Origin of the sequence: Halomonas sp. H10-59 (assembly GCF_040070555.1) — a bacterium.
GTDB classification, from domain to species: Bacteria; Pseudomonadota; Gammaproteobacteria; order Pseudomonadales; family Halomonadaceae; genus Halomonas; species Halomonas litopenaei.
Genome location: NZ_CP098828.1, coordinates 2624295 through 2739404 on the forward strand (window position 1 = coordinate 2624295; position 115110 = coordinate 2739404).

At 63.4% G+C, this 115110-nt stretch carries 106 protein-coding genes and 3 tRNA genes (1 of these 109 cut by a window edge); 39 read left to right on the forward strand and 70 right to left on the reverse strand.

The features are described from left to right. The first annotated feature begins 171 nt into the window (after positions 1-171). Positions 172-753, forward strand: a complete 582-nt coding sequence (locus tag NFG57_RS11465; RefSeq protein WP_108133103.1) for a cupin domain-containing protein — start codon at positions 172-174, stop codon at positions 751-753. Between the two features lie 231 nt (positions 754-984). Here the strand turns inward: NFG57_RS11465 and NFG57_RS11470 are convergent, their stop codons facing one another. The 15 genes from NFG57_RS11470 to NFG57_RS11540 form a co-directional block, all read right to left on the reverse strand. Beyond that, positions 985-2238 (reverse strand): uracil-xanthine permease family protein, encoded by a 1254-nt coding sequence (locus NFG57_RS11470; RefSeq protein ID WP_045994204.1) that lies wholly within the window; start codon positions 2236-2238, stop codon positions 985-987. A 265-nt stretch (positions 2239-2503) separates the two neighbouring features. Next, positions 2504-4243 carry an ABC transporter substrate-binding protein gene (locus NFG57_RS11475; protein WP_045994205.1) on the reverse strand — a complete coding sequence of 580 codons (1740 nt, stop codon included), beginning with the start codon at positions 4241-4243 and terminating at the stop codon, positions 2504-2506. Positions 4244-4309: 66 nt separating this feature from the next. Next, positions 4310-4582 carry a DUF2160 domain-containing protein gene (locus NFG57_RS11480; RefSeq protein WP_108133102.1) on the reverse strand — a complete coding sequence of 91 codons (273 nt, stop codon included), beginning with the start codon at positions 4580-4582 and terminating at the stop codon, positions 4310-4312. An 11-nt stretch (positions 4583-4593) separates the two neighbouring features. Then, positions 4594-5487, reverse strand: a complete 894-nt coding sequence (locus NFG57_RS11485; protein ID WP_045994207.1) for a carbohydrate ABC transporter permease — start codon at positions 5485-5487, stop codon at positions 4594-4596. Further along, a complete protein-coding gene (locus NFG57_RS11490; RefSeq protein WP_045994208.1) occupies positions 5480-6367 on the reverse strand; it encodes a sugar ABC transporter permease in 888 nt (295 codons plus the stop codon). Before NFG57_RS11490 ends, NFG57_RS11485 begins: the two co-directional genes overlap by 8 nt. Continuing rightward, positions 6364-7467: an ABC transporter ATP-binding protein gene (locus NFG57_RS11495; RefSeq protein WP_348814362.1), complete on the reverse strand. Its 1104-nt coding sequence runs from the start codon at positions 7465-7467 to the stop codon at positions 6364-6366. The genes NFG57_RS11490 and NFG57_RS11495 overlap by 4 nt, the downstream gene beginning before the upstream one ends. Before the next feature lies 1 nt (position 7468). Beyond that, positions 7469-8623, reverse strand: coding sequence for an ABC transporter ATP-binding protein (locus NFG57_RS11500; RefSeq protein WP_348814363.1), 1155 nt, complete (start codon positions 8621-8623; stop codon positions 7469-7471). Positions 8624-8932: 309 nt separating this feature from the next. Beyond that, complete coding sequence (locus tag NFG57_RS11505; protein ID WP_108133098.1) at positions 8933-9283, reverse strand: hypothetical protein; 351 nt, start codon at positions 9281-9283, stop codon at positions 8933-8935. Between the two features lie 224 nt (positions 9284-9507). Beyond that, positions 9508-10137, reverse strand: coding sequence for a uracil phosphoribosyltransferase (gene upp, locus NFG57_RS11510; RefSeq protein ID WP_045994211.1), 630 nt, complete (start codon positions 10135-10137; stop codon positions 9508-9510). A gap of 160 nt (positions 10138-10297) precedes the next feature. Further along, positions 10298-10981, reverse strand: coding sequence for a uracil-DNA glycosylase (gene ung / locus NFG57_RS11515; RefSeq protein WP_045994218.1), 684 nt, complete (start codon positions 10979-10981; stop codon positions 10298-10300). Positions 10982-10986: 5 nt separating this feature from the next. Further along, on the reverse strand, positions 10987-11463 hold the full coding sequence (gpt, locus tag NFG57_RS11520) for a xanthine phosphoribosyltransferase (protein WP_045994212.1): 477 nt from the start codon (positions 11461-11463) through the stop codon (positions 10987-10989). Positions 11464-11466: 3 nt separating this feature from the next. Beyond that, positions 11467-12012, reverse strand: coding sequence for an adenine phosphoribosyltransferase (locus NFG57_RS11525; protein ID WP_108133097.1), 546 nt, complete (start codon positions 12010-12012; stop codon positions 11467-11469). A gap of 133 nt (positions 12013-12145) precedes the next feature. Then, positions 12146-13477 (reverse strand): NCS2 family permease, encoded by a 1332-nt coding sequence (locus NFG57_RS11530; RefSeq protein ID WP_045992468.1) that lies wholly within the window; start codon positions 13475-13477, stop codon positions 12146-12148. 318 nt (positions 13478-13795) lie between these two features. Continuing rightward, positions 13796-14353: a cytochrome P460 family protein gene (locus tag NFG57_RS11535; protein WP_231498667.1), complete on the reverse strand. Its 558-nt coding sequence runs from the start codon at positions 14351-14353 to the stop codon at positions 13796-13798. 154 nt (positions 14354-14507) lie between these two features. Next, complete coding sequence (locus tag NFG57_RS11540) at positions 14508-15128, reverse strand: riboflavin synthase subunit alpha (protein WP_124804860.1); 621 nt, start codon at positions 15126-15128, stop codon at positions 14508-14510. Positions 15129-15542: 414 nt separating this feature from the next. Here NFG57_RS11540 and NFG57_RS11545 point away from each other — a divergent pair, with 414 nt between their 5' ends. The 4 genes from NFG57_RS11545 to NFG57_RS11560 all read left to right on the forward strand — a co-directional run bounded on the left by NFG57_RS11545 (position 15543) and on the right by NFG57_RS11560 (position 18663). Continuing rightward, on the forward strand, positions 15543-16586 hold the full coding sequence (locus NFG57_RS11545) for a methionine ABC transporter ATP-binding protein (protein WP_045992472.1): 1044 nt from the start codon (positions 15543-15545) through the stop codon (positions 16584-16586). Next, positions 16567-17220, forward strand: a complete 654-nt coding sequence (locus NFG57_RS11550) for a methionine ABC transporter permease (protein ID WP_045992473.1) — start codon at positions 16567-16569, stop codon at positions 17218-17220. Before NFG57_RS11545 ends, NFG57_RS11550 begins: the two co-directional genes overlap by 20 nt. 104 nt (positions 17221-17324) lie before the next feature. Continuing rightward, positions 17325-18119, forward strand: a complete 795-nt coding sequence (locus tag NFG57_RS11555) for a MetQ/NlpA family ABC transporter substrate-binding protein (protein ID WP_045992474.1) — start codon at positions 17325-17327, stop codon at positions 18117-18119. 79 nt (positions 18120-18198) lie between these two features. Beyond that, positions 18199-18663 (forward strand): GAF domain-containing protein, encoded by a 465-nt coding sequence (locus tag NFG57_RS11560; protein WP_045992475.1) that lies wholly within the window; start codon positions 18199-18201, stop codon positions 18661-18663. A 179-nt stretch (positions 18664-18842) separates the two neighbouring features. On the opposite strand, the gene NFG57_RS11565 is transcribed toward NFG57_RS11560, so the two are convergent. The 3 genes from NFG57_RS11565 to NFG57_RS11575 form a co-directional block, all read right to left on the reverse strand. After that, positions 18843-18919 (reverse strand) — tRNA-Val (locus NFG57_RS11565). A 61-nt stretch (positions 18920-18980) separates the two neighbouring features. Continuing rightward, positions 18981-19057: transfer RNA gene (locus tag NFG57_RS11570), tRNA-Val, on the reverse strand. Positions 19058-19081: 24 nt separating this feature from the next. Continuing rightward, positions 19082-19158, reverse strand: a tRNA-Val gene (locus NFG57_RS11575). A gap of 529 nt (positions 19159-19687) precedes the next feature. Here NFG57_RS11575 and NFG57_RS11580 point away from each other — a divergent pair. The 4 genes from NFG57_RS11580 (at position 19688) to NFG57_RS11595 (ending at position 25221) form a co-directional block, all read left to right on the forward strand. Next, positions 19688-20446, forward strand: a complete 759-nt coding sequence (locus tag NFG57_RS11580; RefSeq protein ID WP_348814364.1) for a DeoR/GlpR family transcriptional regulator — start codon at positions 19688-19690, stop codon at positions 20444-20446. A 406-nt stretch (positions 20447-20852) separates the two neighbouring features. After that, complete coding sequence (glpK, locus tag NFG57_RS11585) at positions 20853-22355, forward strand: glycerol kinase GlpK (RefSeq protein WP_222568892.1); 1503 nt, start codon at positions 20853-20855, stop codon at positions 22353-22355. A gap of 51 nt (positions 22356-22406) precedes the next feature. Beyond that, a complete protein-coding gene (locus NFG57_RS11590) occupies positions 22407-24035 on the forward strand; it encodes a glycerol-3-phosphate dehydrogenase/oxidase (protein ID WP_348814365.1) in 1629 nt (542 codons plus the stop codon). A 109-nt stretch (positions 24036-24144) separates the two neighbouring features. Then, positions 24145-25221: an endonuclease/exonuclease/phosphatase family protein gene (locus NFG57_RS11595; RefSeq protein ID WP_045992479.1), complete on the forward strand. Its 1077-nt coding sequence runs from the start codon at positions 24145-24147 to the stop codon at positions 25219-25221. Between the two features lie 203 nt (positions 25222-25424). Here the strand turns inward: NFG57_RS11595 and NFG57_RS11600 are convergent, their stop codons facing one another. Then, positions 25425-26804: a class II fumarate hydratase gene (locus tag NFG57_RS11600; RefSeq protein WP_045992480.1), complete on the reverse strand. Its 1380-nt coding sequence runs from the start codon at positions 26802-26804 to the stop codon at positions 25425-25427. Positions 26805-27211: 407 nt separating this feature from the next. Here NFG57_RS11600 and NFG57_RS11605 point away from each other — a divergent pair, with 407 nt between their 5' ends. After that, complete coding sequence (locus NFG57_RS11605; RefSeq protein WP_045992506.1) at positions 27212-27595, forward strand: phasin family protein; 384 nt, start codon at positions 27212-27214, stop codon at positions 27593-27595. Between the two features lie 267 nt (positions 27596-27862). Then, positions 27863-28462 (forward strand): carboxypeptidase-like regulatory domain-containing protein, encoded by a 600-nt coding sequence (locus NFG57_RS11610; protein WP_045992481.1) that lies wholly within the window; start codon positions 27863-27865, stop codon positions 28460-28462. 101 nt (positions 28463-28563) lie between these two features. On the opposite strand, the gene hda is transcribed toward NFG57_RS11610, so the two are convergent. Both hda and NFG57_RS11620 read right to left on the reverse strand, forming a co-directional pair. After that, a complete protein-coding gene (hda, locus tag NFG57_RS11615; RefSeq protein WP_348814366.1) occupies positions 28564-29265 on the reverse strand; it encodes a DnaA regulatory inactivator Hda in 702 nt (233 codons plus the stop codon). Then, positions 29262-30356: an AI-2E family transporter gene (locus NFG57_RS11620; RefSeq protein WP_124804863.1), complete on the reverse strand. Its 1095-nt coding sequence runs from the start codon at positions 30354-30356 to the stop codon at positions 29262-29264. The genes hda and NFG57_RS11620 overlap by 4 nt, the downstream gene beginning before the upstream one ends. Before the next feature lie 174 nt (positions 30357-30530). Between NFG57_RS11620 and purM the strand changes: the two genes are divergently transcribed. Continuing rightward, on the forward strand, positions 30531-31604 hold the full coding sequence (purM, locus tag NFG57_RS11625) for a phosphoribosylformylglycinamidine cyclo-ligase (protein WP_108133088.1): 1074 nt from the start codon (positions 30531-30533) through the stop codon (positions 31602-31604). Then, positions 31601-32341 carry a phosphoribosylglycinamide formyltransferase gene (purN, locus tag NFG57_RS11630; RefSeq protein WP_045992485.1) on the forward strand — a complete coding sequence of 247 codons (741 nt, stop codon included), beginning with the start codon at positions 31601-31603 and terminating at the stop codon, positions 32339-32341. The genes purM and purN overlap by 4 nt, the downstream gene beginning before the upstream one ends. 117 nt (positions 32342-32458) lie before the next feature. Here the strand turns inward: purN and dcd are convergent, their stop codons facing one another. The 5 genes from dcd to NFG57_RS11655 form a co-directional block, all read right to left on the reverse strand. Further along, positions 32459-33025, reverse strand: a complete 567-nt coding sequence (gene dcd / locus NFG57_RS11635; RefSeq protein ID WP_045992486.1) for a dCTP deaminase — start codon at positions 33023-33025, stop codon at positions 32459-32461. Positions 33026-33184: 159 nt separating this feature from the next. Continuing rightward, entirely contained in the window at positions 33185-33988 is an 804-nt protein-coding gene (apbC, locus tag NFG57_RS11640; protein WP_204248941.1) for an iron-sulfur cluster carrier protein ApbC, read from the reverse strand. Between the two features lie 177 nt (positions 33989-34165). Beyond that, complete coding sequence (locus NFG57_RS11645; RefSeq protein ID WP_045992487.1) at positions 34166-35797, reverse strand: hypothetical protein; 1632 nt, start codon at positions 35795-35797, stop codon at positions 34166-34168. Between the two features lie 248 nt (positions 35798-36045). Continuing rightward, positions 36046-36456 (reverse strand): alternative ribosome rescue aminoacyl-tRNA hydrolase ArfB, encoded by a 411-nt coding sequence (gene arfB / locus NFG57_RS11650; protein ID WP_045992488.1) that lies wholly within the window; start codon positions 36454-36456, stop codon positions 36046-36048. A gap of 178 nt (positions 36457-36634) precedes the next feature. Then, a complete protein-coding gene (locus NFG57_RS11655) occupies positions 36635-37033 on the reverse strand; it encodes a DCC1-like thiol-disulfide oxidoreductase family protein (protein ID WP_348814367.1) in 399 nt (132 codons plus the stop codon). Positions 37034-37144: 111 nt separating this feature from the next. On the opposite strand from NFG57_RS11655, the gene NFG57_RS11660 reads away from it, so the two are divergent. Further along, the gene (locus NFG57_RS11660; RefSeq protein WP_083970369.1) at positions 37145-38128 is read left to right on the forward strand and encodes a YihY/virulence factor BrkB family protein; all 984 of its coding nucleotides are present in this window, start codon (positions 37145-37147) and stop codon (positions 38126-38128) included. Here the strand turns inward: NFG57_RS11660 and NFG57_RS11665 are convergent. From NFG57_RS11665 to NFG57_RS11760, 20 genes are all read right to left on the reverse strand, one after another. Further along, the gene (locus NFG57_RS11665; RefSeq protein WP_045992490.1) at positions 38064-38285 is read right to left on the reverse strand and encodes a DUF1049 domain-containing protein; all 222 of its coding nucleotides are present in this window, start codon (positions 38283-38285) and stop codon (positions 38064-38066) included. The two genes, NFG57_RS11660 and NFG57_RS11665, sit on opposite strands and share 65 nt — an antisense overlap. A 189-nt stretch (positions 38286-38474) precedes the next feature. After that, entirely contained in the window at positions 38475-39917 is a 1443-nt protein-coding gene (locus tag NFG57_RS11670; protein WP_348814368.1) for a phospholipase D-like domain-containing protein, read from the reverse strand. Positions 39918-40086: 169 nt separating this feature from the next. Next, positions 40087-40701 (reverse strand): HupE/UreJ family protein, encoded by a 615-nt coding sequence (locus NFG57_RS11675; protein ID WP_348814369.1) that lies wholly within the window; start codon positions 40699-40701, stop codon positions 40087-40089. A gap of 56 nt (positions 40702-40757) precedes the next feature. Then, positions 40758-41408: an urease accessory protein UreG gene (gene ureG, locus NFG57_RS11680; RefSeq protein WP_045992492.1), complete on the reverse strand. Its 651-nt coding sequence runs from the start codon at positions 41406-41408 to the stop codon at positions 40758-40760. 101 nt (positions 41409-41509) lie between these two features. Continuing rightward, positions 41510-42205, reverse strand: a complete 696-nt coding sequence (locus tag NFG57_RS11685; RefSeq protein WP_108448796.1) for an urease accessory protein UreF — start codon at positions 42203-42205, stop codon at positions 41510-41512. Continuing rightward, entirely contained in the window at positions 42205-42852 is a 648-nt protein-coding gene (gene ureE, locus NFG57_RS11690) for an urease accessory protein UreE (RefSeq protein ID WP_348814370.1), read from the reverse strand. Before ureE ends, NFG57_RS11685 begins: the two co-directional genes overlap by 1 nt. A 55-nt stretch (positions 42853-42907) precedes the next feature. After that, complete coding sequence (ureC, locus tag NFG57_RS11695; protein ID WP_108133079.1) at positions 42908-44611, reverse strand: urease subunit alpha; 1704 nt, start codon at positions 44609-44611, stop codon at positions 42908-42910. Then, the gene (locus tag NFG57_RS11700) at positions 44608-44961 is read right to left on the reverse strand and encodes an urease subunit beta (protein ID WP_045992495.1); all 354 of its coding nucleotides are present in this window, start codon (positions 44959-44961) and stop codon (positions 44608-44610) included. The genes ureC and NFG57_RS11700 overlap by 4 nt, the downstream gene beginning before the upstream one ends. Before the next feature lie 74 nt (positions 44962-45035). After that, positions 45036-45338, reverse strand: coding sequence for an urease subunit gamma (gene ureA, locus NFG57_RS11705; protein WP_045992496.1), 303 nt, complete (start codon positions 45336-45338; stop codon positions 45036-45038). Positions 45339-45399: 61 nt separating this feature from the next. Next, positions 45400-46323 (reverse strand): urease accessory protein UreD, encoded by a 924-nt coding sequence (locus NFG57_RS11710; RefSeq protein WP_222568883.1) that lies wholly within the window; start codon positions 46321-46323, stop codon positions 45400-45402. Positions 46324-46579: 256 nt separating this feature from the next. Then, the gene (gene urtE, locus NFG57_RS11715; RefSeq protein WP_045992498.1) at positions 46580-47278 is read right to left on the reverse strand and encodes an urea ABC transporter ATP-binding subunit UrtE; all 699 of its coding nucleotides are present in this window, start codon (positions 47276-47278) and stop codon (positions 46580-46582) included. Between the two features lie 139 nt (positions 47279-47417). Beyond that, a complete protein-coding gene (gene urtD / locus NFG57_RS11720; protein ID WP_045992499.1) occupies positions 47418-48251 on the reverse strand; it encodes an urea ABC transporter ATP-binding protein UrtD in 834 nt (277 codons plus the stop codon). Then, positions 48248-49423: an urea ABC transporter permease subunit UrtC gene (urtC, locus tag NFG57_RS11725; RefSeq protein ID WP_222516528.1), complete on the reverse strand. Its 1176-nt coding sequence runs from the start codon at positions 49421-49423 to the stop codon at positions 48248-48250. Before urtC ends, urtD begins: the two co-directional genes overlap by 4 nt. 3 nt (positions 49424-49426) lie before the next feature. Next, a complete protein-coding gene (urtB, locus tag NFG57_RS11730) occupies positions 49427-51061 on the reverse strand; it encodes an urea ABC transporter permease subunit UrtB (RefSeq protein WP_348814371.1) in 1635 nt (544 codons plus the stop codon). Between the two features lie 101 nt (positions 51062-51162). Further along, positions 51163-52518 (reverse strand): urea ABC transporter substrate-binding protein, encoded by a 1356-nt coding sequence (gene urtA, locus NFG57_RS11735; RefSeq protein ID WP_213227086.1) that lies wholly within the window; start codon positions 52516-52518, stop codon positions 51163-51165. A gap of 812 nt (positions 52519-53330) precedes the next feature. Then, positions 53331-53600, reverse strand: a complete 270-nt coding sequence (locus NFG57_RS11740; protein WP_108133072.1) for a type II toxin-antitoxin system ParD family antitoxin — start codon at positions 53598-53600, stop codon at positions 53331-53333. A gap of 226 nt (positions 53601-53826) precedes the next feature. Further along, entirely contained in the window at positions 53827-54912 is a 1086-nt protein-coding gene (locus NFG57_RS11745) for an isocitrate/isopropylmalate dehydrogenase family protein (protein ID WP_348814372.1), read from the reverse strand. A gap of 122 nt (positions 54913-55034) precedes the next feature. Continuing rightward, positions 55035-55604, reverse strand: coding sequence for an N-acetyltransferase (locus tag NFG57_RS11750; protein ID WP_348814373.1), 570 nt, complete (start codon positions 55602-55604; stop codon positions 55035-55037). Between the two features lie 44 nt (positions 55605-55648). After that, complete coding sequence (locus tag NFG57_RS11755; RefSeq protein WP_348814374.1) at positions 55649-56296, reverse strand: FMN-binding negative transcriptional regulator; 648 nt, start codon at positions 56294-56296, stop codon at positions 55649-55651. A gap of 61 nt (positions 56297-56357) precedes the next feature. After that, positions 56358-56819, reverse strand: coding sequence for a GNAT family N-acetyltransferase (locus tag NFG57_RS11760; RefSeq protein WP_348814375.1), 462 nt, complete (start codon positions 56817-56819; stop codon positions 56358-56360). A gap of 183 nt (positions 56820-57002) precedes the next feature. On the opposite strand from NFG57_RS11760, the gene NFG57_RS11765 reads away from it, so the two are divergent. Next, the gene (locus NFG57_RS11765; RefSeq protein WP_348816178.1) at positions 57003-58469 is read left to right on the forward strand and encodes a PLP-dependent aminotransferase family protein; all 1467 of its coding nucleotides are present in this window, start codon (positions 57003-57005) and stop codon (positions 58467-58469) included. A gap of 108 nt (positions 58470-58577) precedes the next feature. Here NFG57_RS11765 and NFG57_RS11770 read toward each other — a convergent pair whose 3' ends face one another. Beyond that, positions 58578-59546, reverse strand: a complete 969-nt coding sequence (locus NFG57_RS11770) for a formylglycine-generating enzyme family protein (RefSeq protein ID WP_348814376.1) — start codon at positions 59544-59546, stop codon at positions 58578-58580. A 227-nt stretch (positions 59547-59773) separates the two neighbouring features. On the opposite strand from NFG57_RS11770, the gene NFG57_RS11775 reads away from it, so the two are divergent. From NFG57_RS11775 to betC, 4 genes are all read left to right on the forward strand, one after another. After that, the gene (locus NFG57_RS11775) at positions 59774-60982 is read left to right on the forward strand and encodes an ROK family transcriptional regulator (RefSeq protein ID WP_213227099.1); all 1209 of its coding nucleotides are present in this window, start codon (positions 59774-59776) and stop codon (positions 60980-60982) included. A gap of 29 nt (positions 60983-61011) precedes the next feature. Further along, the gene (locus tag NFG57_RS11780) at positions 61012-62967 is read left to right on the forward strand and encodes a TRAP transporter fused permease subunit (protein WP_348814377.1); all 1956 of its coding nucleotides are present in this window, start codon (positions 61012-61014) and stop codon (positions 62965-62967) included. Next, entirely contained in the window at positions 62951-63928 is a 978-nt protein-coding gene (locus NFG57_RS11785) for a TAXI family TRAP transporter solute-binding subunit (protein WP_348814378.1), read from the forward strand. Before NFG57_RS11780 ends, NFG57_RS11785 begins: the two co-directional genes overlap by 17 nt. A 73-nt stretch (positions 63929-64001) precedes the next feature. Next, positions 64002-65576, forward strand: coding sequence for a choline-sulfatase (gene betC, locus NFG57_RS11790; RefSeq protein WP_348814379.1), 1575 nt, complete (start codon positions 64002-64004; stop codon positions 65574-65576). Positions 65577-65721: 145 nt separating this feature from the next. Here the strand turns inward: betC and NFG57_RS11795 are convergent, their stop codons facing one another. From NFG57_RS11795 to NFG57_RS11805, 3 genes are read right to left on the reverse strand one after another with little or no spacing between them, the layout of a single operon-like run. Further along, the gene (locus NFG57_RS11795) at positions 65722-67245 is read right to left on the reverse strand and encodes a tripartite tricarboxylate transporter permease (protein ID WP_045994005.1); all 1524 of its coding nucleotides are present in this window, start codon (positions 67243-67245) and stop codon (positions 65722-65724) included. After that, positions 67245-67700 carry a tripartite tricarboxylate transporter TctB family protein gene (locus NFG57_RS11800; RefSeq protein ID WP_045994006.1) on the reverse strand — a complete coding sequence of 152 codons (456 nt, stop codon included), beginning with the start codon at positions 67698-67700 and terminating at the stop codon, positions 67245-67247. Before NFG57_RS11800 ends, NFG57_RS11795 begins: the two co-directional genes overlap by 1 nt. Next, positions 67697-68686 (reverse strand): tripartite tricarboxylate transporter substrate-binding protein, encoded by a 990-nt coding sequence (locus NFG57_RS11805; RefSeq protein WP_045994007.1) that lies wholly within the window; start codon positions 68684-68686, stop codon positions 67697-67699. Before NFG57_RS11805 ends, NFG57_RS11800 begins: the two co-directional genes overlap by 4 nt. A 252-nt stretch (positions 68687-68938) precedes the next feature. Here NFG57_RS11805 and NFG57_RS11810 point away from each other — a divergent pair, with 252 nt between their 5' ends. Genes NFG57_RS11810 through NFG57_RS11825 form a run of 4 tightly spaced genes read left to right on the forward strand, consistent with a single transcriptional unit; the run spans position 68939 to position 72802 of the window. Further along, the gene (locus tag NFG57_RS11810) at positions 68939-69544 is read left to right on the forward strand and encodes a helix-turn-helix domain-containing protein (protein WP_213227107.1); all 606 of its coding nucleotides are present in this window, start codon (positions 68939-68941) and stop codon (positions 69542-69544) included. After that, positions 69541-70200: a response regulator transcription factor gene (locus NFG57_RS11815; protein WP_045994009.1), complete on the forward strand. Its 660-nt coding sequence runs from the start codon at positions 69541-69543 to the stop codon at positions 70198-70200. The genes NFG57_RS11810 and NFG57_RS11815 overlap by 4 nt, the downstream gene beginning before the upstream one ends. Then, the gene (locus NFG57_RS11820) at positions 70197-71606 is read left to right on the forward strand and encodes a sensor histidine kinase N-terminal domain-containing protein (RefSeq protein WP_348814380.1); all 1410 of its coding nucleotides are present in this window, start codon (positions 70197-70199) and stop codon (positions 71604-71606) included. The genes NFG57_RS11815 and NFG57_RS11820 overlap by 4 nt, the downstream gene beginning before the upstream one ends. Beyond that, positions 71603-72802, forward strand: coding sequence for an ABC transporter substrate-binding protein (locus NFG57_RS11825; RefSeq protein ID WP_348814381.1), 1200 nt, complete (start codon positions 71603-71605; stop codon positions 72800-72802). Before NFG57_RS11820 ends, NFG57_RS11825 begins: the two co-directional genes overlap by 4 nt. Before the next feature lie 143 nt (positions 72803-72945). Here the strand turns inward: NFG57_RS11825 and NFG57_RS11830 are convergent, their stop codons facing one another. The 5 genes from NFG57_RS11830 to NFG57_RS11850 form a co-directional block, all read right to left on the reverse strand. Further along, positions 72946-73293, reverse strand: a complete 348-nt coding sequence (locus NFG57_RS11830; RefSeq protein WP_108448868.1) for a septal ring lytic transglycosylase RlpA family protein — start codon at positions 73291-73293, stop codon at positions 72946-72948. Positions 73294-73445: 152 nt separating this feature from the next. After that, the gene (cobA, locus tag NFG57_RS11835) at positions 73446-74288 is read right to left on the reverse strand and encodes a uroporphyrinogen-III C-methyltransferase (protein ID WP_253551820.1); all 843 of its coding nucleotides are present in this window, start codon (positions 74286-74288) and stop codon (positions 73446-73448) included. A gap of 201 nt (positions 74289-74489) precedes the next feature. Further along, a complete protein-coding gene (locus tag NFG57_RS11840; RefSeq protein ID WP_045994012.1) occupies positions 74490-75956 on the reverse strand; it encodes a sodium-dependent transporter in 1467 nt (488 codons plus the stop codon). 236 nt (positions 75957-76192) lie between these two features. Next, positions 76193-77281, reverse strand: coding sequence for a 4-hydroxyphenylpyruvate dioxygenase (gene hppD, locus NFG57_RS11845; RefSeq protein WP_213227115.1), 1089 nt, complete (start codon positions 77279-77281; stop codon positions 76193-76195). 216 nt (positions 77282-77497) lie between these two features. Beyond that, on the reverse strand, positions 77498-78103 hold the full coding sequence (locus NFG57_RS11850; RefSeq protein WP_348814382.1) for a LysE family transporter: 606 nt from the start codon (positions 78101-78103) through the stop codon (positions 77498-77500). Positions 78104-78256: 153 nt separating this feature from the next. On the opposite strand from NFG57_RS11850, the gene NFG57_RS11855 reads away from it, so the two are divergent. Continuing rightward, on the forward strand, positions 78257-79147 hold the full coding sequence (locus NFG57_RS11855) for a LysR family transcriptional regulator ArgP (protein ID WP_045994014.1): 891 nt from the start codon (positions 78257-78259) through the stop codon (positions 79145-79147). A 91-nt stretch (positions 79148-79238) separates the two neighbouring features. Here the strand turns inward: NFG57_RS11855 and NFG57_RS11860 are convergent, their stop codons facing one another. Beyond that, positions 79239-79541 carry an MTH1187 family thiamine-binding protein gene (locus tag NFG57_RS11860; RefSeq protein WP_045994015.1) on the reverse strand — a complete coding sequence of 101 codons (303 nt, stop codon included), beginning with the start codon at positions 79539-79541 and terminating at the stop codon, positions 79239-79241. Between the two features lie 215 nt (positions 79542-79756). Between NFG57_RS11860 and cfa the strand changes: the two genes are divergently transcribed. The 3 genes from cfa (at position 79757) to NFG57_RS11875 (ending at position 84253) form a co-directional block, all read left to right on the forward strand. Next, positions 79757-80923 carry a cyclopropane fatty acyl phospholipid synthase gene (gene cfa / locus NFG57_RS11865; RefSeq protein WP_348814383.1) on the forward strand — a complete coding sequence of 389 codons (1167 nt, stop codon included), beginning with the start codon at positions 79757-79759 and terminating at the stop codon, positions 80921-80923. A gap of 332 nt (positions 80924-81255) precedes the next feature. After that, positions 81256-82188, forward strand: coding sequence for a GGDEF domain-containing protein (locus NFG57_RS11870; RefSeq protein ID WP_213227121.1), 933 nt, complete (start codon positions 81256-81258; stop codon positions 82186-82188). A 106-nt stretch (positions 82189-82294) separates the two neighbouring features. After that, a complete protein-coding gene (locus NFG57_RS11875) occupies positions 82295-84253 on the forward strand; it encodes a RecQ family ATP-dependent DNA helicase (protein ID WP_348814384.1) in 1959 nt (652 codons plus the stop codon). A gap of 113 nt (positions 84254-84366) precedes the next feature. Here the strand turns inward: NFG57_RS11875 and NFG57_RS11880 are convergent, their stop codons facing one another. Then, a complete protein-coding gene (locus NFG57_RS11880) occupies positions 84367-85929 on the reverse strand; it encodes a sigma-54-dependent transcriptional regulator (RefSeq protein ID WP_045994019.1) in 1563 nt (520 codons plus the stop codon). A gap of 284 nt (positions 85930-86213) precedes the next feature. On the opposite strand from NFG57_RS11880, the gene phhA reads away from it, so the two are divergent. The 3 genes from phhA to NFG57_RS11895 are packed head-to-tail and all read left to right on the forward strand — an operon-like array spanning position 86214 to position 88706. Continuing rightward, the gene (phhA, locus tag NFG57_RS11885; protein ID WP_348814385.1) at positions 86214-87125 is read left to right on the forward strand and encodes a phenylalanine 4-monooxygenase; all 912 of its coding nucleotides are present in this window, start codon (positions 86214-86216) and stop codon (positions 87123-87125) included. Between the two features lie 38 nt (positions 87126-87163). After that, positions 87164-87514, forward strand: a complete 351-nt coding sequence (locus NFG57_RS11890; RefSeq protein WP_045994020.1) for a 4a-hydroxytetrahydrobiopterin dehydratase — start codon at positions 87164-87166, stop codon at positions 87512-87514. 1 nt (position 87515) lies between these two features. Further along, complete coding sequence (locus NFG57_RS11895) at positions 87516-88706, forward strand: amino acid aminotransferase (RefSeq protein ID WP_108133056.1); 1191 nt, start codon at positions 87516-87518, stop codon at positions 88704-88706. Positions 88707-88978: 272 nt separating this feature from the next. On the opposite strand, the gene narL is transcribed toward NFG57_RS11895, so the two are convergent. Together narL and NFG57_RS11905 are read right to left on the reverse strand one after the other, a co-directional pair. Beyond that, a complete protein-coding gene (narL, locus tag NFG57_RS11900; RefSeq protein WP_348814386.1) occupies positions 88979-89623 on the reverse strand; it encodes a two-component system response regulator NarL in 645 nt (214 codons plus the stop codon). Between the two features lie 92 nt (positions 89624-89715). Beyond that, positions 89716-91512, reverse strand: coding sequence for a histidine kinase (locus NFG57_RS11905; RefSeq protein ID WP_348814387.1), 1797 nt, complete (start codon positions 91510-91512; stop codon positions 89716-89718). Between the two features lie 249 nt (positions 91513-91761). Between NFG57_RS11905 and NFG57_RS11910 the strand changes: the two genes are divergently transcribed. From NFG57_RS11910 to NFG57_RS11950, 9 genes are all read left to right on the forward strand, one after another. After that, entirely contained in the window at positions 91762-94473 is a 2712-nt protein-coding gene (locus tag NFG57_RS11910) for an MFS transporter (protein WP_348814388.1), read from the forward strand. Positions 94474-94555: 82 nt separating this feature from the next. Then, entirely contained in the window at positions 94556-98323 is a 3768-nt protein-coding gene (locus NFG57_RS11915; RefSeq protein WP_348814389.1) for a nitrate reductase subunit alpha, read from the forward strand. Continuing rightward, complete coding sequence (gene narH / locus NFG57_RS11920; RefSeq protein WP_108133051.1) at positions 98320-99876, forward strand: nitrate reductase subunit beta; 1557 nt, start codon at positions 98320-98322, stop codon at positions 99874-99876. The genes NFG57_RS11915 and narH overlap by 4 nt, the downstream gene beginning before the upstream one ends. Next, complete coding sequence (gene narJ / locus NFG57_RS11925) at positions 99869-100624, forward strand: nitrate reductase molybdenum cofactor assembly chaperone (protein WP_045994027.1); 756 nt, start codon at positions 99869-99871, stop codon at positions 100622-100624. The genes narH and narJ overlap by 8 nt, the downstream gene beginning before the upstream one ends. Continuing rightward, a complete protein-coding gene (gene narI, locus NFG57_RS11930) occupies positions 100621-101298 on the forward strand; it encodes a respiratory nitrate reductase subunit gamma (RefSeq protein WP_108133049.1) in 678 nt (225 codons plus the stop codon). Before narJ ends, narI begins: the two co-directional genes overlap by 4 nt. Before the next feature lie 11 nt (positions 101299-101309). Continuing rightward, positions 101310-102125, forward strand: coding sequence for a peptidylprolyl isomerase (locus NFG57_RS11935; protein ID WP_108448824.1), 816 nt, complete (start codon positions 101310-101312; stop codon positions 102123-102125). 303 nt (positions 102126-102428) lie between these two features. Then, the gene (moaB, locus tag NFG57_RS11940; RefSeq protein ID WP_348814390.1) at positions 102429-103040 is read left to right on the forward strand and encodes a molybdenum cofactor biosynthesis protein B; all 612 of its coding nucleotides are present in this window, start codon (positions 102429-102431) and stop codon (positions 103038-103040) included. After that, complete coding sequence (gene glp, locus NFG57_RS11945) at positions 103037-104299, forward strand: gephyrin-like molybdotransferase Glp (protein WP_348814391.1); 1263 nt, start codon at positions 103037-103039, stop codon at positions 104297-104299. Before moaB ends, glp begins: the two co-directional genes overlap by 4 nt. A 59-nt stretch (positions 104300-104358) precedes the next feature. Further along, positions 104359-104784: a putative zinc-binding protein gene (locus tag NFG57_RS11950; protein WP_348814392.1), complete on the forward strand. Its 426-nt coding sequence runs from the start codon at positions 104359-104361 to the stop codon at positions 104782-104784. A gap of 171 nt (positions 104785-104955) precedes the next feature. On the opposite strand, the gene NFG57_RS11955 is transcribed toward NFG57_RS11950, so the two are convergent. The 11 genes from NFG57_RS11955 to NFG57_RS12005 form a co-directional block, all read right to left on the reverse strand. Next, complete coding sequence (locus tag NFG57_RS11955) at positions 104956-105306, reverse strand: antibiotic biosynthesis monooxygenase (protein WP_348814393.1); 351 nt, start codon at positions 105304-105306, stop codon at positions 104956-104958. 189 nt (positions 105307-105495) lie between these two features. Further along, a complete protein-coding gene (locus NFG57_RS11960; RefSeq protein ID WP_348814394.1) occupies positions 105496-105849 on the reverse strand; it encodes a hypothetical protein in 354 nt (117 codons plus the stop codon). Between the two features lie 186 nt (positions 105850-106035). Further along, positions 106036-108216, reverse strand: a complete 2181-nt coding sequence (locus tag NFG57_RS11965; protein ID WP_348814395.1) for a hypothetical protein — start codon at positions 108214-108216, stop codon at positions 106036-106038. A gap of 2 nt (positions 108217-108218) precedes the next feature. Then, complete coding sequence (locus tag NFG57_RS11970; RefSeq protein WP_348814396.1) at positions 108219-108758, reverse strand: hypothetical protein; 540 nt, start codon at positions 108756-108758, stop codon at positions 108219-108221. Positions 108759-109363: 605 nt separating this feature from the next. Continuing rightward, complete coding sequence (locus NFG57_RS11975) at positions 109364-109768, reverse strand: hypothetical protein (protein WP_348814397.1); 405 nt, start codon at positions 109766-109768, stop codon at positions 109364-109366. Between the two features lie 72 nt (positions 109769-109840). Continuing rightward, positions 109841-110599, reverse strand: coding sequence for a hypothetical protein (locus NFG57_RS11980; protein WP_348814398.1), 759 nt, complete (start codon positions 110597-110599; stop codon positions 109841-109843). Positions 110600-110988: 389 nt separating this feature from the next. Next, on the reverse strand, positions 110989-111960 hold the full coding sequence (locus NFG57_RS11985) for an NAD(P)-dependent alcohol dehydrogenase (RefSeq protein ID WP_348814399.1): 972 nt from the start codon (positions 111958-111960) through the stop codon (positions 110989-110991). Between the two features lie 723 nt (positions 111961-112683). Continuing rightward, on the reverse strand, positions 112684-113076 hold the full coding sequence (locus NFG57_RS11990) for a hypothetical protein (protein WP_348814400.1): 393 nt from the start codon (positions 113074-113076) through the stop codon (positions 112684-112686). Positions 113077-113172: 96 nt separating this feature from the next. Then, a complete protein-coding gene (locus tag NFG57_RS11995; RefSeq protein ID WP_348814401.1) occupies positions 113173-113826 on the reverse strand; it encodes a hypothetical protein in 654 nt (217 codons plus the stop codon). 125 nt (positions 113827-113951) lie between these two features. Further along, on the reverse strand, positions 113952-114767 hold the full coding sequence (locus NFG57_RS12000) for a nucleotide-binding protein (RefSeq protein ID WP_348814402.1): 816 nt from the start codon (positions 114765-114767) through the stop codon (positions 113952-113954). A gap of 125 nt (positions 114768-114892) precedes the next feature. Further along, positions 114893-115110: the end of a hypothetical protein gene (locus tag NFG57_RS12005; protein WP_348814403.1), read on the reverse strand. The gene runs 241 nt beyond the window's last position; only the last 218 of its 459 coding nucleotides appear in the window; its start codon lies beyond the right edge, outside the window; its stop codon occupies positions 114893-114895.

Below are 115110 nucleotides of genomic sequence, written 5' to 3' on the forward strand. Positions count from 1 at the left end.
CCTCTTTTATTGGTCGTCGACAGCATCCTCCATGATGCCTTAGCCACCCGCAGGCTGCCATGAGCGTATCGGGGTAGACAGTAGGCGCCAGGGATGTCGGACAGCGACGTTAGCGGGTATCATGTGTCCATCATTATGCACAACATCGGCTTTGCCGAGACGGGAAACAGGATGGAAGACAGTTTCGACGTCGGCGCCAGATTGCGCCAACTACGACAGGAAAAGCAGCTTTCTCAACGCGAACTGGCGAAAAGAGCCGGTGTGACCAACAGCACCATTTCGCTGATTGAGCTTAACAATGTGAGCCCATCGGTCAGCTCGCTTAAGAAGATTCTTGACGCCTTGCCGGTATCGATCAGCGCCTTCTTCGCGGGTGACGAACCGAACCACCCCAGCCCCTTCTATCGCGCCGCGGAGCTCACCGAGATCGGCGATGGCCATCTGTCCTGGCGGCTTGTCGCGGCCAGACGCCCGGACCGACGCATGTCGGTGCTCCACGAGCGCTATCCGCCCGGAGCCGATACCGGCGAAGAGATGCTTGAACACGACGGCGAGGAAGGCGGCGTCATCATCACCGGCGAGATCGAGATCACCGTCAACGGCGAGACAGGTCTGCTCGGCCCCGGCGACGCCTACTACTTCGACTCACGCCTGCCCCATCGGTTTCGCAACCTGGGGGATCAGGAATGCGTGATTGTCAGTGCGAACACTCCCCCCACCTTTTCCGATGGCGGAGAGCAGCTGCACCATTGAGAAAAGCCTTCGACAGGGCATGATTGTCAGTGCCCTGTCGCCAACACCTGCCCCCCCCCCCACCTTTTCCGACGGTGGAGAGCAGCTGCACCATTGATTTCCCCCACCGTCTCCGATGGCGGAAAGCAGCTACACCATTGATGAAAGACTACGGCAGGGAATGATCTTCAGTGCCCTGTCGCCAACAGCCGATGGCCCGGCTGTCACGCCGGGCCATGGTAATAGCAGGGTTCATTCGTCCTCGCTGGCCCGGGGCAACACCAGGTTGAGGGCGATGCCGATCAAGGCGGCAAGGCTGACCCCCTGCAGGGCGAACTGGCCATCGCCGAACTGCATCCCACCAATGCCGAATACCAGGATCAGCGAGACCACCACCAGGTTACGCGGCGCGGTCAGGGGTTTGCCGGCGCGCACCAGGGTATTCATGCCGACCACCGCGATGGAGCCGAACAGCAGGGTCATGATCCCGCCCATCACCGGGGTAGGAATGGTCTGCAATACTGCCCCCAGCTTGGCGACGAAGGCCAAGGTGATGGCTACCAGTGCGGCGGACACCATGAACATCGGATTGAAGGCGCGGGTCAGGGTGACCGCCCCGGTGACCTCCGAGTAGGTGGTATTGGGCGGCCCACCGAACAGCGCCGCCGAAATGGTCGCCAGGCCGTCGCCCAACAGGGTGCGGTGAAGGCCTGGTTTCTCCAGGTAGTTGCGTCGGGTCACCGAGCCGATCGCCACCATGTCACCGATATGCTCCACCGCCGGCGCGATGGCGACAGGGATCATGAACAGGACCGCCGCCCAGTGAAAGCTCGGCGCGGTGAAGGATGGCAACGCCAGCCAGGCCGCCTCACGTACCGGGCTGAAGTCGACCACCCCCATCAGCAATGCCATCAGATAGCCGGTGACGATCCCCCCCATGATCGGCACCAGGCGCAACAGACCGCGCCCGAAGACCGCCAGGATCAGCGTCACCAGCAGGCTCGACATGGACAGCACCATGGCCTGGGTGTAACCAATGGTCTCGCTGTTCTCGCCGGTGGCCATGCTCACCGCGACCGGCGCCAGGGCAAGACCGATGACCATGATCACCGGTCCTACCACCACCGGCGGCAGCAGCCGATGCAGCCACCCCGTCCCCTTCAGCCGAACCGCCTGGGAGATCGCCACGTAGACGAAACCGGCAGCGATCAGCCCGCCCAGGGTGGCGGAGACACCAAAGTGGGCGATGGAACCCTGAATAGGGGCAATAAAGGCAAAGGACGACGCCAGAAACACCGGAACCGTCAGACGCGTGGTCAGATGGAACACCAGGGTGCCGATACCGGCGGTGAACATGGCGACGTTGGGATCGAGGCCGGTCAGCAATGGCACCAGCACCAGGGCGCCGAACGCCACGAATAGCATCTGGGCACCGACCAGCGCCAGCCGAGGCAAGGAATCCGCCGATGGGGCGACGGGCGAGGAAGAGGACGAGGGGTCTGACATGGAGGGCTCCGCGGTAGACAAACGCCGGCTATGGTACCAACGCACGCGCAACGTTTCGGCAAAATTTTGCGCGTCTTTCGACGCCACCGCCAACGCTTGGCAGACGCTCCTCTCATCCAGCCTGCGCTATCCAGCCGGCGCCATGTATTGCCCACAATGCGCCGGGCCCCCGCTGTCTCCAGCGAGGGCCCGGCGTCCTGCACATCAGGGGCCATGCACGAAAGGCGACCTGCGAAGCGCCCTCACCTGCGCACAAGCCTCCGTCCTACTCGCGGGTACCGGCCGACATCCATTCCTCCATCATCTGCTCGTAGGGCACCGTGGTGCCCTGGGGCATCTCGTTGTCCAGCTTGGCCTTGGGCGCGCCGGGCTGGCTCAACCATTCTTCGGGGTCCTTGGGTTCATTGAGCACCGGCGCGTAGGTGGCAAACACCTTGGCCCGCGCCAGACGCGCCATGATGTTGTCGAGGTCACCGGCCAGATTATCCAGCGCCTCCTGGGCGGAGATGTCGCCATTGACCGCAGGGGCCAGATTCTGCCACCACAGCGGCGCCATGCGCGGATAGTCAGGCACGTTGGTGCCGGTAGGCGTCCAGTTGGACTCGTTGGGACTGCGGTAGAATTCCACCAGGCCACCCAGCTTCGGCGCCATCTCGGTCATCTGGTCGGAGAAGATATCGGACCGGCGGATCGGCGTCAGCCCCGCCATCAGCTTCTCCAGCGAGACGGTCTTGGACACGGTGAACTGGGCAAACAGCCAGGCCGCGCTGCGCCGATCCTCCGGCGTCGAATCGAAGAAGGTCCAGGCCCCCACGTCCTGATAGCCGACTTTCATCCCCTCTTCCCAGTACGGGCCGGTGGGAGACGGCGCCATGCGCCACTTGGGATTGCCCTCATCGTCGGTCACTGCCACATCGGGACTGACCATGTCGGCGGTAAAGGCGGTGTACCAGAACATCTGCTGGGCCACGTTGCCCTGGGCCGGCACCGGCCCGGCCTCGCCGAAGGTCATGCCCTGGGCTTCGGGCGGCGCATAGTCTCGAAGCCACTCCACCATCTTGGTGACGGCGAACACCGAGGCCGGTGAATTGGTGGCGCCGCCACGGCTGACGCTGGCCCCCACCGGGTGGCTTTCTTCATCGACCCGAATGCCCCAGTCGTCTACCGGGTTGCCGAACGGCACCCCGGGACTGCCCATGCCGGCCATGGACAGCCAGGAGTCATGGAAGCGCCACCCCAGCGACGGATCCCGACGGCCGTAGTCCATGTGGCCGTAGACCTTCTGACCGTCGATCTCGCCGACGTGCTCGCTGAAGAACTCGGCGATGTCCTGATAGGCGGTCCAGTTGGTGGGCACACCCAGATCATAGCCGTAGATGTCCTTGAACTGTGCCTTCAGATCATCGCGCTGGAACCAGTCATAGCGGAACCAGTAGAGGTTGGCAAACTGCTGATCGGGTAGCTGGTAGATGCTGCCGTCGGGCCCGGTGGTGTACTGAATGCCGATAAAGTCGTCCAGATCGAGGGTCGGCAGCGTCAGGTCCTTCCACTCGTTGGCCATGGCCTCGCTCAGGTTGATGGTCGAGCCGTAGCGAATATGGGTACCGATGGCGTCCGAGTCGTTGACGTAGGCGTCATAGATATTGCGCCCCGACTGCATCTGGGTCTGCATGTTCTGCACCACATCACCTTCGCCGATGATGTTGTGGGTTACCTCGATACCGGTCAGCTCGGTAAAGGCCGGCGCCAGCACGTCGCGCTCCCAGGTATGGGTGGTCAGGCCCTCGGCGACGGTGTTGATCTCCATGCCTTCAAACGGCTCGGCAGCCTTGGCAAACCATTCCAGTTCAGCGATGCGTTCCTCGCGACTCAGGGTCGAGTCCTTGAACACCTCGTCGGCCAGGCGCTCGATCACCGCCGTTCGATCGTCCTGGGCCAGGGCGCCGCCGCTGAGCAGCAATAGCCCCACAGCACCTAGTCTGGTCAGCTTGAGTCTAGCGTTCATGGTCACCTCTATTGTTGTCGTCGACCGTCAGGTCGATCGTTGTCGTCGAAGGGAGCCTGGCCCCCGCTAGCCCCATCGCAGCAGGACCAGCATCCACACCACCGATACGCCCAGCGCCAGCCACAGACTCAGGCTGGTGAAGCCCACGACCGCCAGATGGATGTAGGCCGCCGACAGCATGCCGATGAAGAAACGGTCCCCCCGGGTGGTGCTGATCGGCAGAAAACCGCGCCGTTCCCGCGTCGGCGATACCAGCTCCCAGGTCGTCATGACCACCAGCAACAGCGCAATGACACCAAAGAAGATCGCCGTGGGCAGGGTCCATACCATCCAGTCCATGTCGGTGCTCCTCAGGTCCGGCCCAGGGCAAAGCCCTTGGCGATATGATGGCGCACGAAGAACACCACCACGATGCCGGGCACGATGGTCAGTACCCCGGCCGCCGCCAGGGTGCCCCAGTCGATGCCCGAGGCGGTCGAGGTTCGCGTCATCACCGAGGCGATGGGCTGGGCCTCGGTGGAGGTCAGAGTGCGCGCCAGCAACAGCTCGACCCAGGAGAACATGAACAGGAAGAACAGCGTCACGCCGATGCCGGAGCGAATCATCGGAATGAACACCTGGACGAAGAAGCGCGGGAAGCTGTAACCATCAATAAAGGCGGTCTCGTCGATCTCCTTGGGCACGCTGGACATGAAGCCTTCGAGGATCCAAACCGCCAACGGAATATTGAACAGACAGTGGGCCAGCGCCACGGCGATGTGGGTATCGAACAGGCCCACCGTGTAGTAGAGCTGAAAGTACGGCAGCAGGAACACCGCCGGTGGCGCCATCATGTTGGTCAACAGCCAGAAGAACAGGTGCTTGTCACCGATGAAACGGTAGCGACTGAAGGCATAGGCCGCCGGCAGCGCCACGCTCATGCTGATCGCCATGTTCATCAACACATAGGTGATCGAGTTGACGTAACCCATGTACCAGCTCGGGTCGGTGAATATCTTGGCGTAGTTGGCCAAGGTCAGCGATTGCGGCCACAGGGTCAGCTCGCCGAGGATCTCGCTATTGGTCTGCAGCGACATGTTGACCAGCCAGTAGATCGGCAGCAGTACAAACACGATGTAGGCCAGCATCAAGAAGCCACGGCGAAAGCGTCGCCCTGTCGAACGGCCCTGCCGACGGCGGCGAGCCGCCTCCTTCTCCGCGCGCTTTCGCACCTGGTCGGGACTGGATGGCGTGGCATCAGTCATGGCGAGCCCCTCCCTGACGGTCCTTCTGCAGATTCATGATGGCGGTATAGAACACCCAGCAGACCAGCAGGATGATCAGGAAGTAGATCAGCGAAAAGGCCGCCGAAGGCCCTACATCGAACTGGGCGGTGGCCATGATCGCCAGCGATTGACTGAGGAAGGTGGTCGCGCTTCCCGGCCCGCCGCCGGTCAACACGAAGGGTTCGGCGTAGATCATGAAGGAATGCATGAAACGCAGCAGTACCCCGATCACCAGTACGTTGGTGAGCTTGGGTAGCTGGATATAGCGAAACACCGCCCAGCGTGAAGCGCGATCGATGCGCGCCGCCTGATAGTAGGCCTCGGGAATCGCCTGCAGACCGCTGTAGCAGAGCAGTGCGATCAGCGAGGTCCAGTGCCAGACATCCATCAGCACGATGGTCACCCAGGCGTCCAGCGGACTCGAGGTGATGTTGTAGGGATAGCCGATCTGGCGCAGGCTCCAGCCCATCAGACCGATGTCGCCACGGGTGAAGATCTGCCAGATGCTGCCCACCACGTTCCACGGGATCAGCAAGGGCAAGGTCACCAGGATCAACACCAGCGACGCCCGCCACCCACGCTTGGGCATCAACAGCGCGATCCCCACCCCCAGCGGCACCTGAATCGCCAGAATGGTCAGCGAAAACGCAAACTGCCGGGCCAGCGCCGCCTGCAGCGCCGGATCGTTGAGCATCTTGACGAACCATTCGGTGCCGGTGAAGAACCGGGTATTGGCGTCGAAGACGTCCTGCACCGAGTAGTTGACCACCGTCATCAACGGCACGATGGCCGAGAAGGCGACCAGCGCCAGCATCGGCAGCACCAGCCACCAGGCGCGATTATTGGGGACCTTGTTCATGACGCCACCTCTATACGGGATTCATCTACGTACAAAGTCAGCCATCTTTCAGGGAAGCGCACCGACACGCGCCCGGAAAGCGCGAGCCCGCCCTCCTCCACGCGCACCTTGAAGCGCGCCTGGTCTAGCGCCAGCGTCAAGATCGAGTAGGTCCCGAGATCCTGGCAGTGGTCCACCACGGCGCTGAGGGTGCCGCTCGTGCCGTCCTCGGCAAGCTCGATGAATTCCGGACGAATGCCCAGCTTGAGGTTGTCGCTGCGTTCACGAGCATCAAGCAGCGACCGTCGCATCTCGGCGGACAGCTCGAGGCGCTGGCCGTCGATCAGGATGTTGTCGCCATCGATGCATGGCGTGAAGAAGTTCATGCCGGGACTACCGATGAAGTAGCCGACGAAGGTGTGAGCGGGGCTCTCGAACAGCTCGCGAGGGGTACCGAACTGGACGATTCGACCGTCGTACATCACCGCAATCTTGTCGGCAAAGGTCGAGGCTTCGAGTTGATCGTGGGTCACGTAGATCATGGTGATGGCGAAGCGCTGATGGATCTCCTTCAGCTTGCGCCGCAGCTTCCACTTGAGCTGCGGGTCGATCACCGTCAGTGGCTCGTCGAACAGGATGGCCGCCACATCATCACGGACCAGGCCACGCCCCATGGACACCTTCTGTTTCTCGTCGGCGCTGAGGTTGCGCGCCTTGCTGGCCAGGCGGTCGGTCAGGTCGAGGATGTCCGCGACCTCCTCGACCCTCTCGCGAACCCGCTCCTCCGGGGTCTTCACGTTGCGCAGCGGGAAGGCCAGGTTGTCGTAGACCGTCATGGTGTCGTAGACCACCGGGAACTGAAACACCTGGGCGATGTTGCGCTCTTCAGGCGGCAGCTCGTTGACCATGACCCCATCGAAGCGCACCTCGCCCTGGGAAGGCACCAGCAGCCCGGAGATGATATTGAGCAGGGTCGACTTGCCGCAGCCGGATGGCCCCAGCAGGGCATAGGCACCACCCTGCTCCCACACGTGATCCATCTGTTCGATGGCGTAGTCGCTGCGCTTCGAAGGCGACGCCGAATAGCTGTGCGCCAACTGTGAAAGGCGAATCTCGGCCATGCTAGCGCTCCTCCCCTGACGCCGACGCCGGCGGTGCCTGCCGTGAAGACGGAAGCGGTGGACGCACCCCTCCGTCACCGGCTTCCGGCGGCACGTGCAGGGTCTTGCCATCCATGTCGAACACGAACAGGCGATGCACCGGTACATAGAGTGTGATCGGCTCATCCACACGCAAGCTGTGAACACCGGGAAGATGCGCCACCAGGGACATCCTCTCGTTGCCCACGTGCAGGAAGGTCTCGGAACCACTGATCTCGGCCAGCTCGACCTTGACGTCAAGCGCCAGGTCATCGTCCGCCCGGGGCTGCATGGCCAGATGAGCCGGCCGCACACCGAAGCGGTAGCTGCCCTCGTCAAGCGCCGCCAGAGCTTCATCGAGCGGGAAGTGCACCTCGTCGTCAAAGCTCACCTCACCGTCGCGGATACGCCCTTCCAGCACATTGATGGGGGGTTCGGAGAACATCTCCGCCGCGGTCAGGGAGGCCGGCTGGCGGAACACCGTAGCGGTCGGGCCATGCTGAACCAGGCGCCCCTCGTGCAGAATTGCCGTATTGCCACCCAGCGCCAGCGCTTCCGCCGGTTCGGTGGTGGCGTAGACCGCGATGCAGTCACGCCGGGCGAACAAGGCACTCAACTCCTCGCGAAACTCCTCGCGCAGCTTGTAGTCGAGGTTGACCAGAGGCTCATCGAACAGCACCAGGTCCGCGTCCTTGACCAGCGCCCGTGCCATGGCGGTGCGCTGCTGCTGGCCACCGGACAGCTCCAGCGGCTGGCGGTCGAGCAGGCCTTCGATGTGCAGCAGCTCAGCGATCTCGTGGACACGCCGCTGGATCTCGCTCTTGGCGACACGGGCCAGCTTCAGCGGAGAGGCAATATTGTCGAAGACACTCTGGTGGGGGTAGTTGATGAACTGCTGGTAGACCATCGCCACGTTGCGTTGGCGAACCCCCTTGCCGGTCACGTCTTCACCCTGCATCAGGATGCGCCCGCGGGTCGGCTGGTCCAGCCCGGCCATCAGGCGCATCAGGCTGGTCTTGCCGGCCAGGGTACGGCCCAGCAGGACATTGAAGGAACCCGGCTCCAGGGTCAGGCTGACGTCATCGATGTGGGTCTCGCTCGCCACCTTGCGGGTGACGCCGTCGAGGATCAGGGACATGGGCGTACTCTTTCGCGCAGAGGTTCCCCTCGTCTCCGAGGGGCGTCATCTGTACGGTAGTAGAGAATCTCTACTCGCCCGTGATGTTTTTAAACGAAAGGCCCCACCACGCGCCAGGAGACGCCCTTTTTATGTCTCATCCTCTTGTTTTTGCTTTTCTTTTCCACCGCCACCAACTTTTGTCTAATGCGAAAAGCCACCTCTCTGGTAGCTGAACATTGGTGAAGATGTTGTTTCCAGAAAAAAAAAGCGCCCAATGTTCGCAAAGGAACATTGGGCGCACGACGGAGGCGGGAGAACCCGCTGACGTCAGTTCAACAGCGTACGCACTGGCTTATCCAGCGCATCATCGACCTTTCCGCCCGCTCGCTCGACGCTGTCGTGTGCAGTATCCACCCGATCGGAAACCCCACCCCGAGCATCGTCGACGTGATCCGCGACCCCGTCCCGGGCGTCATCGACACGATCATTGACGTTGTCCTTGGCGTTTTCCACGGCGCGATCTGCGGTGCAACGACCAGACACCCCCACCGTGGCCTCGAGTGCCGCATTCTTGGCGACCTTTTCAGCATCGCAGTCGGGGCGTATCACCCCAGCTTGAACGCTTGCCGCCAGACTCAGAATTACTGCAGCACTAGCTGCCACACGCAACAACTTCATCCATGCCTCCTTGATTCTTGAATCAACCACCGACAGCCACAACGAGAGCGCGGCGTCTGTCCAGACGGACAATGGCTTTACTGCGTTCCCGCCCAACTGACTTGCGGACACAGCAAAGCAGACATTTCACCTGAAATGTCTGCTTTCGATCATAGGCATGAAACCACTGGGTAAAATGCCACCGCAGGATAGTCTGGCCGTGGCATTGGCGGGATATCGCGTGCTTAGCGGGTACCGAAGATCTTGTCCCCGGCGTCGCCCAGTCCCGGCACGATATAACCGTTTTCGTCGAGGCGCTCGTCCACCGAGGCGGTGTAGATCTCGATATCCGGGTAGGCTTCCTGAACGCGGCGGATGCCTTCGGGCGCCGCCACCAGCACGATCACTCGCATCAACTGGCAGCCACGGTCGCGCAGCATGTCCAGGGTGGCCACCATGGAACCTCCGGTGGCCAGCATCGGATCGATGACCACCGCCATGCGCTCGTCCAGGTCGTTGGCGAACTTGGAGAAATAGGGCACTGGCTCGAGGGTCTCTTCATCGCGGTAGAGACCGACCACGCTGACCCGTGCACTGGGAATCAGGTCGGTGACACCTTCCAGCATGCCAAGTCCCGCTCGCAGGATCGGTACGATGGTGACCTTCTTGCCCTTGAGCTGCTTGACGGTGATGGTCTCGCCACTCCAGCCATCGATGTCATAGTCCTGCAACTCCAGGTCCTGGGTCGCCTCGTAGGTGAGCAGTTTTGCCACCTCGCCGGCCAGTTCACGGAAGCTCTTGGTGCTGATGCCGGCTTCACGCATCAGACCGAGTTTGTGCTGGACCAGGGGGTGATCGATGGCATGGACGCTCATTGGCGAGTCCTCTTTGATAACGGGAGGTGGTGCTTGGACGACCTTCGTCGCATGGACGCGGGCGACAAATTGCGCGCCATTCTACCTGCAACGCCGCGTCAGGTTAACCCGCTGCGTGCACCGAAAGCCGGCGGACGACCACGCCGTCCGCCCAACACGTTCAGGGAGTCGGCGGGAGCTGCCAATCTACCGGGGACCGCCCGTGCTCGGCGAGAAAGGCATTGGCCCGAGAGAAATGATGATTGCCGAAAAAGCCGCGGTGGGCCGACAACGGCGACGGGTGCGGCGACTCCAGCACCAGATGACGCTCCTGATCCACCAGCGCCTTCTTCTGGCGGGCGTGGCTGCCCCACAGCAGAAAGACACAGGGCGGCGCCTCGGCGTTGACGGTCTCGATGGCGCGGTCGGTGAAGGTCTCCCATCCCTTGCCCCGGTGGGAGCCGGCGTTGCCCTCCTCCACCGTCAAGGAGGTGTTGAGCAGCAACACCCCCTGGCGCGCCCAGGCCTCGAGGTGGCCGTGGTTGACCGGCGTCACCCCCAGGTCCTGGGCCAGCTCCTTGTAGATATTGACCAGTGACGGCGGCGGCTTGATGCCCTCGCGCACCGAAAAGCACAACCCATGAGCCTGGCCAGGACCGTGGTAGGGATCTTGCCCCAGGATCACCACTCGTACCTCGTCCAGCGGCGTCAGCTCGAAGGCCCGAAACCAGTCCGACGAGTGCGGATAGATGGTCTTCCTGGCGGCCTTCTCTGCCGCCAGAAACGCCTTGAGCTGCTGCATGTAGGGCGCCTGGAACTCAGCTCCGAGCCAGCGCTCCCAGCTGTCGGGCAATACCTGAACCATGTCGCTCACCGCCGCTGGTCCGCCAGGGGCTCGACGTAGGCCACGCCCATGTCCCAGGGGAACTGGATCCAGCAGTCCTGGGCGACCTCGGTGAGGTACTGATCCACCAGCGGACGACCCTCGGGCTTGGCGTAGATGGTCACAAAGTGCGCCTTGGGCAGCATCTCGCGCACCTTGCGCGCGGTCTTGCCGGTGTCCACCAGATCATCGACCAGCAGCCATCCTTCGCCGTCGTGATCCACGCCCTTGAGCACCTCGAGGCTGTCCTGCTCCATATGGTCGTAGCTCTTGATGCAGACGGTGTCGATCAGGCGAACATTGAGCTCCCGAGCGATCAGCGCGGCGGGAATCAGCCCGCCCCGGGTGATCGCAATGATGCCCTTGGTATCGCGCTCGATCAGGCGATGACACAGCTCGCGCACGTCGCGATGAAGCTGGTCCCAGGACACCACGAAATGGCGATGGTAGCGTTGACTGCTCATGGGTCACTCGTCCTCGGTGAAGGAACACACGGCGAACACGCTGTGGCCAGCGTCACGGATTCTCTGGGAGCCGCCAAGATCCGGCAGATCGACGATGGCAGACGTCTCCACCACATGTCCCCCGCTGCGGCTGATCAGTTCGGCCGCGGCCAGCATGGTGCCACCGGTGGCAATCAGGTCGTCCACCACCAGGATACGGTCGCCATCACGGAAGGCATCGGAGTGCAGCTCTACCTCGGCCTGGCCGTATTCCAGGGTGTAGGTCTGACTGATGGTCTTGAACGGCAGTTTGCCCTTCTTGCGTACCGGCACAAAACTGCAGCCCAGCTCGTAGGCCACCGGCGCGCCGACGATGAAACCGCGGGCGTCGATGGCGGCGATGGCGTCCAGATCCATCTCCTGATAGCGGTGCACGAAGCTGTCGATCAGCTTGCGAAAGGCCGCACTGTTCTGCAGCAGCGGGGTGATGTCACGAAAGTTGACACCCGGCTGGGGCCAGTCGGGAACGGTGCGAATGACGGACTTGATGTAGTCGCCGTAGATACTCATGGCGGTTCTCGCTAGGGGTCGAAAGAAGAATGCATGACACATGCGGCGCCTTGTCTCGGCGCCGCACGGCGGGGCTGGCCAACCTGCCGGCTCAGCCGGTCCTGGCCAGCCAGCCCCGGTCAGCCCGATGGGCTCAATCGAGGTAGATCATCTTGATCGCGAACAGCACACCGAGGATCACCACGGCGGCGTTCAGGTCCTTGAAGCGACCGGACAGGGCCTTGATCGCCACGTAGCTGACGAAGCCGAAGGCGATACCTTCGGCGATGGAGAAGGTCAGCGGCATGGCCAGGGCGGCGATCAATACCGGCGCCGCCTCGGTGGCGTCGTCCCAGTCGGCATGGGCAAGGCTTCCCGCCATCAGCGACGCCACGTACAGGAGCGCCCCCGCGGTGGCATAGGCCGGAATGGAGCCCGCCAGCGGAGCGAAGAAAAGGCTGGCCAGAAACAGTACCGCGACCACCACGGCGGTCAGACCGGTACGCCCACCGGCGGCGATGCCGGCGGTGCTTTCCACATAGCTGGTGGTGGTCGAGGTGCCGAGGGCAGCACCGGCCATGGAGGCGGTGGAGTCCGCCATCAACGCACGGCCCAGGCGCGGCAGCTTGCCGTCCTTGTCGAGCAGGCCACCGCGATGGGCAACGCCCACCAGGGTACCGGAGGTGTCGAACAGATCGACGAACAGGAAGGCAAAGACCACGCTGATCATGGCCACATCGAAGGCACCGGCCAGGTCCATGGACATCAAGGTCGGCGCGATCGACGGCGGCATCGACACCACACCGCTGAATTCATTGTGGCCCAGCAGCATGGCCACCAGGGTCACCCCCAGAATGCCAATCATCACCGCCCCGGTGACGCGCAGATGGGCCAGCGCGGTAATCACGAAGAACCCGGCCAGGGCGTACAGCGGGGCCGGCTCGGACAGATCGCCCACCGACACCAGGGTGGCCGGGTTGTCGACGATGATGCCGGCATTCTTCATCGCCACCATGGCCAGAAACAGACCGATACCCGCCGCGATGCCGAGTCTCAAGGTGATCGGAATCGAGTTGATGATCCACTCGCGGATGCGAAAGATGCTGAGCAGAAAGAAGGTAACACCGGACAGGAAGACCGCTCCCAGCGCTGCCTCCCAGGTGTAGCCCATGCCCAGCACCACACCGTAGGTAAAGAAGGCGTTCAGACCCATGCCTGGCGCCAGAGCGATGGGATAGTTGGCCCACAGCCCCATTACCAGACAGCCCACCGCGGCGGCGACACAGGTCGCCACGAAGACCGCCCCGTAGTCCATGCCCGCCTCGGACAGGATGCTCGGGTTGACAAAGATGATGTACGCCATGGTCAGGAAGGTGGTGATCCCGGCGATCACCTCCGTCTTGACGGTGGTGCGGTGCTCACTGAGCTTGAAGAAGCGATCGAGCGGGCTCTTGCCGGAGCTCGGTTCAGGCTGCTGGTTGGACATGCGCTGGGTCCTGCACGTGGAGTCAATAGGGGAGTGTCCAGGACGAGAGTTCGCCGAACGCGCCCTGCCACCCTGCGACTAGTGACACCATATAGCAGGCCGTCCAGGGAATCACGACGATCCTGCACAACCTGGCCAACGCACAGGGAGCACGCAGGGTCGTCCGCGCGACCTCCAGCGCCACCACGTCAAGCAAGGCTGCCCGCCCCATAAAGCGGCATCCCAGCCCTCGACGATCGGCCGGGGCCAAACGCACATCGGGCGCGGTACGGCGAGTCCGCCGTACCGCGCCCGATGTCGGCGACTCTCGAAGGCGCGCTACTCTACCAGAATCGGATAGGCTTCGGTATAGATCCAGTCCTTGTCCTGGGCCGGGACATGACAGCCAAGACAGTCGGCCTTGTAGTCGGCTGAAACGTTGGTGGAAGGATCATCGGTCTTGAACAGCGCCCAACCCCAGCCATCGCCCCAACTGCCATTGCTGTCGGCAAAGCGGTCGGTGGAGTCCTTGACCATCACGAACCACTGCTTGATGGTCTCGTTCTCGTAGCTCACCCCGGCGCCGGTGGTGTAGTCGCCGGTGCTGTGTGCCCGCAACTCCTTGACCAGCACGGCGCCGTCGGGGAAGACCCCGTTCTCGCGGAAGGACGCGACGCTCTCGGGCTCGGTATAGACGTTATGGAAGCCACTGGCGTCCCCTTCGGGCACGAACCAGGAGCCCAGATGCGCCATCTCGGTGCGGAAGTTGTCCGGCAAGGAGATGGTGCCCTCGCTGTCCACCCAGGGAGACAGATCCTGGGCCACGGCAGCCGTGGCAATTCCCAACGCCGCTGCGGCGCACACGCCTGTCGCCAATGCCTTGGCTGTCATTTTCATGGTAGTCCCTCGCTGATCACGGTCGGTGCACTTAAAGGAATGTTACATCCGGTTAAGTTAGCAGCTTCTCAAGCGAGGGAGACCACCGCCGACGCCCGTCCGGGCGCTGCGGCACAAAGCTACAGCACTTGGCTGCAAAGGTACTTGTCGACGCTCAGCCCCTGGCCGCCATGACCCGCTCTACCGTCTCGACGATGGCCTGGGTCTGGGGATCGATCTCGAGATTGACCCTGTCTCCCGGGCGACGGTCGGCCAGTGTGGTACGGGCCAGCGTTTCGGGGATCAGGTCGACGCAAAAGGCCGGCCCCCGGGTATCGTTGCGCAACTCACCAATGGTCAGGCTGATGCCGTCCACGCCGATGTAGCCCTTGGCAAAGACAAAGCGCTCGAGCCCTTGCGGCAACAGGAACCACAGGCGACGGTTGTTGGGTGCCTCGTCGAGCTCCACCAGCTCCGCCTGCCCCATGACGTGACCGGACATGGCGTGCCCGCCGATCTCGTCACCGAAGCGCGCCGCCCGCTCGACGTTGACGCGATCACCGACGCTCAGACCGCCGAGATTGGTGACCCGCAGGGTTTCGCGCATCAGGTCGAAGCTGACCAGATCCCCATCGATATCGGTGACGGTCAGACAGACCCCGTTGTGGGCCACCGATGCGCCCAGCTCCAAGCCTTCACACAGGTGACGCGGCAACCGCACCAGATGGCTGCGAAAGGCCTCCGCTTCCTTGATCTCGACCACCTCGGCGGTGCCCTGAACGATACCGGTGAACATCTTTGTCTCCTTGCCATCACGGGGCCTTCCCCGAACCGGCCCAGTCTAGAAGCCGCGCCTCCAAAGGTCCACGCTTGCGCTGTTGTTCAGAAAACCTATCGCCAGTCACGGCGTCCGGCGGGCGGATCCACTACGACGTGGCGCCTACCCCGAAAGACCTTGCCAGCGGCTATGCGTAAACGATTGACAGGGTCCTTCGCTCGCCCTATCCTTGCCCGCTACATTTTTAGGCGCCGATTTGTACCCGGATTGCGGGCGCCCGTGCCGCGACGCTCACAAGGCGTCGGTGCATGAAGTGCAGCTAAAAGGGTGTGTCCAGCGTTGATGGCCACCCGTCAGGGTGGCCTTTTTTTTGCCTGCCCATTGCCGTTCTCTTGCCCGCCCAGGTCCCTCGGTGCCCACCCGGTAGCTGAGATGATACGACTGACCAACCTTTCCAAGACCTTTGGTGCCGGCTCACGCGCCGTCAAGGCGCTAGCCGACGTCGACCTGCACGTACCCCAGGGGCAGATTCACGGCGTCATCGGCCTGTCCGGCGCCGGCAAGTCGACGCTGATTCGCTGCGTCAACCTGCTCGAGCGGCCTACCTCCGGCACCGTGGAGGTGGATGGCCAGACGTTGACCAGCCTCTCCGGCCCCGCCCTCAATCAGGCGCGCCACCGTATCGGCATGATCTTCCAGCACTTCAACCTGCTGACCTCGCGCACGGTATTCGCCAACGTCGCCCTGCCGCTGGAACTGATGGGCGTCAAGCGCGACGAGATCACCAAGCGCGTCACGCCTCTGCTGGAGCTGGTCGGCCTGGCCGACAAGGCCCAGCAGTATCCGGCACAGCTGTCGGGCGGTCAGAAGCAGCGCGTGGCCATCGCCCGCGCCCTGGCCAGCCGTCCTCAGGTACTGCTGTGCGACGAGGCCACCTCGGCGCTGGACCCCCACACCACCGCCTCGATCCTCGAACTGCTCAAGGACATCAACCAGAAGCTCGGGTTGACCATTCTGCTGATCACCCACGAGATGGAGGTGGTCAAGTCGATCTGCCATCGCGTCAGCCTGATCTCCGGTGGCAGGCTGGTCGAGGAAGCCGATGTCGGTGACTTCTTCACCGCCCCGCGCACTCAGCTCGGCCGCGACTTCCTCAACGAATTCCTCGAACTCGAACCGCCCAGGGAGCTGATCGACCGCCTCGAGCAGACACCCGGGCCGAATTCGCATCCGGTGGTACGCCTGGCGTTTTCCGGCGACGCCGTGTCCACTCCCCTGATCTCGCGGCTGGCGCGGGAGTGCGGCGTGGACGTCAGCATTCTGCAGGCCAAGGTCGAGTCCATCCAGGAGCGAACCCTGGGCCTGATGATCGCCGAACTGATGGGGGACGCCGAGGACACCCGGCGCGCCCTCGCCTACCTGCAATCTCACGACCTGACAGTGGAGGTGCTTGGCCATGTCCAGCGCGATGTTTAACCTCATCCTCGAAGCCACCCTCGACACTCTCTATATGGTGGCGGTGTCCGGTGTGATCGCGGCCCTGGTCGGCATCCCTCTGGGCGTGCTTCTTTATGTCACTCGCCCGGGCCAGATCCTGGCCCAGCCGGTGTTGCAGTCGGTCCTCGGCATCATCACCAACATCGGCCGCTCGATCCCCTTCATCATCCTGATGGTGGCGATCATTCCGTTCACGCGCATGCTGGTGGGGTCGTCCATCGGCACCAACGCTGCCGCCGTGCCGCTGACCATCGCCGCGATTCCGTTTATCGCACGCCTGGTCGAGGGCGCACTGAACGAGATTTCTCCCGGGCTGGTGGAAGCCGCCCAGTCCATGGGTGCCACCCCTTGGCAGATCATCACCAAGGTACTGCTGCCGGAGGCCCGCGGGGGCATCTTCACCGCCCTGACCGTCACCGCGGTGACCCTGGTCAGCTACTCGGCCATGGCCGGCGCCGTGGGCGGAGGTGGTCTTGGCGACCTGGGCATTCGCTACGGTTACAACCGCTTCAATCCGACCATCATGCTGATCACCGTTGCCATCCTGGTGGTCATGGTTCAAGCCTTCCAGAGCCTGGGCGACTATCTGGTGCGCAAGAGTGACCACAAGTGACATGCACCCTGCATGACCTTAATAACCAAATTGCATTAGCGAAAGACGTGTTATTCCATTAACATCGCCACACACGTCACACACCGTTTCGGGAGACACTGAAGATGCGCAAGACACTGCTGGGCGCCCTGGCGCTTTCCACCCTGTCACTGGCGATCAGCCAGGCCAACGCCGATGAGCACAGCCTGAAGGTGGGCACCGTCGCCGGCCCCGAGACCGACGTCATGCAGGTCGCCGCCGATCTGGCCGAGGAGCGCTATGGTCTGGAAATCGAGATCATCGAGTTCACCGACTACGTGACGCCCAACGCCGCCCTGGCCGACGGCAGCCTCGACGCCAACGCCTACCAGCACGAGCCCTACATGAACGCCATGGTCAACGACCGCGGCTACGACTTCGCCATCGCCGGGCGCACCTTCGTCTACCCGATCGGCGCCTACTCCGAGAAGTACGAGAGCATCGAGGACCTGCCCGAGGGCGCCACCATCGCGCTGCCCAACGACCCGTCCAACGAAGGCCGCTCACTGATCCTGCTCCACAACGAGGGCCTGATCACTCTGGACGACCCCGAAAACCTGGAAGCCACGCCGCTGAATATCGTGGAAAACCCCCACGACTTCGACTTCCGCGAGATCGAGGCGGCCCAGCTGCCGCGCGTATTGCCCGACGTGGATATGGCCTTCATCAACAATACCTTCGCCCAGCCGGCCGGCCTGACCCTGGACGACGCCCTGGTCAAGGAAGGCCCCGAGTCGCCCTACGTCAACATCATCGCCGTGCGCGGTGGCGACGAGGATCGCGAGGAGATCCAGCAACTGGTCGACGCCTACCAGAGCGACGAAGTCGCCGCCAAGGCAGAAGAGCTGTTCAAGGGCGCCGCCGTTCCTGGCTGGAAGTAAGCCTGACGCGCGCTCCCTCTCGAGGCCGGCCCCAGGGCCGGCCTCGCCGTTTTCACCCGCGGACTCTGCCACACTCGACATGTCTTCCTACGATCTTCTCGACCGCCAGCTCACCGCCCTGCTCGACTCCGGCGACTGGCTGACCAACGCCGCCCAGACCTCGGCCTTCATCATGCAGGAAGTCCCGCGCCTCAACTGGGTCGGCTTCTATCTGCAGCGCCAGCCGCGCATGCTGTCCCTGGGCCCCTTTCAGGGCAAGCCAGCCTGCCATCCGATCCCCTTCGACAAGGGTGTCTGTGGCGCCGCCGCCCGCAGCCGCCAGACCCAACGCGTCGACGACGTCCACGCGGTCGCGGACCATATCGCCTGCGACAGCGCCTCGCGCTCCGAGCTGGTGGTGCCGGTGCTCGACAAGGACGGTGAACTATGGGGCGTGCTCGACCTGGACAGCCCCGACCAGGGGCGCTTCAGCGAAGACGACCAGGCCGGCATCGAGCGCCTGGTGGCCACCTTCCGCCGCTTGAGCGGGCTCGGCGACGCCTGAACCGTCCGAACGGATGAATCGCGCCGCCCCAGAGGCGGCGCACTCACTTCAATGCCCACCCGCGGTTTGGCCACTGCGTTGATCAGGCGATGGCAGCAGTTGCCAAACACCGGCGACGGCGACGACCCTAGAAACGACAAAAGCCCCGAGGCGAGGCCGCGGGGCTTTTGTCTGTAATCTGGTAGGACCAGGCGGATTTGAACCGCCGACCTCCACGATGTCAACGTGGCGCTCTAACCAACTGAGCTATGGTCCTGAAGCAGGAAAGCGAGATGGCACGTCGCAATACGCCTTGCAATGGCACTGCGAGGTAGTGCTGGTAGGACCAGGCGGATTTGAACCGCCGACCTCCACGATGTCAACGTGGCGCTCTAACCAACTGAGCTATGGTCCTGCATCACTCGATGTGCGATCTAGCTGGTAGGACCAGGCGGATTTGAACCGCCGACCTCCACGATGTCAACGTGGCGCTCTAACCAACTGAGCTATGGTCCTACACGGCTGCCGAAACGAGGGAGTCACCACCCTCGCTGCTGACAACGGATGCGAATTCTACGCCTTCGGCAGAATTTTGCAAGCCCTTGAGTTCACCGAATGATTTTTTCCTTCGAGGGGCCCGTGCGGCGTCTCGAACGCCTTCACCGCAGCGCGATTCCACCATCGCCAAATCCGGTCGCGTTCGTTTACGATCATCGGGAATGCGTCTGGTGAAGCGAGATCCACGACAGCCTCATCGGCGTCCCCAAAGCGACGTCCTCGCCGGCAATGTACCAGGACGTTCCATGCACCAGGGCCTGCCTGTTCCAGGGCCATCGATGCACAAGGGCTTTCCATCTATCGAGGCCTTCCGTCTATCAGGGGCCTTTCAGGCACAAGGGCTTTTCTTCTATCGAGGCCTTCCGTCTGTCAGGGGCCTTTCAGGCACAAAGGCTTTTCTTCTATCGAGGCCTTCCGTCAGTCAGGGGCCTTTCAGGCACAAGGGCTTTCCATCTTTCAAGGTCTTCCAAGCACAAGGGCAATCGGGATGAACCAGCAGCAGCGTCAGGACGCCATCATTGCACTGGTCAGTCGCCAGGGATACGCCAGCATCGAGCAGTTGACCGATCACTTCGCGGTGACCCCTCAGACCATCCGCCGCGACCTCAACACACTCGCAAGCGAAGGCCGGTTGCGCCGAGTCCACGGTGGCGCGGGCCTCGAGTCGAGCACCGTCAATACCGCCTACGCCACCCGCAAGACGCTCAACCTCGACGCCAAACGACGCATCGCCGATGCCGTGGCGCGCCAGGTGCCCCACCACGCCTCGCTGTTCATCAATATCGGCACCAGCAATGAACTGGTGGCCGAGGCACTGCTTGAGCATCAGGGCCTGGAGATCATCACCAACAACCTCAACGTGGCGTCCATCCTGCATCACAAGGAAGACTTCAAGGTGATCGTCGCCGGCGGCCAGGTCAGACCCCGTGACGGCGGGATCATCGGCGAGGCGACCATCGACTTCATCCATCAGTTCAAGGTGGACATTGGGCTGATCGGGATCAGCGGCATCGATCAGGACGGCTCCCTGCTCGAGTTCGACTATCAGGAAGTCCGCGTCGCTCAGGCGATTATCGAGAACTCACGTCAGGTGTTTCTCGCCGCCGATTACTCCAAGTTTCACCGCAACCCGGTGGTGCGCCAGGGCAACGTATCCCAACTCGACGCCCTGTTCACCGATCGCGAGCCACCGGAGGCCATCGCACGGCTACTGCAGGACCACGGGGTCGCCCTGCACCTGGCCTGATCCTGTATCTGGCCTGATCCTTCATCTGGCCTGCCCCAGCCGCTCTGTGTCATCTTGCGAAAACGCCAGGCCCTCCCGACTCCTCTTCGGTCCCGTGGACGCCTTGGCGCACCAACCCAGCCGAGGCAACGTTCTTCGCCTGCTCTCCAGACGCCACGACCAAAGTGCTAGCGAAAACTTTCGCGCTCTGGTTGTTCGTTCACGACCTCAACGCTACCTTTATTTTCGATAACGAACTTGTTGTGGCCTCGTACGACCATTGATCACCCGCGGCGGCGACGTTGCATAGGGGCACCCGACGTCGCTGCATCTGGCCATGTCCCTGCCGGCAGCACTAGACGGAAACCGTCTGCTCACCGAAGGTGAAGGTATCGCTCGACCACAACAACCGTCAGGACACCGGAACATGCCAACACGCTATATTCTCGCCTTTGATCAGGGCACCACCAGCTGCCGGGCCATCCTGTTCGACCAGGACACCCGCATCGTCGGCATCGCGCAGAAGGAATTCACCCAGCACTACCCCAAGCCAGGCCAGGTGGAACACGATGCCATGGAGATCTGGGGCAGCCAGATGGGAGTCGCACGAGAAGTGCTGGAAACCCAGGGCGTCAAGCCGTCCCAGGTAGCCGCCATCGGCATCACCAACCAGCGCGAGACCACCCTGATCTGGGACCGGCACACCGGCAAACCGATCCACAACGCCATCGTCTGGCAGGATCGACGCACCGCACCGCTATGCGACGAGCTCAAGGCCCAGGGGCTGGAAGCCCATATCCGCGACACCACCGGCCTGGTGGTCGACGCCTACTTCTCCGCCACCAAGATTCGCTGGATCCTCGACCAGGTGGACGGTGCCCAACAGCGCGCGGAGGCCGGCGATCTGCTGTTTGGCACCATGGACAGCTGGCTGGTGTGGAACCTGACCCGCGGCGAACGCCACCTGACCGATGTCTCCAACGCCTCGCGCACCATGCTGTTCGACATCAAGCGGCTCGACTGGGACGACCGACTGCTCGAGGCCCTCGATATTCCCCGGGCGATGCTGCCCGAGGTCAGGCCATCCAGCGAGGTCTACGGTACCACCGCCAAGGAAATGTTCGGTGGCGCCCAGATCCCCATCGCCGGTATCGCCGGTGACCAGCAAGCCGCCCTGTTCGGCCAGGCCTGCTTCGACAAGGGCATGGTCAAGAACACCTACGGTACCGGCTGTTTTCTGCTGATGAATACCGGCGAGACCCCGGTGCCTTCGACCTCGGGCCTGCTGACCACCATCGCCTGGGGGCTCGACGGCAAGGTCACTTATGCGCTGGAAGGATCGATCTTCATCGCCGGCGCGGCGGTGCAGTGGCTGCGCGACGAACTCAAGATGATCGACTCGGCGGAAGACTCCGAATACTACGCCAGCAAGGTCGAGGATGCCGGTGGTGTCTACGTGGTCCCCGCCTTCGCCGGCCTCGGCGCTCCTTACTGGGACATGTACGCCCGTGGAGCGATCTTCGGCCTGACCCGAGGCTCCGGCAAGGAGCATATCACCCGCGCCACCCTGGACGCCCTGGCCTATCAGACGCGAGACATCATCGACGCCATGCAGAAGGACTCGGGGATCACCCTCAAGGCCCTGCGGGTCGACGGCGGCGCCGTCGCCAATAACATCATGATGCAATTCCAGGCTGACATGCTGGCGGTCGACGTCGAACGCCCCAGGGTCATCGAGAGCACCGCCCTGGGGGCGGCCTACCTGGCGGGGATCGCGGTGGGCATGTGGAACCTGCCGGAGCTCGCCACCCGGGGCGACATCGAACGCACCTTTACGCCTGCCATGGAAGACGCCGAACGGGAACGACGCTACAAGGGATGGAAAAAGGCCGTGCGACGGACCATGAACTGGGAGCGCGACGAAGACTGACCACACCGGGGCCTTGCGTCCCGACTCCTTCAGGAACCGCGGGGGACATGCATGCAACTACGTGACGCCAACCTTCAGCGCCTGAAGGAGGAGCACTTCGATGTACTGATCATCGGCGCCGGCATCAACGGCGCCGCCAGCGCCGCCGCGCTGGCCGGCAAGGGCGCCCGGGTGGCCTTGATCGACCGTGGCGACTTCGCCGGCGAGACCAGTCAGCACTCGTCCAATCTGGTGTGGGGCGGCATCAAGTACATGGAAAGCTATGACTTTTCGCTGGTGCGCAAGCTATGCAAGAGCCGCAACCACCTGATCAGGAGCTTTCCGTCGACGGTCCAGGAAATTCGCTTTCTGACCACCATCGACAGGGGCTTTCGCTATCACCCTCGCATGCTCTGGGCGGGCACCTGGCTGTACTGGCTGATGGGCAACGCCTTCACCCGACTGCCGCGCTACTTGACGCCAAAAGGCATCAACCGACGCGAGCCACTGGTCGATACGCGTGCGGCGATCGGTGGCTTCGAGTACTCCGACGCCTACCTGCATGACAACGATGCCCGCTTCGTCTACAGCTTCGTACGCTCGGCGCTGGACTACGGCGCGGCGGCGGCCAACTACGTCGAGTCGCGGGGTGCACGACGCAGCGACAACGGCTGGGTCGTTGACGCCCGGGACAACCAGAGCGGCGAGACCTTCAGCCTGCGCGCCGGAATCATCATCAATGCCACCGGCCCCTGGGTGGACGACCATAACGCCTTGAGCCGACAGACCACCGATCACCACCACGCCTATTCCAAGGGCATCCACCTTATCGTGCCACGGCTGTCGGAGCGCCAGCGGGTGCTGGCCTTCTTTGCCGACGACGGGCGGCTGTTCTTCGCCATTCCCATGGGGCCGCGCACCTGCATTGGCACCACCGACACCAAGGAAGAGCGCCCGGAGGTCGCGATCAGCGACGCCGACATCGACTTTGTGCTGGACAACATCAACAAGCGACTGAGTCTGAAGCGCCCGCTCGACCGTTCGGACATCATCGCCACTCGCTGCGGCGTGCGCCCGCTAGCGGTCAAGGCCAACGCCGGCAATGGCCGCGACTTTCTCCAGATGTCGCGCAAGCATGCCATCGACATCAACACCAATGAGCGCCATATCAGCATCTTTGGCGGCAAGCTCACCGACTGCCTCAACGTCGGCGAGGAGATCGTCAGAGAGGTGCAACGATTAGGCCTTGAGCTGCCACAGCCGCGCGCCCGCTGGTACGGCGAACCTTCCGACACGGACAGGCGAGAATTCCTGCACCAGGCAAGCCTGCTGGACCTCGATGAGCGCACCCCCTCCTCGTCCAGTGAACCTCTGAGCAAGCGTCTGTGGCGTCGCTACGGCCTCAACGCCTTCGACATGCTGGAGCAGATCCGCCAGGACCCGCGACAGGGAGAGCTGTTGATCGAGGGTACCGAATACCTGCGCTGCGAGCTCGAGCACGCCGCCCGGCGAGAGATGATCACACGACTCGAGGACTTCCTGCGCCGCCGCTCCAAGATCGCCCTGGTGGTGGACACTCAGACCCTGCACGGGTCACCTGGCCTCGATGAGGCCGCCCGAATCCTGTTCGGCGACGAGGCCCAAGAACGGCTCGAGGAATACTTTGCGAGTGCCACACCGACATCGCGCGAACGGGCCTGAGGTCCTCAACGGCGCTCCTTGGCTCTATCGTTAAAGGCCGAGGACCGTTAGGCTCGTCATCATCATTGTTGCGCCGAGCCGGTGCGCCGGACCGAAAAGGGACCCCTGCATGCTCTCACTTGTCATCGATACCCTTCTGATCGCGGTGGTGACCATCGTCGCCGGCGCTACCCTGATCGCCAGGATTCCGTCCCACTGGTGGTGGCTCAGGGCCTGTGAGTTCCCCCGTGTCCAGATCGGACTCATCGGGTTGTTCTGTGCTTTGGCAAGCCCGCTGGCGAGCGACTCCCTGACACTCTGGATTGCCACGGCCGGCCTGGTCGTCTTCGCCATCCAGGCTTTCTATGTACTGCCCTGGACACCGCTGTGGCCGGTGCAGGTCATGGCCGCCAAGGGCGACGCCCCGGAGCGTTGCCTGACGCTCTTGATCGCCAATGTACTCACGCCGAACCGGCGCAGCGACGACCTGCTGGAGATCATCGCCGAGCGCGACCCGGACATGGTGCTGACGCTGGAATCCGACCAATGGTGGGGCGACAAGCTCGATGCCGGCCTGGCAGACGGCTACCCCTACGCCGTGCGGGTCCCGCTGGACAACCTCTACGGCATGCACCTGTATTCCCGTCGCCCGCTGATCGACCCCGAGGTCAAGTGGCTGATCCAGGATGACATCCCCTCGATCCACTGTGAGGTGGAACTCGAAAGCGGAGATCACATCCGCTTTCGCGCCCTTCACCCCAGGCCACCGGCACCGAGCGAGAGCGAGGAATCGCTGTGGCGGGACGCGGAGCTTTCGCTGGTCGCCGAAGAGATCCACCAGAACCCGGTACCGACGCTGGTCGCCGGCGACCTCAACGACGTTGCCTGGTCACGCAGCACGCGCCTGTTCTGCCGCGTCAGCGGCATGCTGGACCTGCGGCGCGGCCGCGGCATGTTCTCGAGCTTCCACGCCGGCTATCCGTTCCTGCGCTGGCCGCTGGACCATGTCTTCGTCAGCGAGCACTTCACCCTTGCCAAGATGGATCGGCTGCGGGCCTTTGGCTCAGACCATTTCCCGATCCTTGCCACCGTCTGTTATCGCCCCTCCAGAGCCGACGAGCACGACACCCCGGACGCCGACAACGAAGAGCATCACGACGCCCGTGAAACCGTCGAGGAAGCCAGGGAGCGCGATCAGTCGAGTTGAGTTCCCGCCTTCCAGGCGATGTCCATGTAGTGGTAACAAGTGTGGCGATGGACTCGCAGCAATAGAAAAGACGGGTAGCAGTAGAAAAGAAGAGCCTTGCCGTCGTGGCAAGGCTCTTCTTCTTCAAGGGGCGCTATTCCAAGGGCACTATTCCAAGAGGCGCTATTCCAAGAGGCGCCATGTCGGCCGCGCCCTCGTCACCTCTATTCGGGAATACCGCCACGAGTCAGGGAGGCGGGATCCAGCAGGCGTTCGAGCTCATCGCGTCCGAGGTCGGTCTCCTCCTCGGCCACGTCGATGATCGGCCGGCCGGCCTGGTAGGCCTTCTTGGCGATGGCCGCCGCGGCGTTATAGCCGATCACCGAGTTCAATGCCGTCACCAGGATGGGATTGCGCGCCAGTGGCTCACTCAGGTTGTCCTCGCGCACCTTGAAGGTGGCGATCGCCTTGTCCGCCAGCAGCCGCGATGTCTGGCTCATCAGGGTGATCGACGTCAGCAGGTTGCTTGCCACCAGTGGCAGCATCACGTTGAGCTGGAAGTTGCCGCTCTGTCCGGCGACGGTCACGGCGGTGTCCAGACCGATCACCTGAGCGGCGGCCTGGGCGGCGGATTCGGGTATCACAGGATTGACCTTGCCCGGCATGATCGAACTGCCCGGCTGCAAGGCTTCAAGCTCGATCTCACCAAGCCCCGCCAGCGGGCCGGAGTTCATCCAGCGCAGATCATTGGCGATCTTCATCACCACACACGCCAGACCCTTGAGCTGACCCGACAGCTCCACCGCTGCGTCCTGGGAACCAAGGCTGGCAAAGAAGCTGTCATTGGGCGTCAGAGCGAGCCCGGTGCGGGCGGAGAGCTCGGCGGCCATGCGCTCGGCAAACTCGGGATGGGCATTGATACCCGTGCCGACCGCAGTCCCCCCCTGGGCCAGCCGACACAGCCGCACCATGGCGCTGTCGAGACGCTCGATGGCCTGCCCCACCTGGCTCGACCAGCCACCGAGTTCCTGACCAAGACGTAGCGGCATGGCATCCATCAGGTGAGTGCGACCGGTCTTGACCACCTCGTCCAGCTCTTCTGCCCTGGCGTCGATGACACCTCTGAGGTGCTCGAGCGCCGGGCGTAGCGTACCGGTAACTTCCAGCGCCGCCGACAGGTGCAGGGCGGTGGGAATGACGTCGTTGCTCGACTGTCCCATGTTGACGTGGTCGTTGGGCCCGACGCTCAAGTCATCGGAGCTCGCCAGGTGGGCGATCACCTCGTTGACGTTCATGTTGCTCGAGGTGCCGGACCCGGTCTGAAACACATCGATGGGAAACTGATCATCGTGCTGACCCGCGATGATCGCGTCTGCCGCCTCGACGATGGCACGACGACGATCGTCGTCCAGCAATCCCAGGTCGCCGTTGACCACCGCCGCCGCTCGCTTGATGCGAGCAATGGCGTGGATAAAGGCCGACGGCATCGGCTGGCCCGACACCGGGAAGTTGTTGACCGCACGCTGCGTCTGGGCGCCATAGAGCGCATTGGCGGGAACCTCGAGCTCCCCCATGCTGTCGCGTTCTATACGGGTCTGCGTCATGGATCACTCCTGATCGTCAAAGGCAAAGGGTTAAAGGTACGGTCCTTCGTTTTCTCTTGAATACCATGGTGGCGAGACTTCCTGCTTGCAAGGCTTGCAGGGATCACATCGCTGTCATGTCTCTACACTAGGCTGAAGGTGATCCAGGGGCACGGTGAACTTGCACGCCGGTATCCCATCAAAGGGCGGAGAAGGCTAGATAACGGACTTTTCGTCGTTTTTTCGCTGTTTCAAGCATTCTTTGGATCCAAACCCCTTTTCCCCCGATTCTCGACCCAATCCATGTTGCGATGCACAAAACCCTCTGCTATTGTGCACTGCAACAGACGACGCAACGGCATCGACCACTGGGAATGGTCCCACGGTCATCGCCGACAAGTAGTTCGAAACCCCAGGAGGTTCACATGATGCGCACTATCGATACCAAAGCACTGTTCAACAACGAGCAAGTCGAAAACCTGTTCTTCGGCCCGGCCCGCGCTTACGCCAGCCTGACCGTCGACTTCGCCGAGAAGCTGACCAGCGCCCAGCTGGAAGCCGCCAAGGCCTACACCGAGACCGGTCTGGCCCAGGCTCGCGCCTTCACTTCCGTCAAGGACGTCGAAGGTCTGCGCTCCTACATGGAAGGCCAGCAGAAGGTCGCCAAGGACCTGACCGAGCGCCTGAAAGGCGACGCCGAGAAGGTCGTGGCCCTGCAGCAGGACTTCGTCTCCAAGAGCCAGAAGCTGGCCGAAGAGAACGTCAAGCAGGCTACCGACACCGCCACCAAGGCTACCGCCAACGCCAAGTAATCTGGCTACGGCAGACGCCTGAACGACTCAGGTCGTTCACCAAGCGGCCCCCGATTTCGATCGGGGGCCGTTTTGCGTCTACAGCCAGCGTCAAGGCGCTGTCTTGTGACACCCCCACCAAGGCTACCGCCAACGCCAAGTCATCATGACTGGCTCGGGCAGACGCCTGTCCGGTCACGCACACGCCACGCGTGGCAATTCCGACGCCGATTCCATAAGCTGACAGCACACAGGGCCCAACGACATTCGTTGCAAGGAGACCGCGCCATGAAGGCACCCTACCCGCTGTTGTCACGCCGATTCCGCCTGGCGGTAATCGCCATCCTCGCCTTGCTGATCACCGGCTGTCAGAGCGTCAGCACCACCGGCACGTCCCGCGCCCCGGAGGTCATCGATATCGGCGAACCCGACACCCCGATCGAACAGCCGGGCCCGAGAGACGACCAGCCCACCGCCGATCAGGCCAGGGTCCCCAGGGAGATCCCCTTCCCCGCCGACGTCTACGCCCAGCTGCCGAAGAGCGGCAGCGCCGTGCTGTCCGGCAGACTCACCCTGAACACCCCCGCAGGCCCGGTCATCGGCGGTGGCGAGACGGTATCGGTCGCGCCGATCACCAAGTACTCCGCCGAGGCGGCCGCCCAGGCGCTGGCCGGCCGGGCGGTGGAACGCGCCGACCCACGGGCCCGCGAATACACCCATACCACCCGAACCGACACCAACGGCTACTTTCAGCTACGCGACCTGCCCCCCGGCGACTTCTACGTTTCGGGCACGGTGGTCGATCCGGCCAGTGGCGGCCGCCAGATCGTGATCAAGGAAGTCACGCTAAGAAATGGTGGCCACAGCGAGATTCAGCTCAGCCGCTGATACCGCGTACCGATTCGACCTGGCCCTGACAACAGGACGGCGACCCAAAATGGGTCGCCGTCTTGCTTTCCTGGAGAGCTTTCCTGGAGATGCCCAGACCGCTACCAGTCCAGTGCCTTCTTGACGAAGGGGATGGTCAACTTGCGCTGTGCCGACAGCGAGGCGTTGTCCAGCACCTCGAGCGAGCGAAACAGCTCACTGAGCTCGCGTGCACCACGATGCAGGATGTAGCGCGCCACCTCCTCGGGCAACTCCATGCCACGCAGGTGGGCACGCAGCTTCAACGCTTGCATGCGGTCCTCGTCGGACAGCTGCCTGAGGTGGAAGGTCATGCCCCAGGTCAGCCGCGACGCCAGATCCGCCAACTTGATATCGAGTTGCCGGGGCGGGCGATCCGCGGCGATCAACAATCGCTTGCCGCTGTCTCGCAGCCGGTTGAAGGCATGGAACAGCGCCTCCTCCCAGCGCTTGCGCCCCACCACTCGATCCAGATCATCGATGGCCACCAGGTCGAGACGCTCCACATCCTCGAGCATCAACGGCGGGAAGTGGCCCAGCTCCTCCAGTGGCAGATAGAGGGTTCGCAGGTCCCGCGCGGAGGCCTGGTGGCAGGCCGCCTGCAACAGGTGGCTACGACCGACGCCGTCGCCCCCCCACAGGTACAGAAAGGGCTCGCCGTTGTCATCGAACTGATGACTCAGGCACTCCACCAGGGTGGCGTTGGCACCCGGATGGTAGTTGTCGAAGGTCGCGTCGTCGCGCAGTCCGACGCCCAGAGGCAACTGCGCGGGGGCTCGACTCATGAGGACTCCTCGTTGGCGGCGGAGGGCTCCTTGTCGGATTCATGCTCCGCGTCATAGAGCGACGAATTCTTATACGTATCATGCAGGTAGCGCAAGATGACCATCACCATGGCCGCCACCGGCAGCGCCAGCAGCACACCGGTGAAGCCGAACAGCTGGCCGCCGGCCAGCACCGCAAAGATGACCGCGACAGGATGCAGGCCAATCTTGTCCCCCAGCAGCTTCGGCTGCAGCAGGGTGCTTTCCACCAGTTGCCCGAAGCCGAACACCAGCCCCACGCCCAGCAGTACCAGCCAGTCGCCGAACTGGAAGAAGGCCACCACACCGGCCACCGAGATCCCCACGATCACGCCCAGATAGGGCACGATGCTGGCAAGCCCTGAGAGCAGCCCGATCAGCAGGCCAAAGCGAACACCCAGCAGCGTCAGTCCGATGGCATAGATGACGCCGAGACACAGCATCACGATCAACTGGCCACGCAGGAAGGCCGCCAGCACCTCGTCGCACTCCTTGGCCAGCCGAACGGCCGTCGGCTCCCACTGACGCGGCAGCAGACGCCTGACCTTGCCCACCAGCACGTCCCAGTCCAGCAGCAGGTAGAAGGTCACCACCGGAATCAACGCCAGATTGGCCAGCCAGCCGACCAGCGCCATACCCGACCGCGACACCTGGGCCAGTACGCTGGCGGCGACGGTACCGGTTTCTTTCCAGTTTTCCAGTACTGCCTTGCGCAGTGCATCGAAGTCGGTACTGAGATCGAGCCCGGTCAACGACTGCAGCTCCGGCAGCACCGTGCTCTGAATCCAGCTCAGTACCGCCGGCAGCGCTTCTACCAGCTGCCCGATCTGCTGTCCCAGCAGCGGCACCAGTAGCAGCAGCGTCAGCCCTACCAGGAGCGTCAACAGCACAAACACGACGCTGACCGCCCATTGACGCGACAGCCCGCGCTCCTCCAGGCGATCGGCGATAGGGTCACCCAGATACGCCAGCACCATGCTGACGAAGAAGGGCGCCAACACCGGTTCGATGCTGACGAAGAACCACAGCACAACAGCCGCCACCGCGGCGACGATCCACCACTGCTTGCTCATTCGCTTTTCCCCGAAAGAAACCACCATTCCCTGTGATGCCCGACCGATAGTGTGCCATGGCTGCGATGGCCGAAGCACAGTGCTACAATCTCCGCCCCCAACGTGCCCATTGTCTCACGTTCGTCCGCTGGTGCGCACCACGCCCGCGGGTCGACCGACTCCACAGGATCTGTCATGACCGACTCCTCCTCCTCCCCCGAAAGGGCTTCGCTCAGCTACAAGGACGCCGGTGTCGATATCGACGCCGGCAACGCCCTGGTCGATCGCATCAAGGGCGTCGCCAAACGCACCACCCGCCCCGAGGTAATGGGCGGGCTGGGAGGCTTCGGCGCGCTGTGCCAGCTGCCCAGCGGCTACCGTGAGCCGGTGCTGGTCTCCGGCACCGACGGGGTCGGCACCAAGCTGCGCCTGGCCATGGACCTGGGCCGCCATGACACTATCGGCATCGATCTGGTTGCGATGTGTGTCAACGACCTGGTGGTCGCCGGCGCCGAGCCGCTGCTGTTCCTCGACTACTATGCCACCGGCAAGCTGGACGTCGATATCGCCGCCGACGTGGTCAGCGGCATCGGCGAAGGCTGCGAACGTGCCGGCTGTGCTCTGGTCGGTGGCGAAACCGCCGAGATGCCCGGCATGTACGAAGGCAGCGACTACGATCTGGCCGGCTTCTGTGTCGGAGTGGTGGAGAAGGACGAGATCCTCGATGGCACCAAGGTCGCCGCCGGTGACGTACTGCTGGGCCTGAGCTCATCCGGTCCTCACTCCAATGGCTACTCCCTGATCCGCAAGATCCTCGAGGTGGCTGACGCCGACCTGTCCACCGACATCGACGGCCAGTCACTGGGTGACGCCCTGATGGCGCCGACACGCATCTACGTCAAGCCGCTGCTGGAACTGCTGCGCCACGACGACTATCAGGTCCACGCCCTATCCCACATCACCGGTGGTGGCCTGCTCGAGAACCTGCCCCGGGTGCTGCCCGAGGACCTCACCGCCCACGTCGATACCAGCCTGTGGCAGCGCCCTGCGGTGTTCGACTGGCTCAAGCAGCAGGGCAACGTGGACGAACATGAGATGCACCGCGTGCTCAACTGCGGCATCGGCATGGTGCTGGTGGTACCTGAAGATCAGGCCGACCAGATCCGCGCTCACCTGCAGGCCCAGGGCGAAGGCGTCCATCGCATTGGCCACATCGCCGCGCGCCAGGGCGACGAGGAGCAGGTGCAACTGGAGATGCCAGCGTCATGAGCGAGGGCGTGAACGAGGGCGAGCTCAACGGCTTCACCCCGGAAGAGGCCACCCAGCCACGGGTGGTAGTGCTGATCTCGGGGGGTGGCACCAACCTGCAGGCCCTGATCGACGCCCAGAGCCACGACGAACTGGGTGGCGAGATCGTGGCCGTGGTGTCCAATGTCGCCGACGCCTATGGTCTCAAGCGGGCGCGTGATGCCGGCATCAACGCGGTGGCCCTGCCCCACCGCGAGTACGACAGCCGCGATGCCTTCGACGGCGCCCTGATCAAGGTGATCGAGCGCCACGAGCCTGACCTGGTGGTGCTGGCCGGCTTCATGCGCATCCTGACGCCACGTTTCGTCCAGCGCTTCATGGGACGGATGATCAACATCCATCCGTCGCTGTTGCCGGCCTATCAGGGCCTGCACACCCACGCCAGGGCACTGGCCGACGGCATCGACGAGCACGGCTGCAGCGTACACTTCGTCACCGAGGAACTCGATGGCGGGCCGGTGGCGATCCAGGCCGTGGTCAAGGTCAACAAGGATGACACCGAAGAGACCCTCAAGGAGCGCGTGCTGAGTCGTGAGCACCTGATCTTCCCGATCGCGGTACGCTGGTTCCTCGAGGGTCGTCTGCGCCTGCAGGGCGACATCGCGACCATCGACGGCCAGCCGCTGCCGCCGGGCGGCATGCGACTGTCCCACGAGGACGCCGCCGAGGAACTCGACGAGGACGACGAGTCCCGTTGAAACCTGGCCGCGCTGTCGACTGAAACAACAAGGCCCGCCGAGCGATCGGCGGGCCTTGTTGTCTGTGGGCCTTGCATGCAGCAGTCGCGTGAGCGGTAAGCCCTCGCCTCTTCGCACTCAGGTGCGCGGCAGAGTCACTCCACGCTGGCCCATGTACTTGCCGCCACGATCGGCGTAGGAAGTGTCACAGATCTCGTCAGATTCCAGAAACAGCATCTGTGCCACGCCCTCGTTGGCGTAGATCTTGGCCGGCAGATTGGTGGTGTTGGAAAACTCGAGGGTCACGTGACCTTCCCACTCCGGCTCCAGCGGCGTCACGTTGACGATGATGCCGCAACGCGCATAGGTGGACTTGCCCAGGCAAATGGTCAGCACGCTGCGCGGGATGCGAAAGTACTCGACGGTCCGCGCCAGCGCGAAGGAGTTGGGCGGAATCACGCAGACATCGCCCTTGATGTCGACAAAACTCTTCTCGTCGAAGGCCTTGGGATCGACCACCGCCGAGTGAATATTGGTGAACACCTTGAACTCGTCGGCGCAGCGTACGTCATAGCCGTAGCTCGAGGTCCCATAGGAGATGACCCGCCGGTCGTTGACGTAGCGAACCTGATCGGCCTCGAAGGGCTCGATCATGCCCTCGTTCTCGGCCATGCGGCGGATCCATTTGTCGGACTTGATGCTCATGGGACTTCCTGCTGGGTGCTCGAAGAGTGGACGCGTTCGGTGGGGCCACATGATAGCGGCCCCTCGCTGCCACGTCACGATGCAAAGGTGATAGGCGCCTGACAGGCGCTTGATGAGGATCAGCCGGCGACGCCGCCAGGCGTCATCCTCCGCTGTCCCTTACTCGCTGAAGCTGATGCTCGGCCCCTGGTCGCCACCGTCACCGTCGATCTGCTCGGCCACCTGACGCGCCATGGTGCGGAAGGTCGTCGCCACTTCGCCGTCGGGCTCGGCGACCACGCTGGGACGTCCACCGTCCACCTGCTCACGAATACCCATCGACAGCGGCAGGCGCCCCAGCACCCGGGTATCGTACTCCGCAGCGATGCGCTCTCCGCCCCCCTCGCCGAAGACCGGCTCACTGTGGCCGCACTTCGAACAGGTATGCAGACTCATGTTCTCGACCACGCCCAGCACCGGGACCTTGACCTTGCGGAACATCTCGATGCCCTTGCGCGCGTCCAGCAAGGCGATGTCCTGGGGCGTGGTGACGATCACCGCGCCGTCAACCGGTACCTTCTGGGCCAGGGTGAGCTGGATGTCACCGGTGCCCGGCGGCATGTCCACGAACAGATAGTCCAGGTCGCTCCAGCGTGTCTGGTTGAGCATCTGCTGGAAGGCTCCCGCCACCATCGGGCCACGCCACACCATGGGCTCGCGAACGTCGACCATGAACGCCATGGACATGGCCTGGATGCCGTGGGCCTCCAGCGGCAGGAACTGGTTCTCGCCGCTCGCCTGGGGGCGCACGCCTTCGCCGACTCCCAGCATCTGCGCCTGGCTGGGCCCGTAGATATCGGCGTCGAGAACGCCGACGCGATAGCCTTCGGCGGCCATGGCCAGCGCCAGATTCACGGTCACCGTCGACTTGCCGACACCACCCTTGCCCGATGCCACGGCAACGATATGCTTGACCCCTTCGATCACGTCTCGCTCCTGTTTCCAGATGGGCGCGGTTAATCCGCCGGGCCAGTATAGGGCCCAGGCGGCGCGAGGTTAAGCGAAGCGGGACCGCCAAACGCAGCGGCGGGCCCGAAGGCCCGCCGCTGTTGCTTCCCGCAACCTTGCCGACGTCACCGCCGGCAACCGTCTCGCTGACGCTCAGTTGGTGCTTTCGGTGCTGGCGTCGTCGGTGACCGAGGCTGCCGCATCGCGCACCTTCTCGGCAGCCTGACGGGCCACGTCCTTGACCGTCTCGACGGCCTCGGCGGCACCGGAGGCTACCTCATCGGTCCACTGGGTAGACGACTCCTCGCCCTCGGCGGCCGCATCGGCGGAGCCCTCTTCGCTGGCCGCATCCGCCTGGGAAGCGTCGGCGGAGGAACCTTCCCCGCTCTGGGAGGCGTCGGCAGAAGCCTGATCACCCTCGCTGCCACCCGGGGTCTTCTCCATGGACTCGGACGAGGCCACGTCCTCGTCCTCGGCGGCGCTCTCGTTGGAGCCCTGCTCGCTGGCCGAGGCCGCGCTGTTGCCCGAGGACTGAGAAGAGTCCTGCTCCTGCGACGACTGTTCCTCTGCCGCCGACCGCTTCGCCGACTGAACGGCGATATCGGCCTGGCTCATGCCATCACTGCTCTGGTCGCCGCTGTTTTCGCCACCACCACTCTGGTCGCCATTGCTCTGGTCGCCACCCCCGGAGCTGATGACCTCGACGGAGCCGCTGCTGCTTTCGCCCTGGGACGAGGCCTGCTCATCGGCACTACCCTCGCTGTCGCTGCCTTGACCGGAGGATGCGCCATCGGAGAGCTCGGCGGTGGCACGATCGAGGTTCTCGAGCTCGATGCGCCAGGTGTCGAGTTGATTGTTGAGACGAGCCAGACGCTGGCGACGCTCGTCGGCACGGGCCTCGAGTTCATCGATCCTGGCCTGCAGCTCATCGCGGCGGGCGACCGCTTCCTCGGCACGGGACTCGGCCTGGCGAACACGCGCCTCGGCCTGCTCGCGTTGCTCGGCGGTGCTGGCCAGCGTCTGCTCGAGGCGGGCCTGGGCCTGCTCGGCCTGCTTCTGCGCCTCCTGCTGCTGGCTCTCGAGGCTCGCCACTTCTTCCTCGAGTGAACCGACGGCGCTCTGCTTCTCTTCGATGGAGCTTTCCAGATCACTCAGGCGCTTCTCGGCGTCATCGACCTCACCGGTCAAGGACTCAGCCTCGGACTTGAGCGAATCACGACGCTCCACCAGCTGCTGCTGTTCGTTCTGCGCCTCTTCCAGACGATTGCGCGCCGCCACCAGGTCGGACTGCAAGGATGCCTGGGTGGATTCGAGTTCCTTCAGATCGGCCTGTACCTGGGCGGCCTGCTCTTCGGCTGCCGCCTGGGCGGTACGCGCTTCGGCCTCCTCGGCCTTCAGGGTTTCGAGCTGGGCACGCATTTCCTCAAGCGAGGTCTCGGCCTCTTCCCACTGGGATACCTGGCTCTCGAGCTCGGCACGCTGGGCTTCCAGGGTAGCCTGGCTCTCTTCCAGCCCGGACACCTGCTCGCGCAGGGTCTCGACGCGTGACTCGCTGGCATCGAGTTCCTTGGTCAGGGCAGTGCGTGCCTCGCCGTTGGAACTGGCGCTGAGCTGGGCACCGATGGCCCAGATCAGGCTGACGCCGGCCACCGCCGCCAGGCCCTTGACGCGGTTGTCCTTGAACAGCTCCTTGGCATCCTTGCCGGAGGCTGAAGACTGGGTCGCCTCGGAGGTGTTGCCATCCTTCTCGGTGTTGTTGTCCTTGTCGGGATTGATCTCTTCCATTCGGGGGTCTCCCTTGGGGTGGGACGGGTCCTGAGGTTCGAGGACCAAAGTGATCACAGCATACTGCCTGACTGCGGGCGCGTCAGGGGTGTGCTCCATCAAAAATACGCGCTAGCGAGCATTAGAAAACTGCCGTGTACCCTATCCGAGCATGTTTTCCGCAGAGCGTCGAGCCCCATTAGCGAAGCGCAGGAGTCTGCGGAAAGCCGCCCTCACAAGCGTTCAGGATGCAGCGACTGTTCGATGCGCTACGTCTCCGGCTTGCCGCGTAGCGACTTGAGCTTGCCCCGCTGCTTCTTGCCTTCGAGGCGACGCCGCTTGGCCGCCTTGCTGGGCCGGGTGGCGCGACGCGCCTTGGGAATCACCAGTCCCTGCTGCAACAGCGATTTCAGCCTCGCCAGTGCCGCTGCGCGGTTGGCCTCCTGGGTGCGTTCCGACTGGGCCTTGATGATCACCACTCCGTCCTGGGTGATGCGATGGTCATTGAGCGCCAAAAGGCGCTCCTTGACGTCGTCAGGCAACGACGATGCCTGAATATCGAAACGCAGATGAATCGCCGAGGCGACCTTGTTGACGTTCTGGCCGCCGGCTCCCTGGGCACGAATCGCACTCATGGCGATCTCGCTATGAGGGACCGACAGACGTCGACTTAGTTGCATCTTGCCTCCCTCCTGGTGGCTTGATAAATGACGGTAGATGAACGGCGTTGGTGACCAGTATCGCTGGTCGGCGCCGATGCCCGGTGCTGATACCCAGTGCTGATGCCCGTTGCCGATGCTCAATGTTGATGATCAACGCCAGGCCGTCGGCGGCCCCATCCGGTGGGAGCGACACACTTCAAGGCCTGATCGGACCGACGCCGAGCCCCTTGAGCATGACACGACGAACGGCCTTGAGCAGCGGATAGCTGAGGCGTGCTCGCCGTCTCGACGACAGCCACCACAGCATCCCACGCGACAGCGGACCTCGACCTCGCCCGGCCACTGCCGCCATACGTACCGCCTGATCACCATGGTAGCGCTCGTCGCCGAGCTCCAGCACCAGACCCTCGTCCAGGCGACAGCCCAGACGCTCCAGACGCCGGACCTCTTCGGGGTGCTGGCGCGCATCAACGAGATCCAGCCGTCCCTTGGACAGTCCGTAGCGCGACACGAAGCTCCGACACAATGGACACTGTCCATCGTAGATCAGCCTGGCGCCGGATTCGGTGCGGGATTCCTGGTCTGCAGATGCCACTCGTTCCTCCCTGCGTACCCACGCCCTTTGACCACCTGGTTGGGCAAGGGTTTGACGCTGACACTGGCTCCCAGCGTATCATGCCCTATCCCTCAAGGACGATTCGGGCCCATGACAGCACCGCGCTGGTACCAACACGCCGTCTTTACTCTGCTGCCACGGCTCGCCTTCTTCATGTGGCGGGTGCTGACCCACTTTCTGCACAATCGGGGAATGCTGCTGGCGGGCGGGGTCGGCTTCAATATTCTGCTGTCCACCATTCCGCTGTTCGCACTGATGGTGGTGGCGATGGCTCAGGTCGTTGACGAGCAGCAGCTGCTCAATGTGATCGCCATGCAGGCACGCCACATCGCCCCTACCCACGCCGAGGTGATGCTGGAGTCGGTGCGCGCACTGCTGGACTCCCGCGATGCCATCGGCATCTACGGCATCCCGGTGCTGCTGATCTTCAGCTCCTTCGCCTTTCGCATGCTGGAAGACGCCCTGGCGCTGATCTTCAGAAAGCCAGACGTCAAGGACACCCGCAGCCTCTGGGTGTCCTTCCTGTTGCCCTACGCCTTCATGCTGGTGCTGAGTGCGGCGCTGCTGGCGCTGGCCATGGCGGTCAGCCTGGCCAGCACCCTCAATGGACTGTGGATGGCGCTGTACGGCCGTGAGCTGCCCATGGCCTCGCTGTCGGAGCCGGCCCTCAACCTGACCAGCTTCGTCGGCGTCTTCCTGCTGTTCAGCGCCATCTACAAGGTCCTGCCGGTGGTACGCATTTCCCTGAGGCGCGCCTTGGCCGGGGGCTTTGCCGCCGCCCTGATGTGGGAAGGGGTCAGGATCGCCCTGGTCTACTACTTCGCCAACCTGTCACTGGTAAGCGCGGTCTACGGCCCCCTGGCGACCCTGATCGTGGTGCTTCTGAGCCTCGAGATCGGCGCCGTGATCCTGCTGCTGGGCGCCCAGGTCATCGCAGAGCTCGAGCACAACTGCCGCCTCGGCCTGCCCTGGCACCAGGACCCTCGAAAGCGCTCGCGGGTCGATGCCCTCAGCGGCGCTGCGGCTCCTTGCCCTGCAGGCGACGAATCAGCCCCATCAGGCCGCGACCGCTGATCATGCCCAGCAGGTAGATCACCACCACCAGCAGGGCCATCGGCATGGCAATGGTCCAGCCGAGCAGTTTCACCTGCACCATCTCGATGTTCTGCACCACCAGGATGGCGATCAGCGCCAGAATCACGACCTTTACCACCAACCAGAACTTTTCCATCGAAGACTCTCCTTGTGCCCGACACGGGCGTTGCGATGTCGCCACGCCGAGCTCGAAATTGTGTCAAATCGAGCGTCGGCCAGCGTGTGAAACATGGTCGCGGGGTGGCGGACTGTCAAGCTGGCCGGTCGAGGCACATCCTGCTCCCGCGTCGGTATCTCCACCGTCCTGCGCAGCCCACCAGCGAGGTCAGAAGGTGGACAGGCCGCTGGCCTCCATCAATCGATAGCGCCAGCCATCGAACCAGCTAGCCTCGTCCCGCGGCGCCCAGGCTCGGCTGGTTCGACGTCCGTCGCTCGAGTCCCAGCGCTGGTCGAACCAGGCGCCGATTTCGTCGATGGCGGCGACCCCTCGCCCTTTTAGCAAGACGCTGCTTTCAAGATTGAAATCGTCGAGATTGCGTCGGGTCAGGTTGGCCGAGCCCAGAATCACGGCGTCCGCCAGCTCGTCCTTCGCCGGGCCCCTTCTCACCAGCACCACCTTGCTGTGGCACTGCTCACCGTCGGTGACACACCAGCGCACCTGAACGCCCGCGTCCAACAGCTCTTCGGCCACCGGCTGATTGGGCAGGCCTCCCTTTTCGAAACCGAAGGCCTCACGATTGGGGTCGAGCAGCACCCGAACCGCCACTCCTCGCTCGCTGGCCTCCTTCAGCGCCTGGACCACCCCGCGGTGGGCGACGTAGAAAGCGGCGACATCCAGCCGATCGCCGGCGACGGTGTCATCGACCTGAGCGTGCACGGCGTCACGGATGGCGGCTTCGGTCAGCAGTTGCGCCATCGCGCCATCCGATGGCTCGGCCTCAGGTGCTGGCGGCTGCGATACCTCGACGCCGGACCAGGACGCCACCTCGGCCTCGGAGGCGATGACGTCATGGGCGACGGGGCCATCGATCCTCAGCGCCACGTTGGAGTGCAGGCTACTGCCGTCGTGGGGGTTGGCCGAGGTGATCAGTGTCGACCACCCTTCGGCGTGATCCACCGTCAGCGTCTTGCGATGATTGGCGCGAAAATTGAGCAGCGCCAGGTAGCTTCTCAGGGTCACCGGCTCGCCACCGAAGGCATTGGGCAGCCAGCCCCCGTCCGGGTCGTTGCCAAGCCGATCCAGTCCCAGATGCCAAAGGCCAGACCACAGCGGATTGGAGGCGCGCAGCCGATCGAGGCGGGTGATGGCAAGCTCGACCCCCGCCGCCTCCAGGCGCTGATAGAGCGGCACTCGCTGGCCTCCGTAGAGGGTATTGAGGGGGTCTGTGATCACCACCACTCGCGGCGCCGGCTGGCGCTGGCGGGCGGCGATCAGCGCATCGGCAAGGCGTTCGGCCAGGGGCAGAAAGTCGCCCCCGCCACTGCCCTCGAGGCGATTGAACAGGAACATGTCGACGACGATCAGCCGGCGGGCACCCTCGATCATCGCCACCGCTTCGTCAAAGATGTGCTGATCAAGATGACGGCGGCCACCCTCGTCATACCAGGTTCGATCGGCGAGAAATTCGACCTCGCCCACTGGCCGCTCGGGCCAGGCCTTGCCGACGTTTTCCGGTAGTGGCTTGATACTCTGCCACAGCCCCATCCCCGCCCAGGCGACCAGCAGTACTGCCCCGCTACATTTGATCGTGCGTCCCAGCCTGGCCATAGCGTCCTCTTGGCGAATTCATCCGTGGCGCACGAGCATAGCTCAAAACGTTTCACCCACACACGTACCCGTCTCCGCCGTCGCAGGGGGGACGATGCAGCAGCCTCAAACGCTCGCGCCCGGCACAGGGCCGGGCGCGAGAGACCATCGACGGTCAGTGGGAGATCGCTCAGCTCAGCGCCAGCACCCCACCGCAGACCGCGATGGCGGCGCCGAGGGCACGCACCAGGCGCTGTTCACGGCTGGCCAGCCAGCCACCCAGCACCCGCGCCAGCATGGTGATGGCAAGCGTCGAGGCCGAAAAGCCCACCACGTAGGCGACGAGTGAGGCGGCTGCAGGCATCTCGGCGCCGTGGGCGATGCCATGCATCGTCATCAGGGCGATCACCAGGCCTCCGCCAAGCGCTGCCGGCAGACGCATCAGCACCGCCACCATGACCCCCGCGATCAGCACCGACAGGGCAATTCCCCCTTCCACACCGGGCAAGGCGCCGGCGGGAAGCGCGCCGGACAGCGCCAGACCAGCCCCGGCCAGCATGCCAGCCAGTGCCATCAGCGGGGTAAAGCGTCGCATGGCTGCCCCCTGTCCCAGACTCCACAGGCCGATGGCCGCCATCGCCAGCAGGTGATCGAGCCCCAACCAGGGATGCATCAGGCCGGCGGCAAGGCCACCATGCTCGACGCCGTGGCCGGGGTGCGCCAGCGCCAGCGGTGCGACAAGGCCAGCGGCCATGGCGCCGGCGATCGCCAGGGAACGGGAAGAAACACGAGAACGCTGTGTCATGACAGACTCCTTGTTGACTGAGAACGCAACGCTTCGGCTGCGTGGTAACGGGCGATTCAGGCTTCCACTGCCTCGGCTCGCCGGTCGGGCAACATGCCCCGCTCGAGAATGAAACCGATGATGGTGTCGAGACCGACGCCGTCATACAGATTGGTGAAGACGAAAGGACGTTCGCCACGCATCTTGCGCGAGTCACGGTCCATCACCTCCAGCGAAGCATGCACCTGCTCGGCAATGTCGATCTTGTTGATGATCAACAGATCCGACTTGGTGATGCCCGGCCCGCCCTTGCGCGGGATCTTGTCACCCGCGGAGACGTCGATGACGTAGAGCGTCAGATCCGACAGCTCAGGACTGAAGGTGGCCGACAGGTTGTCGCCGCCGGACTCCACCAGCACCAGTTCGAGCCCCGGATGGCGGCGGTGCAGCTCGTCGATGGCCGCCAGGTTCATCGAGGCGTCCTCGCGGATCGCGGTGTGTGGACAGCCGCCGGTTTCGACGCCGAGGATGCGATCCGGCGACAGCGCCTCGTTGCGGGTCAGGAAGTCGGCGTCTTCCTTGGTGTAGATGTCGTTGGTCACCACGGCGATATCGTAGTGATCACGCAGGGCCCGACACAGCTGCTTGAGCAGCGCCGTCTTGCCCGAGCCCACCGGGCCGCCCACGCCGACGCGCAGGCACTGGGAGGGAGTGGTTGAAGTGGTCATGGTGTTCTCCTGCCTGTCATGTAAGGCCATTCCCCGACGTGTCGAAGACCGGAGAATGGCGCCGTCGATACCCCTGTATCGATGGCATCGTTGTCACTCGCTCAGCTGCGAAACAGCCGCGAGTACTGGGTTTCGTGCAGGCCGCTGGCCAGGGCGAGCCCCGGCAGCGCCGGCCCCATGTCGTCATCGTCGATGATCAGGGCACGCCCCACCGCCTCGACCAGCGCCGGACGCAGCCGCTCGACCAGTCGCTGGGCCGCGGTATGCCCGAGCGGCAGCGCCTTGCAGGCTGCCGCCAGCTGGTTCTCGAGCCAGGCCCAGGCAAAGCCCAGCATGGCCTGTCGCGGCGGCAACCCGCGGGCTACCGCCAGGGCGCTGAAGGCGGTCACATAGCCAGGCTCGTCAGGCAACCCGGCTTCGGGCGCCAGCCCCAGGCTGCGCATCAGGCGCACCAGCGACGCGCCCAGCTGGCGATCCTCCTCGCGCAGCTCTCGGGTCTCGCGTACCGCCCCCAGCCAGCAGTCCCAATGCGCCACCCTATCCTCGTCGCCCTGCTGCCAGGCCTCGACGAGTCGCGCCAGGGCAGGCAGTTCCGCCACCGCCAGGCCATCCTCCAGCACGCCCTCGAGCCAGTCGCCAAGACTCTTTTCATCGTGAACCCAGCCCAGTTCGAAGGCGCTCTCGAGCCCCTGGGACCAGGCGAAGGCGCCGATCGGCAACGCCGGGCTGACCAGCTGCAGCAGCCCCAGCAGGGCCAGATCATCGTGCGCCTGTGACGCAGACTCGATCCCGGCCATCAGGTGATCCCCTGAGCGTGGCTGTGTGAGGAGCCATGTGAGGAGCCATGTGAAGAGCCATGTGGCGAGCCGTGTGAATGGCCATGCCCGTGCAATTGCCCGTGTCCGTGCCCATGGTCATGGTCATGAGAATCGCTGTGCGAATGACCATGCGAATGCCCACCCATGGTGTAGGCGCCCGGCTCGGGATCAAACGGCGCCTGGTGGTGCTCGAGCCGCGCACCAAGCCGCTCGGCCAGCTCTTCCAGCACATGGTCCGGCGCAAAGCGCACGTAGCAGCAGGCGTCACCCTGGTACTCGCCCTCGCCGATACCGAGGGTCACGTGGCGGTTGCCCAGGTGGTAGCACAACCGAGCCAACGCAAGGCCGGCGTCCGGCCCCGGCGCTACCCAGGCGGTCACCACCGGTTCCGGCGCAGCGATGACCCGGACGCGGCTGCCGTCCTCGGCCTGAAGACCGTCGCCGTGGCGCAGCACCGGACCGCGTTCGAGAAACAGACCCGCCGCACGCCCGCTGTCCAGGGTCACCCGCAGGCGCCCCTTGATGCGATCGTCGTAGCTCAGGGTCAGGGTGTCCTGGACTCCGTCTTGCCCATCGCCGACGGGCAACGGCCCGAGCCGGCGGGTCAGCGACAATAGCGAACTCATGGATGACTCCTTGGTACTGTCAGCGGCACTGTCGAAAACCGTCATCATCGCTGACTCAAAAAAGGTGATAGCGCTGGGCCAACGGCAGCACGTCCAGCGGTTCACAGGTCAGAAGCTCGCCATCGCAGGTGACCTCGTAGGTCTGGGCGTCGACCTTGAGATCCGGGCAACGGTCATTGAGCTTCATGTCGCCCTTGCGCACCGCACGCACATCCCGGCAGGCCACCAGGCTGCTTTGAAGCCCCAGCCGATCCTTAAGCCCCGCATCCAGCGCGGCCTGAGAGACAAAGCTCACCCGGGTCGCTGCGGCGGCCTGGCCCAGCGCCCCGAACATCGGACGGTAGTGCACCGGCTGGGGAGTCGGGATAGAGGCATTGGGGTCGCCCATGGGGGCCATGGCGATCATTCCCCCCTTGAGCACCAGCGCCGGCTTGACGCCGAAGAAGGCCGGATCCCACAGCACCAGATCGGCCAGCTTGCCCACCTCGACAGAACCGATCTCATCGGCCAGGCCGTGGGTGATGGCGGGGTTGATGGTGTACTTGGCCACATAGCGGCGGGCACGCAGGTTGTCGGCGCCACGTTCTTGATCTTCCGGCAGTAAACCACGCTGCACCTTCATCTTGTGAGCGGTCTGCCAGGTCCTGCACACCACCTCACCTACGCGTCCCATGGCCTGGGAATCCGAGGCGATCATCGAGATGACGCCGAGGTCATGCAGGATGTCCTCGGCGGCGATGGTCTCGCGGCGAATGCGCGAATCGGCGAAAGCCACGTCCTCGGGAATATTGGGGTCGAGGTGATGACACACCATCAGCATGTCCAGGTGCTCGTCGACGGTGTTCACCGTGTAGGGCCGGGTCGGGTTGGTCGACGACGGCAGCACATAGTCCTTCGAGCAGGCGGTGATGATGTCCGGTGCGTGGCCGCCCCCGGCGCCTTCGGTATGGTAGGTATGGATGCCGCGCTGCTTGAACGCCGCCAGGGTGTCCTCGACGAAACCGGACTCGTTGAGGGTGTCGGTGTGGATCGCGATCTGAACGTCGTAGCGCTCGGCCACGCTCAGGCAGGTATCGATGGATGCCGGGGTCGTACCCCAGTCCTCGTGCAGCTTGAGCCCCATGGCGCCCGCTTCGATCTGGGCCTCCAGCGCTTCAGGCAGGCTGGCGTTGCCCTTGCCGAGCAGACCGATGTTCATCGGCAGGCTGTCGCAAGCCTTGAGCATCTGGTGGATGTGCCAGGCCCCCGGCGTGCAGGTGGTGGCGTTCGATCCGGTGGCAGGCCCGGTACCGCCCCCCAGCATGGTGGTGATGCCGCTGGCCAGGGCCTCGTCCACCAGCTGCGGACAGATGAAGTGCACGTGGGCGTCGATGGCGCCGGCGGTGAGGATCTTGCCCTCGCCGGCGATGACCTCGGTGCCGGGTCCGATCACGATGGTGACGTCCGGCTGGGTGTCTGGATTGCCGGCCTTGCCGATGGCGGCGATGCGCCCCGCCTGGAGGCCCACGTCGGCTTTGACGATGCCCCACCAGTCAAGGATCAGGGCATTGGTGATGACGGTGTCCATCACCGTCTGGTCGAGACGCTGGCTCTGCCCCATACCGTCACGAATGACCTTGCCACCACCGAACTTGACCTCGTCGCCGTAGTGGGTGGCGTCCTTTTCTACCTCGATCCACAGCTCGGTGTCTCCCAGGCGCACCCGGTCGCCGACGGTGGGGCCATAGATGTCGGCATAAGCCTGACGACTGATCTTCATCGGGCGTCCTCCTGGCCGCTGTCGCCGCTGGGTGCACCGGCATCGTCCAGCGCGCCCATGACTTCACCGCGAAAGCCGTAGATATGACGACGCCCGGCGAAGCTCACCAGGGTGACCTCACGGCTCTGCCCCGGCTCGAAGCGCACCGCGCTGCCGGCGGCAACGTCCAGACGAAAGCCCCGCGCCCTGTCGCGATCGAACGCCAGTGCCGGGTTGGTCTCGGCGAAGTGATAGTGGGATCCGACCTGAATCGGTCGATCTCCGCGATTGGCCACCTCCAGCGTGACCCTGTCGCGACCCTCGCACAGGGCGATGTCACCGTCCTTCAGTTGGTATTCTCCGGGGATCATCCCGCGCCCTCCCTATTGGTATCAGCGTATGAGCCTGTCGCGTCGCCCCCGGATCAAGCCGGGGCCTGGCAGCGTCACGAGATCGGGTTGTGCACCGTTACCAGCTTGGTGCCGTCGGGAAAGGTGGCCTCGACCTGCACCTCGTCGACCATTTCCGCCACCCCTTCCATTACCTCGTCACGCCCCAGTATCTGGCGCCCTCGGCTCATCATCTCGGCCACACTCAGGCCTTCCCGGGCACCCTCCATGATCTCGCAGCTGATCAAGGCCACCGCCTCGGGATAGTTCAGCTTGAGCCCCTTGGCGCGTCGCCGCTCGGCCACCAGGCCAGCGGTAAACAGCAAGAGCTTGTCCTTGTCACGCGGTGTCAGCTCCATCCTTTCATCCTCGATGTTGGTCAGGGTGGTCAGGGGTCGCCTGTCCCGCCCGGCATGACATTCAGGTAAACCAGATGCGCGGCACACAGGCCTCGCGATCCATCAGCATCGGACGCAGCAACGTCCAAGCCGCCTCGCACAGCGACCAGGCCTCGCGCCGCGAGTGACCGAGGTAGCGCAGCAGCAGGACGCCATCACGCACGGTGACGGCCCAGCGCTCGGCTTCACCAGCGCCGGGACTGCCGGCAAGGTCATTCCCTCCCTGCCCCAACCCTTGGCGCAGACGTTCGATCGCCGCGGACTCGTTTTCGAGCCCGACCGCCCACAGGGTTGCCTGGACGCTGCACCCTCGCTGCCCCCAGGCGCCGTGAAAACGACGATGGTCAGGGTCGAGGGGCTGGCGCTCGATCCACAGTGGTCGTCCGTCCCGGGATAACCGAAAGCGCTGTTCGAGGTGGCCGCTGGCAAACGGCAGGTCACTGGCCGGCCGGCCCAGCGCCAGCACCTCCCAGCCCAGGCAGCGGGCGCTGCCGGAAAGCTCGATCTCGGTGGCCTGGACCCCTCGCGAGCCGTCGAAGGCGATGGTTTCCTGGGGCAACCACTCGAGCAGCCCGCCCTCCTCGACCACCAGACGAGTGCGCTGGGACCAGGCCACGGCGTTGCGGTCGGCCCGATACAGCTTGTTGGCCGCCGGTGTGGTCAGCAGTGCCCGCGCGCCCGCGCCCACCCGCGCCTGGATATCCAGGATATCGCCGCTGACCAGGCCCCCCGGGGGATGCAGCAGATAGACGTGGCAGGTGCCGTCGCGGCCTTCGGGATAGAAGGGACGCTGCACCCGCAGGGGGCCGCGATGATCCACCCGATAGAGGCGAGTGGCCTGGCCATCATGGCGAAAGCCGAGATCGAGGCTGGCCTCCCAGCGCCGTCCTGCGTCGAAACGATGGCCGTGCCGATCGGTCGAATCCTGTGTTGTCTGCGCGCTCATGGCTCTCCCGGGCGGTCCGTCGAGTCGGCGTGGCAAGCGAAAGTAAAAAAGGCCACCACCATTGCCCAATCAAGGTGCAAGCCCCGTACCAGCTTCTCGAATCTCTATTTTTCTACTTATTTTTCAATTTCTTATAGAACAACCAAGGATTGCACCAGAGAAAAGCACGCCTTTGGTCGCGCACAAAAAAAGTGCGCAACCTTACGATTGCGCACCATTGATGTGCAGCGATTCACCCTGATTGACGCGCTACCGCTCAGACGGTCAGGTAGCGCTTCACCACGGCGTCGTCGAGCTCACCGATATCACCGACGGCGACTCTCCGCCCACGATCGAGGATGGCGAAGTGGTCGGCGAAGCGTCGGGCAAAGGGCAGTTTCTGCTCCACCAGCAGCACGGTCAGCCCATCATCGGCGATCAATCGACGGATGACTTCGCCGATCTGGGCGACGATATTGGGCTGGATGCCCTCCCCCGGCTCGTCGAGGATCAACAGCTTCGGCTCGATCACCAGGGCGCGCCCGATCGCCAGCTGCTGCTGCTGACCGCCGGACAGATCGCCGCCACGCCGGTGACGCATCTCCTTGAGTACCGGGAACAGCTCATAGATCCGTTCGGGCACCTGGCGCAGGCCATCACCACGGGCGGCAAGGCCAGTGCGCAGATTCTCCTCCACCGTCATCAGCGGAAAGATCTGGCGTCCCTGGGGCACATAGCCCACGCCCAGGCGTGAGCGATCCTCGAGGCGACGCTTCTCCAGCGCGACACCGTCGGCGTAGTGAAGCTCACCGCCGGTGATCGGCACCTCGCCCATGATCGCTTTCATCAGGGTGGTCTTGCCGACGCCATTACGACCCAGCACACAGGTACAGGCCGCCCTGGGCACGTCGAGATCGAGATCCCACAGGGTGTGGCTCTCGCCATAGAACTGATTGAGCCCGCGAATGCTCAGCATCGATCCACCTCCTTGCCTGTCTCTCGCGCCCACCGGCCGCAGACCTTCGCCCACAGCGTGGCCAGCCTGCCGCGGGATGCGCCGTCCGCCCAGTACAGCGCTCTTACCGAAGACTGCTGAGGTACTCGCTCCAGTCCGATCATGCCGCCTCCTCGTCGCCACCCAGGTAGACCTCGATCACCCTGGGGTCGCTTGCCACCTTGTCCATACTGCCCTCGGCCAGCACCGAACCCTGATGCAGCACCGTCACCGTGCGGGCGATCGAACGCACAAAGCCCATGTCGTGCTCCACCACCACCACCGAGTGCTTGCCGGCGAGGCTCAACAACAGCTCTGCGGTACGCTCCATCTCCTGCTCGGTCATCCCCGCCACCGGCTCGTCGACCAGCAACAGTCGAGGGCGCTGCATCAACAGCATGCCGATCTCGAGCCACTGCTTCTGTCCGTGGGACAGGATGCCCGCCTGGCGGCGACTGAGCGACGCCAGGCCCACCGTCTCGAGCACCTCCTCAATTCGCGCCAGCACCTCCCCGGTCATGCGCGCCTTGAGGGTCGGCCACAGACTCTTGTCCATGGCCATCGCCAGCTCGAGGTTCTCGAACACCGTCAGCGCCTCGAACACCGTGGGCTTCTGGAACTTGCGCCCGATGCCGAGCCGGGCGATCTCCGGCTCGTTCTTGGTCAACAGGTTGTGGCGGCTGCCGAACCACACGCTGCCCTGATCCGGGCGCGTCTTGCCGGTGATGATGTCCATCATGGTGGTCTTGCCAGCACCGTTGGGGCCGATGATGCAGCGCAGTTCGCCGTCGTCGATGGTCAGGTTGAGATCATTGATGGCCTTGAAGCCGTCGAAGCTCACCGACACGTCCTCGAGATAGAGGATCGGGCCGTGGCGCACGTCGACCGGCGATTGTTCCGGGACCAGGAAGTCGAAGACCCGATCGCGATCGGCCAGGCTCTGAAGAAAGCTCATGGGGTGGCCTCCCTGGGGGTTGCATCCAGCGTGTCGGTTGGCGTGTCGGGTTGCGTGTCGCTGTCATCGTCGCTGCCTTGCTGGCGAGAGCGTGACAAAAGCCCGGCGATGCCCTGGGGCAGCAGCACCGTCACCAGCACGAACAGCGCACCGAGCGCGAACAGCCAGGCCTCCGGCATCACCCCGGTGAACACGCTCTTGGCGTAGTTCACCGCCAGCGCACCGATCACCGCGCCATAGAGGGTGGCACGGCCACCCAGGGCCACCCACACCACCACCTCGATGGAGAACAGCGGCGAGAACTCGCTGGGGTTGATGATGCCCACCTGGGGCACATAGAGGGCGCCGGCGACCCCGGCCAGCATGGCCGAGACGACGAACACGAACAGCTGATAGCGCTCCACCCGGTAGCCGAGAAAGCGGGTGCGGGACTCGGCGTCGCGCACCGCCACGCAGACCCGCCCGAGCTTGCTGACCACGATGGCGCGGCACAGCAGGAAGCCCAGCGCCAGCGCCACGCCGGATGCAATGAACAGCCCCAGTCGTGTGGCGTCGGCGGACAGGTCGAAGCCCAGCAGTTCCTTGAAGTCGGTCAGGCCGTTGTTGCCGCCAAAGCCCATCTCGTTGCGGAAGAACGCCAGCATCAGCGCAAAGGTCAGCGCCTGGGTGATGATCGACAGATAGACCCCGGTGACCCGCGAACGGAACGCCAGGAAGCCGAACACCAGCGCCAGCAGGCCCGGCGCCAGCAGCACCATCACAAAGGCAAAACCGGCCATGTCGAAGCCAAGCCAGTACCAGGGCAGACTGTCCCAGTCGAGGAACACCATGAAGTCCGGCAGCAGTGGATCGCCGTAGACACCGCGGTCGCCGATCTGGCGCATCAGGTACATGCCCATGGCGTAGCCGCCGAGGGCGAAGAAGGCGCCGTGGCCCAGGCTGAGAATCCCCAGGTAACCCCAGACCAGATCCACCGCCACCGCCAGCAGCGCGTAGCACAGGTACTTGCCCAGCAAGGTAACGGTATAAGTAGAGACATGCAGCGGATGCTCCGGCGCCAGCAGCAGATTTGCCGCCACCACCAGCGCCATGGTGGCACCGAGCACCGCCAGGAAGATCAGAGTCGACCGCTCGCCGAACGGGCGAGCCAGCCATAGTCGGGATGATGGCATCGCTCAGCCCTCCGCCGCGCGGCCCTTCTGGGGAAAGAGTCCCCTCGGGCGCTTTTGAATGAACAGAATGATGAACACCAGCACCAGGATCTTGGCCAGTACCGCCCCGGCCCAGGGCTCCAGCACCTGATTGATCACCCCCAGCGAGAGCCCCGCCACCAGGGTGCCCCACAGATTGCCGACCCCGCCGAACACCACCACCATGAAGGAGTCGATGATGTAGTTCTGGCCGAGGTTGGGACCGACGTTGGTGAGCTGTGACAGCGCCACCCCGGCAAGGCCAGCCACCCCCGACCCCAGCGCGAAGGTCAGGATGTCGACGCGGGTCGCGCGAATGCCCATGGAGCGTGCCATGGCACGGTTCTGGGTTACCGCGCGTACCTCCAGTCCCAGCCGGGTGCGGCGCATCACCAGCATCAGGGCGGCAAACACCAGGATGGCGAAGCCCAGCACATAGAGGCGATTGAGGGTCAGCGACAGCGCCTCGTTGATCACCAGCGAGCCGCTCATCCACTCGGGCGTCACCACGGTACGGTTGAGCGGTGAGATCAGGGTGCGCACCAGCTGCTGCAGGATCAGGCTGACGCCGAAGGTCGCCAGCAGGGTTTCCAGCGGACGTCCCTTGAGGAACTGGATGACGCCTCGCTCGATGGCCACACCCACCAGCGCCGCCACCAGAAAGCCCGCCGGAATCGCCAGCAGCAGCGCAAGCCCCGGCTGCCCCGGCAACAGCTGCTGCATCGCCCAGGTGGTGTAGGCCCCCAGCATGATCAGCTCGCCGTGGGCCATGTTGATCACCCCCATGACGCCAAAGGTGATAGCCAGGCCGATCGCCGCCAGTACCAGCACCGAACCCAGCGACAGGCCGAAGTAGAGCGTCTCGGCGGCGCGGTTGAGCTTGAGCGCCTGCTCGCTCTCGGCCAGCGCCGCCTGTGCGGCTTCTGCCAGCGCCACGTCGTCGCTGCGGCTGGCCTGCATCAGCGCGGCCCTGGCCTGGCCATTGAGGCTACCGGACAGCGCCTCGACCGCCGCGACGTCCCCCTGCTCGACCCGCGCGATGGCGATGGCCTGCTCAAGGGTCGCCGCCACCTCGGGGTCGCTCTCGGCGGCGGCCAGCTCGCTCAGCGAATCGACGGCCTCGGCCTCGACCTCGCCCAGCAGATCCCGCGCCGCCGCCAGCCGCTGGGCAGGGTCGTCGACACGCAGGTCGATCAGCGCCAGGGTGCTGTCCAGATAGCCCCTGAGACTGTTGTTGATGGAGACGCGGTCGAGCTCGCGGCGCGATATTTCGCCCGCCGGATCCAGCGTCAGGGCGTCGGCCACGGGCCAGTTGCGACCGCGATTTTCCAGTACCACGACGATAGCGCCGCTGTCCTTGACGCGGGCGAGCTTGCCCTCGGCAAAGCTCTCGAGCCAGCGCCGGGCGCGCTCGTCACCGCTCTCGGCAATGGCGTCGATGGCCGCTTCCTTGTCGCGGAAGCTGGACTCGGCCAGCGCCGACAACAGCGCCGGCCCCTGGTCGGAAGACGCGGCCTCGGAAGCGCCGGCGTCCTGAGCCCAAGCCTGGCCCAGCCCCAGGGCGACGAGGCAAAGCAGCACCAGCGCGCTCAGCCAGTGACGACCTGCAATTAAATTCATGGTGAGGTCCCTTGAGACACCCGGGTGCCGACGGCACCACGGGCAGGGTTGGCGTGATCCGGGCCGGTGCGCCGTGCACACCGGCCCCTTGTCGTTATGTTCTATTCGCTGGAGGCGACGTCTGAGCCACCACCGCAGCTACCCTGCACCACGTTGTAGTTGCCGCACTCAAGCGGAGCACGCCAGTCGCTGATCAGATCGCGGGAGCCTTCCAGATAGTCGGACCAGGCGTCGCCGGCCACGGTGGACGGGGTCTGCCACACCACCGAGAACTGGCCGTTGTCCTGGATCTCGCCGATCAGCACCGGCTTGGTGATGTGGTGGTTGGGCATCATGGTGGCGTAGCCACCGGTGAGATTGGGCACCGAGACGCCGATGATCGCTTCCTTGACCGCATCGACATCGGTGGTCTCCGCCTTGCGCACCGCCTCGGCCCACATGTTGAAGCCGATATAGTGGGCTTCCATGGGGTCGTTGGTGACGGCGTTGTCGTCGCCGGTGTAGTCGTACCAGGCGTCGATGAAGTCGTAGTTGACGTCTTCATCCACGCTCATGAAGTAGTTCCAGGCCGCCAGGTGGCCGACCAGCGGCGCGGTGTCGAGACCGGACAGCTCCTGCTCACCCACCGAGAAGGCCACCACCGGGATATCCGAGGCCTCGACGCCCTGGTTGGCCAGCTCCCGGTAGAAGGGCACGTTGGCGTCGCCATTGATGGTGGAGACCACCGCCGTCTTCTTGCCGGCACCACCGAACTGCTTGATCTCGGAGACGATGTTCTGCCAGTCGGAGTGACCGAAGGGGGTGTAGTTGACCATGATGTCCTCGTCGGCCACGCCTTGGGACTTCAGATAGGCCTCGAGGATCTTGTTGGTCGTGCGCGGATAGACATAGTCGGTACCGGCCAGCACCCAGCGCTCAACACCGACCTCGTTCATCAGGTAGTCCACCGCCGGAATCGCCTGCTGGTTGGGCGCAGCGCCGGTGTAGAAGACGTTCTCGGAGGACTCCTCGCCTTCGTACTGCACCGGATAGAACAGCAGGCCATTGAGCTCCTCGACCACCGGCAGCACCGACTTGCGCGATACCGAGGTCCAGTTGCCGAAGATCACGTCGACCTCTTCCTGCGCCAGCAGCTCGCGGGCCTTCTCGGCAAACAGCGGCCAGTTGGAGGCCGGGTCCACCACCACCGGCTCGAGCTCGCGGCCGAGCAGGCCACCCGCTTCGTTCTGCTGCTCGATCAGCATCAGCATGGTGTCTTTTAGGGTCGACTCGCTGATCGCCATGGTACCGGACAGGGAATGCAGGATACCGACCTTGATCGGGTCCTCCTGGGCGAGCGCCGGTGCGGCGATGGCCAGCGACAGCGTGGACACGGCCAGGCTGGCCAGCGCCTTTCTAGAAAGCGCTTTGGAACGGTGGGCACAAACCTGCGTAGAAGAGATCGAAGCGGTGGGCATGGGAAACCTCCAGGGGTTGCCTTGTCGTTGTGATGGACCATCGTCGAGAGGGAGCCAGGCGGTTCAGGTAAAACCGCTGTATCGCTCAGGCCTGACGTCTTGCGACGTCGACCTCCATCACCACTTCAAGCAAGTCCCATGCCAGCCATATAAAACATTTATAAATTCCGACATTACGTCGGCCAAGAAGGGGGCTTACCCACCCCGCCTTGCGCCACAAGAGAGCATCTCGCGCCACCGGGGCGCACCAATGCACCACATGTGGTGCACTTCGCTACCCCGCCCCCTACTTCTGCACCACCACAGCGCCAACCAGCGGTGCACCCCGCCACGGCCGGCACCAGACAGGAGCGCCCTATATCGAGACGCTTCACTTGCAGGGCTCAGCATGACGGCAGCGGCGAGTACAAGTGTTCCGAGCGCAGCCACCTTTCAGCGACACAGCTGGGGTGTCTGTTCGGAAGGCAAATGGGAGTCGATACGAAAACATCACCGAGACAAGGCACGTAGCCATGCGTCCACATTCATCCGTTCGTGGAAGACTTCGACAAGTTCGAGTGTCTCGTCCGTCTCGCGCAAGATCAGATAGTGTCGACCTTCACGGAAGTAGCGAAGGTGAGATTCATGGCCAACAGTGCTCGATAGTGTCGAGCATGGCCTGGGATGGGGCGGATGTCCCGCCGCCAGGGATTCAAGGCGGTGAACAAGTTGTGCCGTATACCGCTCGGCTCTCGCCCCGCCGAATTCCGATAGGGTCCAACGAAGAATATCTTTCAGGCTTGCAAGTGCCGCCGGCGCATAAATCAATCACGTCAAGAAGCATCGCCAGTTCGAGCAGCCTCGAGAACACTACCCAGAACTTTTCGTGGATCACCGGTTACACCTTCTCCACGATCAAGCTGCTCAAGCGCGACACCTATTCGAGAGCCGATGAGCGCAATCTCACGACGTTCCTTGAGTGCACGCAACCCCGCTCGTAGCACTTCGCTGGCATTGGCGTAATCCCCAGAGGCCACCAGTTCGTCGATAAAACCATCTAGTTCAGGCGTGAGCGCCACGTTTCGAGCATGATTGGCCGGCATACGCCCTCCTATTGACCAGAATACATCTGGTGCAAGATTGGCCAGGGGTGGCCAGATTAGCCACCCCTGGAACCCGACCAGGACCGTCTGCGCGACCGACGTCTCTCGCAACACTTGGCGCGCACTACCTTGAAGACATCGAACCTGAACCGGACTGGGTGTCCCGCCATGTGCCCCCTTGGGACCCGACACAGGGCCAAGCACCAGACCGTTTCATCGACAAGGCTTAGCCCTCGAGCTGTCGCAGCACCTGTTCCGTAAAGGCGCTGCAGCCGGTATTGCCGCCGAATTCCCGGGGCCGATAGCGGCCATCGGACAGTACGCCGTCCACCGCTTGACGCAACCGACCGGCGGCGTCAGACAGACGATCGTCGGCGTGCTCCACCGCCAGCCATTCGAGCATCATGGCCCCGGACAACAGGGTGGCGATGGGGTTGGCGGCGTCCTGCCCGGCGATATCCGGGGCGCTGCCGTGTGCCCCCTGGAACAGACCGTGGCGATCGCCCAGTTCGGCAGACGGCGACACCCCCATCCCGCCGACGGTGGCCGCTCCCAGGTCGGAGATGATGTCACCGAACAGATTCTCGGCGACGATTACGTCATAGAAGTCCGGACGCTTGACCAGGTGCACCGTCATGGCGTCGACGTAGGCGTAGTCGAGTTCGACGTCATTGAACTCGGCGCCTACCTCGTCGCACACCTTGCGAAAGAAGGCGTAGCTTCTGAGGATATTGGCCTTGTCACAGACGGTAAGCCGCCGCTTGCCGTCCTTCGGCGCGCCCTGGCGTCGCCGTGACAGCTCCAGGGCAAAGCGCGCGACTCGCTCGGTGCCCTTGCGGGTGATCACCAGGCTGTCGCTTGCCATCTCGTCGCGCAGCACCACCCCTGCGCCGCGACTGGCGTAGAGGCCTTCGGTGTTCTCGCGCACGATGACATAGTCGATGGTACCGGGCTGATGGTGTCTCAACGGCGACTCGACCCCGGGCAGCAGGCAGATCGGACGCACGTTGGCGTAAAGGTCCAGTCCGAAGCGCAGCTTGAGGTGCAGGTCGTTGCCCACCTCGGTCCCGTCGTCGTAGGTCACCCCCGGCAGCCCGGCGGCGCCATGCAGGATGGCGTGACTGGCCCGACAGGCGTCCAGCGTCGACTGGGGCAGCACCTCGCCGGTCTTGTCATAGTGCCCCGCCCCACCGTCGAGCCAGTCGAAACGTAGCACGTCGCTGCCCAGCAGCGCTTGCAGTACTTGCACCGTGGCGCCCGCGACCTCCGGGCCGATACCGTCACCAGCGATGGTGGCAATTCGATAACTCACAGAGATTCCCTCGTCTTGTTGTTGTCCATTGATGGTGGCCTCGCAGTATCGTGGTGCAGCGATGTTCTATCCATGGGACCTTATGGTCGATGGCGATGGCGATGGCGATGGCGATGGCTACGTCAGAGATCACGCCGCATGATCAGATCCCTGTCCACCACATCGCCCATCTGAAAACTGTGGGTGCCTACCTCGACAAAGCCCCGGGAGCGATAGAAGGCGATGGCGGGATGATTGTTTTCCCACACGCCCAGCCAGACGAAAGCCCTGGCCTGTTCTCGCGCCTCGGTGATGGCCTTGTCGTACAGCATCTTGCCAAGCCCTCGGCCCTGGGCCTCGGCCAGCAGATAGATGCGCTCGATCTCGAGACCATTGTGCTCGCTCAGATCGGTCTGGGCCTCCCCCCAGTTGAGCTTGAGATAGCCGACCGCTACGGGCCCCTTGGCAACGCCCTCGCGCTCCTTTCCCGCTTCACCCGTCTCGCTGCGGCCGGCCTCTTCCAGCAGCCAGAATCGCGACTGTGGGCAGGCCAACTCGCGCTGCACCCTTCCCAGGTCAAAGGCATCACTCAGATAGCGCTCCATGGTCGCCTTGGAGTAAAAGTCGACAAAGGTCTGGTAAAAGGTGCGGCGCCCCAGGGCGGCCAGCGTTTCGGCGTCCTCCAGCGTTGCCTGCCTCAGGCTATATTCCATCCCTTATCCTTGTTCAATCTTCGCTGCACCCTCTAGAGGAATCATCACGGCTGATCTCCACACAGCACGGCAGCGTCACAAGCCGAACGCCCATCCTCTCGAAGGCCTTCGCGGATACCCTCGCGTTCTTCCAACGGCTTGTGCTGGCTGGCCTTGTGTTTGCCCACCAGGCGCGTCACCTCGAGCTCTACCCCCACAATGCCACGACGCATCCCCTCCAGGTAGTCTTCGGGGGCGTCGTCCACCGCCCAGGGCGCTTCCCGGCCCGCCTCGAAGCGATCGACCAGCGACGTCAGGTGCGAGGTGAGCCAATCGCTTTCACGCGGGAAGACGAGCCGACCATGGGCATGCACCACCTGGTAGTTCCAGGTCGGCACCACGCGACCATGGCGGCGCTTGTCGGGATACCAGCCAGGCGAAATATAGGCGTCGGGGCCATGAAAGATCGCCACCGCCTCGATCGCTGCCGCGTCTGCTCGCTCACCCTCACCCAGCCGCCAGAGGGCGTTGGCGCGGGCGATATGGCCACGCAGCACCAGCTTGCCCTGGGACGTCTGCTCGACCATCAGCGGCAGGTGGTCGATACACACCCCCTGGTCACCGTCGGTGACCAGGGTCGCAAAGGGATAGGCACGGACCACCGCCATCATGGCGTCATCGTCGGTCATGGCGAAGTGTTTTGGCTGATACAAGGGTCACGCGCTCCTTCAAGGTGGTTGGCATCCATCAATGTTGACTGCGAGAAGTAGAAGTTTATGTGCCCGCAGGGTCATCCAGGTTCAGGGTATAGGCGTAGAAGGCATCATTGCGCTGCCAGTTCAGTGACTCATACAGCGCCTGGGCGGTGTGGTTGTGGGTCTGGGTATTGAGCGTCAACTGCCCGACACCCTGCTCCCTCGCCAGGTTCGCGGCGGCCTCCATCAGCTCACGGCCGATCCCCTTGCCACGCGCCTCGGGTGCCACGAACAAATCGGCCAGGGTCCAGCGCGGTCCCACCCGTACCGTGGATAGCGTCGGATAGAGCTGAACGAAGCCTTCGAGCACACCCTCGTTGTCGCTGACCAGCAGGCGCGAGTCGGCGAGCGCGAGGCGCGTCTGGAGAAAGTCGCGGGCAGCCAGGATGTCGCTTTCCTGTGAATAGAACACCCGGTAGCCATCGAGCAGCTCACTCAGGGGTTGTAGATCGGCGATACAGGCAGGACGAACATGGTTCATGAGTCACCTTTCACATTGGCGGTCGTGTGCGCCGGCTGGCCAGAGGCGCACCGGCTCGTCGGGATGACAGACACCCAGTCTTGCGCAATAGTGGTCCCACCATAAGAACCAATACCGCCCAGAAAAGGGGAACCAGTGGCCAGTCATCAACGTCACGCCGAATGGATCACCGAGGCATTGGCCATGCGCCTGGCACCACCCGCCGCCGAACCCACGTCGGGTTCGCTGTCCCAGCGCCTGTACGCGGCCCTGCGCGAGTGGATACAGCAAGGTAGCTTGCCCGCCGCCAGCGCCCTGCCCTCGTCTCGACGGCTGGCCGCGGACCTCGGCATCGGCCGCAACACGGTGCTTGCCGCCATGGACCGCCTGGTGGCGGAAGGCTTCGTCGAGGCGCGCCCGGGGTCCGGGCTATTCGTGGCGTCATTGGCACTGCCCGAACCCAGCCCGTTGCCCGGCGCCCCCATTCAGACGAGCCGCTGGCATTCTCGGCGAGGTCAGCAACTACTGGATAGCTGCGGCGAAATGGAGGGCTCCCGGGATGCCTTCGCCCCGGGGGTCCCCGCCCTCGATCTGTTCCCGCGCGAGGCATGGCAGCGCCTGCTACGGCGCCATCGTCACCAGGCCAGTCTCGACGCCTTCGGCTACGCCACCAGCGGCGGGCATCACGCCCTCAAGACGGCGCTGTGTGACTACCTGCGTCTATCGCGCTCGGTCAATTGCCAACCACATCAGATCCTGATTACCCAGGGCGCCCAGCAGGGCTTCGAGCTGATCGCCCGCCTGCTGGCCGACCCCGGTGACAGCGTCTGGGTCGAGGATCCCGGCTATGCCGGTGCCAAGGCCTGCTTCAACATGGCCGGGCTAACGCCCGTCCCGGTACCGGTGGACGCACAGGGCATGCAGCCTGAGGCTCTCGCCCCGGATAGCCCGCCACCGCGACTGATCTATGTCACCCCCTCGCATCAGTACCCCTGCGGCGTGACAATGCCGGTGGCACGGCGTCTCGCCCTGCTCGACTTCGCCCGCCACCACGGCGCGCTGATCATCGAGGACGACTACGACAGCGAATTTCGCTATACCACCGCGCCGGTGGCCTCCCTGCAGGGGCTGGCCGGGGGCGGTCCGGTGCTCTACGTCGGCACCTTCAGCAAGGTGCTCTACCCGGGCCTCAGGCTCGGCTACCTGGTACTTCCCGAGGCCCTGGTGGACGACTTTCGCCGCGCCAACGCGCGACTGCATCGGGAAGGCCAGTACGTCTCCCAGTCAGCGCTGGCAGACTTTATCGTCGAGGGACACTTCTCTCGCCACATCGCGCGCATGCGCCACTGCTATCGACAGCGCCAGGCATGCCTGCGCGAGGCCCTGGCGCCGGCCGTGGAGCAGGGACTTGAACTGTCGGCCGGCCAGGCCGGCATGCACCTGGTGGCAAGGCTCGCCTCACTGAAACAGGAGCAACGCCTGATCGAGCGCGGATGGCGCGAGGGCGTCACCCTGTCGCCGCTATCGGGTCACTACCTGGCACCTGATGCCATGCCTGGGCTGGTGCTGGGCTACGCCGGCTCGACACCGGGGCGGATCGCCGAGGCCGGCGGCTGGCTGGCCAGGACCTGGATCGATGACAACGCACGATGCGATGGCGCGCCGACGTGATGTGACGCCACTGCACCAAGCTGGCGATGCACTTGGCAACCACGACGATGCCAGCGGCGATGGTCGCAATACGGTTTCCCGCCTCTCGCCGCGACGCGCGCTCGAGTGTCACTTGGCAGTTCGCTGAATATCCCAGACCACCCTGAATCCCTGGTGGGTGGTGGTGGAGTCAGGCGTATTGCTGCTGCGGGCGGCGATGCGATAGCGGAAACAGTAGCTGACGTGGCACAGGTGTGAGCCGCCCTTGAGCAAGCGACAGCCCCTTCGCGACTTGCCGAATGCCTGGGCCGATCGTCTCAGCGAGCGAACGACGAAAGGCTCGGCCGTCCACTCCCAGACATTTCCCACCATGTTGAAGAGCCCGTAGCCATTGGGTGCGAAGGCCTTCGCCGGAGCGGTGAACAGATAGCCATCGCGACCGAGATTCTCGTGGGGAAACCGGCCCTGCCAGATATTGCAGGGAAAATACGAGGTGTCGTCGGGCTGCCGATCCCCCCAGGGAAAGGGCACATCGCCCTGCCCACCGCGCGCGGCATGCTCCCATTCTGCCTCGGTCGGCAGCCGCCCTCCTGCCCAGTTCGCGTAGGCCTTGGCATCATGCCAGGACACATGTACCACCGGATGATCAGGGAGGCAGGTCGCGGCATCGCTGCCCCCGCCGTCGACGTCACGCCAGTAGGCTCCGTCCACCCGGCGCCACCACTCCAGTGATTCCACGCCCAGGGTGTCACGCACATTGCCTGCTACCTGGCGGTGAAACACGAAGCTCCAGCCGAGGCGCTCGGCCTCGGTCACAAAGCCGGTGTCCTCGACGAACGCCGCAAACTGCGCGTTGGTGACCGCCGTCGCGCCGATCCTGAACGCGGCCACCCGCTTGCGCCGCAGGGGGCCTTCGCCGTCATCGAGAATGATCGGGGTGGCGGTGCCCAGGTAAGCCTTGCCGCCAGGAATCTCGACCGCCCCCTCATCGGCACGCGGAGTGTCCGACCACGGGATCTCGATCGCGGGTGAACGCGAAGCAGCGTCGGCGGAAGGAGAACAGCAGCTGCGGCGGGAAGTGTCATGTATCGAAGTCATGGGCGAACGATCAGATCTCAGTTGGCGCAAGGCGCAGCAAATTGGCATGGCGCAGCAGATTGGCATGGCGCAGGTCAGCGGACTGCCGCCATGGACTTATGGTGCATCAACCCTTGAAAGCCGCCAAACAGACAGCCGGCCAGGCACAACGTACCCCGAACTTCTGTTTGACAAACCAGCCCCTCCAATTAATATCTAACAGATAGTTATTAAAAGAAACCCTGACAATGATCAATAAAAGCACTGACAACACACCCGCCAGCCTGCGCAAGGCCCACCGAGGCCTGTTCCTTTCCGATATCCAGATGAGCCCGGGCATCTCTCGGGCAGAGCTGGCACGTCGGCAGGGATTTTCCGAGATGGCTGCCACCCGCATCGTGCGGGAACTGGTGGCGGCAGGAATCGTCGAGGAATTCAGCGTCGACACCCCGAAGAAGTCCGTCGGCCGCCCCAAGACCGGCCTGCGCATCGTCAAGGACGGCATCTTCGCCGGCGGCATCACGGTGTCGGCCTACCATTCCGAGGTATCGATCTGCGATGCCAACGGCTCCCCCGTCGCCCGCGCCCATCTCGACGATCCCCCCCTTGCCGACGTTGCAAAGACCGCAAAGTTCTACGCCAGAGCGTTGCATGATCTGATCATCGCGTCCGGGATCGACCAGGACCGCATGGTCGGTGTCGGGGTCTCTCTGTCGGCCCGCACCCAGCCGGAAGAAGGCCGAATCGTCAAATCGGAATATTTTGGCTGGGGGGGAGACGACGGGCGCTTCTGCCGTGAGATTCGAGCCCTGACCAACCTGCCGGTCGAGGTCGAGAATATCTCGAATTCACTGGCGATCGCCGAGATGCGCTTTGGCGCAGCCCGGGATATCTCGGACTTCACGCTGATCCACGCCGCCACCTTCGTCGGCGCCAGCGTGGTTTCCGATCATCGTCTGGTGCGGGGCGCATCCGAGGTATCGGGGCTGATCGGGCATTTTCGCGCCCAGACGCGTCCGCTTGAATGCGTCTGTGGCAGAAACGATTGCCTCAACCTGTCGGCCACCGGCTTCGGCCTGCTGTCGCAGCTGGGCAAGCTCGATCATCAAAGGTTCGATCACTCCAGGCTGTCCTACTACGCCACCTCGCTGCTGGCCGCACTGGAAGACCCCGAAGCCGCCCCCCTGGTCCAGCAGGCCGGGGCACAACTGGCACCGGCGCTTGACTGCATCGTGAAATTGCTCGGCCCGCAAAGGGTGATCCTGAGCGGCCATCTCGGCACCAACGAGACCTACTACTCGGCGGTCGAGACGGCACTGAGAAACGACTTCGACTACGGCGCGGATTCGGACTTCGAACTGACCAAAGGCACCTTCTCGTCCGGCGACGCAGCCGCGCTGCTGGCGCTGCATGTCTTCTGCTACTCCAACCGGCTTGACTACCAGCGCTTGGCCTAGCGCGCCACCGAAACGGGAGGGTCTTTCCCATGGCTGACAGCGTACAACAAAGATGTTTGACCAGCGTGATCGTCATGGCGGCGGTCGGTCTGATCGGACTGACACTCTATACCGCCTACTTCGGGGTCTTCCCCGATGGCATCCAGCGCAGCGCGCATCTGCTGATGGTCATGGTGATGGTGTTCGCCATGGCCCTGATCGGCACCGAGTCTGACGCGGGTGTGCGCGCGCCTGTCGGTATTGGGGCACGCATCTGGATCCTGGCCGCCTTGGCAGGGGCAGTCCTCGCCACCGGCCACCAACTCTTCAATTTCGACGCGATCAACAGCCGCTACGGGGCGATCACCTCCTACGAGATCGTGTTCGGCGTCATCCTCATCGTTGCGCTGTTCGATGCCTGCCGGCGCACCATCGGCTGGCCCATCGTCATTCTCGCTTCCGTCTTTCTCGCCTATGGCTTGCTCGGTGCCTATCTGCCGGACCCCATCGGCCACCGGGGGTATTCGGTCAAACGGGTGATCTCGCAGATTTACCTGGGCGGCGGCGGCATCTTCAGTACGCCACTCGGGGTCAGCGCCACCTTCGTCACCGGTGTCGTGGTGCTCGGCGCCTTGCTGGAGAAGACCGGCGCCGGTCAGGTCATGATGGACTTCGCCACCGCGCTGACCGGCAAGATGCGAGGTGGGCCGGCCAAGGCCGCCGTGGTCGGTTCTAGCCTGATGGGCATGATCTCCGGCACCGCCGTGGCAAACGTCCTGACAACCGGACCGATTTCGATCCCCTTGATGCAGAAGAGCGGCTATCGCAAGGAAGCCGCCGGCGCCATCGAGGCCGTGGCCTCGACCGGGGGCCAGTTGATGCCGCCGGTGATGGGTGCTGCGGCCTTCATCATGGCGGAGTTCACCAACACCTCCTACCTCGTCATCGCCAAGGCCGCCTTCCTCCCCGCCGTGATCTTCTACGCGGTGCTGCTGGCGATGGTCCATTTCGAGGCGGCGCGGCGCAATATTCCGGTGCAGCACGTGGCCGGCACCGTGACCAACTGGCGCAGGATCCTGAAGCACTCCTACCTGCTGCTTCCCCTGCCGGTCTTCGTGAGCATGCTGCTCAACGGCTATTCCATCATGCTCTCGTCCTTCTGGGCGATCATTGCCTCGACACTGATCAGCTATCTGGACCGGGCGACAGCACTGACACCTCGCCGTATCGTCGACACCTGCCTGGCAGCGGCCCAGGCCGTCATCCCGGTGGCGCTGGCCTGCGCCGTGGCGGGGGTGATCATCGGCATCATCACCCTGACCGGCATCGGGCTGAAGTTCTCGAGCCTGGTGGTGATGCTGTCGGGTGGCTCCCTGCCCCTGGCGCTGGTACTGACGATGCTCACCTGCATCATCCTCGGCATGGGCCTGCCGACCGCCGCCGCCTATATCCTGGTCGCCACCCTGGTCGCCCCCGCCCTGGTCGACCTGGGCGTCGGTCTGCTGGCGGCCCATCTCTTCGTGCTGTACTCGGCGATGCTGTCGTCGATCACGCCACCGGTGGCACTGGCTGCCTATGCGGCGGCCTCGATCGCCAAGGGCAACCCTCTCAAGATCGCGGTCCTGGCCTGCCAGTTCGGCATGGCGGCCTTCGCCGTGCCCTACTTCTTCGTCTACGACCCGGCGATCCTGGGCATCGATGTGACCGTGCCCCAGGTGGTGCTGTCGTTCATCACCGCCATCGCCGGCGGGATCTGCGCCAGCGCCGCCATGCTGGGCCACTTCAGCCGGCGCCTGCGCCTGTTCGAACGCCTGGCGTTTGCCCTGACCGCCACCCTCTTCATGAACTCCGACTGGCGCTTCGACCTGGCCGCGCTGGTCCTCCTTGCAGCACTCGTCGTCTGGCTCATGCGCAGCACCCACCCGGCGACGGAGACAGAAAGCACGACCGGGACCGCCCCGGCTTCAACAACAACTAAGGAAACCTCCCATGAAAAACACTCTTAAAGGTGCGCTTGCCGCATCCTGTCTGCTGATGCTTCCAGTGGCGGCCAAGGCCAGTGACTACCTGTCCATCGGTTCCTGCCCGGTACCCTGCACCGCCTATACCTGGGCTGCCGGCGTCGCCGACGTCATCAACAGGAACGTCGAAGGGGTGCAGGCCACCGCCGAGGAAACCAAGGGCTACATCGCCAACATCCGGCTGATGCAGAACGGAGAGATGGAAGCCTCGCTGGCGACCTCGCTGTCGGCCTATGAAGCCTACACCGCCAGCGGCAACTACGAGGGCACGGAGCCCGGCAAGATCATGGCCTGGATGTCAATCGCTCCGGTCGCCATGCACATCCTCACCGTCGAGGGCAGCAGCGTGAATACGCTCGAGGACCTGAAGGGCAAGCGCGTCGGCATGGGCCAGCCCGGCGGGACCTCGATGCTGGATGCCGACCTGCTGATGGAACGCATCGCCGGCGAGGACTATGAGCCCTTCCGTGTGCGCCTTGGCGACATGACCGACATGCTGAGCGACGGCAACATCGACGCCGCCCTGTGGAACGGCTCCTTCCCGTTGCCTCCGGTCATCCAGCTCGCGGCCCAGCGCGACCTCAAGCTGATCCCGGTGGCGGACGATTTCTTCGAAGCGCTGCACGCGGACTACCCGCCCTACTACCGCCTGTCGATCCCCGCCGACACCTATGACGGCGTGACAGAGGACACGCGCACCTATGGCCTGGCCAATGGCCTGGTGATCTCGTCAGACGTACCCGAAGAGCAGGTCTACCAGATGACCAAGGCGGTGTTCGAGAACCTCGATGACCTGGCCGGCATGCATCCAGCCTTTGCCGCGATGTCGGCCGAGACGGTGCTGAACGGCTTCGGCTCGCCGCTGCATCCGGGCGCCCTTCGCTACTACCGCGAAGTCGGCATCCCCGGGATCGAGGAGTTCGTCGCCCGCACCAGCGACGACTGAGCCACCCCCACACAGGAACCAGCGGGGCACCACCCGGGTGCCCCGGTGGCAGACGGCAACAGGAGCTCACACCATGTCTCGACCCAATATCCTGGTCATCCAGGCGGATCAGATGACCGCGCTGTGTCTTTCCGCTTACGGCAAGCCCTACGCGATCACCCCGAATATCGACAAGATCGCCAGAAATGGCACGACCTTCACCAACAGCTATTGCAACAACCCGGTCTGCGGCCCTTCACGCGCCTCGATGATGACCGGACGTCTGCCCTCGGATGTGGGAGTGTTCGATAACGGTGCCGAATTCCTCGCCTCCGAACCGACCTACGCGCATTACATGCGAAAGCTCGGCTACAAGACCACCCTCGCGGGCAAGATGCACTTCGTCGGGCCAGACCAGCTGCATGGCTTCGAAGAGCGTCTGACCACCGACATCTATCCCTCCGACTTTGCCTGGACCGCCGACTGGGATCAGACCGACGAACCCTACGCGCCGTCGCACATGAGCCTGCTCAGTGTGGTCGAGGCCGGGTACTGCCAGCGCAACCTGCAGATCGACTACGACGAAGAGGTGTTCAACGCCGCCAAGCAGGAGATGTTCGATCACGCCAGATCGACGGATGACCGCCCCTTCCTGCTGCATGTGTCCTTTACCCAGCCCCACAACCCCTTCGTCGCGGACAAGAAATACTGGGACATGTACGAGGGTGTCGACATTCCCGAGCCGGAGGTGGCGCACATCCCCTACGAGCAGCGCGACCCCTGGTCGCAGCGCTACTACCTCACCATCCGCCAGGACGAATTCGACATCACCCCGCAGCAGCTCTACAACTCGCGCCGCGCCTACTTCGCCATGGTCACCCATCTCGACACCTTGATCGGCGAGTTGATGGAAACCCTGGAGCGGATCGGGGAGCTCGACACCACCTATATCTTCATCACCTCCGACCACGGCGAAATGCTCGGCGAGCGCGGCATGTGGTACAAGTTCAATCCCTTCGAGGCATCGATCCGTGTCCCCCTGATCGCACAGGGTCCTGGGTTCAAGGCGGGTCACCGCGAAGAGGCGCTCGCCTCGCTCGTCGACCTCCTGCCCACCTTCACCGATATCGCCAGCGGTGGCGGCTTCGACGATTTCGTCGCGCCCTATGACGGACGCAGCCTGCTGCGCCTGCCAAAGCGCGGTAGCGCTGAGGACAGAATCTTCATCGAGTTCAATGGTGAAGGTCTCTACGCCCCGGCGCTGATCATGATCAAGGGCCACCTCAAGCTGGTCCACAGCCGCACCGACCCCAAGATGCTCTACGATCTGACAGCCGACTCACAGGAGCTGAACAATCTGGCAGAGGATCCGGCATATCAGCAGGTGATCGAGGAGATGTTTGCCGAGATGCAGACCCGCTGGGACGAGGACGATCTCGACCGACGCATCCGCGCATCCCAGCGCAAACGGATCTTTGTTCAGGAGGCGATGAAGCATGGCCGCTTCCCCTACTGGGACTTTGGCCCTGCCTACGATCCCGCCAAGGTCTATGTGCGCGGTGGCACCGATCCCAGCACCACAGCCACCAAGCAACGTGCCAGATTCCCCTTTGTTCCGGTGACGCCTCCGGAGAAACCCCGCCACCCCAGGTCCACGAACCAGGGATAAGTGCAACGGCGCACGCCGCACGGTCAGACCGTCAGACGGAAAGGCACGGCCAGAAACACAAAAAAAGGGCGCCCCATCGGGGCGCCCAAGGTCGTTAGTCGAGTCGAGCCCGAAGGCCTTCGTCAACCACCGGGAGCGGGGTCGCTCAATCGCCCGGTGTGGTGTGGCCGGTCTGAACCTCCATGCGCTTTCTCAGGATCGGGCCGACGATGTACGGCAGGATCAGGCCGAGACCGGCGAACAGCCACAGGCCGATGGCCAGGCCGCTGTCCCACAGGATCGTCCAGTCGCCGTCGGAGATGTCCATGGCGTGGCGCAGGTTCTTCTCCATCTCCGGGCCAAGCAGCAGACCCAGGATCACCGGCACCAGCGGGATCTCGAGCTTCCTGAGGATGTAGCCACCGACCCCGAAGGCCACCATGAAGTACAGATCAAAGGTGGTGTTGGAGATCGAGTAGATGCCGACGAAGGCCACCATGGTGACGATCGGCAACAGGTACATCGGCGGCACCGACAGCAGCTTGACGAAGATACCGACCAGCGGAATGTTTAGCACCAGCAGCAGGAAGTTGCCGATCAGCAGCGCCGCGATCACACCCCACACGATATCCGCGTTCTGGGTGAACATCAGCGGACCAGGGGTGATATTCAGCGAGATCAGCAGCGCCAGCAGCACCGCGGTGGTGCCGCTACCCGGGACGCCCAGGGTCAGCATGGGCACCAGGGCACCGCTGGAGGCGCCGTTGTTGCCGGCCTCGGGGCCTGCCACGCCGCGCGGGTCACCTTCACCGAAGTAGCCCTTCTTGCCGATCACCTTCTTCTCGAGGGTGTAGCCGATAAAACTGCCCAGCGAAGCACCGGCACCCGGCAGGACGCCGGCGATAAAGCCGAGGATGCCGCCACGGATGCTCGAGGGCATGATGCCCTTGATGTCGGCCCAGGAAAGCTTGAGCTTGTTGACCTTGATGGTCTTTTTGCCCTTGCCGGCACGGTCCTCGATAAAGAACAGAAGCTCCGAGATGGCGAACAGGCCGACGATGGCGATGATGAAGTCGACACCCTCGTAAAGTTCGAGCACCTGGAAGGTGTAGCGCTGCACCCCGGTATTGTCGATACCGATGGTCGCGATCATCAGACCGATGCAGGCGGCCACCACGGTCTTCATCGGGTTCTTGCCGGTGATACCGCCAAGGGTCGCGAAGGCCAGCAGGAACAGCGCGAAGTATTCCGCAGGACCAAAGGTCAGGGCGAAATCGGCCAGGATCGGCGCCAGCAGGATCAGGCCCACGGTGGCGATCAGGCTGCCCATGAAGGAAGCTATGGCGGAGATCGCCAGGGCCTCGGCGGCCTTGCCCTTCTGGGCCATGGGATAGCCGTCGAGGCAGGTCATCATGGCCGGCTCGTCACCGGGAATATTCAACAGAATCGACGAGATACGCCCGCCGTACATGGCGCCAGCGTAGACCGCAGTGAGCATGATCAGGGCGGTCTCGGGCTTGAGCCCAAGGGTAAAGGCCAGCGGGATCAGGATCGCCACACCGTTGGCCGGGCCGAGTCCGGGCAGCGCGCCGATCAGGGTGCCGAGAAAGGCGCCCAGCAGCGCAAACATCAGGTTATGCGGGGCGAGCGCCACCCCGAAGCCATCGATCAGGTAGCCAAGGGTTTCCATCAGCCCACCTCCAGGAAGGACAGCACACCCAGGGGCAGGGGCAGGTCCAGCGCAAAGTTGAAGATCAGAAATACCACCACGCCGGAAATACCGCCGACGATGAAGGCCTTGACCGGCGGCGCGCCCATGCGCCAGCACAGGGTGCCCACCGCCAGCAGGGTCGCCAGGATGAAGCCGAGCGGCTGCAGCAGGGCCGCGTAGAGCACCAGCACCACCAGGGCGATGATCAGCTCGACGCCGGTGCGGCTCCATGGCCAGGCATTGTCAGGATCCGGGCGCACCACCATGTACAGGCTGGACAGCCCCAGCACGACGGCCAGCAGGTAGGGGAAGGTTTCGGGGCCTACCGCCTCGGCCCCGCCAAAGGGTTCGGGAAACTGGGTAGCGCCCCAGCCGTACGCGACGGCCAGGACGATCATCAAGACCCCGAATACGCGGTCGTTGAACATGCTCATTGCTGGATCAGTCCGATATCTTTGGAGAGCTGGTTGATGTCGGCGATCTGCTCCTTGACGAAGGTCTCGAACTCACCGGCGCTCATGTGGAACGGCATCAGGCCGTTGCTTTCCATGACGTCCTTCCACTCCTGGCTCTCGTAGATGGTGTCCATGGCGTCGACCCAGTACTGCTTGGCGTCTTCAGGAATATCCGCCGGCATGTAGAAGCCGCGCCAGTTCGGACCCACGGCGTCGATGCCCTGCTCCTTGGCGGTGGGGATCTCGCTGAACTCGCCCGGCAGACGCTCCTCGGACAGCACCGCCACCACGCGCAGGTCACCGGACTCCATGAAACCCTGGGCCTCGGTGATGTCACCGGTGAAGGCGTCCACGTGGCCGCCGACCACCTGGGTCATGGCCTCGCCGCCGTTGTTGTAGGACAGGTAGGGGATCCTCGGCAGGTTCTCGACGCCGGCAGCCTGAGCCGCGATCAGCACCTTAAGGTGATCCCAGCCGCCCTTGGCGCTGCCACCGGCGAACTTCACCGCACGCGGGTCTTCCTTGATCGCGTCCATGATGGCGTTGAGGTCCTGGTACTCGCTGTCGGCGCTGACGGCGATGACCCCATAGTCCGCTCCCAGGGCGCCGACCCAGTTGACCATGTCGGCGGTCATTCCCGGGAACTGCCCCTGGGCCAGGCGTGTGGTGGTGGCGGTGGAAGCCGCGACCAGCAGCTGGTCATCACCAGCGCGCTTGCTGACGGTGTGAGCGTAAGCCACGCCACCACCGGCACCGGCCATGTTGACGGTCTGAACACCGCGCGGCACCAGGTCCAGCTCTTCGAGCACGGTACCGACGCTGCGGCAGGTGAAGTCCCAGCCGCCGCCCGGGTCGGCAGGCGCCAGGCACTCGACCTTGCCTTCGGGCTCAAAGGCAACGGCAGTGCTGGCTGCACCGGTGATGGCAGCGATGGCGATCAGTTTGACTGGCGTGTTCATGGACATGACGAAGTCCTCTGTTGTTGTCTGCTGACAGGAGGCACGAGCCGACATCCCGTCGCGATTGACGCCGAGACGGCGCCGAGATTTCCACTTGTTGGAAACTGACACCTGGCTTACAATTCTGTAAGGCAGAACGTCGTTCCCTTGGATGGAAAGCTAAGCCCGGACAGCATCCGGGTCAACGCGCGATCGCGTAATTCCGACCAAAGTTGAATGCCATCGACATCATTCGATACCACCGACAGGAAGGTTCACATGGCACAGGATCGCGTCGAGGCGGTCGAACGGGCCCTCTCGGTCCTGGAGGTCTTCGATACTCCTCAGGATAGTTTCAGTCTGGCAGAACTGGCCGACGCCACCGGCTTCTACAAGAGCACCCTGCTCAGGCTGCTGGCCTCGCTGGAACGCTTCGACTACACCCAGCGAGGAGAGGACGGCCGCTGGCGCATTGGCGGTGCTCCGGTGCGCCTCGCCCGTCGCCACGCCCCCAGTCGCGATCTCGCGGCGCTGATCCAGCCGCTGCTCGACGGCCTGGCGCGACAACTCGGCGACACCGCCAGCCTGCTCGAGGTGACCGCCGGCGTGGTTCACTGTCGCCTGGCCGCCCTGCCCGATCAGAGCCTGCGCCATGACCTTGTTCCCGGCAGCCAGTGGCCCCTTCGAGACACCGACGCTCCGGCGCCGGCCCTTGCGGGAGGCATCATGGTGTGTCGGCGGCTGCCGCTGGAAGGTCGTCACGAACTCTGGCTGGCCCTGTCCGGGCCCGAGGGGCGGTTGGACACACAGGCCGCCGCGACACGGCTCGACGAGGCGGTGACACAGTTGATCGATCAGCGGGACACCCAAGGGAGGCGCGCATGACACTGCTGCTGGTGGAAGACGATCGGCTTCTGGCCGAGACCCTGGTCGATGCCCTCGGCATCGCAGGCCACGAGGTTGTGCATCTCGACAACGGCATCGACGCCCGCGACCGCCTCCAGGGAAATCACCGACTGGACATGGTACTTCTGGATCTGAACCTTCCTGGGCTCGGCGGCCTGGAGGTGCTGGAGGCGTTGAGGCGCCACGACAGCTCGACCCCGGTGCTGATTCTCACCGCTCGCGGCGCGGTAGAAGATCGCGTGCGAGGGCTCGACCTGGGTGCCGATGACTACCTGGCCAAGCCCTTCTCGCTGGAGGAGCTGGAGGCCCGGGTACGCGCCCTGATGCGTCGCCGCGCGCCCTCCGGCCTAATCACCGTGGGCGAACTCAGCTTCGATAGCCTGGCCCAGCGCTTCAGCCTGGGCGACGAGGCGTTGGCACTGCCTCCGCGAGAGCAGCGCCTGCTGGGGTGCCTGATGCGACACGCCGGCCAGCCGGTGGACAAGGCTACCCTGGTGCGTGAAGCCTTCGGCGAGGAGGAACTCGGCGACAATGCCATCGAGGTCTACGTGCATCGTCTGCGCAAGCGCCTTCAGGGGCATCGAGTGAACCTGCGCACGGTGCGCGGTCTCGGCTACCTGCTGGAAGCACCATGAGCGGGGATTCACTGCACCGCCGACTGTTGACCTGGCTGCTGCTGCCGATGCTGATCGTCGGCTCGGTGGTGCTGTGGCGGGCCTGGCTGGACGCCCGTCAGACCGCCGACCGGGCCTTCGACCGACTGCTCGACGCCGCCAGTCTGTCGATCGCCGAACAGGCCCAGTGGCAGGACGATCGCCTCTGGCTCGACCTGCCCCCGGCGGCCCTGGAAATGCTCGCCTCGCGCCACGACGAACGGGTGTTCTATACCCTGGTGGACGCTCGCGGTGAGCGGGTCACCGGCAACGCCGACCTGCCCGGCATCGAAGGCGCCGCCCAGGACGCAAGCGACGTCGTCTATGGCGACGTTGACTACCACGATATGCCTCTGCGCCTCGGCGTGCGCCGCTCTCGGCTTGAGGACTGGCGCCTGCGCGAGCCCTTCGAGATCCGGGTCGCCCACACACGCGAGGGGCGCGACGCGCTCAGCGGCGAGCTGTTTCGCCAGAGCCTCGCCTACCTGCTGGCGGTGGCGGTGCTGTCGGTGGCCGCCCTGCTGATCGCCATTCGCCTGGCGCTGGCACCGCTGACACGACTGCGACGCCAGATACGCACCCGCGATCCGCGCACCCTGGCACCGCTGGAATTGCCTCTGCCGCGAGAGCTGGCCGAGCTGCGCGATACCGTCAACGAGCTGCTGGCACGGATGCGTCGGGTCAAGGCCAACCAGGAACGCTTTATCGGCGACGCCTCGCATCAGCTCCGCACCCCCCTGGCGGGGCTTTCCGCCCGGGCCGAACTGGCCCTGCGCCAGGACGACCCCGCCATCTGGCGCTCGGCCCTGGGCGCCATGCAGACCACCAGCCAGAGCGCCTCGCGCCTGGCCATGCAACTGCTGTCGCTGACCCGCCTGGACAATCCCGAGTACCAGCCCGAACTGGCCCCCACCGATCTGGTTCAGGTCGCCCGTGAGGCGGTGATGGCCCATTGGCAACGCTGTCAGCGCGCCGGCGTCGACCTTGGTCTGGAAGCGCCAGAGGCACCGGTGCACGTGCGGGGGCTCGACTGGCAGCTGGGCGAGGCGCTGGCCAACCTGATCGACAACGCCTGCCACTACGGCGCCAGGCACATCACCGTCGAGGTCAGCGCCGACCCGATCGCCCTGGCGGTCGTCGATGACGGCCCAGGCATCCCCCACGAGCGTCGACTGCTGGTACTGCGCCCCTTTCACCGCGGTGAGCACACCAGCGAAGGCTCGGGTCTGGGCCTGGCCATCGTCGACGGCATCGCCCGCACCCACGGCGCTCGACTGAGCCTCGGTGACGCCCGGCAAGCGCCACCGCCGGGCCTGCGAGTCAGCCTGCAATTTGGCGAAGGCGTCGACAAGGGATCGCCGTCCGCCCCTTCACGGAGCCAGCCATGATATCCCGCACCCTTGCGCTGCCCCCCTGGACCGTTGTCACGCTAGTGGCGTCGCTGGCGCTGTGGTCGCTTCTGCCTGATGAGTCCCTGGCGCAATCCATACCCGAGGCCGGGTCCGACTCCCCCCTCGAGGCACACCCGGGGAACGCCTCGCAGCAGCCAGCCTACGATGAGGTCACCTTCGAAGGGACAGGAGAGTCGTCAGATGCGCTGGTGATCCACGCAGCCCTGGATATCCCCTACGCTCTGCCGCTACTCGAGGACTTCCATCGTCGTCATCCGCGCTACACCATCACCTACCGCAACTTCTCGACGCTGGACGTGCATCAGCGCTTTCTCGACGCCCCGGCAGAGGCCGATGTGGTCATCTCGTCGGCCATGCCCTGGCAGTACCTGCTGGTCAACGAGGGTCACGCCCAGAGCATCGACACCGCCATCACCCAGCGCTGGCCGGACACGGCCAAGTGGCGTCAGGAGCTGTTTGCCTTTACCTTCGAACCCATCGTAATGGTGGTCAGCCGCCGCCTCGAGCAGCGCCTCGGCCCCGTCGACAGCCGCGCCGATCTGCTCGGCCTGCTGGCCGAGGCGCGCTCGCCGCTGCAAGGACGCCTGGTCACCTACGACCCCACCTCCAGCGGCGCCGGCTACACCTACGCCATCGAAGAGTCACGCCTGTCCCCGCGCTACTGGGACCTGGTGGCGGCGCTGGGCAAGGCAGATACCGCCCTGGTAAATACCACCGGCGCCATGCTGGAAGGCCTCAGGCAGGGTCGCTACGACATCGCCTACAACGTGCTGGGCAGCTATGCCCGGGAAAGGATCGCCGATGACCCCGAGCTCAGGCTGGTGATTCCCGACGACTATGCCCTGGTCATTCGACGTCTGGCCTTCGTGCCTCGCCAGGCGCCGCACACGGGGGCAGCGCGCCGCTTTATCGACTACCTGCTGAGCGCCGACGGCCAAAGGGTCATCGCCGAGGCCGGCGAACTCGGCGCCCTGCACCCCCAGCTGGATGGCCCGGGCACCGCCACTGCCATGCGCCGCGACTACCCTGACGGCCTGAGGCCGATTCCTCTGAGCCCCGGCTTGCTGGCGACCCTCGATGAGTTGAAGCGCACCGCCCTGCTCGCCCGCTGGCAGCGCGAATTTCACGATCAGCCGGTCGATACCCGGGCGATCGAGCAGTTCTCGCGGTGACGATGCGCCCTGCCATCGTTGCGCAGACACGACAAGGCCCGCCAGGCAAGCCTGGCGGGCCTGGCGGGCCTTGGTCGATCACCTGCGATCGCACATCTTCGTTTCGACGTACCGATGCTTGTGGCCCCTGTTGGTGCCCCGGGTCAAGCTCCGGGCAGGTAGGTCAGAAGGACCGGCGCGGTGCCGCGCTTGAGCATGCCTAGCTCGCGGGCGGCACGCTTGGACAGGTCGATGACCCGTCCCTGGACAAAGGGGCCGCGGTCATTGATCTCGACCTCGACGCTCTGGCCGGTATCACGACGGGTGACCAGCACCTTGGTACCGAAGGGCAGACTGCGATGGGCGGCGGTCAGCGCCTGCTGGTCGAAGGACTCGCCGCTGGCGGTTCGACGCCCCTGGAAGCGATCGCTGTAGTAGGAAGCCTGGCCGCGCTGGGAAGCAACCTCTCCGTCGTCACGGGCCATTGCCGGCGCGCTCGCAAGCGACGCCATGGCCAGAACAACGGCGGCCGCCCGGGCGGCCATGGTCGATCGACCGGACAACATACGACGCAGAGAAATGGACAACATCATCTTCACCTCAGGTAACCCGCGAGACGCGGGGATTCAGAGCCTGGTGCGAAGTCTCCAGCGATGGCGCACGTTCAATCCGAAGAACGTTCTCGGGGTGACGGATGCTTGCCGTGCATCCACCCACGACTCCCCGCTTGCGCATGATCGAACCAGGCCAGTTGCTCGTGCAGCGATACCACGCTGCCGACGATGATCAAGGTGGGCGGTCGAATGATATCCCGATCATTCAACTTCGGCAAATTAGCCAAGTTGGATAGATGGACGCGCTGGCGCTGGGTAGTTCCCTGCTCGACCAGCGCCACCGGGGTGTCCGGGCTCAGTCCCTCGCCGATCAGGCCCTGGCTGATGTAGTCGAGACTGCCAAGCCCCATGTAGAACACCAGCGTCTGACCGGGGCTTGCCAGCGCCCGCCAGTCGAGTTCGCACCCCCCCTCCTTCAAGTGCCCGGTGATAAAGCGCACCGACTGGGCGTGATCACGATGGGTCAAGGGGATGCCTGCGTAGGCGCTGCAGCCGGAAGCCGCGGTGATGCCCGGTACCACTTCCACCTGAACGCCTTCGGCCACCAGGGTCTCAAGCTCCTCACCGCCACGACCGAAGATGAAAGGGTCGCCCCCCTTGAGCCTGACCACACGCTTGCCCTGACGGGCCCAGTCGACCAGCGAGCGATTGATGTCCTGCTGGGGCAGGCTGTGATCGGAGCGAGCCTTGCCGACGTAGTAGCGATCCGCCGATGCCGGCACCAGCGCCAGGATTTCCTCACTGACCAGTCGATCGTGCAGCACCACCTCGGCCTCGCACAGTCGCCGCCAGGCACGCAGGGTCAGAAGCTCAGGATCGCCGGGACCGGCACCGACGAGACTCACGCTACCGGCCGGAAAGCCACTGTGGGCAGGCAACTGGGAAGGGCTCATGACGGTGGACTCCAGAGTGAACAACGGGCGATGACAACGGGCATCATTATGCCATGCCGGAATTAAACGTCCACTTCGTTATTACCAAAAACACACTTCATTGCTGCTGCAAGGCGTCGTCACCCCACACCAGAGCGCCGCCTTCCCCGACGGGGAAAGCGGCGCTCTGGCGGCTTTGGCAGGGTCAGTGGGGTGACTGTCTTACCCCTTGGCGCTCAGCGTCCGCCGCAGCCTCGGGCTGAGGGTTTCACCGAGACCGGTCATCACGACCAGGATCAGTGCCAGCCACAACCAGTGGGCGGCGAAATCTACAGCGACGATGCCCAGCGCATCGACGAAGATCACCAGGATGCCCAGGGGACTGACGTAGCGCACCATGAACAGCCACAGGGCGTGCATGCCCGCCGGCAGATCCAGCTCATCGCGTACCGCTTCGCTCTTGAGGAAGAAACCGGCCAGCAGCGCCATGCCGAGTCCGCCCAGCGGCATCATCAGACGCGAGGTGAGGAAGTCGAGCCAATCGAAGAAGTGCTTGCCGGCCAGTGTCCAGTCGGCACCGATATTGAACGACAGCATCGCCAGGGTGCTCATCAGCCACAGCACGATGCCGGTGCCCCAGGCGGCCGCCTTGCGGCTGATGCCCTTGTTGTCGTTGAGCCAGGACACCGTGGCCTCGACCATCGAGATCGAGGAGGTCAGCGCCGCCATCGACAGCATGATGAAGAACAGGATGCCAAACAGCGTGCCCATCGGCATCGCCTGGAACGCCAGCGGCAGGCTCATGAAGATCAGGCCGGGTCCGCTGTTGGGCTCCATTCCGTTGGCGAAGATCACCGGGAAGATCGCCAGCCCCGCCATCAGCGCCACCAGGGTATCGGCCACCGCGACTGTCAGGGTGGTACGACCGATGGAAGCACGTCTCGGCAGGTAGCTGCCGTAGGTGAGGATGGCCCCGGAGGCCAGTGACAAGGTAAAGAAGGCATGGCCCATGGCGGCCAGCATGCCCTCGCTTGACAGGCTGGAAGCCTTGAAGTCGAACAGGAAGTGGACGGCCTGACCGAAGCCACCGGAGAACATGCCGTAGACGATCATGATCAGCAGCATGATCACCATGCCCGGCATCATCCAGCCGACGCTCTTCTCGATGCCCTGCTGCACCCCCTTGCCGACGATCACCATGGTGGCCACGGTCACCAGGGTGCTCCAGCCGCCGAGGCTGAAGGGGTTGGCATTGTTAGCGCCGAAGATGGCCGCCATGTCATCGACGCTGGAACCGACCAGTCCGCCGGAGATCATCTTCCACAGGTAGGCGAAGGACCAGCCGGCGACCACCACGTAGAAACTCAGGATCAAAAAGCCGCAGAGCATCGCCATCCAGCCGAACAGCGACCACAGCGAACTGCCTCCGGATTCCTTGACCACCCGGCGAATGGCGTCGATAGGGCTGCCCCGACCACGCCGCCCCAGGGCGATCTCGGTCATCATGATGGGTACACCGACCGACAGGATACAGACCAGGTAGACCAGCACGAAGGCGCCGCCGCCGTACTCTCCGGTCATGTACGGAAATTTCCAGATATTGCCCAGGCCCACAGCGGAGCCGGTCGCGGCCAGAACGAAGCCCCAGCGGCCTAGCCACTGGGTGCGAGAGGGTTCATTGGTTGTCATGACTCACCAGAGATCGCTTGCGCACTTTTGTTTGTCCACCATGGCGGTGGCGCCCTGAAAACAGCCTGAAACAGCACAGACCCAGGGCATCCAGCGCGCCATTGTGACGGATTTTGTTGTGATTGGGCAGGCCGACGACGCAAAGTCGCGGCCAAGGGCCTACCTGGCGAAGGATCCGCTGCCGCTCACCTGGCCGACAAGACGCCAGTGACGACAGCGGCTGTAGCCGACCGACGTCAGTCGGCGTCGAGGACACCGCGGCGAATCTGATCTTCCTCGATGGATTCGAACAGCGCCTTGAAGTTGCCCTCGCCGAAGCCATCGTTACCCTTGCGCTGGATGATCTCGAAGAAGATCGGACCGATCACGGTCTCGGTGAAGATCTGCAGCAGCACCCCCTGATCCGGACCGCCATCGATCAGCAGGCTCAACTCACGCAGATCCTCGACCCGCTCTTCGTGGTTGGGCACCCGCACATCGACCTTCTCGTAGTAGGTGTCGGGGGTGGACAGGAAGCGAATGCCGTTGGCCTTCAGCGCGCGCACCGTGGCGTAGATGTCGTCGGTGGCCATGGCCAGGTGCTGGATACCCTCGCCGTTGTACTCGCGGATAAACTCGGCGATCTGGGAGTTGTCGTCGGCGGACTCGTTGATCGGGATATGCATCTTGCCGCAGGGTGCGGTCATGGCGCGGGAATGCAGCCCGGTCTTCTTGCCCTCGATGTCGAAATAGCGATTCTCACGGAAGTTGGCGATACGGGTATAGAAGTCGGCCCAGGGATCCATCTGACCCCGCGCCACGTTGTGGGTCAGGTGATCCAGCACCTTGAGACCAACGCTGTTGTCCTGAGCCGAGGTGCCGGCGATGGGCTCGAAGTCGATGTCGTAGATGGTACGTCCCTGTTCGTCGACCCGATCATCGACGAAATACAGCAACGAACCACCAATACCCTCCACCGCCGGAATGCCCACCTCGCCAGCACCGACGGGGTTATCGACCTGACGGGCACCCTGATCGATGGCGTAGGACAGTGCCTGACGAGCATCCGCTACCTTCCACGCCATGGCGCAGGCGCCCGGACCGTGAATCTCGGCGAACCTGGCGGCGTGGCTGCCGGGTTCCGCGTTGAGCACGAAGTTCACCCCCTCCTGCTGAAACAGGGTGACCCGCTTGGAGCGGTGGCGGCGCGTCTCGGTAAACCCCATGGCGAGAAACAGCTCGCGCAGGGCGTCGATGCCAGCCTGATCCGGGGCGCTGTATTCGACGAACTCGAAGCCATTGGTGCCGATGGGGTTGTGGGTATCGATGGGAGCGACTGCGGTCATGTGGGCCTCCGTCATTGTGATTGTCACTCCCCATCCTAGGCTCCTCGACACGCGCCCCCCATCCCCCCGGAGCGGCTTGAGGTGGTAGCGCACACGCCCCGGCGTCGGCCCGCTGTAGCGCTGGCGTGACACCCCGTGTGCGCTCTGCACCCCAGGCGTCACGAAATCCTTACACGACGTCACGCTGGCATGACAGGCTGCCTATCGCTGGGACCTTTACAGCGTCAGCGTCACCAGCTGCCACGCCACCAGCAGCATGATCACGGCGATGATCCCATCCACCCACTGCCATGCCCTCGGACTCTTCAGCCGCGGTGCCAGGGCGCCGGCGGCGCTGACCAGACCGAAGAACCAGACAAAGGAAGCAATGGTCGCCCCCACGTAGAACCCCACCGGGCTCTCTTGCAGCGAACCGATGGCGCCCAGCATCACCAGGGTGTCCAGATAGACCTGGGGGTTGAGCAGCGTCACCGCCAGGGTCGCCAGCACCACCTGGGCAAGGCTGGCACTCGAGGCCGAGGACGCGGCGTCCATACCCCTGGGCCGCCGAACCCGACCAATCGCCAGCCACGCCTGCCAGACGAGAAAGGCGCCGCCGCCGTATCGCGCCAACAGCATGGCCCCTTCGCTCTGGGCGATCAGGGCGCCGAGGCCCATCACCCCCAGGCCGATCAGCACGGCATCGCACAGGGCGCAGATCCCCGCCACCCACCAGACGTGTTGTCGCCTCAGTCCCTTGGACAACACAAAGGCGTTCTGCGCGCCGATGGCGATGATCAGTCCCGCTCCGGTGCCCACGCCCTGGATCAGTGAAAGCCACATGGTCTGCCCTTCCTCACGATGATTGTCGACGCTGCGCCGATGTTGCGCGCTGCTGGATGTGGCAGAGACTAGGGCAAGCTGGTAAATAAGAGAAATCACTTCTCCCACTGCCTCATTACCATTTCTTATACTCAAGGAAATAGATAGACGCCCATGCTGGACTACAAACTGCTCGATGCACTGGCCGCCGTGCTGACCCACCAGGGCTTCGAGCGCGCGGCCCGCGCGCTGGGGCTGACCCAATCGGCGGTATCCCAGCGCATCAAGCTGCTGGAGGCTCGCCTGGGACAGCCGGTGCTGGTGAGGGGCTCCCCGCCGACACCAACCGAACTGGGTCAACGGCTGTTGAACCACGTCCAGCAGGTACAACTGCTGGAGGGCGAGTTGATCCAGGATGCACCGCAGCTGGCACTGGGCCACCGTCAGCTACGTATCGCCATCAATGCCGATAGCCTCGCCACCTGGTGGCCGGGCGCCATCGCCGGCTACCTCAAGCATCAGGCGATTACCCTGGATCTGGTCATCGAGGATCAGGAGGTCGGACTTGAACGCATGCGCCTGGGCGAAGTGGCTGCGTGCCTGTGCGCCAGCGACATGCCGGTTCAGGGCGCCAGGGTCATCGCCCTGGGCGTGATGCGCTACCGCGCCCTGGCGAGTCCCGACTTCATGGCCCGACACTGCCCCCAGGGCGCGGACGCCGGTTCTCTGGCCCAGGCGCCGGCCATCATCTTCGGGCCCAACGATCAACTGCAACACCGCTTCATGGCGGCCCATGGCGTCAACGGCCCCTTCCCGCACCACCGCTGCGCCAGCGTCGAGGGATTTCTGCGCCTGGCCCACGCGGGCCTCGGCTTCGGGCTCATTCCCGAAATCCAGGCGTATCGGGAGCTCTCGACGGGGGAGCTTGAGGACGTGGTGCCGGGCTGGCATCTGGACGTACCGCTGTACTGGCACTACTGGCGCCACGGCGGCGAGCCGCTGGAGCGACTCGGCCGCCACCTGGCCGACCAGGCCGGTCACCATCTGTTGCCACCTGCGGACTGACGGGGCCCGGCAAGGTACGCGCCCCGTCTCATGCAGCGATCAGCGTCGCGAGGTCGGGGCAGGCGGTAAAGTGTGCTTTCGAAGTGAGCCGTCAGTCACCCAGGCGTCGTGCCACGCTCTCGACCTTGTCTGCCATGCTCTGATCGCGGTCGGTCCGGGTACCGAGTTTCAAGGTGGTGGTGATGCGTGGCGCCCCCATCTCGTGCACCACCTCATGGCAGCGCTTGACCACCGCCATGACCTCGTCCCAGGGGCCTTCGATATTGGTGCCATAGGCGTGCATCTGGTGGCTGAGACCGGACGCCTGGATCTCCCGCTGGCAAGCGGCCACGTGGTCGGAGACCGAAACGCCCACACCCAGGGGGACCACGCAAAGATCGACGATAACGTGCATAACTTAAGCCTCCTTGATTCTGTGCCAACCCGCCCGCGTTCTTCGCTGGAAAGGCATGCCAGCTGAACTATGCTGTTTTGCAACAATAAAGATAGCCGAAGGTGATTCAGGCCCCTGCCGAGGTGGCGGACCTGGCCTCACTTCGGAGCGGGCAACTCTCCTGCCCGCTTCTCGTTTCCTCGGACATGCCGCCTGCACGGACACCAGGAGGCCACATGACCAGCGACGCCCGCCCCCATCCCATCGCACTGCCGAACAATCGCCCTCGACGGATCATCGAGCAGTTGCTCGAGGGCTCGGGCATTCGCCTCAACGGACCTGAACCCCACGATATCCAAATCTATCATCCCGATCTGTTCGCCCGCATCCTGCACCAGGGCACGCTGGGGCTCGGGGAAGCCTACATGGATGGCTGGTGGGAGGCGCGGCGTATCGACCAGCTTGCCCATCGGCTACTGCGCCACGGTCTGGGCCAACGCTCGCGTAGCGCCGCGAGCCACCTCTTCTATCGCCTGCAGGCGGGCTTCTTCAACCTCCAGAGTCGCGCCCGAGCCTATCAGGTCGGCGAGGTTCACTACGACCTCGGCAATGACCTGTTTCGGTATATGCTTGACGACACCATGTGCTACTCCTGTGGCTACTGGCGCCAGGCAACGACGCTGCATCAGGCCCAACTCGCCAAGCTCGACCTGGTCTGTCGAAAGCTGGCGCTGCGCCCTGGCATGCACCTTCTCGACATCGGCTGCGGCTGGGGCAGCCTGGCCCAGCACGCCGCACGTCACTACGGCGTCAGCGTGACCGGCATCACCATATCCCGGGAGCAGGTGGCACTGGCCAGGGAGCGCTGCCAGGGCTTGCCCGTCGATATCCAGTTGGCCGACTACCGCGACCTGCAAGGCCAGTACGACCGGATCGCCTCGATCGGCATGTTCGAACACGTAGGACAGCGCAACTACACGACCTTCTTTCGGACGGTGGCCGACCTGCTGCCGGATGACGGGCTCTTCCTGCTGCATACCATCGGCTCCAATACTTCTCGCATCACCGCAGACCCCTGGATCCATCGCTACATCTTTCCCAACGGCGTGTTGCCGTCCGCCCGCCAGATCTGCCAGCACAGCGAGGAGACGTTGATGGTGGAAGACTGGCAGAACTTCGGCTCCGACTACGATCCCACCCTGCTGGCGTGGCTGGCCAACCTTGACGCCTGCTGGCATGACATTGCACGTCACTACAACACACGGCACTGCAATGAACGCACCTATCGGATGCTGCGCTACTACCTGGCGATCTGTGCCGGAGCCTTCCGTGCCCGCTACCTGCAACTGTGGCAGGTAGTATTCTCCAGGGGGCGAGAGCTTCGCTATGACGCACCCCGGTGACCGCGAAGTTGCCGGAAATGCGCGCGCTTTCGGTGAATCATGACGGGAACCTGCCTAGTCACTCTCGCTGCGGCATATCCTTGATCAAGCCCTCACGCCGATGTCTGCCGATCGATCAGCTCCCGGCTCCACGGCCACAACGCCCGCTATCAGCGGCCCTGCGTAAACATTCAAGCCTTTCCTCCCTATGGCGCAATCCATAAATGCAGAGTTTTGTCTGATATTTCTTAGTCCCTTGGACTGATATACCCGCAATGCCCTGCCTTTAAGATGGTGGTGAAGGCCCGATACCTCGGGTTGACCCGCCATCCCGTGGCCAAGGACTGCCTGCTATGGAAGATCGTGACCCGCCGTCACCCTCCCCGACCTGCAATGAAAGCGCGAGTCTTGCCTGCCTCAAGCGTGTCCCGGGGGTGCTGTTCACCCTGAAGCGAGACGCTCGCGGCCGCCTGCAGCTTCCCGCCCTGACCGGTGAAGACCCGATGACGGCTCGCCTTGAGCCACTGCTGTCGATAAATGACGTGCGTCAGCGACTCGGCGATCTGCTGGGTGACGCCTATGGTGAATTCATCCGGGCCATCGAACACTCTGCGCACTGGCTGTCGCCGGTATCCACGCGACTGCGCCTGCCGATCGGCGAACTCACCCCGCACTGGTATTCGCTGGAGGCCCTGCCGGAGCGCTCGGACGAAGGCATCCTGTGGCACGGCCTGCTGGTGGACATCGAGGATCAGGTCGCCGAAGAGCAACGTCTTCGCTACCTGTCCGGCACCGACGAACTCACCGGACTGACCAACCGACGTTCGATGATGGGGCACATCGACAAGATCGCCTCCATGTCCAACCGTCATGGCACGCCGCTATCGCTGTTGCTGATAGACCTGGACCACTTTGCCCTGATCAACGACACCTGGGGGCGCGGACTCGGTGATCGGGTGCTCTGTCAGATCGCCGCCCTGGCATCCAGCCAGTTGCGCCAGGAGGACATGCTGGCACGCATGGGCAGCGACGAATTCGCCCTGCTGCTGCCGATGACACCTGCTGGCAGAGCGCGCGAACTGGCCGAACGCCTGCGCGAGAGCATCTCTCGTCAGGACTTCGGCATCGGTCGCCACAAGGTCACCGTAAGTATCGGCGTCTCCGACTTCGTTCGCGGCTTGAGCAGCGCGCAACTGATGCAGCAGGTCCACACCAACCTGATGGAAGCCAAGCAGCAGGGCCGCGATCGCGTGATCCAGCGCTGGCTGCCCCAGGGTTCTTCCTGACATCGCCACCTGAGCTGGCACGTCGTCGCTTCATGCCAGTGACTGTTTTGGGTACCCTTGCCCCCGATCCTGCCGCTGTCACAGGGCCCGCCATCAGGGAGCCAGCATGTCCACCACCATCGACCAGACCCTCGAGAACGTCTTCGGCCACCGCCACTTCAGGCCAGGACAGCGGGAGACCATCAACGCCATCGCAGAAGGCCGTAGCGCAGCGGCGATCTTCCCGACCGGCTCGGGCAAGTCGCTGTGCTATCAGCTGCCGGCATTGCACCTGCCGCACCTCACCCTGGTGGTGTCTCCTCTACTGGCGCTGATGCAGGACCAACTGGCGACGCTGACCTCGCGCGGTATCGCCGCCGCCAGCATCGATTCGAGTCAGGATCGCGATCAGGCTCGGGAGGTCATGGCAGCGGCCCGCAACGGCCAGCTCAAGGTCCTGATGGTATCGGTCGAGCGCCTGCGCAATGAACGCTTTCGCGCCTTTCTGCGCGACGTGCGGGTCTCGTTGATGGTGATCGACGAGGCCCACTGCCTGTCGGAATGGGGACATAACTTTCGCCCGGACTACCAGAAACTGCCCGACTATCGCCGGGAGTTCGGCATCGACCAGGTGCTGCTGCTGACCGCCACCGCCACGCCCAAGGTCATCGATGACATGCGTCGAGGCTTCGATATCGCGCCTGACGATGTCATCACCACCGGCTTCTACCGCGCCAATCTGGACCTTGCCGTCTCCCCGCTGCCCGCCGACAACAGGGCTCGCCATCTGGCCAGTTGGCTGGCGCCAAGACTCGGCAACGGCGGCACCATCATCTACGTCACCCTGCAGCAAAGCGCCGAGCGCCTGGCGGCCTACCTCAAGGCCGCCGGGCTCGAGGTCGCCGCCTACCACGCCGGGCTCGACAGTGAGACCCGCCAGCGACTGCAGGCGGACTTCATGAGCGGACGCCTGCCCGGCATCGTCGCCACCATCGCCTTCGGCATGGGCATCGACAAGGCCGATATCCGCCAGGTGGTGCACTTCGACCTGCCCAAGTCCATCGAGAACTACAGCCAGGAGATCGGACGCGCCGGGCGCGACGGCAAGCCGTCGGAGTGCCTGATGCTGGCCGGACGTGAACACCTGTCGGTGCTCGAGAACTTTATCCATGGTGACGTACCACCGCTGTCGGGCATCGAGGCGGTATTGACCGACCTGGCGGATGCCTCCGATAGCTGGGAGCTGTCGCTCAACGCCCTGTCACGCCTCTCGGACATCCGCGAGCTGCCGCTGAAGACGCTGCTGGTCAAGCTGGAACTGGCCGGCGTGGTGCGCGCCAGCCACAGCTACTTCGCCGAGTATCGCTTCAGCCTGGCGATCGAACCCGAAGCCCTGCTCGCCCGCTTCCCCGGCGAGCGCGGCGCCTTTCTCGGCGCACTGCTCGATGCCTCGCACAAGGCCCGTACCTGGTATCGGCTGGACTTCGAACGCCTCGACCAGCTGGGCCAGGAACGCGGCCTCGACACCTCCCGCCCGCGGGTGCTCAAGGCGCTCGACTACCTGGCGGAACAGGGGCTGATGCGCCTGGAAAGCAAGCAGATGACCGAGGTCTACCACAAACTCGCGGCCGTGGATCCCGGACGGCTGGCCCCCGAGCTGCATCAGCAGTTCGTCGAGCGCGCGGGGGTCGAACTCGAGCGACTCGACGCCATGCTGGCGCTGTTCGAGGCCGACGACTGCATCAGCGCGCGACTCGCCGACTGGTTCGGTGACCCCAATGCCCCCCGACGCTGTGGCCACTGTTCGGCCTGTCGCGGCGAGACCGCCAGCCTGCCGCCCGCCCCGACTCCGGCGCTCCCGGACGAGGGCGAACTGCGAGCCTGGCTAACGGGCCTGGCCCAGGCACTGGAAAGTGTCGAGCCAGACAAGCCACTGGACCTTGAGCTTGCTACCCGCTTCCTGTGCGGCGTCATCAGCCCGCGCCTGAGCCAGGCCAAGGCGCGACGCCTGCCGGGATTCGCCAGCCAGGAAAGCGCCCGCTATACCGACGTCAGGCAAGCCCTCGCACCACTATTCGAAGGCTAGCCTTGCGACCGCGAGCTATTCGAACGCCAGCTATTCGACCGCGAGCAGTGGGCCTCGATGCCTCGTCGGTGCCTCGAGCCCCCTCAGTCTCACTTTCACTCTCACACTCACCGTCAGCCTTCGCTGCCGGTGATGCCATACCGATTCAGCTTGTTGGCGATGGTGGTGTGGGATACGCCAAGGCGGCGTGCCAACTGGCGACTGGACGGATGCTGGGGGTACAGCGAGGCCAATACGCGCCGCTCAACCTCGCCCAGGATGTCGTTGAGCGAGCCGTCCAGGTCGATACCGGCAAGACCCGCCGGCGCCCCCGAGGCCGGCAGCCGCAGATGGGCCGGCTCGATGAGCCCGGTCTCGCACAGCGACACCGCCTGGAACAGCACGTTCTCGAGTTGCCGCACATTGCCGGGCCAGTGATAGCTGGCCATGCGCGCCAGTGCCGCGGGGGAAAGCGCAGGCAGCGCGCAGCCGATCTGGCGCGCGGCTCGGTCGACAAAGTGCCCGGCCAGGGCCTCGATGCCATCCAGACAATCCCTCAGTGGCGGAACGCTCAACGACAGCACGTTGAGGCGATGATAGAGGTCCTGACGAAACAGCCCCTGGCCGCACAGGGCCAGCAGATCCTGCTGGGTGGCACAGATCACCCGCACGTCCAGGTAGGTCTCGTCATCGGCGCCGACCCGGCGAAAGCCACCGTCCTGCAGAAAGCGCAACAGCTTGGCCTGCAGCCGCGGACTCATCTCGCCGACCTCATCGAGGAAGATGGTGCCACCGGCGGTCAGCTCCAGCAGACCCAGCTTGCCCTCGGGGCGAGCGCCATCGAAGGCGCCCGGGGCATAGCCAAACAGTTCGGTCTCGGCCATGGACTCCGGCAGGCCGGCGCAGTTCAGCGCCATGAACGGCGCCTGACCGCGCTGGCTGGCCAGGTGACAGGCCCGCGCCAGCACCTCCTTGCCGGTGCCGGTCTCACCAAAGATCAACAGCGGCGCGTCCAGCGGCGCCATGCGCCGCGCCTCGTGGATCAGGGAGGCGAGTCGGGGGCTGGCCGCGAACATCGCCTCGAAGCCGCGCATCTCCTGGCGCTGCACCTGATAGATACGCTCGCCGATACGATCGGCGCTATGCAGCGTGACCACGGCACCGGCCAGCGAGGCCACGTCATCGTGGTGTTCGCGATGCAGCGGCGCGATATCGGCCAGGTAGGTGGCGTCCTTGAGCCGGATCCTGAGGCCGTTGACCCGAGCATTGTTGCGACGAATCACTTCCGGCAGGTCGAGCTCCGGCAGGTAGCGATTCAGCGACAGCCCGGGCACCTCGTCGACGCGCACGCCGAGCAACTGGCTCGCCGCCCGGTTGGCCGCCACCAGGTGCCCTTCCATGTCGATGGACATCACCGGGTCGGAGAGTGACGACAACAGCGCCTCCAGCTCGAGCTGATGGCGCTCGCTGGGCATCAGGCTGACCCGGCGCACCCCGAATACTCCGGACACCTGCTCGAGGCTGGGCTTCAGCGTCGCCAGCTGGGCGTGCAACAGTTGCGGCACGTGCAGATAGATGGCGTTGCCGTGCTCGCCGCCCACCTCGCCCCGGGCCACGTTGACCCCATAGTCGGCCAGCAGGGCCACTATGTCGCGAAGGATGCCGACACGATTCTGGCAGTGAACTCTCAGGCGCATGAAGGGAATGGCTCCGCAAAAGGGTCACACCATCTGAAGTTTCCGTCAGGCTGGTCTGACTCGTATGTCAAGATTTCGTTACAGCCTATCGAAGACAGAGGAGCGCGTCCTGCATCTTTGGTCGATAGACACCATCTCGAGCACCAGCTGTAAAGATTTCCTGACAGCAAAGGGCCGCCTTCTGGTGCCTATCCCCCCGATGCACGGCTGCGTGACGAAAGCCCCCATGCCTAGACTCGACTCAGTCTCGATACCACAACAGTCGACAATCGCCGGGAGACACCATGCACGCACCTTCTTCGTCCACCCCGTCCACCAAGGGCACCGCCTATCAGGCCCGTGAGCCTGATGCCGACGGCATCATCCATTGGAGCGAGGTCGAGAACCGAACCTGGCAGACGCTGATGGAGCGCCAGCTGACGTTGATCGAAGGGCGCGTATGCCAGCAGTATCTGGACGGCCTCGAGCGCCTCGGCCTGCCCAGCGATCGTATTCCGCAACTGGGCGACGTCGATCGGGTGCTCCAGCAAGCCACCGGCTGGCAGACCGCCCAGGTACCGGCGCTGATTCCCTTCGACACCTTCTTTCAACTGCTGGCCAATCGTCGATTTCCGGTCGCGACCTTCATCCGTACCCCCGAGGAGCTGGACTACCTCAAGGAACCGGACATCTTCCACGAGATCTTCGGCCACTGCCCGATGCTGACCAACGAGGCCTTCGCCGAGTTCACCGCCACCTACGGCCGCATCGGCCTTGCCGCCGAACCCAAGGACCGGGTCTACCTGGCCAGGCTCTACTGGATGACCGTGGAATTCGGCCTGGTGGACACCCCACAAGGCCGGCGCATCTATGGCGGCGGTATCATCTCCTCGCCCAAGGAGACCCTGCACGCCCTGTCCGATACCCCTGCACATGCGCCCTTCGACGCCCTCGACGCCCTGCGCACCCCCTATCGCATCGACATCCTGCAGCCCCTTTACTACGTTCTGGACAGCCTCGACAGGCTTCAGGAACTGTCCCGGCGCGACCTGATGGCACTGGTCGAGGAAGCCAAGGCGCTGGGGTTATTCGAACCGCGCTTTCCGCCCAAGCCCAATTCAACGACCAAGCCCAAGCCAACGCCCGGCGAGACCGGCCCGAACGGCCCGATCGCCCACGACGGTGCCGACAACGACCGACGCAGCGAACACGCCTGAACGTCCACATTCGCTCACCGACACCACCAGGAGACAGCATGAACGACACCACCCAGACCCTCACCGAGCAGTCCTGCGAAGCCTGCAGCTGGGACGCCCCCCACGCCACCGAGGACGAGATCGAACAGTGGCACGCGCAGATCCCCGAGTGGCGGATCGTCGAGCGCGATGGCATCATGCAACTGGAGCGGAGCTACAAGTTCCGCAACTTTCGGCAGGCCCTTGCCTTTACCAACAGCGTCGGCGAGATCGCCGAGGAAGCCGGCCATCACCCGGCCCTGTTGACCGAGTGGGGCAAGGTCACCGTGACTTGGTGGTCCCACGAGATGAAGGGCCTGCACAAGAACGATTTCATCCTAGCGGCCAGAACCGACGAGGTAGCAAGCTAAAATGTTCGAGAAGATTGAGCGGGTTCCCGGGGATGCCATCCTCGGGCTCATCGAGGCCTTCAAGAAGGACACCAATCCCCAGAAGGTCGATCTTGGCGTCGGCGTCTACCGCGATGCAAAGGGCAACACTCCGGTGATGCGTGCGGTCAAGGAGGCCGAAGCCCTGCTGCTCAACAACGAGACCACCAAGACCTACATCGGCTCACACGGCGCCGCCCAGTACGGTGCCGTGGTGCTGCCGATGGTGCTGGGCCAGGACTCCCCCGTGCTCGAGGCCGGCCGCGCCAGCGTTACCCAGTCCCCCGGCGGTACCGGCGCCCTGCGCCTGGCGGCGGACTTCGTCGCGACCCAACTGCCCGGCAAGGGCATCTGGGTCAGCGACCCGACCTGGCCGAACCACCACGGCATCTTCACCGCCGCCGGCATCGAACTGCACAAGTATCCCTACGTGGACGCCGACAACCGTCTCGACTTCGACGGCATGCTGGAAGCCCTCAAGCAGATCCCCCAGGGCGACGTGGTGGTGCTGCACGCCTGCTGCCACAACCCCACCGGCTTCGACCTGAACCACCAGCAGTGGCAACAGGTGCTCGAAGTGATCCAGCAGCGCGACCTGCTGCCGCTGGTCGACTTCGCCTACCAGGGCTTCGCCGAGGGCCTGGACGAGGACGCCTACGCCGTTCGCCTGCTGGCCGAGAACCTCGACAACGTGCTGATCACCAGCTCCTGCTCGAAGAACTTCGGCATCTACAACGAGCGCACCGGCGCCCTGATCGTGGTGGCGAAGAACAGCGAGGAGATGGAGAACGTCCGCTCGCAGATCGCCATCGTCGCCCGTGAGAACTACTCCAACCCGCCGGCCCACGGCGGCAGCATCGTGGCGGAGATCCTCAACTCGGCGGAACTCGCCGCGGTGTGGCGCGAGGAACTCACCGAAATGCGCGATCGCATCAACACCCTGCGTCGTGACTTCGTCGAGGCCTTGAAGCCCTACGGGCTGGACCAGAAGTACGCCCACATCGCCGAGCAGCGTGGCATGTTCTCCTACACCGGCCTGACGCCGGAACAGGTGGACCGCCTGCGTGACGAATACGGCATCTACATGGTGCGCTCGGGCCGCGCCAACGTCGCCGGCTTCTCCCAGGAGAACCTGCCGTACCTGGCCAAGGCGGTGGCCGCCGTCAACGACTGACGCCCTGCCAGCGGGCTGTGCCAGCCAGCAAACGACGCCCGGGTCTGTCCCGGGCGTTGTCGTATCCGGACGAACTTCCCGGCGCCACCGAGCGCAACCACCATTCCTGCAAGCCTGTTTCTGCAAGCCCTGGGCTCTGTCCGAAAAGTCGACGAGCGAAGGTTAGACAAGGCAAAAATCGGTGAGAAAGCGCAGTTTACGGGGTGTAAATGAGCATTTTGATCCGATTTTTAACGCCGTATTACCGAGCGCAGGCACTTTTCAGACAAGCCCTAGCCCAGGCCATGCTTGGTGGCCCACACCGCTGCTTCCACCCGTGAGCGAAGATCCAGCTTCTTGAACAGATGCTTGACGTGGACCTTGACGGTGCCCTCGGCGATGTCCAGCTCACGGGCGATCATCTTGTTGGACAGGCCGCGAGCCAGGGTCCGCAGGATGTCCCTCTCTCGAGCGGTCAGGCACGACATGCCGTCGTCGCCCCCTGCCGGCAGCTCGCCCTTGACCACGCTGGCCAGCAGCGACGCCATCTGTGGCCCCAGCACCACCTGACCCTGGGCCGCCTCGCGAATCAGCCGCAGCACCTCCTCGGGGTCCATGTCCTTGAGCAGATAGCCATCGGCGCCTTCCTTGAGCGCGCGCACCACGTCGTCGTCGGCGTCGGACACGGTCAGGATCACGATACGGCTCTTGACCCGGGCGTCACGCATCCGCCGGAGCACCTCGATGCCGTCGATGGGCTGCATGTTGAGGTCGAGCAGGATCAGGTTGGGTTGCAGATCGACGGCCTTGCGCACCGCCTCGGCGCCGTCCGAGGCTTCACCGACCACCACCAGACTAGGATCCATGTCCACCAGTTGACGGACCCCACGCCGGAACAGGGGGTGATCGTCCACGATCATCAATCGAAGCATGCTCATAGTGCTATCTCCAGAGTGGTTTCACCCGACCCGCTGCCGGGCAACACGTTCAGCAGGCCACGTCGTCGCGACCTCGCGCCCGTGAAAGCCCATCACTCGGACGCCACAGGTAACTGCGCCAACAGACGCGGCAGAAAGCGGACGGTCACCACGGTGCCGCAGGGCTTGATGCCCCTGACCGTGAGCTTTCCACTCAGGCTTCGTGCCCGCTCCTCCATGATCGCCATCCCGTGGGACATGGATGGATCGGATTGCGGTCCGATGCCTACACCGTCGTCCGTGACCGAAAGTTGATAGTGCCCCGTGTCGTCGACGGCGAGGCTGATGGTGCAGTGCCGAGCACGTGCATGGCGGGCCACGTTGGGGGTCAGCGACAGCCCGCTCCACTGGCCTTTCAGGGTCAGCTCGAAGTCGCCCCGCTTGGAGTACTCCAGCACCGTTTCCTCCAACGCCGCTTCCAGACCCGACTCATGGATGCGCAGACGAAAGGTGTTGAGCAGCTCCCTGAGCTGGCGGTAGGACGAATTGAGACCGTGCCGGAGTTCCGCGACCACCTGCGCCACCTGCTCGTGGCGTTGCTGATCGAGCTGCATCTGTAGACGGGTGACCTGGATCTTCAGGTAGGACAGCGACTGCGCCAGCGAGTCGTGAAGCTCTCGCGCAATCACCGCGCGCTCATCCATCAGCGCCAGACGACGCTGCTCGTCGGCTTTCTCGGACAGCGACAAGGCCGCGGCAATCAGCCCGGCCACCGTCTCCACCAGCTCGATCTTCCACTGGGCAAGCATATGGCCGGGAGGCTGATGGACACGCAACTCGCCAAAATCCCGACCCGCTTCGCGCACCCTGACCGCGTATTCATTGCCGTTGGCATACAGTCCGGCAGCCGCCTTGTCTGATATTTCACGCCCGCGCGATGGTTCCTGAACGAAAGCGCTTTCCGCGCCGGGGCGAGAGCTGAGTCTGACAATATCCTTGCCATTGCCTCCCATGGACAGGCGCAGCTCGAAGGGGCCTTCGTCGGTCACCGCCTCAAGCTGGCGCAGCACTTCCTCGAGCTCTTCCCGGGTCAGCGGAGTAACCCCATTGAGACGCCGCGCGGTCAGATAAAGCATACGCAACGCATCATTGCTGCGCTTCAGTTCATGGGTCTTCGCCGCGACACGCTTTTCCAGCTGACCGTACATTTCCGACAGGCTGGCATTCATCTTGTTGATTGTTCTGGATAACAAGCCTAACTCGTCGTTACCTCGGTAGATGGTTCTCCCCGAAAAGTCACCGACCATTACGCCATTTACAACACGAATAAGGTCACGAAATGGCGGCATGACACCGCAGACTATTCGATAGACAACCATCACCATAAATATCACGAGAACGGCGAGTGATGCCCCCTGAAAAACCTCAAGAAATACGACTTTTGACTCGGCATATTCTTGAAGCCTTCCCACCAAAATATCGACCTTGTCGACGAACTCGGCGACCTTGTCATCCAGCCGAAAGACGTCACCACCTTCGAAATCCACCGTGTTGGGACGCAGGGTTTCGTGCCAGCACTCCACCACCCTGTCGTAGGCCTCTCTGAGCGGATCATCGGCGTCCACCGGAATCAGCGCGATGATCGCGCCGGCAGCCAGCGTGGCCTCCATCTGTTCGTGCTGCCAGCGTCGCCTGGGGTGATCCGCCGGCAGCAACTCCGACGTCGCCAGCAGTCGATAGGCCTGCATTCGCAGCGAGCCCGCCTGGTTGATGGCGTCGGCGTAACCTCCCGCGCTCTTTGCGATGACGATGGAGCCCAGCAGGCTGACCAGGGCCAGACAGGATATCGCCGCCATGGCGACCAGCATGCGCAGCATCAGTGATCGGCGCAGGTAAAAGGCGCCGTTCATCTACTACACCTTCCCTTTTTGACCCAGATCAAGGGTTTCATCATCTAGAAATTTCCGGAATGTCGCATCCATCTGAGAGGGCAGATAATACGTGACGAACACCTCAAAAACACCCGGATACCTCCATGGAGGTAATTAAGCAAATGCGCTGGATATAGCACGCAATTCTCTTGACCACAATCAAGTGCCATACAGATACATTGTAGCAAGGTTTAGGGGCCGAACCGGCACCCCTAAAGAGGAAAGCACATGCTCCAACATGACACCGTACCCCGGCGTCAGCAGAACAGAGCGCTAGGCCTATCCACACTCGCCTTCACTCTCTGCTTCGCCGTCTGGACCCTGTTCTCGATTCTCGGTATCCAGATCAAGGAGGACTTCGCGCTCTCCGACACCCAACTTGGCCTGCTGATGGCCACTCCCGTGCTGACGGGTTCGATCAGCCGACTCTTTCTCGGTGTACTGACTGACCGCTTCGGGGGCCGCTGGGTCTTCGGTCTGCTCATGCTGGTCACCGCTACCTGTGTCTACCTGCTGACCTTCGCCAACAGCTACGTGATGCTGCTGGTCGGCGCACTGGGTATCGGCCTTGCCGGTGGCTCCTTCATCGTCGGCGTGGCCTACACCTCGGCCTGGTTCGAGAAGGAACGCCAGGGTACGGCGCTGGGCATCTTCGGGGCCGGTAACGTCGGTGCCGCCGTCACCAACTTCGGCGCGCCCTTTCTGCTGATGGCCATGGGCTGGAAAAGCACCGCCCTGGTCTACGCCACCATCATGGCGATCATGGGCGTGGCCTTTATCCTGCTGGCCAAGGAAGACCCCCAGAATCAGTCGCGCAATGCCGTACGTCTGCCGTTGTCCGAGCAGTTCGCGCCCCTGGCCGACCTGCGCGTGTGGCGCTTCTCGCTCTACTACTTCTTCGTCTTCGGTGGCTTCGTCGCCCTCGCCCTTTGGCTGCCCCACTACCTGATCGAGGTCTACGGCCTGAGCCTCTCCGCGGCGGGTATCGTGGCGGCGCTGTACACCATCCCGGCCTCGCTGTTCCGTATCCTCGGCGGCTGGATGTCCGACCGCTACGGCGCCCGTCGCGTGATGTACTGGACCTTCCTGGCCTCGGTCATCTGCACCTTCCTGCTGAGCTATCCGCCCACCCAGTACGTCGTCGATGGCGTCCGTGGTCCGGTCGAGTTCACCTTCGCCATGCCGCTGGTCGGCTTCATCCTGTTGACCATGGTGCTGGGCTTCTTCATGTCGCTGGGCAAGGCCGCCGTGTACAAGCACATCCCGGTCTACTATCCCAAGAGCGTCGGCCTGGTCGGTGGCGCCGTCGGCATGGTCGGTGGCCTCGGCGGCTTCTTCCTGCCGCTGACCTTCGGCATGCTCAACGATGTCATCGGCATCTGGCAGAGCTGCTTCATGCTGATGTTCGTCGTGGTTGCCGCCGCGCTCATGTGGATGCACTTCGCCATCCGCAAGGCCGAGCGTATCGAGGCCCGCGATCGCTGCGAGTCCACCGACCTGCCCGAGCTGTCCACCCCGAGCCGTTTCGTGCTCGAGGACTGGCGCCCCGAGGACGAGTCCTTCTGGCAGTCCACCGGTCGCAAGATCGCCACGCGTAACCTGTGGATCTCCATCCCCTGTCTGCTGCTGGCCTTCTGCATCTGGATGGTGTGGTCCATGGTCGTGGCCAAGCTGCCCCAGGTAGGCTTCGAGTACACCCCGAACCAGCTGTTCTGGCTGGCGGCCCTGCCGGGTCTTTCCGGTGCCACCCTGCGGATCTTCTACAGCTTTACCGTGCCGATCTTCGGCGGCCGTCGCTTCACCGCGATTTCCACCGCCTCGCTGCTGCTGCCTGCTCTGTGGATCGGCTTCGCCGTCCAGAATCCCGAAACGCCCTACCTGGTGATGGCGATCATCGCCCTGCTGTGTGGCTTCGGCGGCGGCAACTTTGCGTCCTCCATGGCCAACATCGCCTTCTTCTATCCCAAGCGTGAGAAGGGCAAGGCCCTGGCCATGAATGCCGGCCTCGGCAACCTCGGCGTGTCGGTGATGCAGTTCCTGGTGCCCGTGGTCATTTCCACCGGCAGCTTCGTGATGTTCACCGGCAGTGGCCAGCCGATGTCCGAGACTGGTCTTCTGTGGCTGCAGAACGCCGGCTTCGTGTGGGTACCGTTCATCATCATCGCCACCGTTGCCGCCTGGTTCGGCATGAACGACATCGCCAGCGCCAAGTCCTCCTTCAAGGAGCAGTCGGTCATCTTCAAGCGCAAGCACAACTGGCTGATGTGCATCCTCTATACCGGCACCTTCGGCAGCTTCATCGGCTTCTCCGCCGGCTTCCCGCTGTTGACCAAGACCCAGTTCCCGGCCATCGATGCCCTCCAGTACGCCTTCCTCGGCCCGTTCGTCGGCGCCCTGAGTCGTGCCTGGACCGGTGGACTGGCCGACCGCTTCGGTGGTGCCCGGGTCACCTTCTGGACCTTCCTGACCATGATCGGCGGCGTGATCGGCGTGCTGTTCTTCCTGATGAACAAGGACATGTCGATCGCCTTCTACGGCTTCTTCGCCTCCTTCATGCTGCTGTTCTTCGCCACCGGCGTCGGCAATGCCAGCACCTTCCAGATGATCCCGTCGATCTTCCGCAAGGAAGTGCCGCGGCTGATGCCGAACCTGACCGCCGCCGAGCAGCTGGTCCACGCCGAGCGCGAATCCGCTGCCACCATCGGCTTCACCTCGGCCATCGCCGCCTACGGCGCCTTCCTGATTCCGAAGTCCTTCGGTACCTCGATCTCGCTGACCGGCGGCGCCGAAGCGGCGCTGATCGGCTTCATCGTGTTCTACGTGTTCTGCACCGCCCTGACCTGGTTCTACTACAGCCGCAAGGGCGCGGAGATCGAACTGAACCTGGATGCGGGTCCCACCCGCAAGCCAAGCGCCGGTGCGGCCCAGACCCAGCACTGACGTTCCCGTCAAGACCGTGACATTCGAGTCCGCAAGGACCGCCTAGCCAGGCCCCCCTCGGGGGGCCTTTGAGGAGACCTCCATGAGTCATTTTCTCGATCGCCTGAGATACCTGACCAAACGTCCTCCGGAATTCGCCAACGGACACGGCGAAACCCGCGAAGAGACACGTGACTGGGAAGACGGCTATCGCGCCCGCTGGCAGCACGACAAGATCGTGCGCTCCACCCACGGGGTGAACTGCACCGGCTCGTGCAGCTGGAAGATCTACGTCAAGAATGGCCTGGTCACCTGGGAAACCCAGCAGACCGACTATCCGCGTACCCGCGCCGATCTGCCCAACCACGAGCCCCGCGGTTGCCCACGTGGCGCCAGCTACTCCTGGTACCTGTACAGTGCCAACCGCCTCAAGTACCCGCTGATTCGCCAGGAGCTGGTCAGCCTGTGGCGACGCGCGCTGGACAAGCACGCCGACCCGGTGGATGCCTGGGCCTCCATCGTCGAGGACCCGGTCCTGGCCAATCAGTACAAGCGTGCCCGCGGCATGGGCGGCTTCGTCCGCGCCGACTGGGACGAGGCGCAGACCCTGATCGCGGCGGCCAACGTCTACACCGCCAAGACCTACGGTCCCGACCGCATCATCGGCTTCTCGCCGATCCCTGCCATGTCGATGGTCTCCTACGCCGCCGGCGCCCGCTACCTGTCACTGATCGGCGGCGTCTGCCTGTCGTTCTATGACTGGTACTGCGACCTGCCGCCGGCCTCCCCCCAGACCTGGGGCGAGCAGACCGACGTGCCGGAATCCGCCGACTGGTACAACTCCGGCTACATCATCGCCTGGGGTTCCAACGTGCCGCAGACACGTACCCCGGACGCTCACTTCTTCACCGAGGTGCGCTACAAGGGCACCAAGACGGTGTCGATCACCCCGGACTACGCCGAGGTCTCGAAGCTCACCGACGAATGGCTGTCCGCCAAGCAGGGCACCGACGCCGCCCTGGCCATGGCCATGGGCCACGTCATCCTGAAGGAATTCCACCTCGCCTCGCCCAGCGTCTACTTCACCGACTACGTCAAGCGCTACACCGACATGCCCTTCCTGGTGGCCCTCGAGCCCCGCGAGGACGGCACCTACGCCCCGGGCAAGCAGCTGCGTGCGGCCGACTTCGACGCCTCGCTCGGCCAGGACAACAACCCCGAGTGGAAGACCGTCGCCTGGGACGAGACCCGTGACCAGCTGGTGGTGCCGCGCGGTTCCATCGGCTTCCGCTGGGGCGAGAACGGCGACGACGAAAAGGGCAAGTGGAGCCTTGAGTCACTGGACGCCGACGGCCAGGAGATCGACCTGCGACTGTCGCTGGCCGACGCCCACGACAGCGTCGCCAAGGTGGCCTTCCCCTATTTCGGTGGCATCGCCCACGAGCACTTCGACCACGTCGAAGGCAACGAGGTGCTGCACCACTGCCTGCCGGCCAAGAAGCTGACCCTGGCCGATGGCAAGGAAGTGCTGGCGGTCACCGTGTTCGACCTGATGTGCGCCAACTACGGTATCGACCGTGGCCTCGGCGGCGAAGGCGAGGACGACGGCGCCACCGCACTGGACCAGCTGCGCCCCTACACCCCGGCGTGGCAGGAAAAGATCACCGGCGTACCCGCCAACCAGTGCATCCGCATCGCCCGCGAGTTCGCCCACAACGCCGACAAGACCCAGGGTCGGTCCATGATCATCGTCGGTGCCGGGATGAACCACTGGTACCACATGGACATGAACTACCGTGGCCTGATCAACATGCTGGTGCTGTGCGGCTGTATCGGTCAGTCCGGCGGCGGCTGGTCCCACTACGTGGGCCAGGAAAAGCTGCGTCCCCAGACCGGCTGGACCCCGCTGGCCTTCGGCCTGGACTGGCAGCGTCCGCCGCGTCACATGAACGGCACCTCGTTCTTCTACAACCACTCGAGCCAGTGGCGCTACGAGAAGCTCGAGGTCAAGGAACTGCTGTCGCCGCTGGCCAAGGCCGACAAGTACGACGGCAGCCTGATCGACTTCAACGTGCGCGCCGAGCGCATGGGCTGGCTGCCGTCGGCGCCGCAGCTCGGGGTCAACCCGCTGCGCCTGGCAGGCCCCGCCAGTGAGGCCGGCATGTCCACCGCCGACTACGTGGTCAGCCAGCTCAAGCAGGGCCGTCTTGGCTTCGCCGCCGAGGACCCGGACAACCCCCAGAACTTCCCGCGCAACATGTTCGTGTGGCGCTCCAACCTGCTGGGCTCCTCGGGCAAGGGTCACGAGTACATGCTCAAGTACCTGCTGGGCACCCGCCACGGGCTGCAGGGCAAGGACCTGGGCGAATCCGGCGGCGCCATGCCCCGGGAAGTCACCTGGCACGACGAGGCCCCCGAGGGCAAGGTGGATCTGTTCACCACCCTGGACTTCCGCATGTCGACCACCTGCCTGTACTCCGACGTGGTGCTGCCCACCGCGACCTGGTACGAGAAGGACGACCTCAACACCTCGGACATGCACCCCTTCATCCACCCGCTGACCGCCGCCACCGATCCGGCCTGGGAAGCGCGCAGCGACTGGGACATCTACAAGGGCATCGCCAAGAGATTCTCCCAGGTCTGCCCCGGCCACCTGGGCGAGGAAACCGACCTGGTCACCTTGCCGCTGCAGCATGACAGCCCCGGCGAGCTGGCCCAGCCCGAAGTGCTCGACTGGAAGCGCGGTGAGTGCGAGCCGATCCCCGGCAAGACCATGCCGAGCCTGATCGAGGTCAAGCGCAACTACCCCGAGACCTACGAGCGCTTCACCTCCGTGGGCCCGCTGCTCGAGAGCATCGGCAACGGTGGCAAGGGCATCGGCTGGAACACCGACAAGGAAGTCGAGCTGTTGCGTGGCCTCAACCACGTCAAGCTCGAGGGTCCGGCCAAGGGCCAGCCAAGACTCGAAAGCGCCATCGACGCCGCCGAGATGATCCTGGCGCTGGCACCGGAGACCAACGGTCAGGTGGCGGTCAAGGCCTGGGACGCGCTGTCGAAGATCACCGGACGCGACCACACCCACCTGGCGATTCCCAAGGAAGAGGAGAAGATCCGCTTCCGCGACGTGGTGGCCCAGCCGCGCAAGATCATCTCCAGCCCGACCTGGTCTGGCCTGGAGGACGAGCACGTGTCCTACAACGCCGGCTACACCAACGTCCACGAGCTGATTCCCTGGCGTACCGTCAGCGGCCGCCAGCAGTTCTACCAGGATCACGCCTGGATGCGCGACTTCGGCGAGAGCCTGCTGGTCTACCGTCCGCCCATCGATACCAAGGCCACCAAGGCCATGGCGATGCCGCGGCCCAACGGTAACCCGGAGATCGCGCTGAACTGGATCACCCCGCACCAGAAGTGGGGCATCCACTCCACCTACTCCGACAACCTGTTGATGCTGACCCTGTCGCGAGGCGGCCCCATCGTCTGGCTGTCCGAGGAGGACGCGGTCGCCATCGGTGTCGAGGACAACGACTGGATCGAGCTGTACAACGCCAACGGCGCCATCGCCGCCCGCGCGGTGGTCAGTCAGCGGGTCAAGACCGGCATGGCGATGATGTACCACGCCCAGGAGCGCATCGTGAACGTGCCCGGCTCCGAGGTCACCGGTACCCGCGGCGGTATCCACAACTCTGTCACCCGCGTCTGCCCCAAGCCGACCCACATGATCGGCGGCTACGGACAGCTCTCCTACGGCTTCAACTACTACGGCACCGTCGGCTCCAACCGCGATGAGTTCGTCATGGTGCGCAAGATGAAGCACGTCAATTGGTTGGACGGCGAAGGACAGGACAGCGCCCAGGAGGCAGTGAAATGAAGATCCGTTCCCAAGTGGGCATGGTGCTCAACCTCGACAAGTGCATCGGCTGTCACACCTGTTCGGTGACCTGCAAGAACGTCTGGACCAGTCGTGAAGGCGTCGAGTACGCCTGGTTCAACAACGTCGAGACCAAGCCAGGCATCGGCTATCCCAAGGAGTGGGAGAACCAGGCGCGCTGGAAAGGCGGCTGGCTGAGGCGCGAGGACGGCACCATCGAGCCGCGCATCGGTGGCAAGTGGCGGGTGCTGGCGAATATCTTCGCCAACCCCGACCTGCCGGAGATCGACGACTACTACGAGCCGTTCACCTTCGACTACCAGCACCTGCACCAGGCCAAGAAGGGCCGCCACCAGCCGGTGGCACGCCCCCGTTCGCTGATCTCCGGTCAGCGCATGGAGAAGATCGAGTGGGGCCCGAACTGGGAAGAGATTCTCGGCACCGAGTTCGCCAAGCGCCGCAAGGACGCCAACTTCGACAAGATCCAGGCGGACATCTACGGCCAGTTCGAAAACACCTTCATGATGTACCTGCCGCGCCTGTGCGAGCACTGCCTCAACCCGGCCTGTGTGGCCAGCTGCCCGAGCGGTGCGATCTACAAGCGTGAAGAGGACGGCATCGTCCTGATCGACCAGGACAAGTGTCGCGGCTGGCGGATGTGCGTGTCCGGCTGTCCGTACAAGAAGATCTACTACAACTGGAAGTCCGGCAAGTCCGAGAAGTGCATCTTCTGCTACCCGCGTATCGAGTCGGGCCAGCCGACGGTGTGCTCCGAGACCTGCGTCGGTCGCATCCGCTACCTGGGCGTGCTGCTCTACGACGCCGATCGTATCGAGGAGGTTGCCGCCTCCCAGGACGAGCGCGACCTGTACAAGCGCCAGTGCGAGATCTTCCTCGACCCCAATGATCCCGAGGTCATCGCCCAGGCCAAGCGTGACGGCATCGATGACAACGTGATCAAGGCGGCCCAGGAGTCCCCGGTCTACAAGATGGCCATGGACTGGCAGCTGGCGCTGCCGCTGCACCCGGAGTACCGCACCCTGCCGATGGTCTGGTACGTGCCGCCGCTGTCGCCGATCCAGTCGGCGGTGGACGGTGGCCACGTGGAAACCGACGGCGTGCTGCCCAAGGTCGAATCACTGCGTATCCCGGTGAAGTACCTGGCCAACATGCTCACCGCCGGTGACGAGGCGCCGGTGGTTCGCGCGCTCAAGCGCATGATGGCCATGCGTGAGTACATGCGCGGCAAGCACGTGGACGGTGAATTGCGCCACGACGTGCTCGACGAGGTCGAGCTGAGCGAGGCCCAGGTCGAGGAGATGTACCGCTACCTGGCCATCGCCAACTACGAGGACCGCTTCGTCATCCCGACCAGCCACCGCGAGCAGGCCCGCGAGGCCTTCCCGGAGCGTGGCGGCTGCGGCTTCACCTTCGGCAACGGCTGCCAGGGTGGCAGCGACAAGACCAGCCTGTTCGGCGGACGCAAGCAGACCACCACCCTGGTCAACGTCGAGCAGTACGACCCCAGCCATCCGGAGGTCGAGCATGACTAATCCACTCGCCCAGGGTCTGCGCGCCCTGGCCCGGCTGCTCGACTATCCCGACCGGGAACTGATCGAGGGGCTTGCCGAGGTCAAGGCGGCGATCGCCGCCATGCCACTGCCGGGGGGAGCCCCCCGGCAGGCGCTGCTCGACTGGTGTGATCGCCTGGCGGATGCCCGCCTGCTGGACGTCCAGGCGGCCTACGTCGCCCAGTTCGATCGTGGCCGCGCCACCTCGCTTCTGCTGTTCGAGCACGTCCACGGCGAATCCCGCGACCGTGGCCAGGCGATGGTCGACCTGCTCGGCGAGTACGAGGATGCCGGCTTTGCCCTCGACAGCCGCGAGCTTCCCGACCACTTGCCACTGCTGCTGGAGTTCCTCTCGACCCGCGAGGGTGACGAGGTGGCCCGCTGGATCGGTGACGTCAGCCATATCCTGGCGCTCATCACCGCCCGCCTGGAGGCCAAGCAGTGCGACCAGGCGCTGGTGACCCTGACCCTGCTGTCGCTGATCGGCGCCGAGGATCAGGTGGACCTCCACCGCGAAGCGGTCAAGGAAGAACCGGCCGACAACACCCCTGCCGCCCTCGACGCCGTGTGGGAGGAGGAGGCCGTGCGTTTCTCGGCCGAATCCGACCAGGACTGCGCGCTGACCTCCGCCGAGGGCAAGCGCCTCGCCGAACGTCGGGGCAGTATCCAGCCCGACACCGTTCGCCTCCCCGATGCCATGCCCTCTCGACCCACTGGAGGTCTGTCATGAACTACCTGCACACCCTGCTGTTCGGCCTCTATCCCTACCTGGCGGGCAGCGTCTTTCTGATCGGTAGCCTGTTGCGCTTCGACCATGGCCAATACACCTGGAAGACCGGCTCGAGCCAGATGCTGTCGTCCAGGCGCATGCGCCTGGCCAGTCCGCTGTTCCACGTCGGCATCCTGGTGATCTTCTTCGGCCACCTGGTCGGCCTGCTGACACCGCATTGGGTCTACGCCCCCTTCATCAGCGCCGGCACCAAGCAGGTGTTCGCCATCCTGGTCGGTGGCCTTGCCGGTATCGCCTGTCTGATCGGTGGCGCCATGCTGCTGCATCGCCGCTTCACCGACCCACGGGTCAAGGCGTCCTCCAGCTTCATGGACAACCTGATCATCGTGCTGCTGGTGGTTCAGGTCACCCTGGGCCTGCTGACCATTCCCGCCGCCCTGCATCACCTGGACGGCGGCGTGATGATCAAGCTCGCCGAATGGGCACAGGCCATCGTCTTCTTCCAGGGCGGCGCAGCCACCCACCTCGAAGGCATTGGCTTTATCTACCACCTGCACATTCTGGTCGGTCTGACCATCGTGCTGGTGTTCCCGTTCACTCGCCTGGTTCACGCCTGGAGCGCTCCCCTGGGTTACCTGGGGCGTCGCTACCAGATCGTCCGGCGCCGTGCCTGAGGAGGCATGTCATGCAAACCATCCCCGTGGAAACCCTGCCGCACACAACGGTTCCCAGCATTCGTGTTGGTGACAGCGTGATCGGCGAGGAAGCCATCGCCGGGGAGATGCAGTTCCATCCGTCAACGGATCGCGAGGCCGCCGCCAAGGCGGCGGCCCGCGCCCTGGTCATCCAGGAACTCTTGCGCCAGCGCGCCGAGATCCTGGGCATCGAGACGGGCTCGTTGCACGAGCCCGACGAGCGTGCGATCGCCGTGATGCTGGATCAGGAACTGCAAGTCCCCCCGCCCGATGAAGAGGCCTGCGTACGCTTTCACGCGGCTCACCCCGAACGCTTCTGCGAGCCCACTCGTCTCAAGGTCCGGCATATCCTGCTGGCGGCGGCCCCCGACGACCTGGACGCCCGCGACGAGCAGTTCAAGAAGGCCGAAGGGCTGATCGACACCCTCAAGCAGCATCCCGAACGCTTCGACGAGATGGCGCAGCGGTTTTCGCAGTGCCCGTCGAAGGACGAAGGCGGGAGCCTTGGCTGGGTCAGTCGCGGTCAGACCGTCAGCGAGCTCGATCGTGCTCTTGAACCCCTGCCCGAAGGCCTGCACGAGCGTCCGCTGCCGTCACGCTACGGTTGGCACGTGGTCGTCATCGACGCCCGTCTGGAGCGCCAGCCACTGCCCTACGCCGAGGTCAAGGACAGGGTCGCCCACGAGCTGACCGAACAGGCCACCCGCGTCGCCCTGCGCCACTACCTGCTGGCGCTGGAAAGCGAGATCGGCGTCGAGGGTTTCACCCTGGCCGACGACGATGTCGACGGTCCCCTGATGCGCTGACAAGGGCGCTGACAGGTCGCTGAAAGAGCACAGACAGAGCGCCGACCAGGCGCCACTAGGCGCTGTCCGAAAAGTCGACGAGCGAAGGTTAGACAAGGCAAAAATCGGTGAGAAAGCGCAGTTTACGGGGTGTAAATGAGCATTTTAATCCGATTTTTAACGCCGTATTACCGAGCGCAGGCACTTTTCAGACAAGCCCTAGCGAATGACGCGTGCGACTCCCCCTTCCCTCCCACCTGACACCCCCGCCAGACCTCAGGGTCCGGCGGGCTCCCTTCACGTTCTCTCCACCGGAGTCCTTGCATGTCTCATACGTCCACGTGCGCCGTGTTCACCCCGCTGGATATCGCCATCCTCACCGTGTCCGATACCCGTGGCCTGGACGAGGACGGCAGCGGCAACCTGCTGGCGGACCGGTTAGCCGGCGCCGGACACCGCCTGACCGAGCGCGCCCTGGTCCCCGACGACATCTATCGCATTCGCGCCCAGGTCAGCGCCTGGGTGATCCGTTCCGACATCCAGGTGGTGCTGGTCAACGGCGGCACCGGCTTCACCGCCCGTGACAACACACCGGAGGCACTGACGGTACTGTTCGACAAGGTCGTCGAAGGCTACGGCGAGCTGTTTCGTCTGCGTTCCTTCGAGGCCATCGGCACCTCCACCATCCAGTCCCGCGCCGTGGCCGGGGTGATCGATCGCACCCTGGTGTTCTCCATGCCCGGCTCGCCCAAGGCCTGCGCCATGGCCTGGGACGACATTCTTGCAGCCCAGCTCGACGCCCGCACCCGGCCCTGCAACTTCGTCGCCATGGTGGTGAAGGACAGCCAGCGCTGCACCAGCCGCAGCGCGGATCACCACGTCGCTTCCGACACCGGGACGACGGCTCGACACGAAGCCCTGGAGGTCACCCCATGAGCGAGACCTGCGGCTGTGACACACCCACCAGGGGCCACACCCTGGTCGACCCCTGGCAGGCCCGCGAGCAGGTCATCGCCTTGACCCGCCCGCTGGTAGATACCGAGACGCTGAGAACGACCCACGCCCGTGGCCGCATCCTGGCCGCGCCGCTCAAGGCGCTGCACGACGTTCCCGGCATCGACAACAGCGCCATGGACGGCTACGCCCTGCGTCTGGCCGACCTCAAGCACCGGCTTGCCCTGCCCGTGGTGGCCCGAGTGCCCGCCGGCGCCGCCCCGATCACTCTGCCCTTCGACGGCTGTGCGCGCATCTTCACCGGCGCACCGATTCCCCGCGGTGCCGACGTGGTGGTGCCCCAGGAACGGGTACGGATCGATGAGGCCGGCCAGATCCACTTTCCCAAGGATTTACACCTGGGAGACCATATCCGGCGCCGTGGCGAAGAGCTGACCCAGGGAGCGGCGCTGCTCGAGCCAGGTGAGCCCCTCGATGCCATCCGCCTGGCACTGCTGGCGGCCCAGGGCATCACCGAGGTGCCCTGCCGGCGTCGGGTGCGCGTCGCCGTCATCAGTACCGGCTCGGAGCTGGTCACGCCGGGCAAGCCGCTGGCCCCGGGCCAGATCTACAACTCGAACGCCGGCATGCTGCACGCCCTGCTGCAGGATCACAACGCCGAGCTTGTCGACCTTGGCATCATCAGCGACACCGCCACGGCGCTGGAAGAAGCGCTGACCTTCGCCGCCCGCCAGGCCGATCTGATCGTCTGTACCGGCGGCGTCTCGGTGGGTGAGGAAGACCACGTCAGGCCCTGCCTCGAGCGCCTTGGCGGCATCTGCCTCAGCGGCGTGGCGATGAAGCCCGGCAAGCCCTTCACCCTGGGCTACATCGGCCAGTCCCCGTCCACCGGCACCCCGTTGCTGGGACTTCCCGGCAACCCCACCGCTGCCCTGGTCGCCTGGCATCTGCTGGGCCTGGCGGTACTGCATCGCCGACAGGGCCGAACCGTCGCACCGCTGGCGAGCTTTGCAGTGCATGCAGGCTTCACCTACCGCGCCAATCGCCACCGCAGCCAGTGGCTGCGTGTCCGCCTGGATCACCGCGACATTGCCCCGGTTGCCAGGATCGCCGGCGACCAGGGCTCCAATATGCTCAAGAGTGCAGCACAAGCCGACGGCTACCTACAGGTGCCCCCCGGCCAGCAGGTGGTGCCCGGCCAGCGCTATCCCTACCTGCCGCTAAGCCAGTTCGCCCGCTAGCGCGACGACCTGAACACCGACAGCACACCTAAAAAATGTTCCGACAAGGAGAGCCCACCATGGCCACCCCCTCACCCCTTCCCCTGGTCTACGCCTGCTCCGGCTGCTCCGACGTGGCCCAGCTCGCCAACAGCGTTGCTGTTGCGCTCGACCATCGCGGCATCGCCGAGATGTCGTGTATCTCCGGCGTTGGTGGCGGCGTGCCGGGGCTGGTGCGCAAGGCCCAATCCGGGCGACCGATCGTGGCACTCGACGGCTGCCAGATGCACTGCACCGCCCACTGCCTGGACAAGGCCGGCGTCAGCGCCACCCACCATCTGCGACTGTACGAGCAGGGCTTCAAGAAGCGACGTGGCCGCCGCTACGATGACGATTGCGTGGAAGTCGTCATCACACAGCTGATTCCCGTCGTTGACGCACTCGCCTGCGGCGAAGCGACCCTCGACCAGGGCGACTCCCCTGTCAGACTCACCGCCCACCACTGAGCAAACGCGACGCAATAAAGCCAGCCCCGTCAGGTGAAAGCGGCGTGGCACGTGAGACCAATACGCAAGAACGACAAGGCCCCGCCGGGCAGCAATCAAGGAGCTTTCCCGGCGGGGCCTTGTCATTGGCCATGTCATGTTAGCGGCGCGTCATGACAGCGACGTCGCTGCTCAGCTCATCCCCGCTGTCTCGTCGAGCCCATACTCCCGCTCCACCAGTGCCACCCTGACGCGATAGCTTGCATACCAGCGCTCGCGGCCCGTGGCCTGGGCCTCGCGATGATCCAGATTGGCCTTCCAGGCGCGGATCGATGCCAGGTCAGACCAGTAGGACACCGTGATGCCGGCGGCATATTCACCCGGCGAGCGCGCCGACTCCACCCCCAGAAACCCCGGCTGCTGTGCCGCCAGTTCGACCATGCGCTCGGCCATCTCGCCGTAGCCGTCATCCCCCGGCGTTCTCGTGGAGGTGAAGATCACCGCGTAGTACGGCGGTGCCGGTGTGGTGGCGATGGCGCTCAACGGTTTTCCTCAGTGATGATGGACAAGACACTCCGAGGCCGTCACGGAAATCGCAATCCGCCACGGCGAACTTGGCAATGTAGCATGAGACGACGTCAACGGCCTTCCCGGTGCATATGCCAGGCTGACACCAAAGACCTGCGCTGACGCCAGAGACCTGCGCCAGAGACCCGCAGTGACAAGAGCGGATCAGAAACCACCGCTACCCGAGCCAATCGCTCCCTCATTGATATGTTCAGTAAACGGATCATCGAACCCCGAGCCTACCGCGCCTTCATTGATACCCGGGGTAAAAGTATCGTCGTGCCCTGATCCGACTGCGCCTTCGTTGATATCGTCGGTGAACGGATCATCGATGCCCGCGCCGATCACGCCTTCGTTGACGTCTTCCGTGAACGCATCATCGAAACCGGTTCCTACCGCCGCTTCGTTGATGCCTTGCGAAAAAGGATCATCAAAGCCGGAACCCACCGCCGCTTCGTTGATGCCCCTGGTCCAGGGATCATCATGGGCCACGGCGCCTCCCGGCAACAGCGCCAGCATCAGGAAAAGTCCACAGACGCCATACCTCATGACATACCCCATGTCGGCAAAATGTCAGGATACAAGGTCCCATCCGATGCCATGCTGACCCGCATCCTGAAACAAGGGCCGGAACCCGGCTCGGGTACCGGCCCCTCCTGCCATCTCTTTTCCTTCTACTTTCTTGCGTCTCTTGTGGACTCGAGCCTAGCCGATGGGATCTACCTCGACCAGCGGCTCCCGCGGCAGCAAGGGTCGCCAGTAGGCAAGCTCAGCGGCCACCGGCAACAGATTGACCGACACATCCTTGCGAGTCGGTTTGCACGGACGGCAGCGTCGCTCGATACCGGGCTGATTAAGCTGGATACAGGTGTACAGCTCCAGGCCACGGGCATCGATGGCGCTGACACACAGCTCGCACTTGAACGACTGGCCCATTTCGGTCGCGACCTTGAGGCGTCGTCCCTCCAGTCGATAGGGAATGATGCCTGCCGCGCTCTTCACCTTGCCATCGCCCTGTTCCAGGGTCTGCCCACACAGGCACCACTCGTAGTCCACCGGGAAGGCGGTGAGCCTGGGCCAGGCTTCAAACACGCCGCACCATCGCACCGGGCTGGAACGACAACGAGAACAGTCCTTCGCAATGTAGTCAGTCACCTCTCCGCGCTCTGTCACGCTCCATCGTGCCGCAATATGCAGCGATGGCGTCGGGGTGTCGAAGGTGATCCAGTCCAGATGCAGTGCACCCTGCTGATCGATCTGGCGCCAGGCACGTAACTTGGCCAGGCGCCCTTCGGACGTGCGCATCCCGAAGACCACCTCATGGTGAGGCATGAACAGGAACCATCGTGGCCACGTGAGGGGTATCAGGCCCAGAGACATCTGGCTTGTTGCCAGCGGCAGGCGCGATATCTGCACCGGTGTCAGCGCGCCGAAGGAGGTCCCCGTGACCGTCAGCCCACTGCCACCGACGGCATTCAAGCCGCTTGCGGGATTCCAGGCGAGATCGGTTCCGGGCAGCACCCCCGCACTGAGGGCGCCACTGTCCAGATCCACCGAGAACCCTCCGAGACCGACGTTTCCGCCCTGGTGTTTTACCGGCACCGAGACCGACCGCACGATGCTCGAGCGCAATTCCAGATCATCGAGGACGATACTGGACAGCGTCAGACCACCACCGATGGGCCCGAGCGGGATCGCCGGCAGGCCACCAATGGCCCCGCTGATTCCATCCGAAATCAGACCATCGGCGATGCCTTCTGCCACCGCCTCGACAATCGCCAGCACCACGGCGGCAATGATGACTCCGACGATACCGCCGAACAGACCTCCCAGACCGAGTGAGGCAAGCCACACCCACCAGGCCAGGTCCACATCGGTATCCACCACCGGCGTGGTGGCAGTCACCGTGATCGCCCCAGCATCCAGACCGATATCGATGAAGAACGAGAAATTCGACTCCGCCGACCAACCACTACCCGAGTCGGTGGCACGTCCCGTGACGGAAATGCGATTGGCGACAACGCGAGCCTCAAGACTTCGAAGCGTCCCCTGACCACCCGGTGCGGGGATACTGCGGTTTAGCCTCAAGGGGGTGTCGAAATCGGTGACAGGTCTGCCCATGGAGCTTGCGATACGTGGGCGCATTACCCTGGCCAGCAACCAGAAATTGCTCATCGTCACCAGCGACTGGCTACCGGCAGGGATCAAGCTGGAGGTGACGTTATTGATATTACCCCCGCCGTCGCTGGACATGCGCACACCGAACGCAAGGCAATCACGATCCAGAGCCGTGGTATCGTTCACGGTGGTGACATCGATGTCGAAGACGGTTGTCGCATCCGTATCGTCGACGACCGGGATCGCTGGCGTCAGATCGATTCGACCGATGCTTGACTGAAGCTGGTCGAGCACGACTCCCGCCATCATGTTCTGCGCCTGCGTGAGGCTCAGCCCCGCAACATCCAGAAGCGGCTCAAGCAGTGACACCGACGCAGGATCGAACGCCACATTGACCGTGGGCGCACCGGCATTGAAGTCCATGGTGGCGAACTGATTGCTGCCCTCGGTCACCATGGCGATACTGTCCACCACCGTGATGGCGCCACCGATCGGGGCCACCGTCAACGCCAGGGGCGCGGTGATCTGGAGCTGAGAATTGGAAAAGGGAACGGTCAGCCCCATTCTCGGCCGAGGGCGGTCCAGGTCGGCGACGGGGGTATCGAAATTCAGATCGGCGCTCCCGCTGACACCGCCTGCATTGACTGGCACGCTGATACTGGGTGGAAAGATCCCTCCGGCGAGGAAGGCCGTGGCAAGTTGATTGTTGAGTTCGTTCTCGGAAATCTGAACGAGCATGTCAAAACCGGCTGTTCGATCCAGTGCCATGACTAGCCCTCCTTGTGAACAACAAAGCCATCATCGTCCTGCGGCTTCGCACCCGGCTTGATCTCGCCGATACGACCACGCGGGAAGGCCGCAGCCTTGAAACCCGCCACCTTCACTCCGGGACCTACCACTGCTGTCTGTTCGACCTCCCCATGGGCCCGCTCGACGGCCTTCAGCTCCTGCCTTGACAATTTGACACCGGCCTTGAGCAAGGCCTCGACAGGATGCGCCATGTATAGGCTCGCGTTCGCCTCGTCCTTGGCCAACCACTCCATCATCAACTTGTCGGCCTCCTGGAGTTTCTTCATCACCTCTTCTGGTAACGCAAGAGGCTCGGCATCCCGACGGGGCGCTCCCTTGCGAGGACGGCAGCGCAGAGGACGCTTGGGGAGCGCGAAGTCTCCTCCAGGCACGAGGCGCACATTGATGTTGGCCTCAAAGCCCTGGGGCACCTTGGCCACCACGAGCTCTTCCGCCCGATCCTTGCCCAGCCCCACCTGAGAGCGGCATGGGCAGGGATCGGGGTCTTTTGACGTATTCATGTGTTGGCTCCTTGACGTTGAATGACGTTTGCAACTTCGCAGGGCAGCGCAGTACAGGTCGTCAACAAGAAGCTCGGCGAGAAATAACGCTACCCGGGTCATCGAAACGATGACCGAGCGGGGGTAGTCGACTTCCGGGACGTCAGCCCACCGAAACAGGAGGCAGGCGACCGGAATCTGATGCTATGCGAGGAAGGAGGGAAACATGCTCGGACACCGGAGCTTTGGATAACGGGCAAGGCGCCCCGACAGCGTCCCCGCGCTGACCTCTTTCATCTGACACGAAAAGGAAAGCGCTTCTGGCGGCGCAGCCCTGAATAAAATGTGCTTAAAAAGGCACCAGGGCCACGACCGCAGGACACCAAACATCTCGGCTAATTTATCAAGTACTTACCAAGTATTCCTGATGGATTCAATCAGAATGACTACCCCCGTAGAACACTCTTCCTAAGTAAACTTGGCCTTTGAAGCATAGACTGTCTTCGTCAATGTGACGATGTCCAATCAGCCATCAGGTCAACAAACGAAGGCACCCCGCCGAGAGGCTTTCTCGACGGGGTGCCTGAAGGAGTCGGCGTAACGTTCACCGGAACAACCGGTGGCCCTTAGCGATTGATCTCGACACGAATGATGCGATTGGTGGCGCTCTGATGAATCAGCAGCTCGCCATTCCGGGTCGGTCGCATATGCCGCACGATACCGGCGTAAATACCGCCAGACGGGATCGCCCAGCTCTGGAAGGTCTCGGTGGCGGGATCAAAGCGCACCAGGGCATCGGGGCGCATCCCGGATTCGTTGTACCAGACCACGCCATCGAGTACCGCGATCGCGTAGGGATGAGACTTCTCGCCGCTTGGCGACGGCCACTCCTGCACCTCACCGCTGCGGGGGTCATAGCGCCCAAGCCGGCCCCTTCCCGAATTGACGTACCAGATCATGCCGTCATCGGCGATATCGAGCCGGCGCACAGTGGTTGCCTGGTGGGGAAGCTCGATTTCGGTAAGCGCCATGGTGTCGGGATCGACTCGTACCAGGCAGTTGCTGCCATTGCAGGCCACCCAGGGTGTGCCCTCTGCATCGATCTAGATGCCGTAGGGCCGCGCCCCAGTGGTGGGCATGGCAACGAGTTCGACCTCACCGGTTTGTGGATCGAGGCGTCCGACGCGATTGGCGTGCTGCGCCGTAAACCAGAGAAGGCCGTCATCATCGAACACGGCCGTGTGGGGATCACGCACCGAGGGGTCAGGCATGTCGACCACCTCGATATCCCCACTGGCCGGGTCGAGACGCCCCAGCGTCCCGTTCTTGTTACCGGTAAACCACACGCCGCCGTCACGAGCCAGCGTTACCGAGTGAGGCATGCTGCCGGGCGGCAGCGGATATTCGCGCATCTCACCGGACATGGGATCAATGCGCCCCACCAGATTTCCCCATTGGCCCGCCCACCAGATCCCGCCATCTGGCGCCTCGGCCGGATCCCGCGAGCGTTGCCCGAGCGTCGGCACCGCCCATTCGTGGAAGCTGATATCGGTATCTCCCTCAAGCAACGTCGGTGCCCGTCGTTCATTGGGAGGAAAGTGCTCCGCCAGATAGTCGGCGATAACCCCGCGGCGGGCAGGATCACTCGAGAGATCCACCATGGTGCCCATCAACTCGAGCCACCCCTCACGGCTGTAGCCAAGGCTCTGGCTGATGCGACTGACCGGATGGCACGCCGAGCACTGCACTTCGACAGCCTCCCTGCCCTCCCCCGATGGCAAGCCGGCGCCCAGGGCCACCGACGAACCAGCGAGCAGCCAAATCGAGAGACATAGCCCCTGAACCCCCGTCTGCCTGGTCATACGCCACCTCTCCGAGCCTGAGTGCACCGAAAGTGCGCACTCTGGTGTACCGCTTCTTTTGATCGCCAGGCTCCGATGGTCTGGTGCTTTATCCGCCACCAGCGCAACAAACCGATACCTGTCGGCACCAACCCCGTGCTATCGCGACACGCAACGCACGTCGCGAGCCACATGCCTTTCGCCGACGTCGATACCTATCCAGCGTAGGCAAGATGACGCCACACTGCAGCGCCATCATCGAAAGCCCAAGTGGTGAAATCACTGGATAGGTGTCACAAGCAGTGACACGACGGGTGGTACCAGGCCCCCATTCCTGCGATGAAAGACTGGCAGAACCGGCGTCCTGAACTATTCACCAAGTGCGTGATCAATCATCCGGGACCTGACACTTAAGGGACGAGTACTACAACATTTCCGCGCTTGCGGCGAGATGCTACGCGTGCGTGCGCCTCGCGCATCTGGGAGAAATCATAACGCTCGTCGATGAAAGGGCGGAGAACGGCTTCTGTTGCGAGTTGGGCGAGCCGCTCCGCGACCATACGCGACTCAGGCGCGACGCCAGCGATCAGCTTCTTGGTCCCGAGCGCGGTGACGATAGGGGCTCCAACAATCGTGGAGAGCGAACCGGCGACCGCGAGCAGCCGGCCGCCACGCCGCAGCGCGTGCCTGCACCGGGACATGGGGGTATCCCCAACAGTGTCGACGATGACATCGTACCCATCCGTGATTTGCAATGGGTCCTCGCGTTTGTAGTCAATCACCCCGTCAGCACCCATTGCCCGGACAATCTCGGCGTTCGCTCCGCTGGTGACGCCCGTGACGTGTGCGCCAAGATGCTTCGCGAGCTGGATGGTCGCGGTGCCCACGCTACCCGAGGCTCCAATGACCAGGACTCGCTCACCTGGCTGAACTGAGGCTTCGCCGAGGAAGTGGAGCGCCGTCGCGCCGCCGAACGAGAGTGCTGCGGCCTCCTCGAACGACAGATATTGCGGCTTCCGCGCGAGGTGCTCATTCTCCCCGAAGACAACGAACTGCGCGTGGCAACCCATCCGCCAGCCGTTCGCCCCGAACACCGCGTCGTCCACGCGGAATCGCGTGACCGAGCGGCCAACTTGAGCCACTACGCCCGAGAACTCACCGCCCAAGATGGCTTTCCTCGGACGGCGTAGGCCGAAAATGAGCCGGCCGATCGCCCCAAACCCCTTCGGCATCTCGAGCGTACGCGCGCGCCAATCGGCAACCGTGACTGTCGTCGCGAGCACCTTGATGACCATCTCGTCATCCTTCGGCACCGGCGTCGGGACCTCCTCAAGGTGGACCACCTCTGGCCCGCCGTATTCACGATACACCCAAGCTTTCATGCACTGCCCTGCTATCGTCGTCTATGGCCCTTTGGAACGTCTCACCCGTGTCCGTCGAACGCCTGAGTTCAGCGGCGTTCTAGGCGACGACCGTTTTCGCGGTAGAAAAAATGGGCGACGGATCAAACGTCCGCTGCAACGATTTGTTAGCGGTCACAGAGCAGAACGCTCTCAACCGCCTTGACCACTGATTCAAGCTTCTGCTTCGCCTCATCTGTTCGAAAGCCCTTACGACGCGCTCTTTCATCCACTTTTACATGGCCACTGCCAGTATACGGATTTAGTACTTCCGTAGATGCGTACCCATCCGCCAGCGCCTGAACCATTTGGTTCAACCACCTCTCCATTTCGTTGATTCTGTCAATACATTCCCTCCGCTTATCTTGGCACTCGGGGTATGGGTCAAAATGGTCGAATGCGTAGGTGTACCGCCAATCTTCGTGAGCCTCCAGCTTATTCCGGACCTGGCTATGGATCTTGTTGTAAGAGAAGTGGTTGCCGCAACGTGAAATGATCGGATTGCAGCCTTCCCGATTGTCACCGGTCTTTCCGACGTAGAGCTTCGTCCCATCGTCGCTTTCGGCCACTACGACGTACACGCTAAAACAGCGCTTCAATGCCTCAGGGGCGATGGTGAATGTATGAGCCATAGTGACCGTTAACGCTCAAAACAAGGGCCGCCGGTACGGCGGTTCCATTTTCTTGTGCTTGTCATGCATCTTTCTACCTTATGAACTGGCCATCAAAAGATTCCAACGATTGGGGATCTACTACTTTTACTGCGGTTCCCCCAACGAATGGTGCCGCCCATGAAAATGCCGAAACTGTTCTGCCACCATATGCCTCAATAATCGCATTCGCGCCAACCTTCCTTGCTTCTTGAGCGAGCAGAGGATACAGGCTCTCAGCCTTATCATAACCTTGACGGGCATTAGCTTTAACAACGCCAATAACCTCATATTCAATATCAGAAGGCAAGCCCGCTTGGGTAATGAATATTGGACCAACGGTTTGCTCCGAAGATGCAACTTGAGGTACGGATGATGACGAAACCGCTCCACAGCCTCCGAGTGGAGAAACTAGACAAATTAGAATTATTGCGTATTTCAGATTCATACTTGTTCTTCCTTTTAGTAAATGTCGGATGCATAACACCAGCATTTTCGGTTGGCTTGTAGCGCAGCGAAAAACCAGTCCCGCAACATCCGCTTGTTATGCATTTTTAACAATCCCAGCAAGAATACTATTCTTGTATTTTTGGAAATGTGACTTAGCATATGCTTGATTGACATACATTGGGTGATAAAAAGAGTTCTTTGAGAAATCCCTATCGTATATATCAAGAACGGCATCAGATGAATTATTGAAAATACTCACAGCCACTTTTCTAAGCATCTCATTACCAAGAACTTCGTTGCTAAAACCGAAATACGTCGGTTTATCGTTAAAATATCTGTATACGCTACGTGAAAACAGTAACTCTGAATCTTCGCCAATTCCGGCAACTGCTTCTGGAAGATTTTGATTTTTAACATTGAAGGTGTTAAATAACTGGACTACACCACTCAGGTCAATATTTTTATCCAAATACCAGCCGTTAAATATTTTCTCGACAAATCTCATTGTTGAATCAGGAGAAAACTCATGCCAGTGATCGGATTGAACCCCTTCGCCGCTCTTATATCTTTGGTGAAACTTTGAGATGGATGCCAATAAATCCTCTGAAACAAGTGAAGTAGGCTCTGCGCTGCCAGGATTGGCTAAGACAGCGCTCCCAATCAAGTCCCAGCAATCACCGAATTGAAGCAGTGTATTTCGCCTATATATAACTCCGCCTTCTACAAAATACTCAGCAAATACTTTCAATGATTAGTCCTTATCCTGAGATGCATAACGCCCAAATAACAGGCTAAAAATAGTGGGCTATAATTGAGCGAAGCGAACTGCCCGCTGTTTTTAGTCCTAGTTGATTTGCTTGTTATACGCACAAGCTACATACTGATTTTGTAACCTGCCGCTTTAAGTTCTCTTATTATTGCGTATGCTTGAGGATCAACTGAACCATCTACCTTTTTATAAACCAGACCGTTCAAATCACTTGGCAAAACCACATCGCCTTTATGCAAGCAACAAACACGGTTTCGGCCTAATTTACCTACAAAATACCCAAACTCAAATATGACATTAGGCCTAGCTCTATACTCAATTACTTTATCCGTTTCAGGGATATTAATTTGAGCAACTGTATAACTAATTTCGTCAGGAGTTAACAAAATGAAAGCAAAACCTACATCACTATGTTTTTCAAATTTTTCAATCACAGTAGCGCCTTCATCGGCCTCACGATGAAGGACAACTGGCACTAAACCTATTTCGTGTAAAAAACGTTCAACATCGGTTTTTAAACTTTCATCATGACCATGCACAACAAAAATTTTATTAGAAAGTGCTGCTGATGTCGGGGTGCTCTTTTCTGCTTTAAGCTCTCCATAAACATCATTTTTTAAAGTCGTTGACAATATTTTTAATGCTTTAACTAAATTAGATTTAGCTATCTCAAATTTATCAGGCCCATTACCTTCGGTGTATTGCGTAAGCCCTTCGGCAATTAGAGACATTGCAGGAGAATCATCAGAAAGGTGTTTAGATACTATATTTTGAGCTCTTATTTTAAATATCCCCCATTCTGGAGAGTCAGGGCCACCATAACGTCCTTGATAATCACCTACAGCTAAACAAAAATTTTGAAAAGTGAAACTTTCACCTTCCTCAATTAGTCTCTCGACTATCTCAATCTGACTTTCCATGGCTCTCTCTATGATTAAATTTAACACTAAACTTTAGGTGCGTATAACGCCCCGCACAAGGGCAGACAAATAAGCGCAGCGTTTTGGCTGTCCCAGCGACCAACGGGAGCGATTGCTGCGGCTTGTTACGTGTTTTTACGGACAATTGTTTTATTGACAATTCTCCAGTTTATTTTTTGCTTCCACGCAAGCTGTCTATCTGAGAGTTTTCGCTTGCGCCTAGTTTGCATTAAGAACTGGTACTCTTTTTCATAGATGTAGCCAAGTTGATATGCATGAAGGATTAAATCCTCGTTGGCATTGGCAGAGTTGTCCTTGGCAATTCGTTTTAGACCATCAAATA

Coding starts and splice junctions, on each gene's coding strand:
- NFG57_RS11590 (WP_348814365.1), top strand. CDS start 22,407: ATGCAACTACGTGACGCCAACCTTCAGCGCCTGAAGGAGGAGCACTTC.
- gpt (WP_045994212.1), bottom strand. CDS start 11,463: ATGAGCAGTCAACGCTACCATCGCCATTTCGTGGTGTCCTGGGACCAG.
- urtA (WP_213227086.1), bottom strand. CDS start 52,518: ATGCCCACCGCTTCGATCTCTTCTACGCAGGTTTGTGCCCACCGTTCC.
- NFG57_RS11470 (WP_045994204.1), bottom strand. CDS start 2,238: ATGTCAGACCCCTCGTCCTCTTCCTCGCCCGTCGCCCCATCGGCGGAT.
- NFG57_RS11750 (WP_348814373.1), bottom strand. CDS start 55,604: ATGGAATATAGCCTGAGGCAGGCAACGCTGGAGGACGCCGAAACGCTG.
- NFG57_RS11905 (WP_348814387.1), bottom strand. CDS start 91,512: ATGAACGGCGCCTTTTACCTGCGCCGATCACTGATGCTGCGCATGCTG.
- glp (WP_348814391.1), top strand. CDS start 103,037: ATGAGCGAGACCTGCGGCTGTGACACACCCACCAGGGGCCACACCCTG.
- urtE (WP_045992498.1), bottom strand. CDS start 47,278: ATGCTGAGCATTCGCGGGCTCAATCAGTTCTATGGCGAGAGCCACACC.
- NFG57_RS11880 (WP_045994019.1), bottom strand. CDS start 85,929: ATGCGCCTGAGAGTTCACTGCCAGAATCGTGTCGGCATCCTTCGCGAC.
- NFG57_RS11980 (WP_348814398.1), bottom strand. CDS start 110,599: ATGACCAGGCAGACGGGGGTTCAGGGGCTATGTCTCTCGATTTGGCTG.
- NFG57_RS11805 (WP_045994007.1), bottom strand. CDS start 68,686: ATGTCCATGAACACGCCAGTCAAACTGATCGCCATCGCTGCCATCACC.
- purN (WP_045992485.1), top strand. CDS start 31,601: ATGAGCGAGGGCGTGAACGAGGGCGAGCTCAACGGCTTCACCCCGGAA.
- cfa (WP_348814383.1), top strand. CDS start 79,757: ATGACCAGCGACGCCCGCCCCCATCCCATCGCACTGCCGAACAATCGC.
- NFG57_RS11550 (WP_045992473.1), top strand. CDS start 16,567: ATGTCCAGCGCGATGTTTAACCTCATCCTCGAAGCCACCCTCGACACT.
- NFG57_RS11890 (WP_045994020.1), top strand. CDS start 87,164: ATGAACGACACCACCCAGACCCTCACCGAGCAGTCCTGCGAAGCCTGC.
- NFG57_RS11935 (WP_108448824.1), top strand. CDS start 101,310: ATGCAAACCATCCCCGTGGAAACCCTGCCGCACACAACGGTTCCCAGC.
- NFG57_RS11505 (WP_108133098.1), bottom strand. CDS start 9,283: ATGAAGTTGTTGCGTGTGGCAGCTAGTGCTGCAGTAATTCTGAGTCTG.
- arfB (WP_045992488.1), bottom strand. CDS start 36,456: ATGCAACTAAGTCGACGTCTGTCGGTCCCTCATAGCGAGATCGCCATG.
- NFG57_RS11530 (WP_045992468.1), bottom strand. CDS start 13,477: ATGTCCAACCAGCAGCCTGAACCGAGCTCCGGCAAGAGCCCGCTCGAT.
- NFG57_RS11710 (WP_222568883.1), bottom strand. CDS start 46,323: ATGAGCGCGCAGACAACACAGGATTCGACCGATCGGCACGGCCATCGT.
- NFG57_RS11740 (WP_108133072.1), bottom strand. CDS start 53,600: ATGCCGGCCAATCATGCTCGAAACGTGGCGCTCACGCCTGAACTAGAT.
- purM (WP_108133088.1), top strand. CDS start 30,531: ATGACCGACTCCTCCTCCTCCCCCGAAAGGGCTTCGCTCAGCTACAAG.
- NFG57_RS11915 (WP_348814389.1), top strand. CDS start 94,556: ATGAGTCATTTTCTCGATCGCCTGAGATACCTGACCAAACGTCCTCCG.
- NFG57_RS11490 (WP_045994208.1), bottom strand. CDS start 6,367: ATGAACAAGGTCCCCAATAATCGCGCCTGGTGGCTGGTGCTGCCGATG.
- NFG57_RS11525 (WP_108133097.1), bottom strand. CDS start 12,012: ATGAGTATCTACGGCGACTACATCAAGTCCGTCATTCGCACCGTTCCC.
- NFG57_RS12000 (WP_348814402.1), bottom strand. CDS start 114,767: ATGGAAAGTCAGATTGAGATAGTCGAGAGACTAATTGAGGAAGGTGAA.
- NFG57_RS11620 (WP_124804863.1), bottom strand. CDS start 30,356: ATGAGCAAGCAGTGGTGGATCGTCGCCGCGGTGGCGGCTGTTGTGCTG.
- NFG57_RS11975 (WP_348814397.1), bottom strand. CDS start 109,768: ATGGCGCTTACCGAAATCGAGCTTCCCCACCAGGCAACCACTGTGCGC.
- NFG57_RS11970 (WP_348814396.1), bottom strand. CDS start 108,758: ATGAATACGTCAAAAGACCCCGATCCCTGCCCATGCCGCTCTCAGGTG.
- NFG57_RS11965 (WP_348814395.1), bottom strand. CDS start 108,216: ATGGCACTGGATCGAACAGCCGGTTTTGACATGCTCGTTCAGATTTCC.
- NFG57_RS11895 (WP_108133056.1), top strand. CDS start 87,516: ATGTTCGAGAAGATTGAGCGGGTTCCCGGGGATGCCATCCTCGGGCTC.
- NFG57_RS11600 (WP_045992480.1), bottom strand. CDS start 26,804: ATGACGCAGACCCGTATAGAACGCGACAGCATGGGGGAGCTCGAGGTT.
- NFG57_RS11475 (WP_045994205.1), bottom strand. CDS start 4,243: ATGAACGCTAGACTCAAGCTGACCAGACTAGGTGCTGTGGGGCTATTG.
- NFG57_RS11700 (WP_045992495.1), bottom strand. CDS start 44,961: ATGATCCCCGGAGAATACCAACTGAAGGACGGTGACATCGCCCTGTGC.
- NFG57_RS11465 (WP_108133103.1), top strand. CDS start 172: ATGGAAGACAGTTTCGACGTCGGCGCCAGATTGCGCCAACTACGACAG.
- NFG57_RS11685 (WP_108448796.1), bottom strand. CDS start 42,205: ATGGCCGGGATCGAGTCTGCGTCACAGGCGCACGATGATCTGGCCCTG.
- narJ (WP_045994027.1), top strand. CDS start 99,869: ATGACTAATCCACTCGCCCAGGGTCTGCGCGCCCTGGCCCGGCTGCTC.
- dcd (WP_045992486.1), bottom strand. CDS start 33,025: ATGAGCATCAAGTCCGACAAATGGATCCGCCGCATGGCCGAGAACGAG.
- NFG57_RS11990 (WP_348814400.1), bottom strand. CDS start 113,076: ATGAATCTGAAATACGCAATAATTCTAATTTGTCTAGTTTCTCCACTC.
- NFG57_RS11780 (WP_348814377.1), top strand. CDS start 61,012: ATGGCTGACAGCGTACAACAAAGATGTTTGACCAGCGTGATCGTCATG.
- NFG57_RS11830 (WP_108448868.1), bottom strand. CDS start 73,293: ATGGCGTCGCTTGCGAGCGCGCCGGCAATGGCCCGTGACGACGGAGAG.
- NFG57_RS11660 (WP_083970369.1), top strand. CDS start 37,145: ATGACAGCACCGCGCTGGTACCAACACGCCGTCTTTACTCTGCTGCCA.
- NFG57_RS11670 (WP_348814368.1), bottom strand. CDS start 39,917: ATGGCCAGGCTGGGACGCACGATCAAATGTAGCGGGGCAGTACTGCTG.
- NFG57_RS11485 (WP_045994207.1), bottom strand. CDS start 5,487: ATGACTGATGCCACGCCATCCAGTCCCGACCAGGTGCGAAAGCGCGCG.
- NFG57_RS11910 (WP_348814388.1), top strand. CDS start 91,762: ATGCTCCAACATGACACCGTACCCCGGCGTCAGCAGAACAGAGCGCTA.
- NFG57_RS11495 (WP_348814362.1), bottom strand. CDS start 7,467: ATGGCCGAGATTCGCCTTTCACAGTTGGCGCACAGCTATTCGGCGTCG.
- hppD (WP_213227115.1), bottom strand. CDS start 77,281: ATGACCGCAGTCGCTCCCATCGATACCCACAACCCCATCGGCACCAAT.
- NFG57_RS11960 (WP_348814394.1), bottom strand. CDS start 105,849: ATGCTGGCGCTGTTGCCGGGAGGCGCCGTGGCCCATGATGATCCCTGG.
- urtC (WP_222516528.1), bottom strand. CDS start 49,423: ATGCCATCATCCCGACTATGGCTGGCTCGCCCGTTCGGCGAGCGGTCG.
- urtB (WP_348814371.1), bottom strand. CDS start 51,061: ATGAATTTAATTGCAGGTCGTCACTGGCTGAGCGCGCTGGTGCTGCTT.
- NFG57_RS11560 (WP_045992475.1), top strand. CDS start 18,199: ATGTCTTCCTACGATCTTCTCGACCGCCAGCTCACCGCCCTGCTCGAC.
- NFG57_RS11500 (WP_348814363.1), bottom strand. CDS start 8,623: ATGTCCCTGATCCTCGACGGCGTCACCCGCAAGGTGGCGAGCGAGACC.
- NFG57_RS11675 (WP_348814369.1), bottom strand. CDS start 40,701: ATGACACAGCGTTCTCGTGTTTCTTCCCGTTCCCTGGCGATCGCCGGC.
- narH (WP_108133051.1), top strand. CDS start 98,320: ATGAAGATCCGTTCCCAAGTGGGCATGGTGCTCAACCTCGACAAGTGC.
- NFG57_RS11775 (WP_213227099.1), top strand. CDS start 59,774: ATGATCAATAAAAGCACTGACAACACACCCGCCAGCCTGCGCAAGGCC.
- ureC (WP_108133079.1), bottom strand. CDS start 44,611: ATGAAGATCAGTCGTCAGGCTTATGCCGACATCTATGGCCCCACCGTC.
- NFG57_RS11605 (WP_045992506.1), top strand. CDS start 27,212: ATGCGCACTATCGATACCAAAGCACTGTTCAACAACGAGCAAGTCGAA.
- NFG57_RS11860 (WP_045994015.1), bottom strand. CDS start 79,541: ATGCACGTTATCGTCGATCTTTGCGTGGTCCCCCTGGGTGTGGGCGTT.
- NFG57_RS11850 (WP_348814382.1), bottom strand. CDS start 78,103: ATGTGGCTTTCACTGATCCAGGGCGTGGGCACCGGAGCGGGACTGATC.
- NFG57_RS11480 (WP_108133102.1), bottom strand. CDS start 4,582: ATGGACTGGATGGTATGGACCCTGCCCACGGCGATCTTCTTTGGTGTC.
- ung (WP_045994218.1), bottom strand. CDS start 10,981: ATGGTTCAGGTATTGCCCGACAGCTGGGAGCGCTGGCTCGGAGCTGAG.
- ureA (WP_045992496.1), bottom strand. CDS start 45,338: ATGGAGCTGACACCGCGTGACAAGGACAAGCTCTTGCTGTTTACCGCT.
- hda (WP_348814366.1), bottom strand. CDS start 29,265: ATGAGTCGAGCCCCCGCGCAGTTGCCTCTGGGCGTCGGACTGCGCGAC.
- NFG57_RS11820 (WP_348814380.1), top strand. CDS start 70,197: ATGAGCGGGGATTCACTGCACCGCCGACTGTTGACCTGGCTGCTGCTG.
- ureE (WP_348814370.1), bottom strand. CDS start 42,852: ATGAGTTCGCTATTGTCGCTGACCCGCCGGCTCGGGCCGTTGCCCGTC.
- glpK (WP_222568892.1), top strand. CDS start 20,853: ATGCCAACACGCTATATTCTCGCCTTTGATCAGGGCACCACCAGCTGC.
- NFG57_RS11645 (WP_045992487.1), bottom strand. CDS start 35,797: ATGGAAGAGATCAATCCCGACAAGGACAACAACACCGAGAAGGATGGC.
- NFG57_RS11765 (WP_348816178.1), top strand. CDS start 57,003: ATGCGCCTGGCACCACCCGCCGCCGAACCCACGTCGGGTTCGCTGTCC.
- NFG57_RS11985 (WP_348814399.1), bottom strand. CDS start 111,960: ATGAAAGCTTGGGTGTATCGTGAATACGGCGGGCCAGAGGTGGTCCAC.
- NFG57_RS11855 (WP_045994014.1), top strand. CDS start 78,257: ATGCTGGACTACAAACTGCTCGATGCACTGGCCGCCGTGCTGACCCAC.
- NFG57_RS11610 (WP_045992481.1), top strand. CDS start 27,863: ATGAAGGCACCCTACCCGCTGTTGTCACGCCGATTCCGCCTGGCGGTA.
- NFG57_RS11540 (WP_124804860.1), bottom strand. CDS start 15,128: ATGTTCACCGGTATCGTTCAGGGCACCGCCGAGGTGGTCGAGATCAAG.
- NFG57_RS11760 (WP_348814375.1), bottom strand. CDS start 56,819: ATGAACCATGTTCGTCCTGCCTGTATCGCCGATCTACAACCCCTGAGT.
- NFG57_RS11785 (WP_348814378.1), top strand. CDS start 62,951: ATGAAAAACACTCTTAAAGGTGCGCTTGCCGCATCCTGTCTGCTGATG.
- cobA (WP_253551820.1), bottom strand. CDS start 74,288: ATGAGCCCTTCCCAGTTGCCTGCCCACAGTGGCTTTCCGGCCGGTAGC.
- NFG57_RS11665 (WP_045992490.1), bottom strand. CDS start 38,285: ATGGAAAAGTTCTGGTTGGTGGTAAAGGTCGTGATTCTGGCGCTGATC.
- NFG57_RS11580 (WP_348814364.1), top strand. CDS start 19,688: ATGAACCAGCAGCAGCGTCAGGACGCCATCATTGCACTGGTCAGTCGC.
- phhA (WP_348814385.1), top strand. CDS start 86,214: ATGCACGCACCTTCTTCGTCCACCCCGTCCACCAAGGGCACCGCCTAT.
- NFG57_RS11770 (WP_348814376.1), bottom strand. CDS start 59,546: ATGACTTCGATACATGACACTTCCCGCCGCAGCTGCTGTTCTCCTTCC.
- narL (WP_348814386.1), bottom strand. CDS start 89,623: ATGAGCATGCTTCGATTGATGATCGTGGACGATCACCCCCTGTTCCGG.
- NFG57_RS11810 (WP_213227107.1), top strand. CDS start 68,939: ATGGCACAGGATCGCGTCGAGGCGGTCGAACGGGCCCTCTCGGTCCTG.
- NFG57_RS11555 (WP_045992474.1), top strand. CDS start 17,325: ATGCGCAAGACACTGCTGGGCGCCCTGGCGCTTTCCACCCTGTCACTG.
- NFG57_RS11800 (WP_045994006.1), bottom strand. CDS start 67,700: ATGAGCATGTTCAACGACCGCGTATTCGGGGTCTTGATGATCGTCCTG.
- upp (WP_045994211.1), bottom strand. CDS start 10,137: ATGAGCGTCCATGCCATCGATCACCCCCTGGTCCAGCACAAACTCGGT.
- NFG57_RS11595 (WP_045992479.1), top strand. CDS start 24,145: ATGCTCTCACTTGTCATCGATACCCTTCTGATCGCGGTGGTGACCATC.
- NFG57_RS11815 (WP_045994009.1), top strand. CDS start 69,541: ATGACACTGCTGCTGGTGGAAGACGATCGGCTTCTGGCCGAGACCCTG.
- moaB (WP_348814390.1), top strand. CDS start 102,429: ATGTCTCATACGTCCACGTGCGCCGTGTTCACCCCGCTGGATATCGCC.
- betC (WP_348814379.1), top strand. CDS start 64,002: ATGTCTCGACCCAATATCCTGGTCATCCAGGCGGATCAGATGACCGCG.
- NFG57_RS11535 (WP_231498667.1), bottom strand. CDS start 14,353: ATGAAAATGACAGCCAAGGCATTGGCGACAGGCGTGTGCGCCGCAGCG.
- NFG57_RS11795 (WP_045994005.1), bottom strand. CDS start 67,245: ATGGAAACCCTTGGCTACCTGATCGATGGCTTCGGGGTGGCGCTCGCC.
- NFG57_RS11950 (WP_348814392.1), top strand. CDS start 104,359: ATGGCCACCCCCTCACCCCTTCCCCTGGTCTACGCCTGCTCCGGCTGC.
- NFG57_RS11875 (WP_348814384.1), top strand. CDS start 82,295: ATGTCCACCACCATCGACCAGACCCTCGAGAACGTCTTCGGCCACCGC.
- NFG57_RS11825 (WP_348814381.1), top strand. CDS start 71,603: ATGATATCCCGCACCCTTGCGCTGCCCCCCTGGACCGTTGTCACGCTA.
- narI (WP_108133049.1), top strand. CDS start 100,621: ATGAACTACCTGCACACCCTGCTGTTCGGCCTCTATCCCTACCTGGCG.
- NFG57_RS11545 (WP_045992472.1), top strand. CDS start 15,543: ATGATACGACTGACCAACCTTTCCAAGACCTTTGGTGCCGGCTCACGC.
- urtD (WP_045992499.1), bottom strand. CDS start 48,251: ATGAGCTTTCTTCAGAGCCTGGCCGATCGCGATCGGGTCTTCGACTTC.
- NFG57_RS11840 (WP_045994012.1), bottom strand. CDS start 75,956: ATGACAACCAATGAACCCTCTCGCACCCAGTGGCTAGGCCGCTGGGGC.
- NFG57_RS11870 (WP_213227121.1), top strand. CDS start 81,256: ATGGAAGATCGTGACCCGCCGTCACCCTCCCCGACCTGCAATGAAAGC.
- ureG (WP_045992492.1), bottom strand. CDS start 41,408: ATGACCACTTCAACCACTCCCTCCCAGTGCCTGCGCGTCGGCGTGGGC.